At 71.5% G+C, this 111,695-nt stretch carries 104 protein-coding genes and 1 pseudogene (1 of these 105 running past the window's edge); 62 read left to right on the forward strand and 43 right to left on the reverse strand.

Annotation, left to right across the window (positions count from 1 at the left end):
- Positions 1-194: 194 nt before the first annotated feature.
- The 13 genes and pseudogenes from ACZ4TR_RS30625 to ACZ4TR_RS30685 form a co-directional block, all read left to right on the forward strand.
- Complete coding sequence (locus ACZ4TR_RS30625; RefSeq protein WP_465290740.1) at positions 195-1,577, forward strand: MFS transporter; 1,383 nt, start codon at positions 195-197, stop codon at positions 1,575-1,577.
- Positions 1,574-2,194 carry a cysteine hydrolase family protein gene (locus ACZ4TR_RS30630; protein WP_465290741.1) on the forward strand — a complete coding sequence of 207 codons (621 nt, stop codon included), beginning with the start codon at positions 1,574-1,576 and terminating at the stop codon, positions 2,192-2,194. Before ACZ4TR_RS30625 ends, ACZ4TR_RS30630 begins: the two co-directional genes overlap by 4 nt.
- A 38-nt stretch (positions 2,195-2,232) precedes the next feature.
- Positions 2,233-2,976 (forward strand): alpha/beta fold hydrolase, encoded by a 744-nt coding sequence (locus ACZ4TR_RS30635; RefSeq protein ID WP_465290743.1) that lies wholly within the window; start codon positions 2,233-2,235, stop codon positions 2,974-2,976.
- Positions 2,973-4,550 (forward strand): FAD-dependent monooxygenase, encoded by a 1,578-nt coding sequence (locus tag ACZ4TR_RS30640; protein WP_465290745.1) that lies wholly within the window; start codon positions 2,973-2,975, stop codon positions 4,548-4,550. The genes ACZ4TR_RS30635 and ACZ4TR_RS30640 overlap by 4 nt, the downstream gene beginning before the upstream one ends.
- Before the next feature lie 20 nt (positions 4,551-4,570).
- Positions 4,571-6,673 (forward strand): hydantoinase/oxoprolinase family protein, encoded by a 2,103-nt coding sequence (locus tag ACZ4TR_RS30645; protein WP_465290747.1) that lies wholly within the window; start codon positions 4,571-4,573, stop codon positions 6,671-6,673.
- Between the two features lie 7 nt (positions 6,674-6,680).
- Positions 6,681-8,987 (forward strand): hydantoinase B/oxoprolinase family protein, encoded by a 2,307-nt coding sequence (locus tag ACZ4TR_RS30650; RefSeq protein WP_465290749.1) that lies wholly within the window; start codon positions 6,681-6,683, stop codon positions 8,985-8,987.
- 159 nt (positions 8,988-9,146) lie between these two features.
- The gene (locus tag ACZ4TR_RS30655; RefSeq protein ID WP_465290751.1) at positions 9,147-9,710 is read left to right on the forward strand and encodes a hypothetical protein; all 564 of its coding nucleotides are present in this window, start codon (positions 9,147-9,149) and stop codon (positions 9,708-9,710) included.
- Position 9,711: 1 nt separating this feature from the next.
- A complete protein-coding gene (locus ACZ4TR_RS30660) occupies positions 9,712-11,127 on the forward strand; it encodes a dihydrolipoyl dehydrogenase family protein (protein WP_465290753.1) in 1,416 nt (471 codons plus the stop codon).
- Positions 11,128-11,206: 79 nt separating this feature from the next.
- Positions 11,207-11,992, forward strand: a complete 786-nt coding sequence (locus ACZ4TR_RS30665) for an alpha/beta fold hydrolase (RefSeq protein WP_465290754.1) — start codon at positions 11,207-11,209, stop codon at positions 11,990-11,992.
- A 4-nt stretch (positions 11,993-11,996) separates the two neighbouring features.
- A complete protein-coding gene (locus ACZ4TR_RS30670; protein ID WP_465290756.1) occupies positions 11,997-13,538 on the forward strand; it encodes an MDR family MFS transporter in 1,542 nt (513 codons plus the stop codon).
- Positions 13,535-14,002: a MarR family winged helix-turn-helix transcriptional regulator gene (locus tag ACZ4TR_RS30675; RefSeq protein ID WP_465290757.1), complete on the forward strand. Its 468-nt coding sequence runs from the start codon at positions 13,535-13,537 to the stop codon at positions 14,000-14,002. The genes ACZ4TR_RS30670 and ACZ4TR_RS30675 overlap by 4 nt, the downstream gene beginning before the upstream one ends.
- A gap of 522 nt (positions 14,003-14,524) precedes the next feature.
- Entirely contained in the window at positions 14,525-15,436 is a 912-nt protein-coding gene (locus ACZ4TR_RS30680; protein ID WP_465290759.1) for a terpene synthase family protein, read from the forward strand.
- Positions 15,433-15,717: pseudogene (locus ACZ4TR_RS30685) on the forward strand (cytochrome P450); the annotation flags it as partial. The gene ACZ4TR_RS30680 and the pseudogene ACZ4TR_RS30685, both read left to right, overlap by 4 nt.
- Before the next feature lie 142 nt (positions 15,718-15,859).
- Here ACZ4TR_RS30685 and ACZ4TR_RS30690 read toward each other — a convergent pair.
- Positions 15,860-16,735: a LysR family transcriptional regulator gene (locus ACZ4TR_RS30690; RefSeq protein ID WP_465290761.1), complete on the reverse strand. Its 876-nt coding sequence runs from the start codon at positions 16,733-16,735 to the stop codon at positions 15,860-15,862.
- 92 nt (positions 16,736-16,827) lie between these two features.
- Between ACZ4TR_RS30690 and ACZ4TR_RS30695 the strand changes: the two genes are divergently transcribed.
- Positions 16,828-17,673, forward strand: coding sequence for an LLM class flavin-dependent oxidoreductase (locus tag ACZ4TR_RS30695; protein ID WP_465290763.1), 846 nt, complete (start codon positions 16,828-16,830; stop codon positions 17,671-17,673).
- On the opposite strand, the gene ACZ4TR_RS30700 is transcribed toward ACZ4TR_RS30695, so the two are convergent.
- The gene (locus ACZ4TR_RS30700; RefSeq protein ID WP_465290765.1) at positions 17,636-20,728 is read right to left on the reverse strand and encodes an MGH1-like glycoside hydrolase domain-containing protein; all 3,093 of its coding nucleotides are present in this window, start codon (positions 20,726-20,728) and stop codon (positions 17,636-17,638) included. The genes ACZ4TR_RS30695 and ACZ4TR_RS30700 overlap by 38 nt on opposite strands.
- Before the next feature lie 88 nt (positions 20,729-20,816).
- A complete protein-coding gene (locus ACZ4TR_RS30705) occupies positions 20,817-21,395 on the reverse strand; it encodes a TetR/AcrR family transcriptional regulator (protein WP_465290767.1) in 579 nt (192 codons plus the stop codon).
- A 75-nt stretch (positions 21,396-21,470) separates the two neighbouring features.
- Between ACZ4TR_RS30705 and ACZ4TR_RS30710 the strand changes: the two genes are divergently transcribed.
- Complete coding sequence (locus ACZ4TR_RS30710; protein ID WP_465290769.1) at positions 21,471-22,490, forward strand: zinc-dependent alcohol dehydrogenase; 1,020 nt, start codon at positions 21,471-21,473, stop codon at positions 22,488-22,490.
- A gap of 10 nt (positions 22,491-22,500) precedes the next feature.
- Here the strand turns inward: ACZ4TR_RS30710 and ACZ4TR_RS30715 are convergent, their stop codons facing one another.
- The gene (locus ACZ4TR_RS30715) at positions 22,501-23,085 is read right to left on the reverse strand and encodes a TetR/AcrR family transcriptional regulator (protein WP_465290771.1); all 585 of its coding nucleotides are present in this window, start codon (positions 23,083-23,085) and stop codon (positions 22,501-22,503) included.
- A 100-nt stretch (positions 23,086-23,185) separates the two neighbouring features.
- On the opposite strand from ACZ4TR_RS30715, the gene ACZ4TR_RS30720 reads away from it, so the two are divergent.
- Positions 23,186-24,235 (forward strand): aldo/keto reductase, encoded by a 1,050-nt coding sequence (locus ACZ4TR_RS30720; protein WP_465290773.1) that lies wholly within the window; start codon positions 23,186-23,188, stop codon positions 24,233-24,235.
- A 37-nt stretch (positions 24,236-24,272) separates the two neighbouring features.
- Here the strand turns inward: ACZ4TR_RS30720 and ACZ4TR_RS30725 are convergent, their stop codons facing one another.
- Positions 24,273-24,839 (reverse strand): TetR family transcriptional regulator, encoded by a 567-nt coding sequence (locus ACZ4TR_RS30725; protein ID WP_465290775.1) that lies wholly within the window; start codon positions 24,837-24,839, stop codon positions 24,273-24,275.
- A gap of 107 nt (positions 24,840-24,946) precedes the next feature.
- Here ACZ4TR_RS30725 and ACZ4TR_RS30730 point away from each other — a divergent pair, with 107 nt between their 5' ends.
- The 3 genes from ACZ4TR_RS30730 (at position 24,947) to ACZ4TR_RS30740 (ending at position 26,053) form a co-directional block, all read left to right on the forward strand.
- Positions 24,947-25,303: a muconolactone Delta-isomerase family protein gene (locus ACZ4TR_RS30730; RefSeq protein WP_465290777.1), complete on the forward strand. Its 357-nt coding sequence runs from the start codon at positions 24,947-24,949 to the stop codon at positions 25,301-25,303.
- Between the two features lie 11 nt (positions 25,304-25,314).
- Positions 25,315-25,746, forward strand: coding sequence for a DUF6640 family protein (locus ACZ4TR_RS30735; RefSeq protein WP_465290779.1), 432 nt, complete (start codon positions 25,315-25,317; stop codon positions 25,744-25,746).
- Between the two features lie 136 nt (positions 25,747-25,882).
- Positions 25,883-26,053 (forward strand): hypothetical protein, encoded by a 171-nt coding sequence (locus tag ACZ4TR_RS30740; protein WP_465290781.1) that lies wholly within the window; start codon positions 25,883-25,885, stop codon positions 26,051-26,053.
- Between the two features lie 13 nt (positions 26,054-26,066).
- Here ACZ4TR_RS30740 and ACZ4TR_RS30745 read toward each other — a convergent pair whose 3' ends face one another.
- Together ACZ4TR_RS30745 and ACZ4TR_RS30750 are read right to left on the reverse strand one after the other, a co-directional pair.
- On the reverse strand, positions 26,067-27,062 hold the full coding sequence (locus tag ACZ4TR_RS30745) for a hypothetical protein (RefSeq protein ID WP_465290783.1): 996 nt from the start codon (positions 27,060-27,062) through the stop codon (positions 26,067-26,069).
- A 96-nt stretch (positions 27,063-27,158) separates the two neighbouring features.
- Positions 27,159-28,025 carry a helix-turn-helix transcriptional regulator gene (locus tag ACZ4TR_RS30750; protein WP_465290785.1) on the reverse strand — a complete coding sequence of 289 codons (867 nt, stop codon included), beginning with the start codon at positions 28,023-28,025 and terminating at the stop codon, positions 27,159-27,161.
- Between the two features lie 164 nt (positions 28,026-28,189).
- Between ACZ4TR_RS30750 and ACZ4TR_RS30755 the strand changes: the two genes are divergently transcribed.
- Entirely contained in the window at positions 28,190-28,930 is a 741-nt protein-coding gene (locus ACZ4TR_RS30755; protein WP_465290787.1) for a ribonuclease activity regulator RraA, read from the forward strand.
- Positions 28,931-28,997: 67 nt separating this feature from the next.
- Here the strand turns inward: ACZ4TR_RS30755 and ACZ4TR_RS30760 are convergent, their stop codons facing one another.
- The 5 genes from ACZ4TR_RS30760 to ACZ4TR_RS30780 all read right to left on the reverse strand — a co-directional run bounded on the left by ACZ4TR_RS30760 (position 28,998) and on the right by ACZ4TR_RS30780 (position 35,763).
- Positions 28,998-30,266: a mandelate racemase/muconate lactonizing enzyme family protein gene (locus ACZ4TR_RS30760; RefSeq protein WP_465290789.1), complete on the reverse strand. Its 1,269-nt coding sequence runs from the start codon at positions 30,264-30,266 to the stop codon at positions 28,998-29,000.
- Positions 30,263-32,278, reverse strand: coding sequence for an ABC transporter permease (locus ACZ4TR_RS30765; protein ID WP_465290791.1), 2,016 nt, complete (start codon positions 32,276-32,278; stop codon positions 30,263-30,265). The genes ACZ4TR_RS30760 and ACZ4TR_RS30765 overlap by 4 nt, the downstream gene beginning before the upstream one ends.
- Positions 32,275-33,711 carry a type 2 periplasmic-binding domain-containing protein gene (locus tag ACZ4TR_RS30770; protein ID WP_465290793.1) on the reverse strand — a complete coding sequence of 479 codons (1,437 nt, stop codon included), beginning with the start codon at positions 33,709-33,711 and terminating at the stop codon, positions 32,275-32,277. The genes ACZ4TR_RS30765 and ACZ4TR_RS30770 overlap by 4 nt, the downstream gene beginning before the upstream one ends.
- Before the next feature lie 102 nt (positions 33,712-33,813).
- Positions 33,814-34,962, reverse strand: coding sequence for a Gfo/Idh/MocA family protein (locus ACZ4TR_RS30775; protein WP_465290795.1), 1,149 nt, complete (start codon positions 34,960-34,962; stop codon positions 33,814-33,816).
- 54 nt (positions 34,963-35,016) lie between these two features.
- Positions 35,017-35,763, reverse strand: a complete 747-nt coding sequence (locus tag ACZ4TR_RS30780) for a FadR/GntR family transcriptional regulator (RefSeq protein ID WP_465290797.1) — start codon at positions 35,761-35,763, stop codon at positions 35,017-35,019.
- A gap of 73 nt (positions 35,764-35,836) precedes the next feature.
- Between ACZ4TR_RS30780 and ACZ4TR_RS30785 the strand changes: the two genes are divergently transcribed.
- Positions 35,837-36,994: a mandelate racemase/muconate lactonizing enzyme family protein gene (locus ACZ4TR_RS30785; protein WP_465290799.1), complete on the forward strand. Its 1,158-nt coding sequence runs from the start codon at positions 35,837-35,839 to the stop codon at positions 36,992-36,994.
- Positions 36,995-37,009: 15 nt separating this feature from the next.
- Here ACZ4TR_RS30785 and ACZ4TR_RS30790 read toward each other — a convergent pair whose 3' ends face one another.
- Together ACZ4TR_RS30790 and ACZ4TR_RS30795 are read right to left on the reverse strand one after the other, a co-directional pair.
- Positions 37,010-37,864 (reverse strand): alpha/beta hydrolase, encoded by an 855-nt coding sequence (locus tag ACZ4TR_RS30790; protein WP_465290800.1) that lies wholly within the window; start codon positions 37,862-37,864, stop codon positions 37,010-37,012.
- A complete protein-coding gene (locus ACZ4TR_RS30795) occupies positions 37,861-39,087 on the reverse strand; it encodes a metal-dependent hydrolase family protein (protein ID WP_465290802.1) in 1,227 nt (408 codons plus the stop codon). Before ACZ4TR_RS30795 ends, ACZ4TR_RS30790 begins: the two co-directional genes overlap by 4 nt.
- 48 nt (positions 39,088-39,135) lie before the next feature.
- On the opposite strand from ACZ4TR_RS30795, the gene ACZ4TR_RS30800 reads away from it, so the two are divergent.
- Positions 39,136-39,702 carry a TetR/AcrR family transcriptional regulator gene (locus ACZ4TR_RS30800; protein ID WP_465290804.1) on the forward strand — a complete coding sequence of 189 codons (567 nt, stop codon included), beginning with the start codon at positions 39,136-39,138 and terminating at the stop codon, positions 39,700-39,702.
- 1 nt (position 39,703) lies between these two features.
- Here the strand turns inward: ACZ4TR_RS30800 and ACZ4TR_RS30805 are convergent, their stop codons facing one another.
- The 3 genes from ACZ4TR_RS30805 to ACZ4TR_RS30815 are packed head-to-tail and all read right to left on the reverse strand — an operon-like array spanning position 39,704 to position 41,300.
- A complete protein-coding gene (locus ACZ4TR_RS30805; protein WP_465290806.1) occupies positions 39,704-40,183 on the reverse strand; it encodes a hypothetical protein in 480 nt (159 codons plus the stop codon).
- The gene (locus ACZ4TR_RS30810) at positions 40,180-40,932 is read right to left on the reverse strand and encodes an alpha/beta fold hydrolase (RefSeq protein ID WP_465290808.1); all 753 of its coding nucleotides are present in this window, start codon (positions 40,930-40,932) and stop codon (positions 40,180-40,182) included. The genes ACZ4TR_RS30805 and ACZ4TR_RS30810 overlap by 4 nt, the downstream gene beginning before the upstream one ends.
- Positions 40,932-41,300, reverse strand: a complete 369-nt coding sequence (locus ACZ4TR_RS30815) for a DUF1330 domain-containing protein (RefSeq protein ID WP_465290810.1) — start codon at positions 41,298-41,300, stop codon at positions 40,932-40,934. The genes ACZ4TR_RS30810 and ACZ4TR_RS30815 overlap by 1 nt, the downstream gene beginning before the upstream one ends.
- Positions 41,301-41,385: 85 nt before the next feature.
- Between ACZ4TR_RS30815 and ACZ4TR_RS30820 the strand changes: the two genes are divergently transcribed.
- Both ACZ4TR_RS30820 and ACZ4TR_RS30825 read left to right on the forward strand, forming a co-directional pair.
- Complete coding sequence (locus tag ACZ4TR_RS30820; protein ID WP_465290812.1) at positions 41,386-41,988, forward strand: TetR/AcrR family transcriptional regulator; 603 nt, start codon at positions 41,386-41,388, stop codon at positions 41,986-41,988.
- A 99-nt stretch (positions 41,989-42,087) separates the two neighbouring features.
- Positions 42,088-42,456 carry a VOC family protein gene (locus ACZ4TR_RS30825; protein ID WP_465290814.1) on the forward strand — a complete coding sequence of 123 codons (369 nt, stop codon included), beginning with the start codon at positions 42,088-42,090 and terminating at the stop codon, positions 42,454-42,456.
- Positions 42,457-42,647: 191 nt separating this feature from the next.
- Here ACZ4TR_RS30825 and ACZ4TR_RS30830 read toward each other — a convergent pair whose 3' ends face one another.
- Positions 42,648-43,283 (reverse strand): GntR family transcriptional regulator, encoded by a 636-nt coding sequence (locus ACZ4TR_RS30830; RefSeq protein WP_465290816.1) that lies wholly within the window; start codon positions 43,281-43,283, stop codon positions 42,648-42,650.
- 154 nt (positions 43,284-43,437) lie between these two features.
- Here ACZ4TR_RS30830 and ACZ4TR_RS30835 point away from each other — a divergent pair, with 154 nt between their 5' ends.
- Positions 43,438-44,457, forward strand: a complete 1,020-nt coding sequence (locus ACZ4TR_RS30835) for a YbhB/YbcL family Raf kinase inhibitor-like protein (protein WP_465290817.1) — start codon at positions 43,438-43,440, stop codon at positions 44,455-44,457.
- A 3-nt stretch (positions 44,458-44,460) separates the two neighbouring features.
- Here the strand turns inward: ACZ4TR_RS30835 and ACZ4TR_RS30840 are convergent, their stop codons facing one another.
- Positions 44,461-45,069, reverse strand: coding sequence for a TetR/AcrR family transcriptional regulator (locus tag ACZ4TR_RS30840; protein WP_465290819.1), 609 nt, complete (start codon positions 45,067-45,069; stop codon positions 44,461-44,463).
- A 102-nt stretch (positions 45,070-45,171) separates the two neighbouring features.
- On the opposite strand from ACZ4TR_RS30840, the gene ACZ4TR_RS30845 reads away from it, so the two are divergent.
- Both ACZ4TR_RS30845 and ACZ4TR_RS30850 read left to right on the forward strand, forming a co-directional pair.
- Positions 45,172-46,302, forward strand: a complete 1,131-nt coding sequence (locus ACZ4TR_RS30845) for an FAD-dependent oxidoreductase (protein ID WP_465290821.1) — start codon at positions 45,172-45,174, stop codon at positions 46,300-46,302.
- On the forward strand, positions 46,299-46,919 hold the full coding sequence (locus ACZ4TR_RS30850; RefSeq protein WP_465290823.1) for a DUF3159 domain-containing protein: 621 nt from the start codon (positions 46,299-46,301) through the stop codon (positions 46,917-46,919). Before ACZ4TR_RS30845 ends, ACZ4TR_RS30850 begins: the two co-directional genes overlap by 4 nt.
- 59 nt (positions 46,920-46,978) lie before the next feature.
- Here ACZ4TR_RS30850 and ACZ4TR_RS30855 read toward each other — a convergent pair whose 3' ends face one another.
- From ACZ4TR_RS30855 to ACZ4TR_RS30870, 4 genes are all read right to left on the reverse strand, one after another.
- Positions 46,979-48,412 carry a non-reducing end alpha-L-arabinofuranosidase family hydrolase gene (locus tag ACZ4TR_RS30855; protein WP_364526922.1) on the reverse strand — a complete coding sequence of 478 codons (1,434 nt, stop codon included), beginning with the start codon at positions 48,410-48,412 and terminating at the stop codon, positions 46,979-46,981.
- 220 nt (positions 48,413-48,632) lie between these two features.
- Entirely contained in the window at positions 48,633-49,400 is a 768-nt protein-coding gene (locus tag ACZ4TR_RS30860) for an ATP-binding cassette domain-containing protein (protein ID WP_465290825.1), read from the reverse strand.
- Positions 49,397-50,371, reverse strand: a complete 975-nt coding sequence (locus tag ACZ4TR_RS30865; RefSeq protein ID WP_364526918.1) for an ABC transporter permease — start codon at positions 50,369-50,371, stop codon at positions 49,397-49,399. Before ACZ4TR_RS30865 ends, ACZ4TR_RS30860 begins: the two co-directional genes overlap by 4 nt.
- Positions 50,372-50,379: 8 nt before the next feature.
- The gene (locus ACZ4TR_RS30870) at positions 50,380-51,477 is read right to left on the reverse strand and encodes a substrate-binding domain-containing protein (RefSeq protein ID WP_465290827.1); all 1,098 of its coding nucleotides are present in this window, start codon (positions 51,475-51,477) and stop codon (positions 50,380-50,382) included.
- A 167-nt stretch (positions 51,478-51,644) separates the two neighbouring features.
- Here ACZ4TR_RS30870 and ACZ4TR_RS30875 point away from each other — a divergent pair, with 167 nt between their 5' ends.
- Genes ACZ4TR_RS30875 through ACZ4TR_RS30890 form a run of 4 tightly spaced genes read left to right on the forward strand, consistent with a single transcriptional unit; the run spans position 51,645 to position 56,608 of the window.
- Positions 51,645-52,967 carry an enolase C-terminal domain-like protein gene (locus ACZ4TR_RS30875; RefSeq protein ID WP_465290829.1) on the forward strand — a complete coding sequence of 441 codons (1,323 nt, stop codon included), beginning with the start codon at positions 51,645-51,647 and terminating at the stop codon, positions 52,965-52,967.
- A 46-nt stretch (positions 52,968-53,013) separates the two neighbouring features.
- On the forward strand, positions 53,014-54,063 hold the full coding sequence (locus tag ACZ4TR_RS30880) for a sugar ABC transporter substrate-binding protein (protein WP_465290831.1): 1,050 nt from the start codon (positions 53,014-53,016) through the stop codon (positions 54,061-54,063).
- A gap of 27 nt (positions 54,064-54,090) precedes the next feature.
- Entirely contained in the window at positions 54,091-55,590 is a 1,500-nt protein-coding gene (locus tag ACZ4TR_RS30885; RefSeq protein ID WP_465290833.1) for a sugar ABC transporter ATP-binding protein, read from the forward strand.
- The gene (locus ACZ4TR_RS30890; protein WP_465290835.1) at positions 55,583-56,608 is read left to right on the forward strand and encodes an ABC transporter permease; all 1,026 of its coding nucleotides are present in this window, start codon (positions 55,583-55,585) and stop codon (positions 56,606-56,608) included. The genes ACZ4TR_RS30885 and ACZ4TR_RS30890 overlap by 8 nt, the downstream gene beginning before the upstream one ends.
- A gap of 4 nt (positions 56,609-56,612) precedes the next feature.
- Here ACZ4TR_RS30890 and ACZ4TR_RS30895 read toward each other — a convergent pair whose 3' ends face one another.
- From ACZ4TR_RS30895 to ACZ4TR_RS30910, 4 genes are all read right to left on the reverse strand, one after another.
- The gene (locus tag ACZ4TR_RS30895; protein ID WP_465290837.1) at positions 56,613-57,320 is read right to left on the reverse strand and encodes a FadR/GntR family transcriptional regulator; all 708 of its coding nucleotides are present in this window, start codon (positions 57,318-57,320) and stop codon (positions 56,613-56,615) included.
- A gap of 122 nt (positions 57,321-57,442) precedes the next feature.
- The gene (locus ACZ4TR_RS30900) at positions 57,443-58,006 is read right to left on the reverse strand and encodes a DJ-1/PfpI family protein (protein ID WP_465290839.1); all 564 of its coding nucleotides are present in this window, start codon (positions 58,004-58,006) and stop codon (positions 57,443-57,445) included.
- 12 nt (positions 58,007-58,018) lie between these two features.
- Positions 58,019-59,101: an RICIN domain-containing protein gene (locus tag ACZ4TR_RS30905; protein WP_465290841.1), complete on the reverse strand. Its 1,083-nt coding sequence runs from the start codon at positions 59,099-59,101 to the stop codon at positions 58,019-58,021.
- 16 nt (positions 59,102-59,117) lie between these two features.
- Complete coding sequence (locus ACZ4TR_RS30910; protein WP_465290842.1) at positions 59,118-61,487, reverse strand: ricin-type beta-trefoil lectin domain protein; 2,370 nt, start codon at positions 61,485-61,487, stop codon at positions 59,118-59,120.
- Positions 61,488-61,746: 259 nt separating this feature from the next.
- On the opposite strand from ACZ4TR_RS30910, the gene ACZ4TR_RS30915 reads away from it, so the two are divergent.
- The 7 genes from ACZ4TR_RS30915 to ACZ4TR_RS30945 all read left to right on the forward strand — a co-directional run bounded on the left by ACZ4TR_RS30915 (position 61,747) and on the right by ACZ4TR_RS30945 (position 72,228).
- Positions 61,747-62,490, forward strand: coding sequence for a FadR/GntR family transcriptional regulator (locus tag ACZ4TR_RS30915; RefSeq protein ID WP_465290844.1), 744 nt, complete (start codon positions 61,747-61,749; stop codon positions 62,488-62,490).
- Between the two features lie 333 nt (positions 62,491-62,823).
- Positions 62,824-64,005 carry a ThuA domain-containing protein gene (locus ACZ4TR_RS30920; RefSeq protein WP_465290846.1) on the forward strand — a complete coding sequence of 394 codons (1,182 nt, stop codon included), beginning with the start codon at positions 62,824-62,826 and terminating at the stop codon, positions 64,003-64,005.
- Positions 64,006-64,037: 32 nt separating this feature from the next.
- Entirely contained in the window at positions 64,038-66,899 is a 2,862-nt protein-coding gene (locus tag ACZ4TR_RS30925; RefSeq protein ID WP_465290848.1) for a PQQ-dependent sugar dehydrogenase, read from the forward strand.
- Positions 66,896-68,221: an extracellular catalytic domain type 1 short-chain-length polyhydroxyalkanoate depolymerase gene (locus ACZ4TR_RS30930; protein WP_465290850.1), complete on the forward strand. Its 1,326-nt coding sequence runs from the start codon at positions 66,896-66,898 to the stop codon at positions 68,219-68,221. The genes ACZ4TR_RS30925 and ACZ4TR_RS30930 overlap by 4 nt, the downstream gene beginning before the upstream one ends.
- A gap of 14 nt (positions 68,222-68,235) precedes the next feature.
- Positions 68,236-69,603, forward strand: a complete 1,368-nt coding sequence (locus tag ACZ4TR_RS30935; protein ID WP_465290851.1) for an RICIN domain-containing protein — start codon at positions 68,236-68,238, stop codon at positions 69,601-69,603.
- Between the two features lie 66 nt (positions 69,604-69,669).
- The gene (locus ACZ4TR_RS30940) at positions 69,670-70,689 is read left to right on the forward strand and encodes a LacI family DNA-binding transcriptional regulator (protein WP_465290853.1); all 1,020 of its coding nucleotides are present in this window, start codon (positions 69,670-69,672) and stop codon (positions 70,687-70,689) included.
- Between the two features lie 63 nt (positions 70,690-70,752).
- Positions 70,753-72,228 (forward strand): arabinofuranosidase catalytic domain-containing protein, encoded by a 1,476-nt coding sequence (locus tag ACZ4TR_RS30945; RefSeq protein ID WP_465290855.1) that lies wholly within the window; start codon positions 70,753-70,755, stop codon positions 72,226-72,228.
- Positions 72,229-72,412: 184 nt separating this feature from the next.
- Here the strand turns inward: ACZ4TR_RS30945 and ACZ4TR_RS30950 are convergent, their stop codons facing one another.
- Together ACZ4TR_RS30950 and ACZ4TR_RS30955 are read right to left on the reverse strand one after the other, a co-directional pair.
- Complete coding sequence (locus ACZ4TR_RS30950) at positions 72,413-74,050, reverse strand: glycoside hydrolase family 27 protein (protein ID WP_465290857.1); 1,638 nt, start codon at positions 74,048-74,050, stop codon at positions 72,413-72,415.
- An 89-nt stretch (positions 74,051-74,139) separates the two neighbouring features.
- Entirely contained in the window at positions 74,140-75,528 is a 1,389-nt protein-coding gene (locus tag ACZ4TR_RS30955) for a glycoside hydrolase family 43 protein (RefSeq protein WP_465290859.1), read from the reverse strand.
- Between the two features lie 269 nt (positions 75,529-75,797).
- Here ACZ4TR_RS30955 and ACZ4TR_RS30960 point away from each other — a divergent pair, with 269 nt between their 5' ends.
- A complete protein-coding gene (locus tag ACZ4TR_RS30960; protein ID WP_465290861.1) occupies positions 75,798-78,188 on the forward strand; it encodes a ricin-type beta-trefoil lectin domain protein in 2,391 nt (796 codons plus the stop codon).
- 40 nt (positions 78,189-78,228) lie between these two features.
- Complete coding sequence (locus ACZ4TR_RS30965; protein WP_465290863.1) at positions 78,229-79,650, forward strand: endo-1,4-beta-xylanase; 1,422 nt, start codon at positions 78,229-78,231, stop codon at positions 79,648-79,650.
- A 32-nt stretch (positions 79,651-79,682) separates the two neighbouring features.
- On the opposite strand, the gene ACZ4TR_RS30970 is transcribed toward ACZ4TR_RS30965, so the two are convergent.
- Entirely contained in the window at positions 79,683-80,555 is an 873-nt protein-coding gene (locus ACZ4TR_RS30970; protein WP_465290865.1) for an alpha/beta fold hydrolase, read from the reverse strand.
- Between the two features lie 95 nt (positions 80,556-80,650).
- On the opposite strand from ACZ4TR_RS30970, the gene ACZ4TR_RS30975 reads away from it, so the two are divergent.
- The 3 genes from ACZ4TR_RS30975 (at position 80,651) to ACZ4TR_RS30985 (ending at position 82,585) form a co-directional block, all read left to right on the forward strand.
- Complete coding sequence (locus tag ACZ4TR_RS30975) at positions 80,651-81,106, forward strand: MarR family winged helix-turn-helix transcriptional regulator (RefSeq protein ID WP_364522932.1); 456 nt, start codon at positions 80,651-80,653, stop codon at positions 81,104-81,106.
- 143 nt (positions 81,107-81,249) lie between these two features.
- Positions 81,250-81,792, forward strand: coding sequence for an RNA polymerase sigma factor (locus tag ACZ4TR_RS30980; RefSeq protein ID WP_364522934.1), 543 nt, complete (start codon positions 81,250-81,252; stop codon positions 81,790-81,792).
- Positions 81,793-81,826: 34 nt separating this feature from the next.
- On the forward strand, positions 81,827-82,585 hold the full coding sequence (locus ACZ4TR_RS30985) for a hypothetical protein (protein ID WP_465290867.1): 759 nt from the start codon (positions 81,827-81,829) through the stop codon (positions 82,583-82,585).
- A 579-nt stretch (positions 82,586-83,164) separates the two neighbouring features.
- On the opposite strand, the gene ACZ4TR_RS30990 is transcribed toward ACZ4TR_RS30985, so the two are convergent.
- Positions 83,165-84,382 carry an amidohydrolase family protein gene (locus tag ACZ4TR_RS30990; protein ID WP_465290869.1) on the reverse strand — a complete coding sequence of 406 codons (1,218 nt, stop codon included), beginning with the start codon at positions 84,380-84,382 and terminating at the stop codon, positions 83,165-83,167.
- Positions 84,383-84,471: 89 nt separating this feature from the next.
- On the opposite strand from ACZ4TR_RS30990, the gene ACZ4TR_RS30995 reads away from it, so the two are divergent.
- On the forward strand, positions 84,472-84,915 hold the full coding sequence (locus tag ACZ4TR_RS30995) for a MarR family winged helix-turn-helix transcriptional regulator (RefSeq protein ID WP_465290871.1): 444 nt from the start codon (positions 84,472-84,474) through the stop codon (positions 84,913-84,915).
- 28 nt (positions 84,916-84,943) lie between these two features.
- Here the strand turns inward: ACZ4TR_RS30995 and ACZ4TR_RS31000 are convergent, their stop codons facing one another.
- Entirely contained in the window at positions 84,944-86,116 is a 1,173-nt protein-coding gene (locus ACZ4TR_RS31000) for an epoxide hydrolase family protein (protein ID WP_465290873.1), read from the reverse strand.
- 89 nt (positions 86,117-86,205) lie between these two features.
- Here ACZ4TR_RS31000 and ACZ4TR_RS31005 point away from each other — a divergent pair, with 89 nt between their 5' ends.
- From ACZ4TR_RS31005 to ACZ4TR_RS31025, 5 genes are all read left to right on the forward strand, one after another.
- Complete coding sequence (locus ACZ4TR_RS31005) at positions 86,206-86,772, forward strand: CGNR zinc finger domain-containing protein (RefSeq protein ID WP_465290875.1); 567 nt, start codon at positions 86,206-86,208, stop codon at positions 86,770-86,772.
- Positions 86,773-86,800: 28 nt separating this feature from the next.
- A complete protein-coding gene (locus tag ACZ4TR_RS31010; protein WP_465290877.1) occupies positions 86,801-87,556 on the forward strand; it encodes a PIG-L deacetylase family protein in 756 nt (251 codons plus the stop codon).
- A gap of 310 nt (positions 87,557-87,866) precedes the next feature.
- Entirely contained in the window at positions 87,867-88,400 is a 534-nt protein-coding gene (locus tag ACZ4TR_RS31015) for a (2Fe-2S)-binding protein (protein WP_465290879.1), read from the forward strand.
- Positions 88,397-89,425 (forward strand): FAD binding domain-containing protein, encoded by a 1,029-nt coding sequence (locus tag ACZ4TR_RS31020; RefSeq protein ID WP_465290881.1) that lies wholly within the window; start codon positions 88,397-88,399, stop codon positions 89,423-89,425. The genes ACZ4TR_RS31015 and ACZ4TR_RS31020 overlap by 4 nt, the downstream gene beginning before the upstream one ends.
- Positions 89,422-91,515, forward strand: a complete 2,094-nt coding sequence (locus ACZ4TR_RS31025) for a xanthine dehydrogenase family protein molybdopterin-binding subunit (protein WP_465290883.1) — start codon at positions 89,422-89,424, stop codon at positions 91,513-91,515. Before ACZ4TR_RS31020 ends, ACZ4TR_RS31025 begins: the two co-directional genes overlap by 4 nt.
- Positions 91,516-91,547: 32 nt before the next feature.
- Here the strand turns inward: ACZ4TR_RS31025 and ACZ4TR_RS31030 are convergent, their stop codons facing one another.
- Positions 91,548-91,817 carry a DUF6480 family protein gene (locus tag ACZ4TR_RS31030; RefSeq protein ID WP_465290884.1) on the reverse strand — a complete coding sequence of 90 codons (270 nt, stop codon included), beginning with the start codon at positions 91,815-91,817 and terminating at the stop codon, positions 91,548-91,550.
- A complete protein-coding gene (locus tag ACZ4TR_RS31035; RefSeq protein ID WP_465290885.1) occupies positions 91,807-93,006 on the reverse strand; it encodes a zinc-dependent alcohol dehydrogenase in 1,200 nt (399 codons plus the stop codon). The genes ACZ4TR_RS31030 and ACZ4TR_RS31035 overlap by 11 nt, the downstream gene beginning before the upstream one ends.
- Positions 93,007-93,173: 167 nt before the next feature.
- Between ACZ4TR_RS31035 and ACZ4TR_RS31040 the strand changes: the two genes are divergently transcribed.
- Positions 93,174-93,866: a GAF and ANTAR domain-containing protein gene (locus ACZ4TR_RS31040; protein WP_465290887.1), complete on the forward strand. Its 693-nt coding sequence runs from the start codon at positions 93,174-93,176 to the stop codon at positions 93,864-93,866.
- 140 nt (positions 93,867-94,006) lie between these two features.
- Here ACZ4TR_RS31040 and ACZ4TR_RS31045 read toward each other — a convergent pair whose 3' ends face one another.
- From ACZ4TR_RS31045 to ACZ4TR_RS31055, 3 genes are all read right to left on the reverse strand, one after another.
- The gene (locus ACZ4TR_RS31045) at positions 94,007-94,765 is read right to left on the reverse strand and encodes a GAF and ANTAR domain-containing protein (RefSeq protein ID WP_465290888.1); all 759 of its coding nucleotides are present in this window, start codon (positions 94,763-94,765) and stop codon (positions 94,007-94,009) included.
- A gap of 76 nt (positions 94,766-94,841) precedes the next feature.
- Complete coding sequence (locus ACZ4TR_RS31050) at positions 94,842-95,180, reverse strand: hypothetical protein (protein WP_465290889.1); 339 nt, start codon at positions 95,178-95,180, stop codon at positions 94,842-94,844.
- Positions 95,181-95,236: 56 nt separating this feature from the next.
- Positions 95,237-95,578 carry a DUF3140 domain-containing protein gene (locus tag ACZ4TR_RS31055; protein ID WP_465290890.1) on the reverse strand — a complete coding sequence of 114 codons (342 nt, stop codon included), beginning with the start codon at positions 95,576-95,578 and terminating at the stop codon, positions 95,237-95,239.
- Positions 95,579-95,717: 139 nt separating this feature from the next.
- On the opposite strand from ACZ4TR_RS31055, the gene ACZ4TR_RS31060 reads away from it, so the two are divergent.
- From ACZ4TR_RS31060 to ACZ4TR_RS31080, 5 genes are all read left to right on the forward strand, one after another.
- Complete coding sequence (locus ACZ4TR_RS31060; RefSeq protein WP_364522993.1) at positions 95,718-96,134, forward strand: CBS domain-containing protein; 417 nt, start codon at positions 95,718-95,720, stop codon at positions 96,132-96,134.
- 9 nt (positions 96,135-96,143) lie between these two features.
- Positions 96,144-96,434, forward strand: a complete 291-nt coding sequence (locus ACZ4TR_RS31065) for a hypothetical protein (RefSeq protein ID WP_465290892.1) — start codon at positions 96,144-96,146, stop codon at positions 96,432-96,434.
- A 67-nt stretch (positions 96,435-96,501) separates the two neighbouring features.
- Entirely contained in the window at positions 96,502-97,311 is an 810-nt protein-coding gene (locus tag ACZ4TR_RS31070; protein ID WP_465290894.1) for a nucleotidyltransferase family protein, read from the forward strand.
- Positions 97,308-98,030, forward strand: coding sequence for a metallophosphoesterase family protein (locus ACZ4TR_RS31075; protein ID WP_465290896.1), 723 nt, complete (start codon positions 97,308-97,310; stop codon positions 98,028-98,030). Before ACZ4TR_RS31070 ends, ACZ4TR_RS31075 begins: the two co-directional genes overlap by 4 nt.
- A gap of 26 nt (positions 98,031-98,056) precedes the next feature.
- Positions 98,057-98,839 (forward strand): GAF and ANTAR domain-containing protein, encoded by a 783-nt coding sequence (locus ACZ4TR_RS31080; protein ID WP_465290898.1) that lies wholly within the window; start codon positions 98,057-98,059, stop codon positions 98,837-98,839.
- Positions 98,840-98,881: 42 nt separating this feature from the next.
- Here the strand turns inward: ACZ4TR_RS31080 and ACZ4TR_RS31085 are convergent, their stop codons facing one another.
- Both ACZ4TR_RS31085 and ACZ4TR_RS31090 read right to left on the reverse strand, forming a co-directional pair.
- Positions 98,882-99,892 carry a DUF3152 domain-containing protein gene (locus ACZ4TR_RS31085; RefSeq protein ID WP_465290900.1) on the reverse strand — a complete coding sequence of 337 codons (1,011 nt, stop codon included), beginning with the start codon at positions 99,890-99,892 and terminating at the stop codon, positions 98,882-98,884.
- Positions 99,882-100,883 carry a polysaccharide deacetylase family protein gene (locus tag ACZ4TR_RS31090; protein WP_465290902.1) on the reverse strand — a complete coding sequence of 334 codons (1,002 nt, stop codon included), beginning with the start codon at positions 100,881-100,883 and terminating at the stop codon, positions 99,882-99,884. Before ACZ4TR_RS31090 ends, ACZ4TR_RS31085 begins: the two co-directional genes overlap by 11 nt.
- Before the next feature lie 250 nt (positions 100,884-101,133).
- Between ACZ4TR_RS31090 and ACZ4TR_RS31095 the strand changes: the two genes are divergently transcribed.
- Positions 101,134-102,051 carry a hypothetical protein gene (locus ACZ4TR_RS31095; RefSeq protein ID WP_364523007.1) on the forward strand — a complete coding sequence of 306 codons (918 nt, stop codon included), beginning with the start codon at positions 101,134-101,136 and terminating at the stop codon, positions 102,049-102,051.
- A gap of 68 nt (positions 102,052-102,119) precedes the next feature.
- Here the strand turns inward: ACZ4TR_RS31095 and ACZ4TR_RS31100 are convergent, their stop codons facing one another.
- On the reverse strand, positions 102,120-102,593 hold the full coding sequence (locus ACZ4TR_RS31100; RefSeq protein WP_465290904.1) for a hypothetical protein: 474 nt from the start codon (positions 102,591-102,593) through the stop codon (positions 102,120-102,122).
- Between the two features lie 609 nt (positions 102,594-103,202).
- Positions 103,203-103,550 (reverse strand): WGxxGxxG family protein, encoded by a 348-nt coding sequence (locus ACZ4TR_RS31105; RefSeq protein WP_465290906.1) that lies wholly within the window; start codon positions 103,548-103,550, stop codon positions 103,203-103,205.
- 280 nt (positions 103,551-103,830) lie between these two features.
- On the opposite strand from ACZ4TR_RS31105, the gene ACZ4TR_RS31110 reads away from it, so the two are divergent.
- From ACZ4TR_RS31110 to ACZ4TR_RS31120, 3 genes are all read left to right on the forward strand, one after another.
- Complete coding sequence (locus ACZ4TR_RS31110) at positions 103,831-104,172, forward strand: hypothetical protein (RefSeq protein WP_465290908.1); 342 nt, start codon at positions 103,831-103,833, stop codon at positions 104,170-104,172.
- A 328-nt stretch (positions 104,173-104,500) separates the two neighbouring features.
- A complete protein-coding gene (locus ACZ4TR_RS31115; protein ID WP_364523015.1) occupies positions 104,501-104,866 on the forward strand; it encodes a hypothetical protein in 366 nt (121 codons plus the stop codon).
- A gap of 308 nt (positions 104,867-105,174) precedes the next feature.
- Positions 105,175-105,525 carry a hypothetical protein gene (locus ACZ4TR_RS31120; protein ID WP_465290910.1) on the forward strand — a complete coding sequence of 117 codons (351 nt, stop codon included), beginning with the start codon at positions 105,175-105,177 and terminating at the stop codon, positions 105,523-105,525.
- 48 nt (positions 105,526-105,573) lie between these two features.
- Here the strand turns inward: ACZ4TR_RS31120 and ACZ4TR_RS31125 are convergent, their stop codons facing one another.
- A complete protein-coding gene (locus ACZ4TR_RS31125) occupies positions 105,574-106,674 on the reverse strand; it encodes an AI-2E family transporter (RefSeq protein WP_465290912.1) in 1,101 nt (366 codons plus the stop codon).
- A gap of 125 nt (positions 106,675-106,799) precedes the next feature.
- Here ACZ4TR_RS31125 and ACZ4TR_RS31130 point away from each other — a divergent pair, with 125 nt between their 5' ends.
- The 3 genes from ACZ4TR_RS31130 to ACZ4TR_RS31140 all read left to right on the forward strand — a co-directional run bounded on the left by ACZ4TR_RS31130 (position 106,800) and on the right by ACZ4TR_RS31140 (position 110,084).
- Positions 106,800-107,741, forward strand: a complete 942-nt coding sequence (locus ACZ4TR_RS31130) for a glycoside hydrolase family 43 protein (protein WP_465290914.1) — start codon at positions 106,800-106,802, stop codon at positions 107,739-107,741.
- Between the two features lie 988 nt (positions 107,742-108,729).
- Positions 108,730-109,482, forward strand: a complete 753-nt coding sequence (locus tag ACZ4TR_RS31135; protein WP_465290916.1) for a hypothetical protein — start codon at positions 108,730-108,732, stop codon at positions 109,480-109,482.
- Positions 109,483-109,658: 176 nt separating this feature from the next.
- Positions 109,659-110,084 (forward strand): STAS domain-containing protein, encoded by a 426-nt coding sequence (locus ACZ4TR_RS31140; RefSeq protein ID WP_465290918.1) that lies wholly within the window; start codon positions 109,659-109,661, stop codon positions 110,082-110,084.
- A gap of 3 nt (positions 110,085-110,087) precedes the next feature.
- On the opposite strand, the gene ACZ4TR_RS31145 is transcribed toward ACZ4TR_RS31140, so the two are convergent.
- Positions 110,088-111,695 carry the 3' portion of a glycoside hydrolase family 15 protein gene (locus ACZ4TR_RS31145; RefSeq protein ID WP_465290920.1) on the reverse strand. Its footprint extends 123 nt past the window's final position, so only the last 1,608 of its 1,731 coding nucleotides appear in the window; its start codon lies beyond the right edge, outside the window; its stop codon occupies positions 110,088-110,090.

The following is a 111,695-nucleotide window of genomic DNA, read 5'->3' on the forward strand; positions in this document are numbered from 1 at the left end:
CAAGGCCAGTGCGATGCCGCCGGGGCGGGGGAATCTGCTGACTCGTAAGAACGGTAAGCAGCTGATCCAGGTGTCGTGGATCCAGCCCGACTGAGGTAACGCACCGGACACTGTGGATCCTTCCGGGTTCATCCGGTAGCCAACGTCTCCGCGAAGTTGTAGAGTGAGCGCTACATACAGAGATGCCGGGGGGCGTGACCGACCGCCGCAACGAAGCGAGGTTTCCCTTGAACGTCCTCGAACAGGTGAAGAACTCACCGATGAGCCGGGCCCAGGTGAGAGCGGTCGCGCTCTGCCTCGTGATCAACCTGATCGACGGGTTCGACCTCCTGGTCACCTCCTACGTCGGCCCGTCGATCACCCGGCAGTGGAGCTTGTCGCCCTCGTCGGTGGGGGTGCTGCTCAGCGGCGGGCTGGCCGGCATGGCCATCGGCGGGCTCTTCCTCGCCCCGCTCGCCGACCGCGTCGGACGCCGCCGGCTCACCCTCGGCTGTCTCGCCTTGGCCTCGCTCGGCATGCTCGCTGCCGCCGCGGCGCAGGACTTCGGCCAGCTGCTCGCCTGCCGGGTCGTGACGGGGGTGGCCGTGGGCGCGATGGCGGCCAGCCTGCCGGTGCTCACCTCCGAATACGCGAACCACCGGCGCCGGGGGCTGGTCGTCGCGCTCATCACCACCGGCTACGGCCTGGGCTCGGTCATCGCCGGAATCGCGTCAAGCCTGCTGCTGGGCTCGTTCGGCTGGCGGTCGGTGTTCGTGTTCGGCGCGATCGTCACGGCGCTGCTCTTCGCGGTGGCGCTGCGCTCCCTGCCGGAGTCGATGGACTTCCTCGTCGCCCGCCGGCCCCGCCAGGCGCTGGACAAGCTCAACCGGATCCTCGTCTCGATGGGCCGCACCCCGGTCGCGGAGCTGCCCGCGGTGCCGTCGGCGGCGACGGCGCGCAAGGTGGCTCTCGATGCGCTGTTCCGCGGGAGCAACGCGGTGCGGACCGTGCTGGTCTGGGTGGCGTTCGTCGCGGCGCAGCTGATGTTCTACTTCGCCAGTTCATGGACGCCCAGCTTGCTGCTGAAGGTCGGGATGTCCAGCCGGCAGGGGATCAGCGGCGGTGTCCTCCTCAGCCTCGGCGGGGTGACGGGCGCGGTCCTGCTGGGACTGCTGGTGTCCCGGATCGGCCCGCGGCGGCTGACCGCGGCCTACTTCGGCATCGGCGCCCTCGCCCTCATCCTGTTCTCCGTCTCCCTCGGCACCCTGGCGATCGCCTTGGTCGTGGCGGTGCTCGTCGGGCTGTTCCTCAACGGCACGGTCACCGGCATCAACGTCATCGTGCCGAGCCTCTACCCGGCCGAGGCCCGCGCGACCGCCCTCGGCTTGGCGGTCGCGGTGAGCAGGCTCGGTGCCGTGCTGGCGCCCCTGCTCGCCGGCTTCCTGCTGCAGGCGGGCTGGACCCCGGCCTCGATGTTCCGCTTCTTCGCGATCCCCGGCGTCCTCGGTGCCGTCGCGACCCTCCTGCTCGCCCGGTTCGGGCGGGCCTCCCGGACCACCACGGACCGGCCGGCCGAAAGCGCGGTGGCGGACGCATGACCGAGTTCGACCCGGACCGCACCGCCGTGCTGGTCATCGACATGCAGAACGACTTCGTCGAAGAAGGCGCGCCGCTGGAGTTCCCCGAGGGACGGCGGGTCATCCCCGCCATCCACCGGGTCCTGGCGGCCGCGCGCGACCGGGGCATGCCGGTCGTCCACGCCGCGCACGTCCACCGGCCCGGCGGCGCCGACCTGGGGATCCACCGCGAGCTGTACCCGCCGGTGGCGGCGGGAGAGGCCCTCGTGGACGGCGAGCGCGGCGGGGAGATCCACCCCGACCTCGCGCCGCGGCCGGGGGAACCGGTGATCAAGAAGCACCGGTACAACTCCTTCTACGCCACCGACCTGGAGATCATCCTGCGCGGGCTCGGCGTGGAGACGGTGGTCCTCACCGGCATGACGACCGAGTGCTGCGTCCTCGGCACGGCCCGCGGCGCCCTGGAACGCGGCTTCCGCTCCCTGGTGGTCTCCGACGCGTGCGCGTCCTGCGACTACCCGGACCTCGGGGCCGGTCCCATGTCCGCCGCCGAAATGCACCTGGCCGCACTGCGGGTGATGGCGCTGACGTCGTCGCGGCTGATCGCCACCGACGAGTTCCTGGCGCGGCTGCCGTGAGGCGCGAACGGACGTACGATCCACAAAGGAGGACGGACGTGCCTACCCTGGTGTTGCTCCACGGCGGCGGGCCCGGCGTGGACGCCGCGAGCAACTGGGCGAGCGTGCGCGCCGGGTTCGACGGCGAGTTCCGCTGCCTGGCCCCGGATCTCCTCGGGTTCGGCAGGCAGATCGTCGGGACGGGCGGGCTCAAGGGGCCGCGGGCGTGGGCGCTCGCCCGGGCCCGGCAGGTGCTGGACCTCCTCGACCACCACGGGCTGGACCGCGTGCACGTCGTCGGCAACTCGGCCGCCGGTGGCGCCGCGGCACTCGCGCTGCTGTCCGTGGCGCCCGGCCGGGTCGGCCGGGCGGTTGTCATGGGCGGGGCCGGGACCGGGCCGCTCCCGCCCGCGGTTCCCTTCTACGACAACCCGACCCGGCAGTCCATGCGGGCCACCCTCGGCCGGCTGGTCGCCGACGAAAGCGTCCACGAAGGACTGCTCGACGAGCTCACCGACGTGCGGCTGAGGCAAGCCCTCCGTCCCGGCGCGGAAGCGGCGTTCCGGTCGATGTTCGCCGACATCGTGGGCGGCCCGCCGCCGGTCGGCCTCGCGAAGATCACCACGCCGGTGCTCGCCCTGCACGGCGAGCGTGACCGGGTGTCGCCGGTCGAGGTCTCCGAGCGCCTGGCCGCGTCCCTGCCCGGCGCTCGTCTCGAGGTGGTGGCGGGGGCCGGGCACTGGATCCACGTCGACCGGCCCGACGAGTTCACCAAGCTGGTAGGGGAGTTCCTGAGCGCATGACCGGAATCCTGATCGTGGGCGCCGGTCCGGCCGGCCTGACCCTCGCCATCGACCTCGCGCGGCGCGGCGTGCCCTGCCACGTCGTGGAGGCGACCGGAACGCGGCCCGTCAACCCGCGGTGCAACACCACGTCCGCGCGGTCGATGGAGATCTTCCGCCGGCTCGGGCTGGCCGACGAGATCCGCCGGGCCGGGCTGCCCGAGGACTACCCGACGTCCATCCAGTACCGCACCACGTTGGACGGCGAGGAGATCTACCGGATCGACCTCCCGTCCGCGCACGACGTCTTGACGGGCGAAGGCAAGGACGGCCGGCCCACCCCGGAGCCGCAGCACCGGATCTCGCAGCTCTACCTCGAGCCCATCCTGGAAGAGCACGCGAGCAAGCTGCCCGGGCTGACCCTCGAGCGCGGCACCCGGCTGGTCGAGCTGCGGCAGCACGACGACCACGTCGAGGCCGTCGTGGAGACCGGCGGGCAGACGCGCACCTTGCGGTGCGCGTACGTGGTCGGCTGCGACGGCGCCCACAGCACCGTCCGGCGGCAGCTGGGCATCCGGTACGAAGGCGTCGACGCGATCCAGCGGTTCGTGTCGACCTTCGTCCGCTCGCCCGAGCTGGGCCGGCTGGCCGCGAAGGACCGGGCCTGGACGTACTGGACCTACGGCCGCCGGATCGCGTCGCTGATCGCCATCGACGGGGAGTCGTTGTGGCTCAACCACGTCGCCTTCGCCCCGGACCACGACACCGAGGGCGAGGACCCGGAACAGCTGCTGCGGGAGTCGGTGGGCAAGCCCGTCGAGCACGAGGTGCTCGGCGTGGTCCGCTGGACCGGCCGCCGGCTGGTCGCCCGGAAGTACCGCGCCGGCCGGGTGTTCCTGGCCGGGGACGCCGCCCACATCTGGATCCCGGTCGGCGGGTTCGGCATGAACGCGGGCATCCAGGACGCGGCGACGCTTGCCTGGATGCTCGCCGCGGTCCACCGCGGGTGGGCGCCGCCGGAGCTGCTGGACGCCTACGAGCTGGAACGCAAGCCGGTCGGCGAGCAGTTCGCCGCCGCCGTGGACGCCCAGGCCCGCACGTCCTTCGCGGACGTCTCCCCGGACATCCACCTGACCGGCCCCGAAGGCGAGCGGGCCCGCGCCGAACTGGCCGGGCGGCTGGCCGAAACCGAGCCGCGGCGGTATTCCCCCGACGGCTTCAGCTTCGGCTACCACTACGCGGGTTCGCCGCTGGTGGTCGGCGGCGAAGACCACGCCGAGATCACCATGGGGGACTACCAGGACCGCGCGCGGCCCGGGTACCGGCTCCCGCACGTCTGGCTCGACGACGGCCGGTCGGTGCTCGACGTCCTCGGCCCCGGCTTCACCCTGCTGCGCACGGACCCGGGCGTCGCCGTGACGCCGTGGACCCTGGCGGCCCGCGATCTCGGGATCCCGCTCACCGTCGTCGACCTGCCCGGCCGGTACCCCGCCGAGCTGCTGCTCGTGCGCCCGGACCAGCACATCGCCTGGATGGGCGGCGCCGACGCGCATCCAGGCGAGCTCCTCAGCACAGTGACCGCCCGCCGGCGTTAACGAACACCAGGAGAAACGCAATGCCTTACGCACTCGGCATCGACGTCGGCGGCACGTTCACCGACGCGGTCGCCTCCGACGGCGCCGGCCGGATCGTGTCGGCCAAGACGCCGACGACCCCGCCGAACCGCGAGGCCGGGGTCATGCGCGCGATCGAAGACCTCGCTGCCGAGCTGGACATCAGCGTCGGCGAACTGCTCTCGCAGACCGACTACATCGCCCACGGCACGACCGCGTCGATCAACGCCCTGGTCCAGGGCCAGGTCGCCGACGTCGGGCTGATCGCCACCAAGGGCCACCGGGACGCGATCTACATCATGAACGCCGAGGGCCGCACCCTCGGCCGCTCGGCCCACGAAATCCAGGACACGCTCCGGCAGCGCAAGCCCGCTCCGCTGATCCCCAAGTACCGGGCCCTCGAGGTCACCGAGCGGATCGACCACGCCGGAAAGGTCCTGGTGCCCCTGGATGAAGAGGAAGTCCGCCGCGTCGCACTGTCTCTTGTGGACCAGGGGGTCGAAGCGATCGCCGTCTGCCTGCTGTGGTCGTTCAAGAACGGGAGCCACGAACGGCGTGTCCGCGAGCTGATCCACGAGATCGCGCCGGACATGTACGTCACGCTCTCCTCGGAGGTCAGCCCGCGCATCCGCGAGTTCGCGCGGACCTCCACGACGATCATGAACGCCCAGGTGGGGCCGAAGCTACGTACCTATCTGCTCCCGCTGCAGAAGCACCTCGAGGAAGGCGGGCTCAAAGGCCCGCTGCTGGTCATGCAGAGCGAGGGCGGCACCATCACGGCCGACCGGGCTCCGGAGCACGCCATCACCACGGTCGGGTCCGTGCTGTCCGGTGGCGTGATCGGCGGGATGCGCCTGGCCGGGCAGCTCGGCCACCGCAACGTCATCACCACCGACGTCGGCGGCACCACGTTCCTCGCCGGGCTGATCGTCGACGGCGAGCCGGTGATGGCGCCGGGCTCCATCGTGAACCAGTTCCCGATCAACGCGGCGACGATCCGCGTGCACACCATCGGCTCGGGCGGTGGGGCGCTCGCGTCCGTGGACGAGGGCGGGAATCTGCGGCTCGGCCCGCAGAGCGCCGAGGCCGTCCCCGGTCCGGCCTGCTACGGCAACGGCGGCACGCGGCCCACCAACACCGACGCCAACCTGGTGCTGGGCATCCTCAGCGAGCGTGGCCTGCTCGGCGGCCGGAAGCCGCTGCGGATGGACCTGGCGCGGGAGGCGATCCGCGAGCACGTGGCCGAGCCGCTCGGCCTCACCGTCGAAGAAGCCGCCATCGCCATCCACGAGGTGCAGAACGCCCAGGCGGGCGACCTCCTGCGCCGGGCCGTCGTGCAGGCCGGCTACGACCCGCGTGACTTCGTCGCCTACGCCTTCGGCGGCGCCGGGCCCGCCCACTGCGCCGGCTACTGCCAGGACCTCGGTGTCAGCGAGGTCGTCGTGCCGCTCGGGCCCGTCGCGTCCGCCTTCTCCGCGTACGGCCTCGCGGCTTCGGACGTCGCGTTGAGCGCGGAGCTGTCCGATCCGTCGTCCTTCCCCGTCGACCACACGGTGCTCGAATCCCACTTCGGCCGGCTGGAGGCCGACCTGCAGCGCGCGCTGGACCGGCAGAAGGTGAAGTTCCACGACGTGTCCCTGCACCGCGAGATCGACCTGCGGTACTCGATGCAGGTCACCGAACTCGCCACGGCCGTCCCGGACGCGAAGTTCACCGAGCGCACCGGCGACGAGATCCTCGAGCGCTTCGAGGAGCAGTACGAGCGCATCAACGGCAGCGGCGCCGGCTACCGCGAGGCCGGGGTGCAGGCGATCACCTACCGCGTGCGGGCCAAGGCCGGGCTCGGGTTCCCGGTCGCCCTGCCGGAAATCCCGCTCGCTTCCGGTCCGGATCCACGGGAGGCGCTGCTCGGGGAACGCTCCGTCTGCCTCGGCTCGCAGACCGGGTTCGTGATGACTCCCGTCTACGACTACGCCCGGCTGCGGGCGGGCCACGAACTCGCCGGACCGGCGATCGTCGACGTCCCGGCCACCGTGGTCGTGGTCCCGGCCGGGGTCACCGGCCGCGTCGACCACCTCGGCAACCTCGTGCTGCGCTACCAGTGAGGACACCATGACATCGAAGATCCCCGGGGCGGACGAGTTCACCAGCCGCCCGATGCCGCGCGAGGAACTGCTGCGGCAAATCTCGCCCAGCCTGCCGCTGCACCAGATCAGCGACGACCGGGCCGAACACGTCGACGCGCTCACCTACGAAGTCGTCCGGCACCGGCTGTGGGCGATCACCCAGGAGATGGGGGAGACGCTGCGGCGCATGTCGGGCTCGCACGTCGTCACCGAGTCCAACGACTTCAACTTCTCCATCTGCGACGAGCTCGGCGAGCAGGTCCAGGTCGGCACCTACAACATCGGCCTGATCGGCTCGATGGACCTGGCCATCACCTGGACCCTGCGCCACCGCGGCGACAACCCCGGTATCGCCGAGGGCGACATGTTCCTGTGCAACGACCCGTGGATCGGCGGCGGCCTGCACCAGAACGACGCCGCGATCCTCGCGCCGATCTTCCACGACGGCAAGCTGTTCGGCTGGACCACGGCCATCGCCCATCAGGTCGACCTGGGCGGGCCGCGGCCGGGCTCCTTCAGCCCGTCCGCGCAGGACGTCTTCGGCGAGGCCGTCCCGACCCCGCCGATGAAGGTCGTCCGCGGTGGGGTCCTGCAGCGCGACATCGCCGACGCCTGGGTCCGCCGGTCGCGGCTCCCGCACCTGGTGGGTCTCGACCTGCGCGCCAAGATCGCCGCCAACAAGAACGCGGCCGAGCAGATCCTGCGGCTCATCGGCAAGTACGGCGCCGACACCGTCAAGTCGGTGATGCGCCGGATGATGGACGACGCCGAACACCGGCTGCGCGCCAAGCTCGAGACGCTGCCCGACGGGACGTGGAGCGCGGTCGGCTACCAGGAGCAGTCGCGCAGCGGTGACCGCGGGCTGCACGCCATCAAGGTCGCGATGACGAAGGAGGGCGACAAGCTCGTCTTCGACTTCCGCGGCACCGCCGCGCAGACCGGCATCATCAACTGCCCCTACCCCGGGCTGCGCGCCGGGATCGTGTTCACGATGCTTCCCTTGCTGGCCGGCGACATCCCGTGGGCCGCGGGCGGGCTGATGCGCTGCTTCGAGATCATCACCGACGAAGACACGATCACCAACGCGTCCTTCCCGGCCGCGGTCGGCAAGGGCCCGTTCGGCCCGGCCTGGGGAGCGGGCAACCTGGTCGCGGAGGTGCTGGCCAAGATGCTGGACGCCGAACCCGGCCACCGCACCGACGTGCAGTCCATCTGCAACGGCACCACCGACCTCTGCGTGGTGTCCGGTGTGGACACCCGCGGCGGCGGCAGCAAGGGCTTCGTCTCGCCCATCTTCGACGTCATGGCCGGCGGCTACGGCGCCCAGGTCCACCACGACGGCGTCGACACCGGCGGCCGGCTCATCATCCCCGCCGCGCGGGCACCGGACGTCGAGATGACCGAATACCTCTACCCGCTGGTCGCGCTGTGGCGCCGTGAGCAGATCGACTCCGGCGGTCCGGGCCGGCAGCGGGGCGGGATGAGCGGCTCGGTCTGCTACGTCCAGCACCCGGACCAGCGGGGGACGATGTCCCTGGTCGTGTCCGGCACCGGCAAGGTCGCGAACCAGAACGTCGGCCTGGCCGGCGGCTATCCGGGCAACTCCCAGCTCGACCTCGTCGTGCGCGGGGTCGACCGGCCTCAGCTCGCCCAGGCGGTCACCATCCCCGGTCACCTGGGCGAGCTGGGCGGGGAGATCGAGGTGCTGCCGTGCGAGGGGGAGTCGGACCTCGGCCCCGGCGACGCGCTGTACCTGCACTGGCAGGCCGGTGGCGGGTACGGTGACCCGCTGCTCCGCTCGCCCGAGAGCGTCCGTGAGGACGTGCAGCAGGTCCGGGTGACGGCGGACGCGGCCGAGGACGTCTACGGCGTCGTGCTCCGCGACGGCGAAGTGGACGGGGCCGCGACCGACGAGCGACGCGGGAAACTGCGGCGTCGCCGGGCTTCCGGCGCCGGACTGGCCGGGCTCGCGCGCATCGGCACGCCGGAGCTGGGCGAGGTGCGGCGGCTCGACGACAACCTCGCGGTGCTGGCCGGCGGAGTGGTGGCGTGTGTCCACTGTGGAACCGAGATCGGGCCCCTGGCCGGGGGCGCGTTCGTCGCTTCGCTGGCCCGCCGGGAGGCGCCGCCGACCGAAGCGGGCCCGCACATCTGGCACGACCCGCTGGAGTACGTCGACGCGGAGATCGTCTTCCGGCAGCTGTGCTGTCCCGGCTGCCTGACCGCGATCCATTCCCGGGTCGTTCCCGTCGACCACCCGCTTCCGGCCGACGAATACCGGAGCTGGGCCTGAGCCGACCCGGCGGATTCCCGCGGATCCGCCGGGTCTTCCGGCGCGTAAGACTTCGGATAGAACGTTCTGTCTTGACAACGCGCGACCGGGGCACCATGCTGAATTGAGATAGAACGTTCGGTCTTGTCGGGGAAGGTTTCCCCGCATGGTGAAGGGATCATGGTGACTACTGTCGACTCGCCCGCCGTAGGTGGGTTCGCCCCGGCGCTGCGCCGGTTGTACTTCGTGCGGTTCGCGTTCGCCATCGTGTGGGCGGTCCTCGTGTTCCTGACGACCAAGTCGGGGCTGGGGGCGGTCGGCGTCGTCCTGGTCGTCCTGTACCCGCTGTTCGACGTCGGATCGGCCATCGTGGACGCCCGGTCCGCGAAGGGCGCCGGCTCGGTCACCGGGCTGTACGTGAACATGGCGATCAGCACGCTCGCCACCATCGGCATCGGTGTCGCCGCCGCCTCCGGGATCCCGGCGGTGCTGCGGGTCTGGGGTGCCTGGGCGATCGTGGCCGGTCTCGCCCAGCTGATCGTCGGTGTCGCCCGCCGCAAGATGGGCGGCCAGTGGCCGATGATCCTCAGCGGCGGCATCTCCGTGCTGGCCGGCGGGTCGTTCATCGCCGGTGCGTCCGCGGCGAACGCGTCGCTGTCCAATGTGGCCGGCTACGCCGTTCTCGGCGGCATTTTCTTCCTCGTCTCGGCGATCCGGCTCGGCCGCGCCGCCAAGGGGAACTGACATGACCACGTACGACGTCGTCGTCATCGGTGCGGGCCCGGTCGGGGAGAACGCGGCCGACCGGGTGGTGCAGGGCGGGCTGACCGCCGCGATCGTCGAACGCGAGCTGGTCGGGGGCGAGTGCTCCTACTGGGCGTGCATGCCGACCAAGGCGCTGCTGCGCAGCGGCGCGGCGCTCCGCGCGGCCCGCCAGGTGCCCGGAGCGCGGGAAGCGGTGACGGGCGAGCTGGACGTGGCGGCCGTGCTCCGCCGTCGCGACTCCTTCGCCTCGGACTGGAACGACGAGGGCCAGGTGTACTGGCTGGAATCGGCGGGCATCCCGCTGTACCGCGGCCACGGCCGGATCACCGGCCCCCGGGTCGTCGAGGTGACGGGTGCCGACGGCACCACCACGACGCTGACCGCGCGGCACGCGGTGATCGTCGCGACCGGGAGCAGCGCGCTGGTCCCGGACATCGAGGGTCTCCGCGAGGCGGCCCCGTGGACCAGCCGGGAAACCGTCGCGGCGAAGGAGGTCCCGGGCCGGCTCGCCGTCATCGGCGGCGGCGTCGTGGCCTCGGAGATGGCGACCGCGTTCAGCGAGCTGGGGTCGTCGGTGACGATGCTGGCCCGCGACGGCGTGCTGCACCTCAACGAGCCGTTCGTCGGCGAACGCGTCGCGGAGTCGTTGCGGGAGAAGGGGGTTTCGGTCCGCGTCGGCGCCGAGGCCGGATCGGTCAAGCGCAACGACGACGGCACGGTGTCCCTCACGCTCACCGGCGGCGAGCAGATCGACGCCGACGAGCTCCTCGTCGCGATCGGCCGCACGCCGAACACCCAGGACATCGGCCTGGAGACCGTCGGCCTGAAGCCGGGTTCCTGGCTCACGGTCGACGACACGATGCGGGTCGCCGAGGTGGACGGCTGGCTTTACGCCGCCGGCGACGTCAACCGGCGCGTTCTGCTGACGCACCAGGGCAAGTACCAGGCCCGCGCGATGGGCGACGTCATCGTGGCGCGCGCCAAGGGCGAGCCGGTCGACGACGCCCCCTGGGGGCGGCACGCGGCGACCGCCGACGAGCGCGCGGTGCCGCAGGTCGTCTTCACCGACCCGGAGATCGCGTCGGTGGGGCTGACCGCGGCCAAGGCCGAGGCCGCCGGGCTGCGGATCCGCGTCGTCGACTACGACCTGGCCGCCACGGCGGGATCCGCCGTGCACGCCGAGGGCTACCGCGGCCACGCCCGGATGGTCGTCGACGAGGACCGCAAGGTGATCGTCGGCTTCACCCTCGTCGGCCCCGATGTCGCGGAGCTGCTGCACGCGGCGACGATCGCCGTGGCCGGCGAGGTCCCGCTGGACCGGCTCTGGCACGCGGTCCCGGCTTTTCCCACCGTCAGCGAAGTGTGGCTGCGGCTGCTCGAGGCCTACGGCCGCTGACCCGCCCGGTGTCCCGGCCCCGCCGCGAACCGGCGGGGCGGGACCCCGGCACACTTCTTCCCCCGAAAGGGGTATCCCCGTGCGTTTCCGCTTTTCCCGCTTCGCCGTCGCCGGCGTCACGGCCCTCGCCCTGCTCGCCACCAGCGCGCCGGTCACGGCTTCGGCCACCGGCGGCCCGTCCGGCGCCCCGAAGCCGACCATCGTCCTCGTCCACGGCGCGTGGGCGGACTCCTCGAGCTGGAACCCCGTCATCGAACGGCTGCGCCGGGACGGGTATCCCGTGCGCGCCATCGCCGATCCGTTGCAGGGCCTGACCAGTGACACCGCCTACGCCACCAGCTACCTGTCCACGATCGACGGTCCCCAGGTGCTGGTCGGCCACTCCTACGGGGGCGCGGTCATCACCAACGCCGCCACCGCCGTCACCGGCGTCAAGGCCCTCGTCTACATCGCCGGGTTCATCCCGGTGCGCGGCGAAACCATCGGTGACCTCGCCGCGAAGTCGGCGACGCCGCTGCCGTTGCTCACCACCCCGGTCCCGGCCGGCGCCGAGGTCGTCATCGACCCGGCACAGTTCCGCGCGGTCTTCGCCGGTGACCTCGACCGCACCACCGCCGCCGACCTGGCCGCCACCCAGCGGCCGGCCGACACCAGGGCGGTCACCGACCCCAGCGCCACCGAGGGCTTCCGCGCGATTCCGTCATGGGCGCTCATCCCGCGCCAGGACCACGCGATCAGCCCGGACCTGCAGCGCTTCATGACCGCCCGGGCGGGTGCCCGCACCACCGAGGTGGACGGCTCCCACGCGGTCCTGCTCAGCCGGCCCGACGTCGTCACCGAGCTCATCGAGCGGGCCGCACGGTGAACCGATGACCGCCGAAGCCATCCCACGGACCGGCACCGCCCCGATGACCCGCAAGCAGATCCTGCAAGCCCTGTCCGGCCTGTACATCGGCATCTTCGTGGCGATCCTGTCCTCGACGGTCGTGACGAACGCGCTGCCGACGATCGTGGCGGAGCTGCACGCCGGCCAGAGCGTCTACACCTGGGTGATCACCGCGACGCTGCTCGCCACGACGGTGTCCAGCCCGGTGTGGGGCAAGCTGGCCGATCTCGTCAGCAAGAAGCTGCTCATCCAGGCCGCCCTGATCATCTTCACCGGCGGCTCGGTGCTGTCCGGGCTGTCCGCCGGGCCGGGCCTGCTCATCGCGGCGCGCGTGGTGCAGGGCATCGGCGCGGGCGGCCTGCTCGCGCTGATCCAGGTGATCATCGCGACCATGATCCCGCCGCGGGAGCTGGGGCGCTACTCCGGTTACTTCGGCGCGGTGTTCGCCGTCGGGACCAGCGCCGGGCCGCTGATCGGCGGCCTCATCGTCGACACGGACTGGCTGGGCTGGCGCTGGTGCTTCTTCGTCGGCGTGCCGTTCGCGGTCGTCGCCCTGGTCGTGCTGCAGAAGACCCTCGACCTGCCGGTCGTCAAGGGCTCGGTGAAGATCGACTGGGCCGGGTCCGCGCTGCTGACGGCGGCCGCGTCGCTGCTGCTGATCTGGGTGACGCTCGCCGGTGACCGCTACGCCTGGCTTTCCTGGCCGACCGCGCTCCTGCTCGGCGGCACCGTGGCGCTGGCGCTGGCGTTCGTCGCCGTCGAACGGCGGGCCGCGGCCCCGGTGCTGCCGCTGTGGCTGTTCCGCACCCGGACGGTCGTGCTGGCCATCGTCGCCGGGCTCGCGATCGGCGTCGCCCTCTACGCCGCGTCGACGTACCTGAGCCAGTACTTCCAGCTGGCCGAAGGCAAGACGCCCACCCTGGCCGGCATCCTCGCCCTGCCGCTGATCCTCAGCCTGGCCCTCGCGTCGACCATCGCGGGCCGGGTCATCTCGGCCACCGGCCGGTGGAAGCCGTTCCTCGTCGCCGGTGCCGTGCTCATCGCCGCCGGGCTGGGCCTGCTCGGCTTCACCGAGCGGGACACCCCGTACTGGCAGCTGGCCCTCGCGATGGGCCTGCTCGGCCTGGGGCTCGGCATCATGCTGCAGAACCTCGTGCTGGCGGTCCAGAACCAGGTGAGCCCGCGTGAACTGGGCGCGGCGACCTCGTCGGTCTCGTTCTTCCGCACGCTCGGGGGCACGATCGGCGTTTCCGCGCTCGGGGCGGTCCTGGCCGCCAGGGTCGGGCACGTCGTCACGGACGGGCTGGCGAAACTGGGCGTCCCGGCCGGCGCCGGATCCTTGGCGCGGCCGGCCGAGCTGCCCGCGCCGGTCCGGGCCGTGGTCGAAGACGCCTACGGGCAGGCGACCGGCGCCCTCTTCCAGTACGCGGCACCGCTGGCGCTGGTCGCGCTGGTGTGCGTGCTGTTCATCCGGGAAGTGCCGCTGCGGACCACCAACGCGATCCCCGGCGACGGTCCGCGATGACGCTCGACGAGGAGACGATCGGGGACCTCGAACGCGAGTTCGCCGTCTTCGTCCGTCAAGACCGGGTCGCGTCGGGACGGCTCGGCCGGGATGTGCACCCCGGCCTCAAGGTCGCCGCGTACCGCCTGCTGGCGCACCTGGCCGAGCACGGGCCGTGCCGGCCGACCGGGCTCGCCTGCCACGTCGGCGTGACCGCGCCGACCGTCTCGCGGCAGCTCCACGAGCTGGAAGGGCTGGGGCTGATCGAACGCCTTCAGGCGGCCGACGACGGCCGGGCGTACGTGGTGCGCCTGACCGGTGCGGGCGACCGCCGCGTCGCCGAGGTCCGGGCCGCCCGCGGCGGGCGGCTGGGCGCGCTCCTCGCGTCGTGGCCGGAGCACGACGTCCGCGCGTTCGCCGAGCTGCTGGCGAGGTTCAACGGCAGCGCCGCCCGGCCGTCCCGCCGGTGCGGTGGGCGAGAGTGAGGGAATCCATTGTGGACACATACCCAGCGGGGAACGTCGACTGGCGGCAGCGCGAGATCCCGCTTCCGTTCCCGGCACGCCGGCACCCGCGCGGGGACGAAGCCCAGGCGGCCACGCGACAGTGGGCGCACCGCCTCGGCCTGATCCGGAGCGAGGGCACGCTGCGGAAGTTCGACGCGCTCGGCTACGGCCGCCTGATGTCCTACGCGGCGGCGGACGCGCGCGACGAAGACCTGCGGCTGCTGGTCGACTGGAACACCCTCTTCTTCGTGTTCGACGACGTCCAGGACGACGCGCTGCCGGCCGGCAAACGGGTCGAGTACGAACGGCTCCGGCGCCAGGTCCTCGAAACGATCGACCAGCGAGGGCGGCGGCCGTCCTGGCACCCGGCCGTCACGGCGGTCTCGGACCTGTGTGACCGCACTTTCCCGGCCGGAGTGCGGAGTGGGCCCGGCGTTTCGCGCTCGACCTCGAAATCCGGCTCACCGGCCACGCGCGGGAAACGCTTTCCGCGCGGCGGCGGTGGTGCCGGGTTTCGCCGAGTACGCCCGGCTGCGGCGGGACGCCTCGACCGTGCTGCCCAACTGCGACCTGATCGCGCTGGCCGCCGGGGCCGAGCTACCCGACGCGCTCCACTTCCGTTGCGCGTACCAGGAGATCGTGGCCGCGACCGCGGACATCATGTGCTGGACCAACGACGTCCACTCGCTGGCCGCCGGGCTGGCGGCGGGTGACCCGATCAACCTCGTCGTCGTCCTTGCCCGGGAACGCGGGCCGGGACTGGGACACCTGCCGAGGCTGGTCCGAGACCCGTTCGGCTTCTTCGTCTCCCTCGCCGACGCGGGCGAGGTCGTGACCGTCCTCATCGGACGGAAGCCGGTGCACCTCATCACCACACCCCGGCTGGTGCGTTCGGTGCTGCTCGCCGGGGGCGACGTGTTCCGCCGCGGCCGCGTCTTCGAGAAGGCGGCCAAGACGTTCGGCGGCAGGCACCGCATCGCGTCCTACGTGCCCGAGATGCGCGACGCGGTCGAGCGGGGCGTGGCGAAGTGGCGGCCGGGCACGCTGCTCGACATCCCCCGCGTCACCCACGAGATGGCGGTGGACGCGCTCGTCCACGCGCTGTTCAAGGCGGACCTGGCGGCCGGGGCCGCCGAGCGGATCATGGCCGCGTTCCCCGGCGTCGTCTCGGGGATCATGGCGCACACGCTCTATCCGGCCGACTGGATGGAGCGGTTGCCGCTCGGGGTGAACCGCCGGTACCAGAAGTCGTCCGGCGAGGTCCGCACGATCGTCGACGAGGTCATCGCGCGCAGCGCCGGTTCGGACGCCGGCCTGTTGGGTCTGCTCCTTAAAGCGCACGAGGACGGTTCCGCTTTCGACGGGGATCTGCTGCGGGAGACTTCGCCCGGCTACCTCTCCTGGACCGGGTGATCAAGGAGGCGCTGCGCCTGCACACACCGAACTGGCTGCTGACCCGCCGGGCGACCGAGCCGATCAGCCTCGGCGGCTACCGGATTCCGGCCGGGGCCGAGGTCGGGTTCAGCCTGACCGCCCTGCACCGCGACCCGAGGGTGTTCGGCTCCCCGCTGGAGTCCGACCCCGATCGGTGGCTCGACGAAGACCTCGCCGGGCACGCCACCGGCGCCTTCCTCCCGTTCGGGGTCGGCAGGCACCGGTGCCCCGGTGACACGTTCGCGTGGGCCGAACTGGGCGTCGCGCTCGCGACGATTCTGCGGGAATGGCGTCTCGTGCACCGGCCCGGGGCGAAGGTCCGGGAGCTGCCGATGGTGACCGTGCAGCCGTCGGGGTTGCGGATGGTCGCGGAGCGGGGGTGGCAGGCCGAGCTGGCCGGTATCACGTGCGGAGTGCGGGAGCGTCGGCGAAGGCCCGCACGAACGACGACACGCAGTCCTCCGGGGTCGACAGCGAGGCGACGATGTGGCCGTCGATGGTCAACGGCGGGTCGAGCGGGATGGCGCGCACCCGGCGGGCGGCGAACCCGGTCAGCTGTTCGGCCGGCAGGAGGGTCCACGCGTCCTGTCCGGCGCCGATCTCGATCAAGATCGTCAGGATCGAGCCGTCCGAGCGGGCCGCCGACCTGCCTTCGGCCTGGCGCAGTGCGGCGAGCACCGCGTCGTGCATCGCCGGGTCCTCGTCGTGGGCGGGCAGGCGCAGCGGGGTGCGGTCCAGCTCTCCGAGCGTCGCGCGGGTGTGGCCGGCCAGCGGGTGATCGCCGGACACCACGGCGAGGAGGGGCTCCGACCAGGCCCGCACCACCCGGACGCCGGTCGGGTCCACCGGGCCGCGCACCAGCGCGAGGTCGAGCTCGCCGGCGCGGACGGCCGCGAGCCGGGCGGGCACCGGCAGGTCCACCAGCGCCGCTTCGGCCGGTCGTTCCCCTTCGCGCAGGAGCTCCGCGGCGCGTTCCAGGCGCGCGGTCACTCCGGGAGCGACGCCGATCCGCGGCCGGGCGGCGGGCTCACCGGCGACCACGCGCACGCGCGCCGCCGCGGCGAGCGTGTCCCGGGCCGCCGCCAGCACCCGCTCACCGGCCGGCGTGAGCCGGACGTGCCGGGGCGACCGGTCGAGCAGCCGGGTCCCGAGGTCCCGCTCGAGCCGCGCGATCTGGTGGCTCACGGCCGGCTGCACGATGTCGAGCCGCTCCGCGGCCCGCCCGAAGTGCAGCTCCTCGGCGACCGTCACGAAGTACCGCAACGAGCGCAGTTCCACCGTTCCTCCCGGGCCGCACGATGACGAAAAGTGATCGCTGGACAGTCTAAGTGGGTCTGGTTCGAGGCCGTCCCGGCGACTGGAATCGGTTCATGCACATCGGAACCGCTTTGATCGATCCCTCGTCCCCCGCGGAGGTGGTGGCGGCCGCGGCCGACGCCGCCGAGCGCGGTTTCGCCGGCTTCTGGACCAACCAGAAACCCGGCGGCTGGGACCCGCTCACCCTGCTGGCCTCCCTGCGCCGGCGGCCACCCGAAATCGGGACGGCGATCGCCGTCACCTCTCCGCGCCACCCGGTCACCACGGCGGCCGAAGCCCTCACCCTGCAAGCCGCCGCGGGTGGTCTCGTCCTGGGGCTGGGCCCGAGCCACGCCTGGTACGTCCGGGACCAGCTCGGCCTCGGCTACACCTCCCCGCTGCGCCACACCCGCGAGTACCTGACGGTCGTGCGCGCGTTGCTGCACGGCGAACCGGTCCGGCACGACGGCGAGTTCTTCACCGTCGACATCCGCCTGGACATCACCGCCCCGGCACCCGGCCTGCTGCTGTCGGCGCTCGGGCCGCGCATGCTCGAGCTGGCCCGTGAACTCGCCGACGGGGTGGTCGTCACCTGGATCACGCCGCGGATGATCGCCGAGACCATCACCCCGCACACCGCCCGCGGCGCGCGCGTCGTCGCCCAGCTCATCACCCTGCTGAGCCCGGACCCCGACCGCGCCCGGGCCGGGCTGGCCGACCGGCTCACCGCGGTGGGGCAGATGCCCGCCTACCGTGCGTCGCTCGGCCGGGCCGGGTTGTCCGGCCCGGCCGACACGGTCGTCATCGGGGACGAGACGGCGGTCACCGACGCCCTCAAGCGCTATGAGGACGCCGGCGTGACCGACCTGATCGTCAGCCCGCTCAACGAGCGGAGCCGGACCCTGGACCTCCTGAGCTGACGTCGGCGGCCGTCAGGACCCGGTTCCACACGGTGACGTCGTCGATGCCGCCGGGCCAGAAGTCGCTGTGCCGGCCGCCGGAGACGGCACGGCCGAGGGCCAGCGGGCCGGGGGCGGCGTCGCCGGTGGGCTGGCTCCAGGTCCTCGTCTGGGCCACGCCGTCGACGTAGAGGACGTAGGTGCCGGCGTCGGCGTCGTGCACGCCGACCAGGTGGTACCAGCGTCCGGGCACGGGGGCGACGTTCGACAGCGCGCGACCCGCACTGGTCGAGAACGCCAGGCGGTCGTCGGCCGCGGAGTACTGGAGGTAGAAACCGCTGCTCGGGTCGCCGTCCTGGCTGACCGCGGTGGCCCACGAACCCGTGCGGTCCAGCCGGACCCGGGCGCTGACCGAATAGTTCCCGGTGGTGTCCACGACCGGGCCGCCGGTTTCCGCGTACTGGCCCGATCCGTCGAGCTGCAGCGCGGTGCCGGTGACGCCGGGGACCCAGCCGGGGGAGCCGGCCAGGGTGGCGTCGTGGGATCCCGCGCTGTCGTGGGCGGTGGTGCCGCTGCCCTCGTCGAAGCTCCAGGCGCCGACCGGATCGTGCTGGCCCGCCGGGTGGGCGACCTGGACGCTCTGCCGCCGGTGCGTCGTTTCTTCGCCGCCACCGGGGCCGCGGTACGACGCGGTCGCGGTCAGCGTCGCGGCGCTGCCCGGCTCGGCGCCCGCCGGGGCCGTCAGGGTGTAGGACCACGTCCGGGACTGGCCGGGCGGGATCGTGGCCGGCGGGCGTCCGGCGGCGGTGGCGGCCCAGCCGGCCGGGACCGCGAGGCTCACGCGCGGGGAGAGGAGCGGGCGCTGCGTCGTGTTGCGCACCGTGACGTCGAGCGGGGTGCTCCGGCTGATCGTGACGACGCCGTTGGCGTTGGCGGGCCCGACGTCGATGCGGGCGTCCGGGCTCGAGGGTGTCCAGGACTGCAACTCGGTGACGCCGACGAAGGCGCCCGGCGGGTTGGTGAACACCAGCCGGACCTTGCTGGTGGTCAGGGTGGGGAACGTGATCCGGTTGACGCCGTTGCCCACCGGCTTCGCCGGTGCGCGAACCTGGCCGGGGATCTCCTGCCAGGCCGAGCCCGTCCAGTACTGGAGGCTGTAGGCCGCGGCCGGCTTGACCCCGCCGCCGTCGTCGTAGCCGTGCCAGCGGATGTCGCCGACGGGCGTGGGGGCGCCGAAGTCGACTCCGTAGAAGTCGTTCGCGTTCGGCGAGGCGTAGTTCGTCCACCGGGTGTTCTCCGGCACCTCGTTGTACCAGACCTTGCCGTCGAGGGCGTTCCACGCGTTGTCGTAGGTCCAGGTGTAGGAGGTGATCGGCCGGGGGTAGCCGGTGCGCAGCGGGTTGGCCGCGTCGTCGACGAGGCCGTCGGAGCGGGGGAACAGGGCGCCGCCGACATCGATGCTGGTGTTCCGCACCGTCGCCGAGGACTGCACGAGCCGGCCGTCGACGTAGAGCCGCATCCCGGCGCCCTGGCCGTAGTGCTTGCCGTCGCGGTCCCACAGCACCGTGACGTCGTGTCCGTGGTACGGCACGTTTTCGGCGGCGAAGTGGTCCCATGTGGACGGTACGAGCGGCCGGACTTCGAGCGTGTTCCCGGTTTGCGGGCGCAGCCCGATCAACCCGGACAGGACCAGGTCGGTGTAGGTCGAGTGGTTGTAGTCCTCACTGTGGTTGCGCCCGTCGTAGATCCACGCGTCGCGGTCCGGGTCGTGCGCCTCGGCGACGTAGGGCTTGCCGTCCTTGGTCTGGGTCCGGGCGTAGGTGGCCAGCGCGGCCGCGTAGTCCTCTTTGGACACCGTGCTCTGGGCCGGGTAGTCGTCCAGCAGGTTCGCCATGCCGGTCAGGGTCTGTGCGGTGGCGAAGGGCCAGCTGGGCCCGTCCCAGCGGCAGCAGGATCCCGCGTCCTTCATGAAGTACGGGCTGCGGCGCTCCGCGGTGGTCGGGCCGTAGGCGCTCGCGAATCCGCTGGGGTCGCGCAGCTGGGCCCACGCCGTGCTGTCGGCCGGCTGGGCGGCGCCGAACATCCACGGGAGGTAGCCGATCTGCTCGCGGCTGCCGGACAGCCGGTGGCTCGGGTTGTCGTCGCGCGCCATGGCGTAGTAGAAGCCGCGGTTCGGGTCCCACAGCCATTTCTGCAACGCGGCCTTGAGCTGCGCGGCGCGCTGGGCGTATTCGGTGGCGAGCTGGTGGTCGCCGACGGAGTCCGCGATGCGGCTGATCGCGACGGCGTCGCCGTACTGGTAGGAGTTGAGCGTCGGGCGGTACCCGGCGCCGCCGTGGTACGGCTCGGCCGACTCGTAGGACGAGGCGGAGAACTCCATGGCGTCCCAGACCGGCACCGACCAGTACAGGCCGAGGTCGGCGTTGTACTGCTTGTCCCAGCCGCGGTACTGGCGCACCAGCGCCGGCAGCAGCTCGCGCAACGGCGCGAAGTCCCCGGTCACCTGGGCTTGGCCGTAGGCCGAGGTCGCCAGCCACACGCTGTACTCGTGCGCCCAGTCGGTGGTGTCGGCGTTGACGTCGTCGGTGGCCGGCTTGGGGCCGGCGCCGGGTCCGGTGAGCCAGAACTTGAGGTAGTCCCGGCCGTAGGACGGGTCGCGCAGCCAGCGCCCTTCCGTCAGCTGGTGCCCGGTGGCCGCGTTGATCGCCTGGTAGGGCGCGGCGTACCCGCAGCAGTCGAGGAACTCGGTCGAGATCCAGCCGTCCGTGGGATTGGTGTAGCGCAGGTGTTCCTTGAAGACGCGCCACCGGTAGTAGTAGACGTTCTCCATCGTGGCGTCGGGCAGGTCCACGAACGGGATGTTCGCTTCGTACCAGGCGGGATCGGCGTAGCCGGCGAGGGCGGAGCTGTGGTCCAGGAAGTGCGTCCCGGCTACCGGCGCGGCGGGAGCCGCGGTGGCCTCCGCCGCGTCCGCGACGCCGGCGAGAGCGAGTTGAGCGGCGAGGCCGGCCGCGGCCAGCCAGGCGATCGCGCCGCGTCCGCGTCGGTTACGTCTCCAGGACAGCCGCTCGCGCATCGAGCCTCCCACGAGGATTTACAACGTTGTAAAACACAGACTCGACCACTATCGCTCAGGAAAGCCCAAAATGGAACACCTTCGTGGCTCAGGGGCCGGCGAGCTGGGTCCGGATGACGCGCTCGACGATGTCTTCGAGGTTCGCCGGGATGTCCCGGCCGGCGCCGAGGTAACGGCGCACGGCGGCGTAGGGCAGGTCGAGGACGACGAGGAGGATTTCCGCGGTCTCGTGCCCGGTCGCCGTCTTGAGGCCGGTCACCAGGTGGCGGATGTGCTCGTCCCAGCGTGCTTGGTCGGCCTCTCGCGCGGTTCGGCTTTCCGCGGGCCACGCGTCGGGCTCGAAGGCTCCGAGGCCGGCCAGCAGCACCCGCGCGTCAGCCGGGTTGGCGCGGCACCACGACACGGTCCGCCGCCCGAGAGCGGCCGCCGCGGCCACCGGCTCGCCGGCGAAGAGCGGGTACAGCTCGGCGTGGAAACCCCCGACGGCCCGGTTCCAGACGGCGGCGAGCAGGGCCGCGCGGTGGGGGAACCGGTGGTAGACGGAGCCGCTGGACACGGCCGCCTCCCGGATCACGCCGGCGATGGTGATCGCGTCGGGGCTCCCGGCCGCGAGCAGCCGTACTGCGGCGTCGAGGATCGCCGACGTGTCGTGGACGAGGCGGGGCACGGGTTGACGATACCGAACCCCGCTCTCTAGAGTCGTCTCTCTAGAGAGAACCCTCTAGTCAACGGCGGGAGACCCATGCAGAGCCTCGTCCTCACCGGTCCCCGCGGCCTGGAATGGCAGGACCGGCCGGCGCCCCGCCTCTCCGCCCGCGGGGACGCGCTGGTGCGGCCCATCGCCTCGTCCGCCTGCGACCTCGACCGCCGGCTCGTGGTTTCCCCCGCGCCGTTCGAGACGCCCTTCGCGCTCGGCCACGAGGCGGTCGGCGAGATCGTCGACCTCGACGGCGACGACTCGTCGCTGCGGGTCGGCCAGCGGGTGGTCATCCCCTGGCACATCAGCTGTGGCACGTGCGAAAACTGCCGGCGTGGCCTCCCGGGTGCGTGCGCTTCGGTACCCGGGCTCGCGTCCTACGGCACCAGCGCCGGCGGCCTCTGGGGCGGGTTGTTCGACGACCTGGTGCGCGTCCCCTGGGCGCGGCACAACCTGACGCCGCTGCCGCCGGCCGTCGAGCCCTTCGTGGCCGCCTCGGCCGCCGACAACCTCACCGACGCCTTCCAGGCCGTCCGGCCGACGCTCGAAGCGCGGCCCGGCGCCGAGGTGCTCGTGGTCGGGGGAACGGCCAGCCTCGGGCTGCTGACCGTCTTGTGCGCCGTCGCGCTGGGGGCCGCGAACGTCACCTACCTCGACGTCGACGAAGGGCGTCGCGCCCAGGCCGCCGCCGCGGGCGCGACCGTCGTCGCCGTCGACGCGTACCCCGACCGGCTCGACGGCGGTTTCGACCTGGTCGTGGACGCCGCGGCGGCGGCCGCGGGATTCCGGTGCGCGCTGCTGTCCACCCGCCCCGGCGGCACGTGCGTCGTCCGGTCCGTCTACTTCGGAGAGCCGCGCCTGCCGTACTTCGCCTTGTACGCGACGGGTCTCAACCTCGTCATCGGACCACCGCACGCGAGCCCGCACGTACCGGACGTGCTGAAGCTCATCGCCGAGGGAACCCTGGACCCGGCACCGGTCCTGGCCGGCCCGTTCGGCTACGACGAGGCGGTCGGGGTCCTGCTGGACCCGCCGCCGGGCAAGCCGGTCTTCACGCGCTCGTGAGCCGGGCCGCTCACACCGGTCGGGGCGTCTGCTCGAGGCCGGAGAACACGGCGGCGACCAGGCGCCGCCCCTGTGCGGCGCCCTCGTCGTTGTTCGCCACCCGCCACAGGAAGCTCATCAGCATGATGATGTCCGCCGGGTCGTGCCCGGCGGCGATGGTGCCTTCGGCCACGCAGGCGTCGACGAGCTTCTTGACCGCCGCGGTGGTCGGTGCCCAGGAAGCGTCGATCACGTCCTGGGCGGCGGCGCTGTGCAGCGCGTCGCCGAGGCCGTGCTTGATGCGGATGTAGGCCGACAGCGTCTCGAACCACTCGACGAAGGCGGCTTTCGCGGACGAATGCCGCTCGAGGACCTCGTCGGCGGTGGTGGTGAGACGTTCGATGTCGTGCTGGTAGGCCGCGAGGATCAGGTCTTCGCGGGTGGGGAAGTGGCGGTAGAGCGTCCCGGCGCCGACGCCGGCACGCTTGGCGACCTCGCTCAGCGGCACCAGCGGGTTCTGCGCGAACAGCTCGTGGGCGGCCTCGATGATCGCGACACGGTTGCGCGCGGCGGCCTTGCGCTGCGTGCCGTACGTGCCCGGCGTCTGGTCGGTCATGCCTCGATGATGCCCCACGCTTTGACTCGCGGACGATCCTCCGCTAGTTTCGGACCAACATGCGGAGAATCGTCCGCATGTTGGATCCCAGGAGCCTCTCATGCGCTACCGCAAGCTCGGCACCACCGGCCTCGACGTCTCGCCCATCGCGATCGGCGCGATGACCTACGGCGAACCCGACCGCGGCCACCCCGTCTGGTCCCTCGGCGAGGCCGACGCGCGTCCGCTGATCAAGCACGCGCTGGACGCGGGCATCACCTTCTTCGACACCGCGAACATGTACTCGAACGGGTCGAGCGAAGAGATCCTCGGCCGGGCGCTGAAGGACTTCGCCGACCGCGACGACGTGGTGATCGCCACCAAGCTGCGGCACCCGATGCGTCCCGGCCCGAACGGGAAAGGCCTGTCCCGCAAGGCGATCATGACCGAGGTCGAGCACTCCCTGCGGCGCCTCGGCACCGACTACATCGATCTCTACCAGGTGCACCGCAACGACCACGCGACGCCGCTGGAGGAGACGCTCGAAGCGCTCAGCGACCTGGTGAAGGCGGGCAAGGTGCGCTACCTGGGCGCGTCGTCGATGTTCGCCTGGGAGTTCGCCAAGGCGCTGCACCTGCAGAAGCAGCACGGCTGGGCCCGGTTCGTGTCCATGCAGGACCATTACAACCTGCTTGCCCGCGAGGAAGAACGCGAGATGATCCCGCTGTGCCTGGACGAGGGCGTCGGCACGATCGTCTGGAGCCCTCTCGCGCGTGGCCGCCTCGCTCGCGCTTGGGGCGACGCGAAAACGACCGCCCGCTCGGAGACGGATGGCGGCTACGCCGACCTGCTCTACTCGCCCGCGGAAGAGGCGTCGAACCACGCCATCGTCGACGCGGTCGGGAAGGTCGCGGCCGGCCACGGCGTGAGCCGCGCGTCCATCGCCCTGGCCTGGCTGCACCGCCAGCCGGTCGTCACCGCTCCGCTCGTCGGTGCCGGTTCGACCAAGCAGATCGACGACGCGATCGCTTCGCTGGACGTCGAACTGAGCGACGAGGATGTTCGCGCTCTGACTGCCCCGTACACGCCGCGGTATGACTGGCAGGGCGTCTCGGACGAGGCGACCATGGACGCGATCCGGGCCCGGGTCCCGGGAATGGCGCTCAAGTAGGGCTCCGGCGCGGCTGCCCGCTGTTCGAACGCGGAGATCAGCCGGGTGCGGTCAGGGCTTGCAGCTGGGCGAACGACTGGTCGATGGCGTCGCGCAGGTCGAGGTCTTCGGTGGCGTCGACCCACTGCTGGAAGGCGACCCGGTACACCGCGGCGCCCGTTTCGGTGGCCAGGGCGGCTTCGGCGGCGCCGATACCTCGCCGTCGGAGGCCGTCGGCGAGGGTGGCCGACATCTGGGCGAGCTTGATCAGTTCCCGTTCCCGGAGGTCGGCGTTGGCCATGATCACCGCGTGCCGCTTCCGGGCGAGCTCGCGGTCGTGCCCGATGGTGTCGGCCACGGCGTCGAGTGCGGCCGTGACGATCTCGAGCGTCGACGTCGTGGCGGGCGCCGCTTCCAGTGCGGCCAAGGACTTTTCCTCCAGTTCGGCCGCGGCGTCGAAGAGGACCTCGCGCTTGTCGGCGAAGTAGCGGAAGAAGGTGCGGGCGGTGACGCCGGCCCGCTCGGCGATGTCGGCCACCATGGTCTGCTCGAAGCCGCGCTCGAGGTAGAGGGTCAATGCGGCCTCGCGCAACCGGTCACCGGCTCCTGGCTCCCATCGTCCCATGCTGCCGAGTTTAGTGCGGCCGTCCGCGCAGTGATGTCAGCTGATGACATCGGCGTGGTACGGTGATGTCATCAGCTGACATCACCGTCATCGAAAGGCCTGAGCACATGTCACCGACCCAAAACACCGCCGAGACGTCCACGTTCATGGTGTTCGCCACCCTGCGTGACGACACGGACTTCGCGGAATTCTCCGCGCGGCGAGAGGACGAGCAGAAGCAGCTGGAGGTGCTGCGTTCGGCCGGGCGGATCGGCGCCCACCACGTTTCCCCCAGCCGCCGGGCGACGTTCGTCGAGGTCATCGCCGCCGACGAGGAAGAAGTCGCGGAGACGCTGGCCACCCTGCCCTTCGCCCGGTTCTTCGAAGCCGACGTCTACCCGACCACGCCTCCCGACGCCGCGGAGACCGCCCACCGGCTCGCGATCGCGAGCCGGCAGCCCGCTGTTCCCGCAACGACGGCTTGACGGAGAAGGACATGGCGAATCTCAAGGTCGGGAAGTTCCCCGTCGGCAAGGTGCTCATCTCCTTGTCCGCGGCGGGAACCATGGTCGGCGCGTACATCGCCGACTGGAACGAAACCCACATCCACAACCCGACGTGGCCACCCCACGCCAAGTTCCACAACGCGCAGACCATGAGCATGGGTGCCGGCCTGGCCCTGGCGGCGTTGTACCACTTGTGGAAACCGGGCCGGTCACGCCAGTCGCTGGACAGCGCGGCGATCATCGCGAGCCTGTACGGGCTCACCCAGCTTTCCGCCGTGCTCTACCCGGGAACCGCCAGCGTCGACCCGCCCCGCGAAGACGACTGGCCGCAGCTCAAGTCCACTCTGTCCAGTCTCGGGCTGGTCCTGCTCGGCTATGTGACCGAGCGCCGCCGGATCACCCGGGAAATGACGATGCCGTGACTGCCGAGGACCGTCCGGATCGGACCGAGATCTTGGTTGCGCTTGGTGAACCGCCAGAGGCTCTCGTCCGTTTCGGACCAGTAGTCGCTGAACAGCTCGGACGACCCAGCCGGCTTCGCTGTCCCCGAGCAGTCCGGTGGTTTCGGCCTGTACTCGCGGCTGGGCGCGGCGGAAGTCGAGCGCGGCGACGGGCCGCAAGGAGATCACTGCGCTGGTTGACCGCGTGTTCCCGTTGGAAGAGGCCGCGCAGGCGCAACGCCACCTCGCCGAGGGCGGCCCGTTCGGCCGCGTCCTCCTGGCCCTGTAGCCGGCCCGCGTCGTCACGGCCTGGGGCCGGGGGAGCGTTCTAGCTGCGCGCGCAGGAGATTCGGATCGTCTCCGGCCAGGTTGGCGCCGTTGGTCACGTACACGCGGTCCCCCCGGACGGCGACGGCCGTGGTCCCTTGCATGCCGTTTCCGGCGTCCAGCAGGGTTTCCCGGGTGCCGTCCGCGCTCACCCGCACGAGTTCGCTCGCCTGGTTGACCGCGGCGAGGATTTCGGTGCCCCGGCCGGTGAAGTCGAAGTCGTCGATGCCCGCCAGCCCCGCGGCCCGGACCTCGGCGCGGCCGGCGCCGCCGTCCTTCGTCACCGGGATGCGGAGCAGGGTGCCGTGGTCGGAGTTGCTCGCCCACACCGCGCCGTCGTGGATCTTCATGCCGTTGGCGCCGAAGAAGCCGCCGGGCGCCAGCGCCGGGTCCGCCGACCACACGGAAGCGGGGCCGCCCCGCAGCGGGGCCTGCCAGATGCGCCCGCCGGTGGAGTCGGTCACCAGGAACCGGTTTCGCTCGCCGTCGATGACCAGGGCGTTCGGGAAGGTGCCGGCCGGCAACGGCACGACGAGCCGGGGCTCCCCGGACGAGCGGGCCTGCCAGATCCCGGTCAGCCCGCCGCGCCCCGAGCTGTAGAGGAAGTACACGGCCCCGCTGCCGGATCGGGCGACCCCGGTGACCACCGGCGTCCCGATGACCGGGGTGGTGCCGCCACCGCCCGGGGGCAACGGCATGGTGACGAGGGCGTGGACGGCTCCGTCCGGGGCGACCCGCACCACCTGACGGGCCGCGATCATGCCGATGACCGCACCGCCATCGGGTTCCGGGGCGATGCTTTCGGCGACCTGGCCCGCGGCCCGGTCGAAGTGGGCGACGACGCGCACGTCGCCCAGCCGGATGCCGGCCGCATGGACAGGGTCCGCCAGGGCCGCCGGGGCCGCGGCGAGCAGCGCGGTGAGACCGAGCGCGGCACACCGCCGCAGCCCGGTAAGTCGTCGGATCGACATGGTTTTCCTTTCGGTCGTGCGGAAGGGGAAGTTCCGGGCAGGACGGAACGCCCAGCGGCCCGCTTGGGGTCGTCGGGTCCGTGCCCGTGGTGCCGCTCAGCCCGGGAGGTGTCCGTCGCTTCCGGAGGGGGTGAACCGTTCCTGGCCGAGCACGGCCAGCAGCTCCAGCTGCGAGACCGCGGCGCTGCCGGGCGCGGGGGAGTACACGATCAGGCGCTGGTCCTGCCGGGCGGTGGCGAGGATGTCGAAGTCCAGCTCGATGAGCCCGACCGCGGGGTGCCGGATGCGCTTGCGGTCGCCGCGCCGGACCGAAACGTCGTGTCGGGCCCAGAGTTCGGCGAACTCCGCGCTCTCCGCGCGCAACGCACCGATCAGCTTGCCGGCCGCGGGATCGGCCGGGCGGGCCGCCAGGGTCGCCCGCAGGTCCTCCACCTGCGCCCGGCTCTCGTGCTCGTGGTCTTCGGCGGGATACCGGCCGCGCATCTCCGGATCGGTGAACCACCGGTAGGTGCAGCTGCGGGCGAGGCCGCGGAACTGCGTCTGCGCCCCCACCAGCGCGTCCGCCATCGCATTCTGGGCGAGCACGACGTTCAGGTCGGACGCGATCAGGGCGGGCAGGCCCGGCAACCCGTCCACGAGCCGGAGAAGGCCGCGGCTGACGTGCTCGTCACCGCCGGTGCGCGGCGGGGCGTGGTGCCCGGCGAGGCGGAAGAGGTGGTCGCGTTCGTCGATCGTCAGCCGCAGCGCGCGGGCCAGCGCGGTGAGCATCGGGACCGACGGTCGCGGGCCGCGTCCCTGCTCGAGCCGGGCGTAGTAGTCCGGTGACATGCCGGCGAGCTGGGCGACTTCGAAGCGTCGAAGTCCCGGCGTCCGGCGCCGCCCCGCGGCCGCGACACCGACGTTCTCCGGCTGCAGCAGCGCACGCCGGCGCCGGAGGAAGTCCGCGAGTTCGTTCCGTTCCACACTTCCAGGATGACCCCCGCGCGGTGGGACAACCAGGACTCGTCGATACCACCTTCGCGAGGCCGCGCCGGACATCGCGAAAGCGGCTTCGCCGGACTAGGCTCGGATCGAGAGCGAAACTCTTGGACAATCACGGTCAACGCGGACCCGAGGGAGCCATCGACGTGGTCGAGACGCACGACATCGTTCGCCCGCCCGCCGAACTCAGCGCGGCCCTCGCGGCCATCGGCAGCGCGACGGCCAGCGGCGAGCTCAGCCGCATGGGCATCCGCAGCGCGTTCATCCGGGGCCCGGTTTCGGTGACCCCCGGCGTGCGCGTCGCCGGTCCGGCGCTGACGCTGCAGTTCCTGCCGAAGCGGGAGGACCGCTATCCCGTCGACGAGTACGAAGAACCGGAGAAACAGCTGCACCGGCACGTCATGTACCACGCGCAACCCGGCGACATGATCGTCGTCGACGCGCGCGGCGACATGGAAAGCGGTGTGTTCGGCGAGATGATGCTGACCTACTTCAAGGGCCGCGGCGGCGCCGGCGTCGTGATCGACGGGTGCCTGCGCGACATCGGGGAGGCCAAGCAGCTCGGTCTGGGGCTTTGGATCCGGGGCGCCACCCCGAACTTCCACGCCCAGACCGGCATCGTCCCGGCCGCCGTCAACGTGCCGGTGGCGTGCGGTGGCACGCTCGTCGAGCCGGGCGACATCGTCGTCGCCGACGACGACGGGGCGGTCGTCGTGCCGGTCGAGCTCGCCCCGGCCCTGGTGGCCCACGCCCAGGAACACGCGGACTGGGAGGAGTTCTCCCGGATCCGGCTGTCCGAAGGCGGCGACATGCGGTTGTACTACCCGCTTTCGGACGAAGCGCGGCCCGAGTACGAGCGGTGGCGCGCCGAGCAGGGCGGGGCCTGACAGCGCTTTCCGCCCGGCCTGGTCGTGAGTGTTCAGTCGGGTTCTGACCCGACTGAACACTCACGGCTCAGCTCCACAGGCGGTCGTGGCTCGACTCCTTGTCCCAGTGGGTCGTTTCGGCGAAGAACACCGGATCGCGCGGGTCGAGGTGGCGGCGCAGCAGCTCCTCGTTCAGGTCGCCGAACCCCAGTCCCGGGGTGTCCGGCACGGTGATCCGGCCGTCCTGGATCAGCGGGCGGGGGAGCCCGGTGACGAGGTCGCTCCAGAAGTCCACCTCGGCCGCGTGGTGTTCGAGGGCGAGGAAGTTCTCCGTGGCGGCGGCCAGGTGCACGCACGCCATCGTCGCGATCGGCGACGCCGCCAGGTGCAGCGCCATCGCGATCCCGCGCTCCTGCGCGTAGTCGCCGAGCCGCTTGGTCTCCGCGATCCCGCCCGCCGTCGCCGGGTCGGGGTGCACGACGCGGATGGCGCCGGCGTCCAGCAGCGGCCGGAAGCCGTCGAGCAGGTAGATGTCCTCGCCCGTGCACGTCGGGACGGCGACGGCCGCGGTGAGCTGCCGCCACTGGTCGGTCAGCTGCCACGGGATCAGGTCCTCGATCCAGGCCAGGGTGAACGGTTCCAGCGCGCGGCCGATCCGGACGGCCGAGTCGAGGGCGATGTGGCCGAAGTGGTCGGCGGCGAGCGCGACGTCGTACCCGACGACCGACCGGACGATGTCCGCATAGGACACCAAATGCCCGACGCCTCGAGCGGTGACCTGGATGCCGGTGAACGGGTGCATCGTCGTCACGTCCTCGCGGGCACCCGGCGGCGCGATCAGCGCCCCCGGCACGTCCCACAGCAGGTCGATGCCCACGTCCATCTTCAGCATCGTGAACCCGCGCTGCTTGCGCTCCAGCAGCCGGGCGCCCATCGCGTGCGGATCCTGCAGCGACGGCGTGTCCGCGTAGCAGCGGACCTCGTCCCGGAACCGGCCCCCGATCAGCGCGTACGCGGGCACGCCGTACGCCTTGCCGGCCAGGTCCATCAGCGCCATCTCGACGCCGGAGACCCCGCCGCCCTGGCGGCCGTGGAACCCGAACTGCTTGATCTTGCGGAAGATCTTGTCGACGTTGCAAGGGTTTTCGCCGACGAGCCGGCTCTTGAGCACGAGCGCGTACGTGGCGCTGGCCTGGTCGCGCACCTCCCCGTAGCCGGCCAGCCCCTGGTTCGTGTCGATCCGGATGATCGACGAGCGGAACGGCACGCCGGCCAGGTTGGCCACCCGCACGTCGGTGATCCGCAGGTCGCTCGGCCGGGACGCCGTCGCGACGTGCTCCTCCGTGATCTCGCTCATCCCTTCACCGCTCCCGCGGTGAGGCCCTCGGTCAGGAACCGCTGCCCGAACCCGTACATGAGCACGACCGGGATGCTGATCAGCAGCGAGGCCGCGGCCAGCTGCCCCTGCGGCACGACGTCGCCGAAGATCATCGACTGCATGCCGACGGGCAGCGTCTTGTAGTCGTCCTTGGTGATGAACACGAAGGCGAACAGGAACTCGTTCCACGCGTTGGTGAGCGTGAACAGCGCGACCGCGAGCAGGCCCGGCTTGGCCAGCGGCAGCACGATCCGGCGGAACGCCCCGAACCGCGTGCAGCCGTCGACCAAAGCGGCCTCCTCGAGGTCGGCGGGGATGGACTTGAAGTAGCCGACGAGCAGCCACGTCGCGAACGGCAGGGTGAACGTGGGGTAGGCGAGCACGAGCGACCACAACGAGTCGTTGAGCCCGATCCCGCTCATCAGCTCGTACAGCGGGATGAACAGCAGCGCGCCCGGCATCACGTAGGTGAGCAGGATCGTCACCGTGAAGCTCTCCGAACCCCGGAACTTCAGCCGTGCCAGCGCGTAGCCGGCCGATGCCGCGCAGACCACGGCGATCACGGTGGACGCCACCGACACCAGGATCGTGTTGACGTACCAGGTGCCGAACGCGCCCGTGAACAGGTTGGTGAACTGCTCGGTGCTCCACGGCGTCGGCCAGAGGTCGTCGGTGCGCGCGACGATCTGGTCGTCGGACTTGAACGCCGTGACCGTCATCCAGTAGAGCGGGGCGAGCACGAAGCCCAGCAGCCCCACGAGCGCGACCCCCGAGCCGGTGCCGCCGACCAGGCGTGCGGCCAGCCGGTTGCCCCGCGTCGCGAGCACCGAGACGACCCGGCCGACGGCGGCCGCCAGCACCACGAACACGCCCAGGACGAGCGCGGCCTTCCACACGATCTGCGGCGACGCCCAGATCAGCACGAGCACCGAGCCCACGACGATCACCCACGGCAGCGCCCGGCGCTGACCGGGAGTGAGCCGCCGGCGCCCCAGGTCGCTCGCGCCCGGCTGGTCGCTGCGGCGCATCATCCGCACGAGGATCACCACGAGGACGGCGATGATCGGCAGCATCACGAGCGTGACCGCGGCGCCCGCGCCCAGCTGCAGCTGCTGGATGGCCTTCGAGTAGGCCACCAGCACGTACGGGGCGGTGGCGTCCCCGGGCCCGCCCTGGGTCATCAGCCAGATCAGGTCGAAGTTGTTGAACGTCCAGATCGACGACAGCAGCACCGTCACGATCATGACGGGACGCAGCCCCGGCAGCGTGATGTGCACGAAGCGCTGCCACGGCGAGGCGCCGTCCATCATGGCCGCCTCGTGGAGACCGCTGTCGATGGCCTTGAGCCCGGCGAGGAACGTCACCGTGAAGAACGGGATGCCCTTCCAGACGTTGACCAGGATGACCGCCGGCATCGCGAGCGCGGGATCGGACAGCCACTCCGCGGGCCACTTGTCGACGAGACCCATCGCGGCCAGGGCGGGCCCGATCCCGGAGTCGGTGAGCAGGACGTTGACGCTGCCGAAGATGGGGTCGAGCAGGGACCGCCAAGTGAAGGCCGTGACGACCGTCGGGATCACCCACGGCAGCAGGATCACCCCGGCGATGATCGCCTTGCCGCGGCGCATGTGGTGCAGCATCAACGCGGCGATGAGCCCGAAGACCACCTTGAAGATCTCGGCGTACGCGGTGAAGACGAACGAATTCAGCACGCCCTTGTGGAACAGGGCGTCGCCGAAGAGGGCGGTGTAGTTGTCCAGCCCGACGAAGACCGTCTCCGACCCGTGGCGCTCGGTGGCGCTGGTGAAGATCGAGCTGATGATCGGCACCAGGATCAGGCCGGCGACCAGTACCAGCGTCGGCCCGATGAACACCGCGGCGAGGCGCCAGTCGCGCCCGAGCCTCCGTTGTGTCGGGGTGAGCGAGGACGACGTGCCCGGCGCCGGACGGGCCGGCGCCGACTCTGTCCCCTTGGGACGCAGGATGGTCACTGCCGGTAGCCCTGCTGCTCGAAGATCTGGACGATCCGGCCGTGGGTCGCGGCGACGGCGTCGGCCGGCCGGGTGCCCTGGATGACCGACTGCATCATGTCGGTCAGCAGGTAGGCCGCGGTCGCGGCCTGCTCGCCGGGACTCGGGGCCTGGGGGAACGCGTACCCGGTCTTGGTGGTCACCGGGAGCGGCGCGCGGGTCTGCTCCCGCAACGCGGGGAAGGCCGGGTCACCGCTCGTGTAGTACGGGTCGGAGTCCCACACCTTGCTCCACGACGGGTTGACCAGGCACGGTGCCTCCTTCGCGACCCCGAGCAGCGCGGTCCCGCCGACCATGAACTTCGCCACCACCTTGGCGAGGTCGGGTTTCTTCGCGCCCTTGAACACGACGAACGAGTTGGACTCGCCGTACGCGAGGGGCCGGTCGAGCGCCGGTCCGGTCGCGCCGTTGAACACGTGCGTGTTGGCGTAGACCGGGTTCTTCTTGGTCTTCGAGTCGGCGTAGACGCTGAACTGGTTGAGCGTGAGGCCCAGGATCTGGGCCAGCCAGTTCTCGTTGTTGCTCGAGTCGGTCCAGCTGCCGATCCCGGGCGGCAGCATCGGCTTGTACTTCGGGTTCGTGTAGATGTCGCCGATGAACGTGACGGCGGCGACGGTCTCCGGCGAGTTGAACACGACCTTCGTGCCGGTGTTGTCCGCGATCGCCCCGCCGTAGGTGTTGATGACGTTCGCGATGAAGCCGTTGGCGTCGCCGGAGCGGTTCACCGTCAGCCCCCAGCCGAAGCGCCGCTTCGCCGGGTCGGAGACCGCCAACGCGTTGTCGCGCAGCTCTTCCCACGAGTAGTAGGGCTTGAGCGGGAGGCCCTTTTCCTGGTACCAGTCCTTGCGCAGGTACATCCCGGTCGCGATGAAGTGGTAGGGGATCGCGAACCAGCGCCCGTCGAACACGCAGTAGTCGTTCGCCTCCGTCGCGGGCTCCCCGTAAAGCGCTTTCATCTCCTGGACCACGTCGGTGACGTCGGTGAGGGCGCCGAGGTTGTGCAGCTGGCCGACGAACCGCCGGTCGCTCAAGAAGGCCAGATCGCGGTTGGTGCCCGCCTTCACCTCGGCGTCCATCTTCGCGACCATGTCACCGGCGTCGCCGGAGACGAGGTCGTTGCGGACGGTGGTGCCGGTGGCCGAGGCGAACACCTGCAGCGACTTGTCCAGCGCCTTGTTGGCGGCCTCCGAATACAGCTTCTGCGAGAGCATCCCCACCGACCCGCCGCGCAGTTTGGAAGCTTCATCGAGCAGCGCCTGGGGGACCTGGACGTCGACCTGCGGCGCGGGTGCGGGGCCGCTCGAGCACCCGGCGAGACCGAGCACGCCCAGTGCGCTCACCCCCGCGCTCATCCCGAGGAACGTACGCCTCGACAGGTCATTCTTCTCTTCCATGACAACTCCTCGTACCGACGGGGCGACGGTGCAACCGGCGGGACAGCGAGGCGAGCGCCCCGCTGTGGATCTTTCGAGCGTGGATCTTTCAAGCGTGGTTGTTCACGCGGCGAAGGACGCCGAACTGCTGATGCGCTGTCCTGGCAGCCCGTCGAACAGCCCGGCCGAGCCACGGGGCCGCCACAGGGGTACCGGGCCCGCGCCGGGCACGGGGTCGAGTGCCAGTGCGGCCGCCCGTTCCGCGGAGTCGAGCGCCCGGTGGACGACCATCGTGTTGGCCACGCTCTGCGCGACGCTGCCGACCGGCCGCACTCCGAACTGGACGGCGTCGGCGAAGTCGACGAGCTCCGCGCGGTAGCCGTTGTCGCTACCGCGGAAGACTGTGGTGTGGGTGGTGGCGTCGGAGCCGCTGCGCGTCACGTGGCGCTCCGACTCGGAACCGGCGAGCACGAGCACGCCCTCGGTGCCGTACAGCCGCATTTCGTTGGGTTCGGGCGGCACCGGGATCTCCGGGTAGGACGCGGTGTAGTTGCCGATGGCGCCTCCCGTGAACACGAGGTTGAGCGCGAGGTCCGACGGTGCGTCGATCGTGCTGTTGGCCGCCTGCACGGCACCGTGCACCCGCGCGATATCGCCGCAGAGCAACCGGATCTGGGCGATGTGGTGCACGCCGAAGTCGAGGTGCACACCGCCGCGGTACTGCGGCCGGTGCCGCCACGGCGTGCCGCTGAACCCGCCCTCGCGGGGCACCACCCGGCCGGCGTGTCGCCACGCCATCAGGTGCGGGCGCCCGATCGCGCCGCTGTCGAGCAAGGCGCGGGCGTAGCGCAGATCGTCGCGGTAGAAGAAGTTCTCTCCCACCACGAAAGTGCGGTCCGGATGCCCGGCCGCCAAGGCGAGGAAGGCCGCGGCCTGCTCCGCGTCGACGCCGGCCGGCTTCTCGCAGAGCACGTCCTTGCCTGCCGTGAGCGCGTCGCGCGCCACTTCGTACAGGTTCGGGATCGGCACCGAAATCAGCACCGCGTCCACGTCGTCGCGAGCCAGCAACGCGGCCCGGTCGGCGACGGCCCGGGCGGGATCGACCCCGCTGTAACCGGCGAACCGCCCGCGCTGCTCGGCGGAGATGTCGGTGAACGCGGTGACCGCGAACCGGTCGGCGAGCGTGCGCAACGCCGGCCAGTGCAGCTTCTCGACCGCTAGACCGGTGCCGATCAGGCCCAGCCGGATCGGCGGGATCGCTGAAGCTGCCATGCCTCGTCCGTCCTCGTCATCGGTTCCGGAACTCGGTCGTGCAGGGGTTGTCCGTCAACGCCGCCGGGCGGCCCGCTTGCTTCGCTGCTCCTTCTCCGCGAGGAGCGTGGAGTAGTTGTTGCTCAAGTGCTTGCGCATCGCCGCGCGGGCGCCCGAGGAGTCGCGCGCCACGAGCGCCTCGTAGATCTCCGTGTGCTGGGCGGTGGCGCGGCGCAGGCCGGCCGGTGCCTCGTTGGTGAGGCGCCGGCTGGCCGTGCCCAGCCAGCGCGCGGAGTACATGATCCGGTCGAGGATGCGGTTGTCGGCCGCCCGGCAGATCTCCATGTGGAATTCGTGGTCGACCTCGAGGTAGGCCTCGGGATCCGCCTCGAGCGCCGACATCCGCTCGATCTCGTTCCCGAGCCGGGCCAGCGTTTCGTCGGTGATGCTGACCGCGGCCATCGCGGCGAGTTCGGGCTCGAGCAGTACGCGCATCTGGTGCAGTTCCTGCAGCAGTTCGTCGACGATCTCCGTCGGCAGCCACTCGATCAGCAACGGGTTCAGGTAGTCCCATTCCGCGCGGGGACGCACGACGACGCGGCGGCCCTGCGCGACGTCGACGATGTCGAGCGAGGCGAGGATCTTGAGCGTCTCCCTCGCCACCACGCGGGACACCCCGAACTCCTGGGTGATGTCGAGCTCCGACGGGGCCCGGCCGTCCTCGATTTCGCCGCGCACGATCCGCCGGGTCAGGTGGGCCGCCACCTGTACCGGAAGGGTCCGGACCTTGACAGCGTCCGGAGACTCTTGTCTCCTTTGCATGTCAGCAGCTTATAGGACAAGTTAGACATTGCGACAGTCCCGTTCTTCGGCACTACTCAGCGGCAGGAGTGCAATGCGGATCGTGAACGTCACGACAGCCGTGGTGGCCTACCACGGCCAGGCCACGCTGGTGCGGATCGACACCGACGAGGGCATCAGCGGATTCGGCGAGGCCAATCCCGATGCCGGCGCGGGCGCGGTCGTCGGAATGATCAAGGACCTGACGCCCCTCCTGATCGGCGAGGACCCGCGCAACGTCGAGCGGTGCTGGGAAAAACTGCGCCGCAGCAAGGTTTTCGCGGGCCCTCAGGGCGGCGTGTTCGTGATCGCCTTGTCCGGCATCGAACTCGCGCTGTGGGACCTCGCGGGCAAGGCCGCGGGCCAGCCGGTGTACCGGTTGCTGGGCGGCAAGTTCCGCGACCGGATCCGCCTCTACGCCGACTGCGGCGACGGCGACGACCCGGCGGGCTCGGTCGCCGGGTGCGTCGACCGGGCGCAGCGGATGGTCGCCGAAGGCTTCACCGCCCTCAAGTTCGACATCGACGACCTGCACCACCCGGCCAAGTTCGACGCCTTCAACCACACGATCAACGCCGCCGAGCTGCACTCGATGGTCGAGCGCGTGGGCGCCGTCCGGGAAGCGATCGGCCCGGACGTCGATCTGGCCATCGACCTCCACGCCCGTTACGACGTGCCGAGCGCGTGCCGGATCTCGTGGGAGCTGGAGCCCTTCAACCTGATGTGGCTCGAAGAGCCGCTGCCGGCGGAGAACATCGACGCGCTGGTGCGGGTGCGCGCGCAGACCCGCACCCCGATCTGCGCGGGAGAAAACCTGTACCTGCGCTGGGGATTCCGCGAGCTGCTCGAACGCGGCGCCGTGGACGTCATCGAGCCCGACGTGCCGAAGTGCGGCGGCCTCGCCGAGGCCAAGAAGATCGCCAACCTCGCGGAGCTGCACTACATCCCGTTCGCCCCGCACCTGGTGTCGACGCCGCTGGGCACGATGGCGACGTCGCACCAGTGCGGAGCGATCCCCAACTTCTTCGTCCAGGAATGGCACGCTCTCGAGGAGCGCGCGGTGTGGGACAGCTACGTCCACGCCCCCGACGGAAGCGGCTCGATCGTCAAGGACGGCTACATCACGCTGCCCGACACTCCCGGCATCGGCGTGGAGCTCGACATGGACGGCGTCCGGGCGAACGCCGTCGCGGGTTACGGGATTTTCGAGTAGCCGCGGCGTTCGCGCTCACCGGGCCCGGCAGGTCCTGAGGTAGCTGAGGAACGAGGCCTGCAGGCCGGTCACGTGCGTTTCGCTCAGGACCGCGCTGGTGACGGTGTCGCCGCGTGAGATCAGGCGGTGCAGGACGGTGGCCGTGTTCTTCGCGAGGTTCTGGTAGATGGCCAGGTCGCCGAGCAGCTCTTGTTCGTTGAGGGTCACGTGGAGCTGGGCGGCCTGCTGCCGGTCACCCATCTCCTGGAGCTGGGCGAAGATCCGGCTGTCTTCACCGGTGACGCCGGGGCTGCCCGCTCCGACGCTCTCGAAGAGCGTGCTGCCGGTGAGCCAGGTGTAGAGGCTGAAAAGTCCGCCGTAGGAGTAACCGAAGAGGCCGTGGCCGCTCGTGGCGGTGCCGTAGTCGCGTTCGATCCGCGGGTGCAGTTCCGCGGTGAGGAACTCCAGGAACGCATCGGCGTGGGTGTCGCGCAGTTCGGCGAGGTAGGCGTCGGCTTCCTCGCGGGTCCTCGCGCCCGCTTGCACTCCCAGCTCCACGGCATCGATGAGCTCCTGGGCGACGGGCTCGCCGGGGGGCACGAGGTCCCGGTTGCGCAGCCGGTCCCAGTGCTGCGCCTCCTCGCCCGCGTAGCCGACGCTGACCTGGATGTAGGGCCGGATCCGCTGCATGGGGTCGAGCTGGGTGACGATGAGCGGAGCCGTCATGCCCACGGCCCAGTTGCCGTCGAGCACGTACACGGCGGGCGCTGGTGTCGTGGCGGGGTCGTAGCCGGGTGGGGTGGTGACCCAGACGCCGTAGTCGTGCCCGCCGCCCGAGCGCATTTCGAAGTAGTCGGTGTCGGCGAGGCAGCCCTGCCACATGGTGCTCATCGGAGGTCCTTCACAACTCGGCCGGCCTTGAGAACGAGGACGGCGTTGGCGGGGTCGGCGAAGAGTTTCGGATCTTCGAGCGGGTTGCCGTTCCAGAGCACGAGGTCGGCCTGCATGCCGGGAGCGATGAGCCCGACCTCGCCGGACAGGCCCAGGATCTCGGCGTTGGTCTTGGTGGCCGCCACGAGTGCTTCCATCGGCGTCTCGAGTTCTGCGCGCAGCTCGAGTTCTTCGCCTCGGCGGTCCTGAGCCGGGCCGATGAGATCGGAACCCAGCCCGATCCGCACTCCGGCCTCCTTGGCGACGGCGAGCGCCTCGGTCATCCGCTCACGAACGCCCTGCACCCGCTCGCGGGTCGTCTCGCCGAGGCCGGCTCCGGCGGTGTCGTGCAGCAGTTGCTCGACGACGGCGAACGTCGGCACCAGGGCGACGTCGCGAGTGGCCATCAGGGTGGCCGTGGACTCGTCGAGGCCGGTGCCGTGTTCGACACAGCGCGCCCCGGCCTCGATCGCGTTGCGGATGCCTTCGCTGTTGTGGGCGTGCACCGTCACGTAGGTGCCGCGTGCTGTGGCTTCCTGCACGGCGACGGCGATCTCTTCCACGGTGAACTGGGTGTCGGTCAGCCGATCGTGCGCGCCGACCACGCCGCCGGTCACGCAGAGCTTCAGGAAGGAGGCTCCGCGACGGAAGGCCTCGCGCACGTTGCTTCGCAGCTCGTCCGCGTTGCCCGCCATCATGGACAGGGCGCACAGGCCGGGTACGTGATGGCTGCTCCACAGCTCGGTCGGTTCCCACTCGGCGCCGTAGTAGCCGTGCCCGCCGGTCTGGCACTGGACCGGTCCGCACGACAGGACGCGGGGCCCCCTGACCTTGCCCTTGGCGATCGTGGTGACGACGCCGCCGTCGATCCCGCCGGTGTCCCGGACGGTGGTGAAGCCGGCGTCGAGCGTCGCGCCGGCCGTGGCGAAGATGTCCGCCGCGAGCTCCGCGGCGCTGATCCGGAACGAGAACTGCGGCTGGATCGGGCTCGACAGTCCCCAGTGGACGTGAGCGTCGATCAGGCCGGGCGTCATCGTCAGGCCGCCGGCGTCGAGGCGTTCGCCGGGTGCGCTGGAGGCACCCAGCTGGGCGATACGCCCGTCTTCGACGGTGACGGTGACGTCGACGGGGTCACGACCCGACCCGTCGGCGACCGCCGCGCCGGCTATCTGAAAAGGTCCCACAAGCCATGTCCTCCACCGTCGTTCTTTTCCAATGGATAAACTGTGGGAGTGATCCTGTCAAGCACGGAACGCACCGGCGACGCGCGCGAGCGTCTCCTGGCCCGGCTCCTCGACGCCTTCGACGAGGCCCTTCCCGCACCGGAGGTGTCCCTCCGGGAGGTCGCCGCCCGGGCCGGGACCAGCCACGCCCTCTTGCGCTACCACTTCGGGTCGCTTCCGGGCGTCCTGGCGGCCATGCTCAAGGCGCAGCGATCCCGGGACAACGAGGCGCTTTACGAGGTGGCCCGGCAAGGCACCTTCGACGACCTCGTCGTGGCGATCTGGCGGACGTACACGCGCCCGGAGCAGCTGTCGCGGGTCCGTGGCTTCTTCCACGTCGTGGGTCTGGCCGCGTACCGCCCGGAGAACTTCCGCGAGTTCATCGATTCGCTCGACGACCTGACCAAGATCCTGGCCTCGCTCGCGGAACGCGAAGGGCGCGGCGCCGAGGAGGCGCTGACCACGGCCTCCGTCACCATCGCCGCGATTCGCGGCCTGCTCCTGCAGGAGGTTTTGACTCCGGCGGCCCACTCGGAGGACGCGGTCGCCTTGATCCTGCGCATGAGCAAGGGCTGATTCACGGAATCGTCACCACGCACCGGCAGGCACCGGCCGCGTGGCTGACCCGGACCGGATCGGCCGGCGAGAACTCCCCGTGTTCCCCGTCCTCGAAAGCGATCCCGATGATGTCGGGCGAAGGCGGGTCGAGCACCGTTGCGCGCCGGACCCGGCGGCGGCCGTTCGCCGGGTCCGGCGCGCCGAACACCAGTACCCGGTCGCCCGGGGTGAAGTGGCTCCAGTAACTGCTTTCTGTAGTGCTCCAGGCGGCCGTGAACGCCTGCCGAACCACCGTGAAGTCCGCGCCCAGCGCCACCGCCAGCCGCAGCAGGACCGACTTCGGCGGGGGAGCGGCCGGAGGGCCGGTCTCCTCCGGCGTGACCCACGACCGCAGGTACCGCGCGGGAATTCCCGCACTCTCGGCGATCGCCTGGACCGTCCACCCGGGACGGAAGCACGCGAAGAGCTCGGCGACGCGCGACTCGGGGTCCGCACTCATGTGATCGTCGCCCAGAAGCCGGCCAGGACCGCGGCGCCGCGAGCCGGGTCTTCGGTCATCCACCAGTGGCCCAGGCCTTCGAGGACCGCCACCGGCGCACCCGCGCGGCCGGCGGCTCGCCGGCGTTGCTCTTCGGTGCCGACGACCTGGTCCGCCGTGGCCAGGATCGCCAGCCCCGGCCGCTGCGCCGCGCGCTCCAGGTCCAGCCCGAGCCCGCGGGAGCCCGGATCGGCGGCGGAGCGGTACAGCGCGAGGACCGCCCGCCCCATCGCCGCGTCCTGCCCGGCCGCGACGCGAGCCGCGACCGGCCGGCTCATTCCCCGCTGTACCAACACTTCTGCGCGCTCCTCGGCCGTACCGCCGAACCGCGCCGCGACGTCGGCTTCGCCGACCCCCGGTGCTTGCCACCGGCGCGCCAGGTCGTGCCACCGGTAGCCGGGGTCGTAGGTCCCGAGCACGTCGCTGACCCAGCTGCGGACGAGGTCCGGGCGGCTCAGCACCAGGTTCACGACGTGGCCGCCGCCGCAGTCGTGCCCCACCAGGTCGACCGGCTCGCCCAGCGCCGTGAGCTCCTCGGCGAGCCAGTCCCGGTAGTCCGCCTGGGTGGCGCCGAACCCGGCGGGCAGCGGCGCGCCGAAGCCGGGCGGGGACAGGCAGATCAGGTCGGACCGGGTGGCCGCGAGCTCGGCCAGCAGCGGCTCCCAGACCGCCGCCGTCTCCGGATTGCCGTGGACGAAGACCGCGGGCATCAGACGGCGACCGGTGTGGTCGGCTGCAGGACCGCTTCCAGCAGCGCTTCGCTGCGCAGGTGGGCGGCCGCTTGGTACTCGGGGTCGCGGATCATGGCGGCGAACGCCCGCCGGTCCGGGTAGCGGACCAGCACCACCATGTCCCAGGCCTGCCCGTCCTCGGCGACCAGTGCTCGCCCGCCGTCGCCCAGGTACTCCACGCTCAGGCCGTAGCGGGCGTTGATCGACCGGCCGAGGGCCTCCGCGTAGCGCTGGTAGCTCTCCCGGCCGCCGTCCGGGCGGAAGCGCAGCAGGTTGAGCATCACCACCGGGCCGCCCGGGTCGTCGGCCAGCAGGGCGTCGAGTGCGCGGTCGTCGATTTCGATCATCGGAACCTCCTGGATTCGGTACTCGCTCGTCAGCGTACACATACTTGTTGGTCGACACGCAAGTTACTTTGCTAGACTGCGGCGCATGGCCGCCACCCGTCGCACCCAGCAGGAACGTCGAGACCAAGCCGAAGCCGCGCTGCTGGCGGCCGCCGCCGAACTGGTCGTCGAGCAGGGGGTTCGTTCGCTGACGCTGGCGCGAGTCGGGCAACGTGCCGGCTACAGCCGCGGCATCGTCACCCATCATTTCGGCGGTAAGCAGGCGCTGGTGGAGCGGCTCGCGCGGGCGACGCAGGCCGGGTTCGTGCCGGGCCTCGACGATCTGCCACCCGGGCTCGACCGCCTCCTGCGGCTGGTCGACGGTTACCTCGGCGAACTGGCCCGCATCGGCGTGTTCAACCAGGCCTTCCTGCTGCTGTGGGCCGAGGCCGCCACGCAACCCGACTTGGCCGCGATCTTCCGCGAGCGCGACGACGCTTTCCGCGCCGAGCTGCGTGCCGACGTCGAGGCCGGTATCGCGGAGGGTGTGCTCGACCCCGGTCTGAGGCCGGACGACGTCGCGATCGCGATCGTCGGGCAGCTGCGCGGGATCGCCCTGCAGCGGCTGCTGGACCCGCGTGGTGTCGACGTCGAGGGGATGCGCGGGAGTGTCACCGGCTACTGGCGCCGGGCGCTCGCTCCGGCATAGCCGCTTGCGCCTCGACAGGGGGCCACCTTGACCGATGTCAGGAACCTGACATACAGTGACGGTTGTCAGGAACCTGACATGAACAGAAGGAGCAGCGCCATGCCCGCCACCGGCCCCGACTTCATCTCGCTCCAAGCGCGCGACCTCGCCGCTTCGCAGGCGTTCTACGAGCAGTACCTGGGCCTCGTCCGCTCGCCGGCCGGACCTCCGCACGCCGTGGTCTTCGAGACGAAGCCGATCACGTTCGCACTCCGCGACATCGTTCCCGGCACGGATCTGGCCTCCGTAGCCCAGCCGGGCATCGGCGCCGCGATCTGGCTCCACGCGACCGACGTCCAGGCCATCCACGACGCGCTCGCCGCCGACGGCCACACGATCGTCGCCGCGCCGATCGACGGCCCTTTTGGCCGGACCTTCACGTTCGCCGACCCCGACGGCTACCACGTCACGCTCCACGACCGCACCTGACAGCCGAACGCCGCCGGACGTCGCCGAGGAGGAGATCGGGGGAGGGCTGGTCCGGCGACAGGGTCAGGCTTCGTACAGTCCGGCCGCGGTCACGGTGAGGTGCCGTACCAGCGATTCGGCCGCGGTGTTCGCCGACGTGGTCGTGGCCGGGGAGGGGTGATCCGATCGTCGGCGCCGACTCGGCGACAGGGTCAGGTTTCGCGTAGTCCGGCCGCGGTCAGAGTCAAATGCCGCACCAGTGCCTCGGCCGCGGCGTCGGGATCACGTGCCAATGCCGTTTCCTCCAGCCGGCGGTGTTCGCCGATGTGGTCGCGCCCTGGATTGCGGTGTGCCGACCAGCGGCGGGCCAGCTCGCTCGCCGTCCACATCCGGTCGAACGTCTCCAGCAGGAGGGGGTTGCCGCACCCCTCCAGCAGTGTGCGGTGGAACACCCGGTGGGCTTCCGACCAGGCGGCGCTGTAGTAAGCGCCCTCCTCCTGCTTGAACGGCGGCGTGCGGGCCAGCCGGTGGTGGGCGGCCCGGACGCGGGCTTCCCAGTCGAGGTCGCCGCGCTCGATGGAGGTGCGCAGCAGGACCGGTTCGAGGGTTCGGCGGGCGTCCATGACCTCCTGCCACCGGCGGTCGGAGAAAGCCGGGACGGCGAAGCCGCGGTTGGGCAGCCGGTCGGCGAGGCCGTCGCCGACCAGGCGCACGAGCGCTTCGCGCACGACAGCCAGGCTCACGCCCTGCCGGCCGGCGAGGTCCTGGGGTTTGAGCGCCTCGCCGGGCTTGTGGTCGCCGCGCATGATCGCGTCCTTCAGGTGCGCGTAGACCTGCTCGGAAAGCATCTGTTTCCCCGATGAGGGGGAGGGGTGGGCGGTCCCTGGCATGGCTACAGCATAGACGATCGGACAGATAATCGATTATCCGTGTTATGGTCGATCGGTAAGCGACGGAGCGGCCGGAGCCGCCTCCGTGGATCGGCTTGGAAGGAAGCACGCGATGAGCGCCAACGACCCGTTCGCCCGCCTCCCGGAGGCGGCGGCCTTCGCGGTCACCAGCAGCACCGTCACCGACGGCGCCGCTTTGCCACCCGCACAGTTCTCCGGCATCTTCGGCGTCCCCGGCGGCAAGGACCTCTCCCCGCAGCTGTCCTGGAGCGGCGCCCCGGACGGCACCAAGAGCTACGCCGTCACCGTCTACGACCCCGACGCCCCCACCGGGTCCGGGTTCTGGCACTGGGCGGTCGCCGGCATCCCCGCCACCGTCACCGAACTGCCCGAGGGCGCCGGCGACGACACCGGCTCGGGCCTGCCCGAGGGCGCCTTCCAGCTGCCCAACGACGCCCGCGCGACCCGCTTCCTCGGCGCCGCCCCGCCGGCCGGGCACGGCCCGCACCGCTACTTCGTCGTGGTGCACGCCCTCGACGTCGAGTCGGTCGACGTCCCGCCCGACGCCACCCCGGCCTTCCTCGGCTTCACGATGTCCTCGCACACCCTCGGCCGCGCCGTCCTGATCGCCACGGCGGAAACGCCGGGGCCCGACGAAAACCGGGACCGCATCGAGGTTTCCCGGCTCATCCCCGCCTCCGCCGACGCCGTCTTCGCGGTCCTGACCGACCCGAAGGGTCACGTGGACATCGACGCGTCGGGAATGCTCATCGACGCCGAAGGACAACCGGTGAAGCAGCCCGGCGACCGGTTCCTCGTCCACATGGACCGGGAGGCCCTCGGCGACGTTCCCCTGGGCAAGTACGACGTCGAAGTGGTCATCACCACGCTCGTCCCGGACGAGGAGATCGCCTGGACCGTCGAAGGCCGCGTCCGGCCCCATGCCCGGCACCTCTACGGCTACCGGCTGGAACCGGCCGAGGGTGGCACCCTGGTCACGTCGTACTACGACTGGTCGGAAATCGGCGAGGAGTGGAAGCGGCGCCTCGTCTTCCCGGTGGTTCCCGAGTCCGCATTGAAGGCCACGCTCGGAATCCTCGAGCGCACCGTCCGCCGGCGAGCCGCCGCCTGACCCTCAGGCCGGGGTGATCGGCCCGGTCAGGCAGTGCTGCACGAGGGCGCCGAACGTGGTGACCACCTCGTCGACGGACGCGGACGCGATCGGTTCGATCTGCGCGATGTACCGGGCCACCGCGAGACCCAGGAGCTGGACGTCGACCATGCCCGCCCGCCGCCTCGCGTCCGGGGTGCCGAGCAGCGCCGCGAGCCGGCCGGTGATCTCGCGGTCGATGAACTCGCGCAGGAGCGCCGCGGACCGGGGGTCGGCGGGAGCCGACCGGGTCAAGGTCACCAGCGGCAGGTGGTCGGACTTGTCGAGGTTCTCCACGAGCGTCCGGACGATGCGCTCGCCGAGGGTGGCGAGGTCGCCGGCGAAGATCGCCTCGAGGGCCGGCGGGACGTCGCCGGACATGTCGGTCACGGCGCCGAACAGGCCCTGTTTGGTGCCGAAGAAGTAGAAGACCATCGCCGGGTCGACGCCCGCCGCGGTGGCGATCGCGCGCACGGTCGTGCTGCCGTAGCCGTGCTCGTGGAACAGCTCGCGGGCGACCCGCAGGATCCGCTGCTTGCTCTCCGCGCCGGACCGCCAGCGTCCGGGGCGGCTGCTGTTGTCGTGCTCTGTCATGACCCCCGAAGCTTAACACCCTTTCTTCATCGGCCGGTGGAGTTTTGCCCGAACTCGCCGTACGGTGTTCTTCATCAGGCGATGAAGAATGGGGATGGTGACATGCGGGTGGTGGTGGCCGGCGCCGGCTTGGGCGGGTTGACCCTCGCGCACGGGTTGCGCCGGGAGGGGATCGACGTCGCGGTGTACGAGCGGGACACCGCGACGGGACGTCCGCAGGGGGTCAGCCTGCACGTCGACGAGCGCGGCGCGTCGGCGCTGCGTGCGTGCCTGCCTCCGGCGCACGTCGCGATGGTGGAGGCCACGACGGGAGGTCCACGCGAACAGACGCTGACACTGTCCGATGTGGACGGAGAGCTCGCCGTCACGGGTGCGCTGCCCTCCGACGGCACGGCGGGGCGGGCCCGGCCCGGCCGGCAGGTCCACCGGCCGCTGCTGAAGGCGGTGCTGCTGACGGACCTGGCCGACGTGGTCCGGTTCGGCGCCGAGTTCACGCGGTTCGAGCGGCGCGCCGACGGCACGGTCCGGGTGTGGTTCGCCGACGGCCGCACGGACACCGCCGACGTGCTGGTCGGCGCGGACGGGATCGGGTCGGCCGTGCGCCGCCGGTACCTGCCCGATCTGCGGGTGGTGGACTCGGGACGCCGGATGATCATGGGCGCCACCCCGCTGCGTGCCGTGCTCGGCACGGGGCTGCCCGGCCTGATCGGCGACAGCCCCGCCGCCGCCCACGTGCGGGACACGATGATGGTGCTGGGTGTCCTGCGGTTCACCGAACCACCCTCGACCGCGCGGCAGCGGTGGTTGCCGGCCCTGCGCCGGAGCGCGGTCGACGGGATCGAGGACTACGTCATGTGGGCGTTGCCCGTCACGCGGGAGCAACTCGGCCGGGCCGAGCCGTGGCACCGGGCGGGGGAGCTGACCGCGGCCCTGCCCGCCGCCCTGCGATCGGTCGTCGCCGAGGCGTGGCCGGACCGCACCGTCGCGCTGCGCATCGGGCACATCCCGCCGATCCCGGCCTGGTCCGCCGGTCCGGTGACGGTGCTCGGCGACGCCGTCCACCTGGCCCCGGGGTTCGGGGGCAACCTGGCGATGCAGGACGCGCACCGGCTCTGCGAGGCACTGGCCGGGGCGTACCGCGGCCGGCTCGGCCTGCTCGACGCGATCGGCGCCTACGAGGACACGATGCGCCGCACCGGTTTTCCTGCTGCCGGCGCGAAGGCGGGCGTATGAGCCTCGGCCTGGTGACGCAGAAGTCGCTGTCGTTGTTCAGCGCGGCCGGTGGCTGGCGCACGGTCGCCGAAGGCGTCGCGTCGCGGGCGCTGTTCCTCGTCGCGTACCTGGTGACCGGGCAGGTGCTGACGTCCGCGCTGGTCGCGGTCGGCGGCGTGGTGGTGCTGGCCGTGGTGCGGCTGTGCACCGGCGGCAAGGTCTGGCAGCCGGCGGTCGGGGTGCTCGTGGTCGCGGCGTCCGCGGTGCTGGCCGGAACCACCGGCAACGCGGCCGACTTCTACCTGTCCGCCGTCGTGGTGCAGGCGGTGGGCGGCGCGCTGTTCCTGGTTTCGCTGCTGGTGCGCTGGCCGGTCATCGGCGTGGTGCTGGGCACCGTGCGCGGCGAAGGCGTCGCTTGGCGACGCGATCGCCGGCAGCGGCGCCGGTATGCCGTGTGCACGGCGGTGTTCCTGGCGAAGTTCGCCCTCGCCACGGCCGTGCTGGTGCCGCTGTACTCGGCCGGGACGGTGCTCCCGCTCGGCATCGCCGCCACGGTGCTGGGAGGTGCCCCCGCCGCCGGTGTTTGCGTCTACGTGTGCTGGCGGATCCTGCGCGAAGACCCGGGGACGGCCCCATAGCGCCGGGCGAAAGGAACCCCAGCCGGTGGCCGGCTGGGGTTCCTGGGCGGGAGGGGTGCTCAGCGCTGCAGCGTCAGCACTCCCGGCCGCCACGGCAGCTGGTCGTACGGTCCGCTCGCGCTGGGGTTCTTGCCCTGGTAGAGGAACTGCAGGTTGCACGGATCGATGGTCTTGGTCTGGTCGGGGTTGGTGCGGACCAGGTCACCGTGGCTGATGTCGTTGGTCCACGAGGCGCCGCTGTTGGCCTTGCCGGCGAAGGGGTTGCTTTCGCTGGCGGCCTGCGGGGTCCACGACCCGCTCAGGCTGCTGGAGGTGAACGAGCGGAAGTAGCGCCCGTTCGCGCCCATCGCCTCGACGATCATCAGGTACTGGTTCTGGCCCTGCACCTTGTAGACCTCGACGGCTTCGAAGAGGTTGGCCTGCGTGTCGCTCATGATCGTCGTGTAGTTCGAGCCGAAGCTGCCCGGGAAGTTCCCGATCGGCATGCTCGCCCGGTAGATCTTTCCGTTGTCCCCGGCGAAGAACAGGTACATGTTCGAGCCGTCGGCGATCAGCGTCTGGTCGATCGGGCCGGTGCCGGAGCCGGAGATGCTGCCGGTGAACAGCGGCTGCGGCGAGGACCAGCCGTTGGGGTTGGTGGGGTCGCTCGAGGTGCGGTAGATGAACGGCCAGGCACCCCACTGGTACGCCAGCACCCAGATGTTCTTCGGCGCGAAGTAGAACAGCGTCGGCGCCACCGTGCCCTGGTTCATCCCGTTCTGGCCGGCCGAAGCCATGTCGGACCAGTTCGTGAAGGGGGTGAAGGCCATCGAGCCGTACGACGATCCCGCGACGTTCGACGCGTAGACGAGGTGCTTGCCGTTGTAGACGACGTTGGTGAAGTCCTTGAGGGAGACCCACCCGTTCTTCGGCTGTGCCAGCACCCCCGTCGACGACCAGCGGTAGGACGAGGGAAGGGAGCAGCCGCTGCCGCCGCCGGTCGTGGTGGTGGTCGTCGGGGTGGTGCCCGACAGGCCCGTCCACTTCTGGTTGCTGCCGCCGTTGCACGTCCAGATCGCCACGGCGGTGCCGTTGGCCGTGCCGGCCCCGGTGACGTCCAGGCAGAGCCCGGACTGCACCCCGACGATGGTGCCGTCGGAGTTCACCCGCCACTGCTGGTTGGCTCCGCCGTGACACGTCCAGGTCTGCACCCGGGTACCGGCGGTGGTCGCGCTGCCGGGCACGTCCAGGCACTTGCCGCCGAACACCGTCAGCAGGCCCGCGTCGGTCAGCGTCCACTGCTGGCCCGCGCCGCCCGAGCAGTCGTAGATCTGCAGAGCGGCACCGTCGGCCTGGCTGGCGTTCGCCACGTCCAGGCACCGGCCCGATCCGACGCCGTGCAGGGCGCCGGTGACGTCGGCCAGGGCCGTGGGGGTCCCGAGGGTCACCCCCGCCACCACCGTCGTCGCGGCGGCGAGCACGCCGATCAGGGATCTGATGGTTCCTCTTTTCATGACAACCTTTTCCCAGCCTGCTTCAGGCCCGCTTCCGAGCCGACTGTTATCGCTAACATGGGTTGCGCCAGCCTGGACTTCCGGGCGGAGGGTTGTCAATCGACGCGCCCGGGCACCAGAGTGCGGGGACACCGCGCCGGGTGGTCTTGGCACCTCACGGCCACGGTCCCGGATTCACGACGAGAGCCGGGCCGTGAAAGTTACACGAACGCGGACGCGCCTAGTGGCCACCCTCGAGCCGGTATTCCGCGTGCACCAGCTCGAGGAGCTCGGTCACCGAGGTGTCCGAGGATCTCCGGTCGAAGGTGATCTCGCCGTGCTGCAACAGGTTGACCCGGTCGCAGACGTCCATCACCTGCCCGTAGTTGTGCGCGATGAGGACGATCGCGATGTCGCCGCGCTGCTTCAGCTCCCGCAGCAGGCGCAGGATCACCGTGCTTTCCTTGGCGCCCATCGCGGCGAGCGGCTCGTCGAGCAGCAGCAGCTTCGCCTTCGAGTACACCGACCGGGCCACCGCGATCGCCTGCCGCTGGCCGCCGGAGAGCATGCCCACTTCGGCGGTCACGGACGGGATGCTGATGCCGATCGAGTCCAGCGCCTCGCGGGCGCGGCGCTTCATCTCGCGGCGCCGCAGGAACGGCAGCGGGCGGTGGGTCAGCTCGCGGTTCAGGTGCAGGTTCAGGTACACCGGCAGGTCGTTGATCATCGCCAGGTCCTGGAACACCGTCTCGATGCCCAGCGACCTCGCGTGCACCACGGACTTCAGCGTCGTCGGCTCGCCCTCGAACACGATGCTTCCGCCGTCCGGCTGGTGGTAGCCGGTGAGGATCTTGATCAGCGTCGACTTGCCGGCGCCGTTGTCCCCGATGAGCCCGAGGATCTCGCCTCGCCGCACGTGCAGGGTGATGTCGGCGAGCGCCGTCACGGGGCCGAACTTCTTGCTGATGCCCTCGACCCGGATGATCTCGCCGGCCGGCTCTTCGCTCATGTCCGCTCCCGGGATCCGACGCGCTTGCGCACCACGATCAGCGTCACGTTCAGCACCATGGCGCCGAGGATGGCGGCGCCGAGCACGACGTTGAACGCGTTCGCGCTGACGCCGGTCAGGTTGAACCCGTCGAACACGATGCCCAGCAGCAGTGCGCCGAGGAACGCGCCGACCACCGTGCCGGAGCCGCCGAGCAGCGCCGTGCCGCCGATCACGGCCGCCGCCACCGCGAAGAACATCGTGGTGAACCCGCCGTTGGTCGGGTCGTACGAGCCGACCCGCGTGCCCTGCAGGATGCCGGCGAGCCCGGCCAGGGTGCTGGTGATCGCGAAGTTGACCACCTTCACCCGGTTGACCGGGATGCCGGACTCCGCGGCACCGACCGGGTTCCCGCCGGTGGCCTGGGTGTGGATGCCGAACCGGGTCGCCGAAAGCACCACCTGCATGACGACGACCACGCCGAGGGCCCACAGGAACTCGGTCCAGCGCGCCCCGCCGAACACCTCGAGCACCCCGCTGTCCTTCGGCGTGCCGACCGGACGGGCGTTCGAAATGATCAGCACCAGGCCCTGCAACAGGAAAGCCATGCCCAGCGTGGTGATGAACGACGGGATCCCCAGCACGGTCCGGATCAGCCCGTTCGCCACGCCGACCAGCGTGCTCACCGCGACCGCGCCGAGCAGCGCGAGCCACAGCGGCCACCCGTTGACGAAGAACTGCATCATCGTGAACGGGGCGAGGGTGAACACGAAGCCGGCGGAGAGGTCGATCTCACCGCAGATCAGCAGCATCACCTGCCCCGCGGCGATGATCGACCACGGTGCCACGTACTGGGCGATCGTCTGGTAGTTGTCCAGGGAGTTGAACGCTCCGCTCGTCACCGTGAAGTAGATCCCCGCGGCGATCGTGACCAGCAGGATGCTCAGTTCCTTGACCTGCATCACGCCGAGCAGCGCCGGTTTCGACGGCATCGCCCCGCCTACCGGCTCAGCACGGACGGCGGGGGCAGGGGGATCGAGCCCGGCATCGCGAGCACGTCCTTGTTGTCGCCGCCTTCGAACCGGCTGCGGGCCGTCGCGTACGGGCCGACGTTCTCCTTGGTGACGAACGTGAGGCCGGTGTCGGTGACCGGCGGCGCGACCAGCGTCCCGGACAGCCGGAACAGGTACAGGTAAAGCACCGACAGGAAACCCTGCAGGTAAGGGGACTGGTCGATGGTGAAGTCGAGCGCGCCGTCCTTGACCCCGGTGACCGTGTCGTCGAGCAGGTCGAACCCGCCGCTGCCGAGCTTGCCCGACAGCTTGCGGTCGGCGATCAGCTTCGCGCACGCGGCGGTGCTGCCGGCGTCGACCGCGTAAATCCCTTTGGCCGCGGTGTTCCCGGTGTACGCGGCGGTCATCGCGTTGAGCTCCCCGGCCTGCTCGGCCCCGGTGTTCACCGACTGGACGCGCACGCCGGGTGCGGCCTGCTTGAGCGCGTCGGTGATGCCGTCCAGCCGCGGCTGGACGTTGTTGCCCCCGGGCTGGGAGATGCCGACCAGGATGTCGCCGGAGGTGACCCTCTGCGCGATGCGCTGCCCCATCCGGAACCCGGACAGGTACAGGTCCTGGCCGACGTAGGCGAGCGGGTAGTTGCCGGCGGCGCTCGCGTTGTACGCGATCACCGGGATACCCGCGCCCAGCGCGCGTTTGGTGAGGTCGACGAACGCGTTGTCGTCGGTCAGCGCGACCGCGATCCCGTCGGCCTTGCCGGTGATCGCGGTTTCCATGGCACTTGCCATCTGCGCGACGTTGCCGTTCTCCGAGCCGGTCCACTGGGGCTCGGGCACGCCGAGCAACGCGGCGGCGTCGGCGAGCCCGCTTCGGGTCGGGACGAAGAAGGAGTTCGTGGTGACGTGGTTGACGAACACGAACCGCCACTGCGGGGTGCTCGGGAACGGCCCGGACTTGCCGCCGTTCTGCGCCTCCTGGACGCCGGTGCACGCCGCGAGCAGGGCGCTCGCGGCCACCGTCCCGCCACCCATGCCCAGGTACTTCAGTGCGGTTCTTCGGGAAGTGGAGCCGGTCTCAGCCGTCATGGTGTCCCCGCGTTCGTCTCAGTGGACCGGAGCGGAACTGCCGTAGACCGTAGCAGACGTATGATGTCTCGACCAGCTCTTCCCGGGAGATCGCCGGACTTCTGGACAATCCGAGGGTCGAGGCGTACCTATACGTATGTTGTCTGTCCCTTGTGTTCGCGTGAGAGGTGGCGACCTTGCCCGAGGTGATCAGCGCGATCGAAGCCGTGGACGTGCGTTTCCCGACTTCGCTGAGCCTGGACGGGTCCGACGCGATGAACCCGGAACCCGACTATTCCGCCGCGTACGTCACCATCCGCACGAGCGCGGGGGACGAGGGGTACGGCCTCGCGTTCACCGTCGGGCGCGGCAACGACGTGCAGGTCGCCGCCGTCCGGGCGCTGGTGCCCCTGGTCGCGGGCATGCCGGTGGACGACGCCCTCGCCGATCTCGGCGGCTTTTCGCGCCGGCTGACCGGCGACAGCCAGCTCCGGTGGCTGGGCCCCGACAAGGGCGCGATCCACATGGCCGCGGCGGCGATCGTCAACGCCGTGTGGGACCTGCGGGCGCGCCGCGAAGGCAAGCCGGTCTGGCGGCTGCTCGCCGAACTGCCGCCGGCGGAACTGGTCGACCTGATCGACTTCCGGTACCTCCAGGAAGCGCTTACCCGGGACGAAGCGCTGGACATCCTCCGGCGAGCCGAACCGGGCCGCGCGGCTCGCCAGGCCGAGCTGCTCGCGTCGGGCTATCCCGCCTACACCACCACTCCCGGCTGGCTCGGCTATTCGCCGGAGAAGCTGGCGGCGCTCGCGGCGGAGGCGGTCGCCGACGGGTTCACCCAGATCAAGCTCAAGGTCGGGGCCGATCTCGGCGAGGACGTCCGGCGCCTGCGGCTGGCGCGCGAGGTCGTCGGCCCGGACGTGCGGATCGCCATCGACGCCAACCAGGCGTGGGGGGTCGGCCAGGCCATCGCCTGGCTGCGGCCGCTGGCGGAGTTCGACCCGTACTGGATCGAGGAGCCGACCTCGCCCGACGACGTGCTCGGCCACGCCGCGATCCGCCGGGCGGTGGCGCCGATCAAGGTGGCCACCGGGGAGCACACGCACAACACGGTGATGTTCAAGCAGCTCCTGCAGGCGGAGGCGATCGACATCCTCCAGCTCGACGCGAGCCGGGTCGCCGGGGTCACCGAGAACATCGCGATCCTGTTGCTGGCCGCGAAGTTCGGCGTGCCGGTGTGCCCGCACGCCGGCGGGGTCGGGCTCTGCGAAATGGTGCAGCACCTGGCCATGTTCGACTTCGTCGCGGTGAGCGGCACCCGTCACGACCGGGTCATCGAGTACGTGGACCACCTGCACGAGCACTTCGTCGACCCGGTGCGGGTCGAGCGGGGGAGGTACCTGGCGCCGGACCGGCCCGGCCTCGGCGCCCGCCTGCACACCGAGTCCGTGGCGCGCTACCGGTACCCCGACGGTCCGGCCTGGCACGAAGAAACGGTGGTGGTCGCGTGACCATCCGCCCGCGAATCCTTTCGCAGCCTGTCAACGAGGAGAGGTCATGAAGATCCGCTACCTGTGCGCGGCCGCCGTCGTCGCAGCCGGTGTGCTCGCCGGCTGCAGTGGCGGCGGGGGCACCGCCGCCTCCGGGGGAACCGTCGTGGGCGTCGACTACCCGCGCTCCGACACCGACTTCTGGAACGCCTACATCAAGTACGTGCCCCAGCTGGCCGGCCAGCTCGGCCTGGAGCTCAAGACCACGAACTCGCAGAACGACGTCGCCACCCTGACCGCCAACGTGCAGACGATGATCAGCCAGGGCGTCAAGGGGGTCGTGATGGCGCCGCAGGACACCGCGGCGATCATCCCTACCCTGCAGCAGCTGGCCGGGAAGAAGATCCCGGTCGTGTCCGTCGACACCCGGCCCGACCAGGGCACCGTCTACATGGTGGTGCGGGCGGACAACCGCGCCTACGGCGAAAAGGCGTGCCGGTTCCTCGGCACGAAGCTCGGCGGCCAGGGGAAGGTCGTGATGCTGCAGGGCGACCTCGCGTCGATCAACGGGCGGGACCGCACCGAAGCCTTCAACGACTGCATGAAGCAGAACTTCCCCGGGATCACGGTCTTCGGCGAAGCCACGAACTGGGACGCCAACACCGCGGCCCAGAAGCTGCAGACCCGGCTGACCGCGAACCCGGACATCAAGGGTGTCTACATGCAGTCCAGCTTCGCCCTGTCGGGGACGCTGCAGCTGCTGAAGCAACGGAACCTGCTCGTGCCGGCGGCCGACCCCGAGCACGTGTTCATCGTGTCCAACGACGGCATCCCCGAGGAGCTCGGCAAGATCCGGGCGGGGGAGATGGACGCGACCGTTTCCCAGCCCGCCGACCTGTTCGCCAAGTACGCGCTGCAGTACGTCAAGGACGCGATCGCGGGCAAGACGCCGGCACCGGGCAAGACCGACCACGACAGCACGATCGTCGCGGTCCGCGACGGCCTGATGGAGGACCAGCTGGCGGCGCCCCTGGTCACCGCGGACGGGGCGAGCTTCGGGCCGGTCGCGAGCGTCAAGGTCGACGACAAGTCCCTGTGGGGCAACGCCAAGAGCTGAGCGGATCGCTGCGGAGAGGAGGTGGACATGAGTACCGTGCCGGTCGTCGAAGCGCGGCAGGTGGTCAAGCGTTACGGCGCCACCGTCGCGCTGGACCACGCCGACCTCACCGTCCTGCCGGGACAGACGCACGCGCTCGTCGGCCGCAACGGCGCCGGGAAGTCGACGCTCGTGTCCGTCCTCACCGGACTGACCGAGCCGGATTCCGGTTCCGTGCTGGTGAACGGGGAACCGGCGCCAGGACAGTCCGATCGGGACAAGTGGCGGTCGCTGGTGGCCTGCGTGTACCAGCGCTCGACGATCATCCCCGACCTTTCGGTGGCGGAGAACCTGTTCCTGAACCGGCAGGAGACCCGCGGCGGGTTCGTCCGCTGGTCCGCGGTGCGCCGCGAAGCCACCCGGCTGCTCGAACGCTGGTCGGTGGACGTCGACGTCCGCCGGCCCGCGGGCGAGCTCGGCGTCGAGCAGCGGCAGTTCGTCGAGATCGCCCGAGCACTGTCCTTCGGCGCCCGGTTCGTCATCCTCGACGAGCCGACCGCGCAGCTGGACGGCGGCGCCATCACCCGGCTGTTCGGCCACGTCGCCGACCTGCAACGGCAGGGCGTGACGTTCCTCTTCATCAGCCACCACCTGCAGGAGGTCTACGAAATCTGCGACACGGTCACGGTCTACCGCGACGCCCGGCACGTCCTGACCGCACCGGTCGCCGAGCTGCCGAAGGCCGACCTCGTCGCGGCCATGACCGGCGAGAACGCCGTCGTCGCCGAAGAACGCGCTTCGTCGACCCGGCTCGAAGTGCCTCCAGCGCTGCAAGTGCGTGAGCTGAGCCTCGCCCCGAGCTACGAGGGCGTCTCCTTCGACGTCGCGCCGGGGGAGATCGTGGGCCTGGCCGGGGCCGGCGGCAGCGGCAAGACCGAGGTCGCCGAAACGCTGACCGGGCTCCGGCGGGCGAGTTCGGGAACCATCCTCGTCGGGGATCGCCGTCCTCGCCCCGGCGACGTCCCGGCGGCACTCGCCGCCGGAATCGGCTTCGTCCCGGAAGACCGCCACCACCAGGGACTCGTGCCGGAGATGTCGATCGCGGACAACACCACCCTGTCCGTCATGGACCGGCTCGGCCCGGGCATCTTCGTCCGGGCGGCGCTGCGCGACCGGCTGGCCGGGACGATGATCACCCGGCTGGCGGTGAAGACACCCGGCCCGGAGCTGCCGGTGTCGGCGCTCTCCGGCGGCAACCAGCAGAAGGTCGTCATGGCCCGCGCGCTCGCCGGGGATCCCCGGGTGCTCGTGCTGATCACCCCGACCGCGGGGGTGGACGTGCGGTCGAAGGAGTTCCTCCTCGGCAAGGTGGCCGAAGCCGCCGCCGCGGGCACCGCGGTACTGATCGCCTCCGACGAGCTGGACGACCTGCGCCTCTGCGACCGCGTGCTCGTCATGGTCCACGGACGGCTCACCGCCGAACTACCCGCCGGCCGGCCGGACCGCGAAGTCGTGGCCGCCATGGAAGGAGTCGACCTCGATGCCTGAAAGCCCCACCGTGCTGCGCCCCGAGGAGCAGACCGAGCCCGGTGCCGCGCGCCCGCCGCGGCGCGTCGCCGTCGCCCGCCTGCGCGATTTCGCCCTGGTACCCGGGATCCTCGCGATCGCCGTGGTCGGCCAGCTGGTGAACCCCGTGTTCCTGCAATACGACAACGTGCTCAACATCCTGCAGACCATGTCGGAGATCGCCCTGCTGGTGCTCGCCCAGACCCTGGTGCTGGTCGTCGGCAAGATGGATCTCTCGTTGGAGTCCACATTCGGCCTAGCCCCGGGCGTCGCGGCCTGGCTGACGATCGGTGGCGGCCATTCCCTCGGCCTGCTCCCGTCGTGGGCCGCGGTGCCCGTGGTGCTTGTGGTCGGCGTGCTGGTCGGGGCGCTCAACGCCCTGCTGATCGTCCGGTTCGGGCTGAGCGGGTTCGTGGTCACCCTCGGCATGCTGATCGTGCTGCGGGGCCTGCTGACCGGGATCTCCGGCGGCCAGACGTTCTTCGGCATGCCCGAATCGATGCTCTACCTCGGCACGACGCTGTGGGCCGGGATCCCGGCCTCCATCTGGATCTGCGTGCTCCTGTTCGCCGGGGGGATCGTCCTGCTCGGCCACACGCGGTTCGGCCGCAGCCTCTACGCGATCGGCGGCAACGAAGACGCGGCGAAGGCCGCGGGCATCCGGACCGATCGCATCGTGTGGATCGTGCTGATCGGGGCGAGCGTGCTGGCCGCGCTCGGCGGGCTGCTGCTCTCGGGCCGGCTCGCGTCGGTGGCGGCGGCGCAGGGCAACGGCTACATCTTCACCGTCTTCGCCGCGGCGGTGATCGGCGGCGTCAGCCTGAACGGCGGCCGCGGCACGCTGTTCGGCGCGTTCACCGGCATCCTGCTGCTGTACATGATCCAGAACGTGCTCACGCTGGCCGGGGTGCCCGCGCAGTGGATCGGGGCGCTCAACGGCACGATCATCCTGGTCGCGCTGGTGATGTCCCGCATCACCAGCGGCAAGCGGCAGACCTGAGGCGCTACCCGTCTTCGAGGTTCGGGAAGTCGGCCAGGTGGGCGCGCAGCCAGCGTTCGGAGGTGTCCACGTGCAGCAGCGCGGCCGCGGTGGCCACGGCGGGATCGCGGCCGGCCAGCGCGTCGTAGATCGCCCGGTGCTGGGACAGGGTTTCGTGCGTGACGCCCCGGTCGACGGTGCCGCGCCAGATCCTCGCCCGCAGCGTCCGCGAGGAGATGCCGTCCAGCAGCGCCGTCAGGGTTTCGTTCCCCGACGCGGTGACGACCGCGCGGTGGAAGGCGGCGTCGAGCACGGTGAGGCGTTCGACGTCCTCGACCGCCTCCTGCATCGCGTCGAGCAGGTCGGCGACGGTGGCGAGCTGGGCGTCGGTGATCCGGGTCGCGGCGAGCCCGGTGGCGGCGGGCTCCAGGAGCCGGCGCACCTCGGTCAGCTCCAGCACGGTGCCGCCCCGCATGAGCGCCACGGCGTTGCCCAGGCCTTCCAGCAGGAGGCTGGGGGCGAGGCTCGTGACGTAGGTGCCGTCACCGCGGCGGACCTCGAGGACCCGGGCGAGCGCCAGCGCTTTCACGGCTTCCCGGGTGGGGCTGCGGGAAATGCCCAGTTCGGTGGCCAGCTCGTGCTCGGGAGGCAGCTTGGCACCGGCGGGGAACCGCCCGGACCGGACGAACTCCCGGATCCGGTCGATCGCTTCGTCGGTCAGGGACCTCGCCATGGTGCTCCTCGGGCATCGATTGCCGAGGACCCTATCAGTCATATGATGAATCCGGAGAAATGCCTCCGCTGTTCGCTGAATTCGACGGCTACAGGCTTGTTCGCTGTCGAGACATGTGATGTTCAGTGGTCCGGGTTCGTCTTCTCCAGCACCCGCAGGAAGGCGCGGGACCACTCGGGCAGGTCGGGCCAGCCGCGGCAGGACACCATCGCGCCGTCGACGACGTCGGGTGCGTCGGCGAACGTGGCGCCCGCCTGCTCCATGTCCGTCTTCAGCGGCGGGAACGCGGCCGTGGTGCGGCCGCGCAGGAGACCCAGCGCCGCCGGCACCTGCGCGCCGTGACAGATCGTGCCGACCGGCAGCTCGCGCTCGAAGAAGTGCGGGACGATCCGGGCCACTTCCGGGTCGGTCCGCAGGTACTCCGGCGCCCGTCCGCCGGGGATCACCAGCGCGTCGAAACCGGCCGGGTCCACGTCGGCGAACGCCAGGTCGACCGGGAGCAGGTGCCCCGGTTTCTCGGTGTAGGCGTCCCACCCGGGTTCGAAGTCGTGCACCACCAGGTGCACCGGACGCGTCGAGGGGGCGGCCACCACCGCCTCGTGGCCGCCTTCGCGCAGGCGGAAGATCGGGTACATCGAGTCGAGCTCCTCGGCGGCGTCGCCGGTCAGGATCAGCACCCGGGCCATGTCGTTCCCCTTCTAGCGCAGCGTCCACTGCTGGTTCGCCTGTCCGCCGCAGGCCCACAGGATCAGCTGGGTGCCGTTGGCGGTGCCCTGCCCGGACGCGTCGAGGCACAGACCCGACTGGACGCCGGTGATCGTCCCGTTCGCGTTGACGGCCCACTGCTGGTTGGCCTGGCCGTGGCAGTCCCAGACGATCACCGGGGTGCCGTTCGCCGTGCCGTGGCCGGAGGCGTCGAGGCACTTGCTCCCGCCGACGGTCAGCGTCTGGCCCGCCCGCGTCCACGCCTGGCCGGCCTGCCCGCCGCAGTCCTGCAGCCGGACCTGGGTGCCGTTGGCCGCGCTCGCGGCGTCGGCGCAGCGGCCCGACTGCGTGCCGACGATCTGCCGCGCCGTGGACGTCCCCGGCGTGCCGATGCTCCCGGGCACGGACTGCAGGGCGCCGAACCAGGTGGCGGCCATCTTGTCGTACCCGCCGGCCGTCGGGTGGACGCCGTCGATCAGGTCGGCGGTGGTCAGCGCGGCGTGCATGTCCACCAGGTGCACGTGCTTCCCGGCGTTCCGGTTGCTCTGCACGATCCCGGGGATGGCGGAGTTGAACGTCCGGGCGGCGGACTCCTGCCCGGAGTTGGCGATCGGGATGATCGTCGCGACGAAGACCTCGGCGTCCGGCGCCGTCGCGGTGATGTGGTCGATCAGCGCGGACAGCCGGGCGGGCGCGCGGCCGACGTCGTAGTTCTGCAGGACGTCGTTGGTGCCGAGGTGCAGCAGGACGGTGTGCGAGCCGGTGTTCCGCAGCCACGCCACGACGTTCGCGTCGACCTGGTCGATGCGCCAGCCCGGGTGGCCCTCGTGGTCGTGGTCGCCGAGGGAAGCGGGACCGTTGTACTGCGAGCCGGTGAAGTCGACCTGGTAGCCGCCCGCGCTCAGGCGTTGCCACAGCCCGATCCGGTACCCGCCGGGGACTTGCGTGCCTTCGGTGATGGAGTCGCCCAGTGGCATGACCCGCACGCCGCCGTTCGAGTCGGCGGCGGCCGGGGTGCCCGGGAGGAACGCGCTCAGGAACAGGGTCGCCGCGGCCGCGATGAGCCGGATTCTCATGGTTCTCCTCGATCGATCAGCCGAAGGTCCACTTCTGGTTGGCTTGCCCGGTGCACGTCCACAGCCGGACGGCGGTGCCGTTCGCCGTACCGCTGCCGGTCACCTCGAGGCACAGTCCGGATTGGACGCCGGTGACGGTGCCGGCCGAGCTGACCTGCCAGCGCTGGTTGGCGCCGCCGTTGCAGGTCCAGATGACGACTTTGGTGCCCGGCGTCGTGCCCTGCCCGGACGCGTCCAGGCACCGGGTGCTGTCACCGCTGTAGACGGTCAGCTCTCCCGCGGTGGTGCGCGTCCAGGACTGGTTGCCGCCGCCGGTGCAGTCCCAGATCTGCACCTGGGCGCCGGGGGTGGTGCTGACGCCGTTGACGTCGAGGCACTTGCCCGCGCCGGCCGCGCGCACCGGGCTCGCCGCCGACCCGGTGCCACCCGGGCCCGCGGCGGCGATGACCTGCTGCGCGCCCGAGGGCCAGCTGGTGCCGCTCACCTGGACGTTGCCGCTCAGGACGTTGTTGTGCGGCGACCCGGTGGCCACGTTGGTAGCACCGCCGTTGTACCAGTTCCCGCTGAAGGTGCTGTCGTTGGTGTTGTTGCTGCCGCTCGCGTTGGTGAAGGCCCAGACCCCGGAGTCCTGGATCACGTTGGCCGACAGGGAAACGTAGCGGGAGCCTTCGTCCAGGTAAAGGCCGACCGTGTGGTTGTTGTCGTACACGTGGTTGTGGTCTATCGAGCTGCCGGGGTTGGCGGAGAGGTTGTAGAGGCTGCCGCCGTCGTGCATGAGCTTCTTCGTGCCGTGCACCCGGTTGTAGCTGACGACGGTGTCCCGCAACGTCGTCGGCGTCGTGTAGACCGGCTGGTAGCTGTACAGGCCGCGGTTGCGGTAGTCCTGGCTGCCGCCCGGGTCGTTCGCGCCCCAGCCCCAGCCGACGTCGATGCCGTCGTAGGTGAGGTTGGCGACGTCGTTGTGCGTGATCACGGCGTGCGTCACGTACGTCGACAGGATGCCGGCCATCTCCCGGTAGTCCAGCGCGACCCGGCTCACCGTGTTGTTCGACAGCGTGATGTCGCGGTTGGCCATCGCCGCGTTCGACGGGTGGTGGGCGTCCGGCCGCACCCCGCCGACGACGATGCCCGCGCCCGAGTCCTCGGTGAAGGTGTTGCGGTCCACGGTGATCGACGACGCCCCGAGGCCGACCCCGGACGCGTGCGCGTTCGCGTCGTTGCCGATGCCCAGCGCCACCTGCCCGAGGTGGGTGAAGGTGTTGCCGCTGAACGTGATCCCGGTGGCGGCCGAGACCTGGACGGCGGCCGGCGCCTGGGCCCAGTTGTTGCGGGCGCCTTCGAACAGCGGGCAGCCCGACTGGCAGGAGCTCAGGAAGTCGCCCGGCATGGTCGCCGCGGCCGGGAGGAACGTGCCGCTCTGCTGGTTGGCGTAGCCCACCGACGTGCCCGGCGTGAGCCAGGTCGTGTGCTCGAAGTGCAGGCCGCTGAAGGTGAGGCCGCGCACCGGGTTGTCGTAGCTGCCGCTGATCCGCAGCAGCGACGTCAGCCGCGGCAGCTCGACGTCGTGGCTGCCGGGCACCCAGCCGCTCGGGGCCTTGTAGTAGAGCTTCCCGGCTTGCGGGTCGAGGTACCACTGGCCGGTGTTCTTGAGGAACGAGTACGAGTTCTCGAGGAACAGCTGGCCGCCGCCGAAGGGCTTGGCGAGCGTGTCGTAGCCCCAGTTGTTGTTGTTCCACGCGGGTTGCTGCATGACGATCGACGTGCCGCTGACGTGGTCGACGGGGGAGAACCGGTCGGTGAAGGAGTTCTGGCTCTCCACCTCGATCCGGTTCTGCTGCGGCAGGGTCGCCAGGTAGTTCAGCGCGGAGTTGACGATGGTCAGGCCGGACGTCGTGATCTGCACGTCATTGCGCGAAATCGGGATCGACGCGCGCGGCGCCAGCGCCCCGTCCACGAACAGCTGCCGCGAGTCGGCGCCCTGCGGCACGGACGCCACCCAGATGTTCTGGCCCGCGTCCTGCACCGCCCAGCCGGTGACCTGCGTGCCGCCGGAGAGGATCGGCGTCTGGCCGGCCGCGGCCTGCCAGGTGACGGTGTGGCCGTTCTGCCCGGAGTCGGCGCTGGTGAACGTCAGCGGGGCGGAGAGCCAGTAGGTGCCGCCGGCGAGCTGCACGACCACGTCGTTGGCGGCCGATTGGGCGCGGGCCACCTGCTGCGCCTTCGCCGGAGTGGCGACGGGCTGCTCGGGGGTGCCCGGGTTGGCGTCGTCGCCGGTGGGTGCCACGGCGACGGTGACGGTCGCGGCGTGGGCGGGCGGCGCGGCGAGCGCGGTCACCACGAGTGCGGTGACGAGCGCGGCGGCGACGGATCCGGTGCGCGGCGGCATGGCGGCTCCCTCTCCGGGGACGGGTCATCGGGCACCCGGTGTCCACAGTGGACCGGGTGGGCCCGGGAAGGATGTGTACGACTCATACGAGGTCAAGGTCGGGCCGGCGTCAAGGGACGAACGGACGCATCGACCCCGTTCGACGATTTCACCTGCGGCAACGCATGTAAGTTTCATTCCGGGTGCCGCCGGTGTTGACCGTGCCCGCGGGGTGCGGGATACAGTCACTGGCCGGCACCCACTGAGTCATACTCATCGGGTGACTCGCAACGAGGAAACCGCACCGCCTGCCCCGTACCGGCCCGGCTACGAAGTGGTGGCCGAGCAGATCCTGCACCTGATCGCCGAGCTGGAGTTGCGGCCCGGCGACCGGATGCCGACCGAGGTCGAGCTGGCGGCGCGGATGGGAACCAGCCGGACCGTGGTGCGGGAGGCCGTCAAGATCCTCTCGGCGATCGGCCGGGTACGAGCGCACAAGGGACGTGGGCTGTATGTCTCCGACGACGAGGGCATGCTCGGCGCTTCCCGCTGGGGAGGCTTCTTCCTGCCCGCCGACCTCGACCACGTCTACATGCTCTTCGAGTTCCGCCGGGTGCAGGAGACCGCGGCCAGCCGGCTGGCGGCCGCGAACGCCACCCCGGTCGAGCTGCGCGCGATCGAGACCGCCGCCGAGACCTGCCGCCACGGTCACCTGACCGGCCAGAGCGCGCTGTTCGACCGCGGCGACGACGACTTCCACCTCCGCATCGCCGCCGCGTCCCACAACCAGTTCCTCGTCGCGGCCGTGCGCGAAGCCCGCCGCCTGCAACGCCAGACGAACATCATCGGGATGTCCGGCGCGGTCGGCGGCCACGCCGCGGGCGCGATCGAAGAGCACGACGCGATCTACCGGGCGATCCGGGACGGCGAACCGGAGGAGGCGGCCCGGGCAGCCGCCGTCCACCTCGACAACACCCTGGAGGACTACCGGCGGGAGATCCAGCGGCGGCTCTTCGAGCAGTGAGCGCAGGAGTGCGTACCGGGGCCCGGCTTCGGGTGCGCAGTCCTGTGCTCATTCCATTGTGGACGCCGTGATCGTGAGACGGCCGCGATGTGTTGCGGGTGAGTACTAATCCGGCCAAAGTAGGCCGACCCCACGCGGCACGCAACCGTCGCTACGAAGCCATTCGGCCGTGACTGTGGTCGGATCAGGACCGATCGGCACAGTAAGTTTCACCGCGCATTGACCTTCGCCGCCGACCGCTTCTATCTTGGCTCTTGCCGTTCGGTTCGGTAACTGAGCGATTTCGGAGCGCGCACCCCGCGTGCCCCCTTCCACTCCTGAAGAGGAGTACCCGTGACGACGCTGTCCCGCACTCTCCGCGCGGTTGTCCTGGTCGCCGCCGTGGTCCTGGGGTTCGCGGCACCCGTGTCCGCAGCTCCCGCCGCGCCCGCGGCGGCCTTCAAGGTCCTGGTGTTCTCCAAGACCACCGGCTTCCGCCACGACTCCATCCCCGCCGGGATCGCCGCGATCCGGCAACTGGGGCAGCAGAACGACTTCGCGGTCGACGCCACCGAAGACGACGCGGTGTTCACCGATGCCGGCCTGGCCCCGTACGCCGCCGTGGTCTTCCTCTCCACGACCGGCGACCCGGTCGGCACGCAGGCCGGGAAGGACGCCTTCCGGCGGTACATCGAGCACGGCGGCGGGTTCGCCGGCGTCCACGCCGCGTCCGACAGCGGGTACGACTGGGCCTGGTACGGCCAGCTCGTCGGCGCCTACTTCAAGCAGCACCCCGCGCGGCAGAACGCCCTGGTCAAGGTCGAAGACCAGGTCCACCCGTCCACGCAGGGGCTGCCGGCGCAGTACTCCCACTACGACGAGTGGTACGACTTCCGGACCAATCCACGGTCTTCCGTCCACGTGCTGACCACTGTGGACGAATCCAGCTACTCCGGCGCCACGATGGGCGCGGACCACCCGACCACGTGGTGCCACGACTTCGACGGCGGCCGTTCCTGGTACACCGGCATGGGCCACACCAGCGAAAGTTTCAGCGAACCGAACTTCCTGCACCTGCTGCTGGGCGGGATCCGCACCGCGGCCGGGGCGGTGTCCGCCGACTGCTCGGTCACCACGACACCGCCGCCCTCGGGCAAGCAGGTGGTGGGCACGCAGTCGGGCCGGTGCGTGGAGGTGCCGAACGCCTCGACGGCGAACGGGACGCAGGTGCAGCTGCGCGACTGCGTGGCGGGCCAGGCGAACCAGACGTGGACCTACACCGCGGGCAAGCAGCTGACGGTGTACGGCAACAAGTGCCTGGACGCCTCCGGTCGCGGCACGGCCAACGGAACCCAGGTGATCATCTGGGACTGCACCGGGCAACCCAACCAGCAGTGGAATGTTAGCGCGAACACGATTACCGGCGTCCAGTCGAACCTCTGCGTGGACGCCTCCGGCCGCGGCACGGCCAACGGCACGAAGATCATCCTGTGGTCCTGCGGTGGGCAGGCCAACCAGCAGTGGAGCCTCCGCTGAACCGCCACCCGTCTGCCTCGAGGAGACCCGTCATGTCCGGATTTTCCGCGCTGCGCCGCGGCGCGCTGGCGGTGGCCGGGGTCCTGGCCGCCGCCCTGATCCCGGTGCTCACGGCCCCCGTGAGTCCGGCCGCTGCGGCGCTGCCGCCGGACTCGAAGTTCCAGAAGGTCACGCTGCACACCGAGACGTCCAACCCGATGGCGCTCGACGTGGCCCCGGACGGCCGGGTCTTCTACATCGACCGGCTCGGGGACGTGAAGGTCGTCAGACCCAACGGCACGACGGTCCTCGCGACGCATCTGAACGTCTTCACGGCCAACGAGTCCGGCGGGCTCAACATCGCGGTCGACCCGGGTTTCGCTGACAACCAGTGGGTCTACGTCTACTACTCGCCGAACAACGCGGGCAACGTCGACCGGCTGAGCCGGTTCACCGTGAACGGCGACACGATCGACCAGTCGACCGAGAAGGTCGTCCTGGACGTGCCGGTGCAGCGCGCCGAATGCTGCCACCACGGCGCGGGCCTGGTCATCGACAAGAAGAACGGGAACCTGTGGTTGTCGCTGGGGGACAACACCAACCCGTTCGCCTCCGACGGCTACAGCCCGCTCGACCAGCGCTCGGGACGCGCGTACTGGGACGCCGAGCGCACCGCGGGCAACACCAACAGCCTGTCCGGCAAGGTCCTGCGGATCCACCCGGAAACCAACGGCACGTACACGATCCCGTCGGGCAACCTCTTCGCGCCCGGCACGGCGAACACGCGCCCCGAGATCTACACGATGGGGGAGCGCAACCCGTTCCGGATGGGGCTCGACCCCAAGACCGGCTACCCCCTGGTCGCCAACTACGGCCCGGACGCGCCGAACGCCAGCTCGACCCGCGGCCCGCAGAACACCGTGGAATGGGACGTCGTCAGCAAGCCCGGCAACGCCGGCTGGCCGTTCTGCGTCGGCCCGAACCTGGCCTACAACCAGTACAACTTCGCCACCGGTGCCTCCGGCGCGAAGTTCGACTGCGCCGGCGGGCCCACCAACAGCTCACCCAACAACACCGGCCTGACCAAGCTGCCGCCGGCCATCCCGGCCCAGGTGTACTACCACTACCAGGCCGACTCGGCGCACTTCCCGCAGCTGTCCGGCGGGGCACCGATGGCCGGGCCGGTCTACCGGTTCGACCCGAACCTCGCCTCCACCCGCAAGTGGCCGGTGGACTTCGACGGCCGCGCGGTCTTCGCCGAGTGGAACACCAGCTCGATGTACACCTTCCAGCTCGACAGCGGCGGCACGAACGTCACCTCGATCGACCCGCTGCTGCCGTCGCTCAAGTTCAACCGGCCGATGGACTTCAAGTTCGGCCCGGACGGCGCGCTCTACGTCGTCGAGTGGGGCACCGGGTACGGCGGCGGCAACAGCGACGCGTCGATCGTCCGGGTCGACTACCTCGGCGGTGGCTCGGCCGCCCCGGTCGCGAAGGCCGCCGCGGACCGCACCAGCGGGCCCGCACCGCTCACAGTGGCCTTCTCCAGTGCGGGTTCGACCGACCCGGGCGGGTCCACGTTGCGGTACAACTGGAACTTCGGGGACGGCGCCACGTCCACCGCCGCGAACCCGAGTCACACCTACGCCGCCGGCAACTACACCGCCGTGCTCACCGTGACGAACGCGGCCGGCGCCACCGGCACCGCGAGCGTCGCCGTCACCGCGGGCAACACGGCCCCGACGGTCACCATCACCAGCCCACCGACCGGCGGCCTGTTCGAGTGGGGCGACAAGGTGAACTTCGCCGTCACGGTCAGCGATCCCGAGGACGGGACGGTCGACTGCTCGCAGGTGACCGTCCAGGCCTACCTCGGCCACGACGAGCACGGGCACCCGCTCGACCAGTACCACGGCTGCACCGCCGAGGTGCAGACCACGCTTTCGACGGGGCACAGCGAAAACGACAACATCTTCTACGTCGTCGAAGCGTCCTACACCGACAAGGGCGGTGCCGGGGGAGCCGGCCCGATCACCGGCCGGTCCCAGGTGATCCTGCAGCCGAAGATGAAGCAGGCCGAGTTCTTCACCGCCACCGGCCGCACCGCCGACGGGAAGGGCACCGACACCGCGGGCGTCACCGTGGAAACCGCCACCGACCCGATGGGCGGCGGCGACAGCGCGGCGTTCGTCCAGGACGGCGACTGGTGGTCCTTCGACCCGATCGCCCTCGACAACATCACCGGCCTGCACGTCCGGGCGTCCTCGGGCGGCTCCGGCGGCACCCTGGAAGTGCGCCGCAACGCGCCGGACGGCGCCCTGGTCACCTCGGTGCCGATCACCGGCACCGGCGGCTGGCAGACCTGGCAGGACTTCGCGGTCAACCTGACGAGCCCGCCCACAGGCACCGGGAAGCTCTACTTCGTGGCGCGGAATCCTTCCGGCCAAAGCGGCGCCGCCTACCTGTTCAACGTCAACTGGGTGCACTTCACCGGCGCCGGCGTCGGCCAGCCCGGCACGACGCCGACGGGCAAGCAGATCGTGGGGACCCCGTCCGGCCGGTGCGTGGAGGTCCCGAACTCCTCGACGGCCAACGGGACCCAGGTGCAGCTGCGGGACTGCACCAGCCAGGCCACGAACCAGCAGTGGACCTACACCAGCGGAAAGCAGCTGATGGTGTACGGGAACAAGTGCCTGGACGCGTCCGGGCAGGGCACGGCCAACGGTACCCAGGTGATCATCTGGGACTGCCACAACCAGGTGAACCAGCAGTGGAACGTCAACAGCAACGGCACGATCACCGGCGTCCAGTCGGGGCTGTGCGTCGACGCGAACGCCCAGGGCACGGCCAACGGCACGAAGGTCATCCTCTGGTCCTGCGGCGGCCAGGCCAACCAGCAGTGGAGCCTGCGGTGAAACGGCTGCTCGCGTTCCTCCTCCTGCTGCCGCTGGCCGTCACCGGGCTGTTCGTGACGGCCGGCCCGGCCGGGGCCGCCGCGCTGACCCGCGTCACCGGCTTCGGCGCCAACCCGACCAACCTCGGCATGTACCTGTACGTGCCGGACACCGTGGCGCCCAAGCCGGCCCTGCTCGTGCTGGTGCACTACTGCGGCGGCTCGGCGAGCGCGATCTTCAACGGCAACGGGCACGACTACGCGACGGCGGCCGACCGCTACGGCTACCTCGTCGTCGTCCCCGAGGCGACTCGGGACGGGCACTGCTTCGACGTCTCCACCAAAGCGGGCCTGACCCGCGACGGCGGCAGCGACACCACCGGCATCATGGCGATGGTGGCCTGGACCCGCCAGCACTACGACGTCGATCCGGGCCGGATCGTGGTCAGCGGATTTTCTTCGGGCGCGATGATGACGAACGTCCTGGCCGCGCAGTACCCGGACGTGTTTTCCGCCGGATCGGCGTTTTCGGGTGTGCCCGCGGGGTGCTTCGCCACCACCGACGGTTCGCTGTGGAACAGCCAGTGCGCGGGCGGGAACGGCGTCAAGTCCGCGCAGCAGTGGGCCGATCAGGCCCACGCCATGTACCCCGGCTACGCCGGCGCCTACCCCCGGATGCAGCTGTGGCACGGGAACCAGGACACCACGTTGGCGTATCCGAACTACGGCGAGGAGATCAAGCAGTGGACGGCCCTGCGCGGGCTGAGCCAGACGCCGTCGGCCACCGACCACCCGCAGTCGTCGTGGACCCGGAACCGCTACGGCGGCACAGGGACCCAGGCTGCCGTCGAGGGCATCACGATCGCGGGGACCGGCCACACCCTGCCGCAGGCCGGGATGATCGCGTACGCGATCTCGTTCCTGGGCCTCGACGGCGGTGGCGGGACGAGCACCGGCGCTCCGGTGCGGTCGGTGGCCGCGGGCCGGTGTCTCGACGTGCCGGGCCAGTCGACCACCCAGGGCACCCGGCTGCAGGTCTGGGACTGCCACGGCGGCACGAACCAGACGTGGACGGCGACCGCCGCCGGGGAGCTGACCGTCTACTCCGGTGGCACGCAGCGCTGCCTGGACGCCGAGGGCGGCGGGACCGCCCCGGGCACGGCCGCGATCATCTGGGCCTGCCACGGCGGGGCCAACCAGAAGTGGCGGGCGGCCTCCGACGGCACCGTCACCTCGACCCAGTCGGGACTCTGCCTGGAGCTCGCGGGGTCGACCGCCAACGGCACCGCCGTGCGGCTCGGAACGTGCACCCACGCCACCACCCAGCAATGGACCCGGAACTGACCGGAGGGAACCGCATGATGGGAAAGTTCAGACGGCTGTTCACATCCGTCGCGATCGGCGCGCTGCTGGCCGCGGGCGGGACCGCCGAAGCCGCGGTGCCCGGTGAGGCTTCGACATCGGCGCCCGCGGCCGGGACCGCGGGCTGCGGGCAGGCCCCCGGCCTGGCGAGCGGCAGCCACACGATCTCCAGCGGCGGCCAGAACCGCAGCTACATCCTGCGGGTCCCGGCCAACTACGACAACAGCCACCCGTACCGGCTGTTCGTCGGGCTGCACTGGCGCGGCGGCACGGCCAACGACGTCGACTCGGGCGGGACCGACGGCTACAACTGGTCCTACTACGGGCTCCGGCGGCTGGCGGACAGCGCGGGCAACAACACGATCTTCGTGGCGCCCCAGGGCAACGGCAACGGCTGGGCCAACCCCGGCGGCCAGGACGTCACGTTCGTCGACGACCTGCTGCGGCAGCTCGAGTCGGCCCTGTGCGTCGACACCTCGCAGGTCTTCGCGGGCGGCTTCAGTTACGGCGGTGCGATGAGCTACGCGCTCGCCTGCGCGCGGCCGACGGTCTTCCGCGCGGTCGCCGTCTACTCCGGCGCGAACCTCAGCGGGTGCAGCGGCGGTACCCAGCCGGTCGCCTACATCGGGATGCACGGCATCGGCGACAACGTCCTGCCCATCGCGTCCGGGCGGTCGCTGCGCGACCAGTTCGTCCGGAACAACGGCTGCACCGCGCAGAACCCGCCGGAGCCCTCGAGCGGCAGCCACACCCACATCGTCACCGCCTACTCCGGCTGCCGGACCGGCTACCCGGTGGTCTGGGCCGCGTTCGACGGCGGCCACGACCCCGGCCCGCGCGACGGGTGCACCTGCAGCGGCTGGCAGACCTGGACGTCCGGCGAGGTGTGGAAGTTCATCACCCAGTTCGACTCGTCCACCCCGCCGGCCGGCTCGCCGGTGCAGGTCGGCGTGAACTACACCCTGGTCGCCGAGCACAGCGGCAAGCTCCTGGACGTCAGCGGCGTCTCCACCGCGGCCGGCGCCCTGCTGCAGCAGTGGCCCGCCACCGGCGGGCAGAACCAGCAGTTCGACTTCCTCGACTCCGGCGACGGCTACTACCGCGTCCGGGCCCGCCACAGCGGCCTGGTGCTCCAGGTGGCCGGTTCCGCCACCGGCGCGGACATCAGCCAGCAACCGGACTCCGGCGCCACTTCCCAGCAGTGGCGGGTGACCGACCTGGGCGGTGGCGTCGTCGGCCTGGTCAACCGGCTGAGCGGCCTGTCCATGGACGTGTGGGGAGCCTCGACCGCCGACGGCGCCCGGATTTCCCAGTGGACCGCCACCGGTGGCGCCAACCAAAGATTCCGGGTCCAACGCGCCTGAACGCCCGTTACCCGGCGGTATTCTCAGTGAGCCCTGCAGAGACAAAGACGTCTTGGGAGAGCGAACGTGTCGTCCGTCGAGTTGCCCCAGCTCCGTCCGACCCTGGCCGACGTCGCGCGGGCGGCCGGGGTGTCCACCGCCACCGCGTCCCGCGTGCTCAACGGCTTTCCGCGGGTCCGGCCGAAAACGCGCAAGCAGGTGGAGTCGGCGATGTCGGCTCTGGGTTACGCCCGGCAGAGAGCCGCGCGGGCGACGGCCGGGCGCACCGGCTCGGTGGCGCTGGTCGTGTGCGAAGAGGTGCTCCGGCTGTTCGCCGATCCCTACTTCGCGCGGATCTCCGCCGGAGCGGGGAAGGAGCTGACCGAGGCGGGTCTGCAGCTCGTCCTGCTCACCGTGCCCGCGACGGAGAACTACCAGGCCCCGGTGGTGCGGTACCTCGACGGCGGGCACGTCGACGGCGCTCTCGTCGTCGGCATGCACGGCCGCCGTCCGCTCGACCTCGACTGGCTCGGCATCCCGGTGGTGTTCGGCGGCCGCCCGGTCCGCGAAGGGGGCCGCTCGTCCTATGTCGACGTGGACAACCGGGGTGGCGCGCAACGGGCCACCCAGCGCCTCATCGACGCGGGCCGGCGCACGGTGGCGACGATCGCCGGGCCGCAGGACATGACCGCCGGCGTGGACCGGCTGCTCGGCTACCGGCAGGCGGTCGCCGGCGCCGGGCGCGGCGACCGCGGGCTGGTGGTGTTCGGCGACTTCGGCCAGGCCTCCGGGGAACATGCCACCGCTCGCCTGCTGGACCGCCGCCCGCACGTCGACGCCATCTTCGCCGCCTCCGACATGATGGCGGTCGGCGCGATGCGGGCCCTGCACCGCGCGGGGCGACGGGTGCCCGGGGACGTCGCCGTCATCGGGTTCGACGACCTGCCGATCGGCCGCCGGACGGATCCGCCGCTCACCACGGTGCGCCAGCCGATCGAAGAGATGGGCGCCCGGATGACGGGTGAGCTGCTCGCGATGCTCGGCGGCTCGTCCGCGCCGCGCTGTGCCGTGCTGGACACCAAGCTGGTGTTGCGCGCGACGGCGTGAACCTCTTGATGTTAGCGCTAACAATGCGCTCGCGGGAGATCCGCGGCGCTCGAAGGAGGATTCGTGACCACTCGAGTTGGCAACGATCGGCACAGTAAGCCGGTGCGCGCCGTCCTGGTGCTGGCCGCGATGCTGGCGGCCGCGCTGGCCGGCGCGGCACCGGCGTCCGCGGCGCCGACATCCCTTACGAGCGCGGCTTCGGGGCGGTGCCTGAACGTGACGGGCGGCGCCGACACTCCGGGAACGGCGCTGGAGATCCGGGACTGTTCCGGCCAGGCGAGCCAGGCCTTCGAGTTCACCTCCGCCGGCGAGCTGCGTGCGCTGAGCGGGACGCGGTGCGTGGACGCCACCGGCAACCAGACGGCGCCCGGCACGGCGGTGATCATCTGGTCCTGCACCGGCGGGGCGAACCAGCAGTGGCGGCAGAACTCCGACGGGTCGATCACCGGGGTGCAGTCGGGGCTGTGCCTGGACGTGAACGGCGCCGGCACGGCCAACGGCACCGCGGTCATCCTCTGGACGTGCCACGGCCAGAGCAACCAGCGGTGGAGCACCGGGGCTCAGCCGCCCACCGGCGCGGGCCCTTGCGACATCTACGCGTCCGGCGGCACGCCGTGCATCGCCGCGCACAGCACGGTCCGCGCGCTCTACGGTGCCTACAGCGGAAACCTGTACCAGGTCCGGCGCGCGTCCGACAACACGACCCGGAACGTCGGCGCCGTGGCGGCGGGCGGCGCCGCCGACGCCGGGATCCAGGATGCGTTCTGTTCCGGGACTTCCTGCGTCATCACGGTGGTCTACGACCAGTCCGGGCGGGGGAACGACCTGTGGTACCAGGGATCGAGCGTGGTCCCGGGGTCCAGCCAGAGCAGTCCCGCCAAGGCGACCACGGAGTCGCTCACGGTCGGCAGCCGGAAGGCGTATTCGCTGTACATCAACCCGGGCAACAGCTACTGGCGCGACGGTCACCTCACCGGCGTGCCGACCGGCAGCGCACCCGAGGGCATGTACATGGTGACCAGCGGAACGCACGTCAACAGCGGCTGCTGCTTCGACTACGGCAACAGCGAGACGACCCGCAAGGCCGACGCGGCCGGCGCCATGGACGCGCTCAACTTCGGCAAGCAGTGCTGGTTCGGCGGGTGCTCCGGCACCGGTCCGTGGGTGCAGGCGGACCTGGAGTGGGGGCTCTACCCCGGCGGCAGCCAGACGTGGAACCCGAACCAGCGGGCGTTCGGCAGCAAGTTCGTCACGGCGGTGCTGAAGAACAACGGGACGTCCCGCTTCGCGATCAAGGGCGGCGACGCCCAGTCCGGCAGCTTGACAACCCTGTGGGACGGCGCGCTCCCGAGCGGCTACAGCCCGATGAAGAAGCAGGGGGCGATCGTGCTGGGGAGCGGCGGCGACTGCTGCAAGCCCGGTGGCGGTGCGAACCTGAGCGCGGGGACGTTCTATGAAGGGGCGATGGTCGCGGGATATCCGTCTGATGCGACGGAGAACGCGGTGCAGGCCAATATCGTGGCCGCCGGGTACCGCTGAGGCTGTATTGCCGGGGAGAACCGAACGCCCGAGCCGCCGTGGACGGCTCGGGCGTTCGGCTGTCCGCGGGGACGCCCAGGCGGCGCGCCTCCGGGATGCAGTGAATGACTCATTCCTGGCGCCGGACGCCAGGAATGAGTCATTCACTGCACGGAAAGCACCCCGCGCAGAGCGGCGAGTGGGCTCAGGCGCGGGACCACCGCTGGTTGGCCTGTCCGTTGCAGCTCCACAGGATCGCGTGGGTCCCGTTGGCCGCACCCGCCCCCTCGGCGTCCAGACACAGTCCCGATTGGACGTTCCGGATCGAGCCGTCCGCACCGAACGTCCACTTCTGGTTGGCCTGCCCGCTGCACGGCCAGCTGATCACCCGCGTGCCGTTGGTGGTGCCCTGGTGGTCGGCGTCGAGGCACTTGTCGCCGAACACGCGGACCTCGCCGGTCTCCCACGTCGTCCACAGCTGGTTCGCCGCGGTCTGGCAGTCCCAGATCAGCGTGCCCGCTCCGGCGGCCGTCGAAGCGTTGTCGACGTCGAGGCAGCGGCCGGAACCCGCGCCGCGCAGCCGTGAGGTCGTCGCAGCGAGAGGGGTGCCGCCGGACACGCGGTACGCCGCGGCACCGTGCGCCGGCACGCTCGCGGAGATCGCGCCGCCGGTCGTCGAAGTCGCGCCGGTCCACACGTCGGCCAGGGTGAACGACGTGCCGGAGAGCCCGATCTGCGCGGCGGTCGTGCTCACCGTGGTCGTCGCGCTCCCGCGGTTGAGCAGCCCGACCGCGACCGACCCGTCCGCGAGGGGCTTGGCGAAGACCTCGACGTTGCCGTCGTCACGCACCCGGCGGCCGCCGGCGCCGAGCCGGTCCTGGTCGATCGCCACCAGCCGCGGGTTCCGCAGCACCGCGCTGATGTCGGCCGACATCGTGCGGATGTCGTTGCCCGCCATCAGCGGCGCGGCCATCAGCGCCCACAGCGCGAAGTGGGCGCGCGACTCGGTCAGCGACAGCCCGGGCCGGCCGACCACGAGCATGTCCGGGTCGTTCCAGTGGCCCGGGCCGGCCTGCGCGGCCAGCGGGGCGGTGACGTCGAGGACGTTGCCGACCCCCATCGGGTAGCTGTTGGTGTTGCCGTTCTGCCAGATGTCCAGCAGGTCCTCGGTGGTGCGCCAGAGGTCCGCGACCTGGCCCCAGTCGTACTTGTCCCCGGTGATGGCGTGGTAGCTGTTGGGGTTGATGCTGTAGACGATCGGACGCCCGGTGGCGCGCACCGCGTCGCGCATGATCGTGAACCGGGCGACCTGCTCGTCGCGCGTGCCGGCGGGGGAGCACCAGTCGTACTTGAGGTAGTCCACCCCCCAGGACGCGAAGGTGTTCGCGTCCTGGACCTCGTGCCCCGCGCTGCCGGTGGAGCCGGGGTAGGTGCCGGTGCGCTGCGCGCAGGTGCGGTCGGTCGGCACCTGGTAGATGCCGAACTTCAGGCCGCGGCCGTGGATGTAGTCGCCCAGCGCCTTCATCCCGCTCGGGAACTTCGACGAGCTGGCCCGCAGCGCGCCCGAGGAGTCGCGTTGCGGGTCGAACCAGCAGTCGTCGACGACGATGTACTGGTAGCCCGCGTCCTTCATTCCGGACGACACCATCGCGTCGGCCGCCTGGCGGATCGCGGTCTCGGTGACGCCGCAGCCGAAGCTGTTCCAGCTGTTCCAGCCCAGCGGCGGGGTGAGCGCGGGACTGCCGGGCGCGGCCACGGCGGCCGGGGTCACGGTGGCCACGGCCAAAGCGGTGGCCGCGGCGATGAGCAGGTGCAGGATGCGGTGACGTGGTCGAACGGGCATCGTCGCCCCTTTCCGGGAGTTCGAGCGGAGTGGCGGCCGGCCGGTGCCGAAGCGCTCGTTCACCCGGGCCGGCCGCCGTGGTCGTGCCGTCAGGAGGTGAACTGCCACCAGTTGACGTTGAACAGGTAGCCGCTGCCCCCGGTGAACCGCAGGTACAGGTCGTGCGTCCCGGTCGCCCCGGTCACCGGGCAGGACACGCTCGTCCACGTCTGCCAGCCGCCCGTTCCCGGCACGGTGCACGTCCCGGCCAGGGTGCCGCCGGTGCTGTCCAGCCGGAGCTCGATCCGGCCGCCGGCGGCCGCGGAGGCCACTCGCGCGGTGAAAGACCGGGCACCGGCGCCGAACGCGGCGCCCTTGACCTTGATCCAGTCACCGTTTTCGAGGTAGCCGACGTTCATCCCGCCCTCGGTGGACGCCTCGGTCTCGACGCCGGACTCCCAGGCGATCGTCTCGGCTTCCTGCCGCGTGTACGGGTTCAGCGTGCCCACCTGCGGCGCTCCCGTGGTGCTCATGGTGAGCGTCGGGATGCTGCCGTCGGCGTTGTAGGAGAACTTCTCCACGGCGACCGAGCGCGTGTAGCCACCGCCGCCCGGCAAAGCGCCGTTGTGGTAGAAGAAGTAGGAGTTCCCGTTGAAGTCGATGACGCCCGGGTGGTTGGTGAAGCTGCTGCCCTGGGTGGGCATGACCGTTCCGCGGTAGGTCCACGGTCCGGTCGGGCCGGGAGCGGTCGAGTAAGCGATGAACTCCGAGCAGCACTTCGCCGCGAAGACGTTGTAGTACAAGCCGTTGCGCTTGTAGACCCACGGTCCTTCCTCGAACAGGGTCGGCCGGTTCGCGTCCCCCGTGCGCGTGCCGAATCCGGCGGTGGTCAGCGGGATCTGGGCCGGTCCGCTCGAGTAGGAGATCATGTCGGCGTTGAGCTTGACGTACCACAGGTGCGGGTTGCCCCAGTACAGGTACGCCTGCCCGTCGTCGTCGACGAACACCGTCGGGTCGATCTCGCCGTTGCCGACGAGCGGGTGCCCGAGCGCGTCGCGGAACGGCCCGGTGGGGCTGTCCGCCACGGCCACGCCGATGGCCATCGCGCCGGTCGCCCGGACCGTCATGGGGACGTACCAGTAGAACTTTCCGTTGCGGTAGACGGTCTGTCCCGCCCAGGCGTTGGCGCTCGCCCAGGTGAAGCCGGCCAGGTTCAGGGGGGAGCCGTGGTCGGTCCAGTTGACCATGTCCGCCGACGACCACACCCGCCATTCCTTCATGGTGAAGTACGTCGAGGCGTCTTCGTCGTGGCCGGTGTAGAGGTAGACGCGGCCGTTGTACACCAGCGGTGCCGGGTCGGCGGTGTAGCTGGTCTGGATGATCGGGTTGTCCGCCCGCGCCACCGCGGGGAAGAGCCCCAGCAGGCACAGCAGTCCGGCGATCAGGGTGAGTCCGCGCCGGGGCTTGAAGAGCGCCGAAGGTGAGGACGCGACTTTCACGGGTGCTCCTTGGGTTGTGGTCACCGTTGCTCGCGCTCCAGAGCCAGGCGAAGAGCAGTGTGGCACGGCGATGTTCACGCTCACAAGCATGGGTCGCGGCGCCTGAAAGTTTCACCTGGCCCGTACAGTCCACGCTGGGGTTTCGCTGCGTGTCCCGATTGGTTTCGCCGCTGGGGTTGACCCTCGGCTTCGCCTGAGCCTAAACAGTGTTAACGCTAACGCGCTCCGAAGCCGACCGCCCGCACCCTTCGTCGGAAGCGAGAACTGCCATGCTGCCAACCCTGTTCCGGAGGGTGCGAGCCTCGATGGTCGCGGTCGTCGTCCTGGCCGGGACAGTGGTGGCCGGCGCCGCGCCGGCCGAGGCCGCCACCTCGATCACGGTCAACGGCGGTTCGGCCGGCCGCACGTTCGACGGCGTCGGCGCGGTCAGCGGCGGGGGTGGCAACAGCCGCCTGCTGATCGACTACCCCGAGCCCCAGCGCGGCCGGATCCTCGACTACCTCTTCAAACCGGGGTACGGCGCCGCGCTGCAGATCCTCAAGGTGGAGATGGGCGGGGACACCAACTCCACCAGCGGCGCGGAACCCAGCCACGCCCACTTCCGCGGCGACCTCGACTGCAACCGCGGGTACGAGTGGTGGATCATGGAGCAGGCCAAGGCACGCAACCCCGGCATCAAGCTCGTGGGCCTGCCTTGGGGAGCACCGGGCTGGATCGGCAACGGCACCTTCTTCTCCGACGACCTCACCGGTTACTACCTCTCGTGGCTCGGGTGCGCCAAGCAGCACGGGCTGACGATCGACTACCTCACGAGCGTCCAGAACGAGAAGCAGTGGAGCGCCGACTGGACCGTCACCCTCCGCAACGCGCTCAACGCCAACGGGTACAGCGCCGTCAAGGTCATCTCCGGTGACTCGTGGCCGGGGGACTGGGGGCCCGCGAGCGCCGTCTCGACGAACACGGCCTACCGCAACGCCACCGACGTGCTCAGCGCCCACTACACGTGCGGCTACCTCAGCGCGCAGACGTCCTGCAGCGTTCCGGCCAGCGTCACCAACACCGGCAAGACGCTGTGGTCGAGCGAGAACGGCTCCCAGGACTACAACGACGGCGCCAAGCCGCTGGCCCGGGGCATCAACCGCGTCTACCTCGACGGCAAGATGACCGCGTACCTCAACTGGGACCTCATCGCCGCCACCACGCCCAACATCCCGTGGCCGACGGTGGGGCTGATCCTGGCCAACCAGCCGTGGTCGGGGTACTACTCGGTCGGCAAGGACGCCTGGGCACTGGCGCACACCACGCAGTTCACCGCGCCCGGCTGGAAGTACCTCGACGCCTCGAGCGGCTACCTCGGCGGGAACCGCGCCAACGGCAGCTACGTGTCGCTGAAATCCCCGAGCACCAACGACTACAGCACGATCATCGAAACCATGGACGCCACTTCGGCGCAGACGCTGAACCTGAACGTCACCGGCGGGCTGTCCACCGGCCAGGTGCACGTGTGGGCGACCAACCTGAACTCGAACAACGCGGCGGACCACTTCGTGCACACCACCGACATCACGCCGTCCGGCGGAGCGTTCACGCTGACCGCCCAGCCGGGCTACCTGTACACGATCACGACCACCACCGGGCAGGGCAAGGGCACCGCGACCAGCCCGGCACAGGGTTCGCTGAACCTGCCCTACAGCGACGACTTCGACGGGTACGCGAAGGGCAAGGAAGCCAAGTACCTGATGGACATGGAGGGCGCGTTCGAGACGTCGGCCTGCGGCGCCGGCCGCGCGGGCACCTGCGTGCGGCAGGCTTCGCCGCAGAAGACGATCCCCTGGAAGAAGTTCGTCGATCCCTACGCGCTGCTGGGCAACGTGGCCTGGAGCAACTACACGGTCAACGCGGACGTGCTGCTGGAGAAGGCCGGGTACGTCGAGCTGCTCGGCCGGGTCGGCTCGCAGGACACGGGCAACCAGGGCGCGGTGAACGCCTACTACCTGCGCGTCAGCGACACCGGCGCCTGGTCGATCCGGCGCAACAACACCAGCCAGCAGGTCACGACGCTGCGCAGCGGCACGACGACCGGGCTCGGCACGAACAGCTGGCACAAGCTGTCGCTGGGCTTCTCCGGCAGCACCATCACCGCTTCCGTGGACGGCGCCGTGCTCGGCACGGTCACCGACAGCACCTTCCCGGCCGGCCAGGCCGGGATCGGCACGAGCACGGGGGAGACCGCCCAGTTCGACAACCTCGCCGTGACCGGTTCGGGCGGCGGATCGACGTCGGTGCTGCGCAACACCGCTTCGAGCCGGTGCCTCGACGTCCCGAGCGCGTCACAGGCCAACGGCACCCAGGTGACGTTGTGGGACTGCAACGGCGGCGGGAACCAGCAGTGGACGCTCACCTCCGGCAAGCAGCTCCAGGTGTACGGCGCCAAGTGCCTCGACGCCGAGGGCGCGAGCACCGCGGCCGGCACCCGGGTGATCATCTGGGACTGCACGAACGGCACCAACCAGCAGTGGAACGCGAACGCCGACGGGACGATCACGGGTGTCCAATCAGGACTGTGCGTCGGCCCGAACGGCGGCGGCACCGGCAACAGCACGCCGGTGACCCTGCAGGCCTGCACGGGCAGCGGTGCCCAGAAGTGGACACGGAGCTAGCCCCGGCGATGACCCCTTTCGACGACGGAACGAGGTTGTGATGACCATCAGCCCATCCCGGTGGCGGACCACGCTGGCCGCCACGGCGGCCGCGGGGCTCGCGGCGAGCGCCCTGGTGCTGGTCCCCGGCACCGCCGCGGCGGCGAGCACGCTGGGGGCCGCGGCGGCGCAGAGCGGCCGGTACCTCGGCGCCGCCATCTCCACGAGCCACCTCGGGGAGTCGGCTTACGTGAACACTTGGACGTCGGAGTACAACGGCGTCACCCCGGAAAACGAGATGAAGTGGGCCACGGTCGAGCCGAACCGCAACCAGTTCAACTTCGGCCCCGCGGAGCAGATCGTCAGTCAGGCCCGGAGCAAGGGGATGAAGATCCGGGGGCACACGCTGGTGTGGCACGGGCAGCTCGCCGGCTGGGTGAGCGGGCTGGACGCGAACAACCTCCGGTCGGCGATGCAGAACCACATCAGCCAGGTGGCCGGCCACTGGAAGGGGCAGCTCTACGCGTGGGACGTCGTCAACGAGGCGTTCGAGGAGAACGGCAGCCGCCGGCAGTCGGTGTTCCAGCAGAAGCTCGGGGACGGCTACATCGAGGAAGCGTTCCGCGCCGCCCGCACGGCCGACCCGAACGCGAAGCTCTGCTACAACGACTACAACACCGACGGCGTCAACGCGAAGAGCACCGGGATCTACAACATGGTCCGCGACTTCAAGAGCCGCGGTGTGCCGATCGACTGCGTGGGCTTCCAGAGCCACCTCGGGTCGACTTCGAACCTCGGCAGCTACCAGGCGAACCTGCAGCGCTTCGCCGACCTCGGTGTCGACGTGCAGATCACCGAGCTGGACGTCGGCGGCTCGGGTTCCGGTCAGGCGAACGTGTACCGGCAGGTGACGCAGGCGTGCATGGCGGTCTCCCGCTGCACCGGCATCACGGTCTGGGGCGTCACGGACAAGTACTCGTGGCGTTCGGGTGACACGCCGCTGCTGTTCGACGGCAACTACGGCAAGAAGCAGGCCTACACCGCCGTGCTCGACGTGCTCGACAACGGCGGTGGAGGCGGCGGCAACGGCGCGGTGCGCGCGGTGGCCGCCAACCGGTGCCTGGACGTGCCCAGCTCGTCGACCACCGCCGGCACCGCGCTGGCGATCTGGGACTGCCACGGCGGCACGAACCAGCAGTGGACCCGCACGAGCGCCGGAGCGCTGACCGTCTACTCCGGCGGCTCGCAGCGGTGCCTGGACACCGCGAGCGGCGGGACGGCCGCCGGCACCGCGGCGGTGATCGCGAACTGCACCGGCGGCAACGGCCAGAAGTGGGCGTCGAACGCGAACGGCACGATCACGAACGGCCAGTCGGGCCTGTGCCTGGACGTCACCGGCGCGGCGACCGCCAACGGGACCGCCGTGATCGTCTGGACCTGCAACGGCGGGGCGAACCAGCAGTGGACCTGGCCGGCCGCTTAGGAGGGCGGCGGTTCGGCGAGGGGGCGCGGGCGTCAGGTGCGGTCGATGTCCGCGTAGAAGGAGTGAAGAGCCGCGGCGAGCCGGTCGGGGGCTTCCATCGCCACGTAGTGGCCGATCTCATCGAGGCGCACCGTGGTCACGTCGGTGGCGACCTGGCGCAACGTCATGGGCGTCAGGTCGGAGAAGCTCGCCACCGCGAGCACGGGCATGGCGAGCTTCCCGGCCGCGAGCCGCCGAAGTTCTTCGCCCTCCGAGAGCAGGGACCGGTACAGACCGGCGGCGCCGGCGAACGCGCCGGGCCGGGCGTAGGAACGGACCAGTTCGTCGATGTCGGCGCCGGTGAACGCCTCGGGGTTCGCGGCGAGGGACGGGATCGCGTAGTCGGCGACGAACGCGCGCTCGCGTCCGGCGAGGAGCATCTCCGGGATGCCCGGGGCGGCGAGGACACCGATGTGCCAGGCGCCGCCGTGGGTGACGTCGGCGAGCGCCTCGGCGCCGAAGCCCGGGAGCGCGGTCTCGATCCCGGTGTAGCTGCGGACGAGTTCCGGGTGGGTCGCGGCGACGCGGAACGTCGTGGGGCCGCTGATGTCCTGGCCGGTGAGGTGGACGGGGCCGACGTCCAGGGCGGTGATCAGGCCGGCCAGGTCGTTCGCCGCGGTCGCGCTGTCGTGGTCCGGGCCCGCGACGGCGGAGTCGCCGAATCCGCGCAGGTCGACGGCGAACACCCGGTGGTTCTCGCTCAGCAGGGGGATCAGCTGGTGGAAGACCCACCAGGTCTCCGGGAAGCCGTGCACCAGCAGCACGGGCGATCCGGCGGTGCCGGCGGCCACGTAGTGCAGTTCGGTGCCGTTGACGCTGACGCGGTGGTGGTCGACGGCGGGGATGGTGGCGGCGAGCTGGTGCACGAAGGGCCTCCGGCTGGATAGACAAGTAACTTGTCGAACCCTAGGGGATGGACAAGTGGCTTGTCTATACCGGGGGTCGTCGTATGATCGGCCGCATGGCGCAGTCCAGCGGCGCCGAGCTCGCGCTCCTGCTGCTCGGCGGGTTCCACTCGATGGTCGACGAGGTCAACGTGGAGCTCGCGAAGCGCGGCCACGACGGTGTCCGCCCGGTGCACGAGTTCGCGTTGCGGGCCGTGGACGCGGGTGCGGACACCGCCTCCGAGCTCGGTCGCCGGCTCTCGGTCACCAAGCAGGCCGCCGCGCAGACCATCGCCGTGCTGGAGGGGTTCGGCTACGTCGACCGCGAGCCCGACCCGAGCGACGCGCGCCGCAAGCGCTTGCGGGTCACCCCGCGCGGCCACGAGCTGATGACCGTCGGTGGCGCCCTGTTCGACGACGTGCGCAGCCGCTGGGCGGCCCGCATCGGAGACGACCAGCTCAAAACGCTCGAAGGGCACCTGGCCCGGCTGACCGGGCGCCGGTCGTTCACGGCGGAGGACCTGCAGGACTGATCCGGCGTGCGTCACACCGGGCGGGCCCGGGCTTTCGCGAACCGGGGCGATGCACCATGATGGCGCCGAGAACGCGGTGGGGCTGACCGCAAAGGATGCGCGTGGTAGTGGAGTCGGTCCCTTGTCGTGGTGGGCAGCCGCTGGTGGACGGTGATCCGGCGGCTGTGCTCGGCAGAGCGCAGCGGGGCGACGAGGAAGCTTTCCGCGCGCTGTACCGGGCGGTACATCCCGGCCTGTGCCGGTACCTGCGGATCCTGGTCGGGCAGGACGCCGAAGACGTCGCGTCGGAGGCGTGGCTGCACATCACCCGGGACCTGGCGTCGTTCCGGGGCGATCTCGACGGGTTCCGCGCCTGGACCGCGACGATCGGACGGCACCGGGCGCTGGACCACCTGCGGCACCAGCGCCGCCGCCCCGTCGCCGACGCGCCGGCCGAGTGGTTCCCGGACCGGCCCGCACCCGACGACACCGCCGGCGCGGCGATCGAAGCGGAGGCGACCGACGCGGCGCTGGCGCTGATCGCGACCCTGCCGCGTGACCAGGCCGAGGCGGTGGTGCTGCGGGCCGTCGTCGGCCTGGACGCCAAGGCCGCCGCGGCCGTGCTCGGGAAGCGCCCGGGTGCCGTGCGCACCGCCGCCTACCGGGGACTTCGCACGCTCGCCGACCGCCTCGGCGGGCAGGTGTGACACTTTCGGGCCGCTCGGCGCTGAAGAGGGTGTGATGGGCAAGCAGCAAGGGCGCCGGATCGATCGGCACGCCGCGGAGCAGGTGCTCCGGGGTACGCGGGTCGACGCCCCGGACGCGTTGACCGGCTTGCTCGCCGCCGCGGCCGCCCCACCGCGCGACGGCGAGCTCGGCGGGGAACGAGCGGCCGTGACGGCGTTCCGCGAGGCGGCCCGGCACGCCCACGCCCGTCGACCCCGGAGTCCCTCGATGATCAAGAGCAGGTGGGCGAAGCTGCTCACGGCGAAGGTCGCGGCCGCCGTGGGGGCGGTGTTCGTCCTCGGCGGGGTCGCGACGGCCGCCGTCACCGGAGCGCTGCCGCTCCCGGCCGGCGGCTCGGCGCCGGCCCCCTCCGCGTCCCGCCCCGCGCCCTCGGCCGCCGTGCCGCCGGCCACGCCGGCGACGACGTGGACGCGCGACGAGAGCGGGCCTGCTCACCCGCCGGCGCCTTCGCCTTCGCCCTCGCTGGTGGGCCTGTGCCACGCCTACCGTGCCGGCGACAAGGCCGAGCACGGCAAGGCGCTGGAGAGCCCCGCGTTCACGGCGCTCGTCACGGCCGCCGGGGACAAGTCCAAGGTCGACGGCTACTGCGAGGTCCTGGTAGAAGCCTCGCCGCCGTCCCACGCGACCGGCTCGCCCGCGGCGCCTCCCTCGGCGGGCCGTCCGGACAACGGCAAGGACCACCCGACCGGCCCGCCGGATACGCACCCGACGGGCCCGCCGGCAACCCGTCCGACGGGGCGGCCCACCCGCTGAGCCGTCCCACCACAGACCGGCGGCGATCCCACCACCCCCATTCCGGGATCGCCGCTTCCGGACGGGCGGCGGCCACACCCCCAATTGCGGCCGCCGCCCGTTCAGCCACCGGCCACGGGCTGAGCGCGACGGGCATCAGTGCGGAGATCGCCGACGCCCGGCAAGCGGGGATCACCGAGATACCGGCTTGCTTACCCAGAGCCGATCACTGGGTCCCGCCATGGAGCGCTTCCGGTTCCCCTTGATTGTCGACTTGTCGCTGACCGCCCGCCCCTGTGACGGCGCGGTCTGTCACCGCCTGGCAGGTTTCCCTGTCGCCGCAACGGTGTTAAGCGGACGCCGGGCGAAGCGCTACGTCCGGAAATGGCTCGCGGCGATGGCGGGCGCCGGCCCGCTCCCGGGCGGCGCGCCGGCCCGCCGCTGCACCTGGACCGCGGCGGCCGAAGCTCCCTTGCGGTTCTCTCGCGCCGTGTGGTTCCCGGGCAGGCAGGCCGGTCCTCGGTCGCGGCGTCACGACCGCCTTTGGCCGCACAGCTCCTGCGGGCGACGCCGGCCCGGTGGGTCCTGCGTGCGCCCGCATCACGATTCCTCGAGACGGGTGCCCCTTCGCCAGACCGCGCGGGTGTCGAGGGTGGCGCCGATGTTCGCCGTCGGATCGCCGTCGACGAGCAGGAGGTCGGCGCGGAGTCCTTCGGCGATGCGGCCCCGGTCGCCGAGGCCGAAGCGGCGGGCCGTGGTCGCCGTCGCGGCGCGCAGCGCCTGCGCGGGCGTCAGGCCGGCCGCGACGAGGTACTGCAGTTCCTGGTGCAGGCTGGCGCCGTGCGCCAGGCCGCCGAAGAAGGTCTCCGCCATGGAGGCGTCGGTGCCCGCCAGCACGTCCACGCCCGCGGCGGCCAGCGCGCGGACGGTCTCCAGGACGTCTTCGAGCTTGCCCTGCGGGTACCGGTTGTAGCTGGAGCGCAGGGTTTCTTCCCAGTTGGCGTCGAGGCGGCGGGCGACGCGGGGGTCGTCGGCGAGGGCGCTGCCGGTGATGCCCGTCATCGACGCGTCGAGGCAGACGCACGGCACGACGAACGTCCCCGCCCCGGCGATGAGATCGATGATCTCCTCGGTGTGCGGGCGGTCCATGAACACGTGGACGAGGCCGTCGACGCCGGCCTCGACGGCCATCCGGGTGGCGTCGAGGGTCAGGGCGTGCGCGACCGTGAGGGCGCCGTACTTCTTGGCCTCGGCGACCCCCGCGTTCAGCGTGGCCTGGTCGAGCATCGGCAGCCCGGGATGCCCCTCGACGCTGCCGTCGTCGACCATGAACTTGATGTAGTCCGAGCCGCGGGCCAGGAGCTGCGGGACGTACGCGGCGGCTTGCTCCGGCGTGGTGGAGAAGGGCATCAGCGGCATCACCGGCGGCAGGTCGCCGGCCGGCCGGAACCCTTCCGGCATGAGCTCGCTGGGGTGACCGCCGGGCGGCGTGATGGCGAAGCCGGAGGACCGGACGTCGGCGACCGTGTCGTCCTCGGTGATGTGCGCCCGGTTCTCGCGGGTGTTCATGCCCTGCATCTCCAGTTCGGTGGTGACGCCGAACCGCAGGGCCAGCGCCAGCGTGCCGGGACCGGAGTGGACGTGCGCGTCGATCAGCCCGGGCAGCAGGGTCGCGCCCCGGCCGTCGACGACCTCGGCGCCGGCGGGCACTTCGCCGCCGACCTGGCGGATCGTGCGGCCGTCGACGACGACGGTCCGCACTCCCAGCGGCTTCTCCCCGTCGAACACCCGGGCGCCGGTGATGGCGGTGGTGGCCATGGCGGCCTCACTCTCACTCGTAGTTACATACCCAATGCTATGCATATTAGCACTGGTATGCAAATGCGCCGGGTACTACGATCCACCAGGTGAGCGGTGACGACCTTCTGCTGGACCAGATCGGGCCGGCGCTGTCCCGGCTGCGCCGGCGCACCCCGGCCACGGGCCGCGACCTGTCCCGCAACCTGGTGCTGAACGTGGTAGCCGACGCCCCGGGCGAAATGACCGTCGGCGGGCTCGCCGCCGAGATGGGCGTCGCGCAGCCGGTGGCCAGCCGGACGGTCGCGGCCTGCATCGCCGACGGCCTGCTGCGGCGGGCGGCGTCCCAGGCGGACGGCCGCCGGACGGTGCTCGAGCTGACCGAACGCGGCGAGGCCGAGCGAACCCGGTTCGCCGCCGAGCAGCGCGCGGCGTTCGAAGACATCACGGCCGGCTGGGCGCCGGAGGACCGTGCGCAGTTCGCGCGGTTGCTCGTGCGCTACACGACCGATGCCGGTGCGTGGTCCCGCCGGCGGGCGCCGAAAGACCGCTGAAGACCGCCGCGGACGAGATCGGCCGCGGTCATCGGTGGGCGGCCAGCACGGCCGCGAGGCCCTCTCGCAGATCCCGGACGAAGTACCCGGGAACCTCCAGCGACGGGAAGTGCCCGCCGGCTTCGGGCGCCCGCCAGCGGACGATGCGCCGGTACCGCTGCTGTGCCCAGGGGCGTGGGCACTTCTCGATGTCGCGGGGGTACACGGTGAGCGCGGCCGGGACGTCGACCCGGAGTCCGGGGTCGAGGGAGTTGTGGCTCTCGCAGTAGATGCGGGCCGCCGACGCGCCGGTTCGCGTCAGCCAGTACAGGGTGACGTCGTCGAGGACGCGGTCGCGGGAAATCGTCTCGAACGGGCTGTCTTCGGTGTCGGACCACTCGGCGAACTTGTCCAGGATCCAGGCGAGCAGCCCGACCGGCGAGTCGACGAGCGAGTACCCGATGGTCTGCGGCCGGGTCGCCTGCTGCTTCGCGTACGCCGCGCGGTGGCGCCAGAAATGGCGGGTTTCCTCGGTCCACCGGCGCTCGGCCGCGGTCAGCCCGTCCGTCGTCAGCCCGGGCGGTCCCTCCGCGAACGTCGTGTGGACGCCGAGGACGTGCGCCGGGAACCGGCCGCCGAGGACCGTCGTGATGTTGCCTCCCCAGTCGCCGCCGTGGGCGGCGAACTCGCGGTAGCCGAGCCTTCCCATCAGCTCCACCCAGGCGGCCGCGATCTTTTCGGTTCCCCAGCCGGTGGTCGCCGGCTTGTCGCTGTAGCCGAAGCCGGGCAGCGAGGGAACCACGACGTGGAACGCCGGCGCGTCCGCGTCGTCCGGATCCGCCAGCTCGTCCACCACGTCGACGAACTCGGCGATGCTGCCCGGCCAGCCGTGGGTCAGGATCAGCGGCGTGGCGTCCGCGCGCGCGGATCGGCGGTGCAGGAAGTGGATGCCCAGGCCGTCGATGGCCGTGCGGAACTGGCCGATCCGGTCGAGGCGCTCTTCGAACGACCGCCAGTCGTACCCGGTTCGCCAGTAGTGCACGAGCTCGGCGAGGTCGGCGAGCGGAACGCCCTGTCCCCATCGGCGGCGGCCGGACACGGCGCGATCGACCGTCTCGGCCTCCGGCAGCCGTGCCGCGGCCAGCCGCGCGCGCAGGTCGTCGAGGTCGGCGTCGGTTGCGTGGGCTTCGAATGCTTGAACGTCGCTGGTCGGACGGGGCATGGGACCTCCTCGTTGTCGCGGAGCTGGGAACCGGCTTAGACGGTTCTAACATTTCTTCCGGCCGGACAGCAACCTGCTAAGGTGGTTCCATGCGTGTCGAGTTCCCCGAATTCCGCCTAGGTACCGTGCTGGCGACCAGCTTCACGGGGACTTTGTCGGAGCGTCACGGCGACGCGGTGGAACGCATTCCCACGCCGGGCCGGCTGGCCGACTGGCTGGCGGTGAACGGCCTCGCCGTGGACGCCTGCACCCCCGCCCAGCTCGAACTCGCCCGGGAACTGCGGGAATCGATCCACGCCGCCGCGACGGCGGCCGCGAGCCAGGAGGCTCTCCCCGCGTCCGCTGTCCGGGTCATCAACGCCCGCAGCGCCCAGGGTGGGGCCGCAGCCGTCCTGACGCCCGAGGGCGAGCGGCGGTGGCAGCTCGGCTCGGCTTCCCCCGTGGAGGACGCCTTCGGCGTGATCGCCGCCGACGCGATCAGCATCATCGCGGGCGAACGAGACGGGAAACTGGCCTTGTGCGCCTCACCGACGTGCCGGGCCGCCTTCTTCGACACCAGCCAAAGCCGCACCCGCAAGTGGTGCGACATGAACACGTGCGGCAACCGTCAGAAGAAGGCTCGCTTCAACGCCAACCACCGCAAGAACCCCGCCTGAGCGGCACGGCGGCGTCCGGCCGTGGAGGATGGCCGGCATGACGTTGCCTGCCCTTCCCGACGAGTCCTTCCAGCGGGTGCTCTGCGTCGTCGCGCACCCCGACGACATGGAGTACGGCCCGTCCGCGGCCGTCGCCCGCTGGACCGCGCGCGGCATCGAGGTCGGTTACCTCCTGCTGACCCGCGGCGAGGCCGGCATGCCGAACCCGCCCGAGGAGACGGCGCGCCTGCGCGTCGCCGAGCAGCGGGCCGCCTGCGCCGCCGTCGGCGTCGAGCACCTGACCGTCCTCGAACACCCCGACGGCGTCCTCGTCTACGGCCTCGACCTGCGCCGGGACATCTGCCGGGAGATCCGCCGGTTCAAGCCCGACGTCGTCCTCGGCACCGCGTACGACATCGAGACGCCCTACGGCTTCGACCAGGCCGACCACCGGGCGGCCGGGCTCGCGACACTCGACGCGGTCCGCGACGCGGGCAACCGGTGGGTCTTCCCGGAGCAGGTCGGCGACGAGCACCTCGAACCGCATTCCGTGCGCTGGTTCATCATCCCGGGGCCGGCCGGCTCCGGCGCGACGCACGGCGTCGAGGTCACGGGCGAGCCGCTGCGCCGCGGCGTCGCCTCCCTCGAGGCGCACGCCGCGTACCTGGCCGCGCTGCCGGACCACCCCGCGCCCGCGGACTTCATCCCGCAGTTCGCCGCGATGAGCGGGGAAGCCATGGGGGTCGAGCACGCTGTGCTGTTCCGTGCGTACGACCTGCAGGCACCGCCGGACTTTTCCTCCTGAGCCGTCAGTTCGACGGAGCGTGCGGTCCCCTCGAGCTGGACGGTGTTTTCCGCCGGGGTCGCCGGGTAACCGGGGTGCTCCCGGACGAGGAGCGGCGAAGCCTCGGGGGTCGGGCACGCCGTGCTTTTCGTGCGTACGACCTGCAGGCGCCTCCGGACTTTCGTCCTGAGCTGCGGCCCACTGGCCGAGCTGATCCTGCCGCGCGGGGCGGACCTCGGCGGGGCCGCCCGCCCGGCCGGCCCAGCGGCGTGCGGCGTGTTTTCCGCCGGGGTCGCCGGGTAACCGGGGTGCTCCCGGACGAGGAGCGGCCATGGCGACCAGCGAGACCGCGGGCGGTTCCCGCACGATCGAGCTGCGGGTCGACGGCACGGCGTACCGGCCGGCCGTCGATCCGCGACGCACCCTGCTCGACCTGCTGCGCGAACAGCTCGGCGTGACCAGCCCGAAGAAGGGCTGCGACCACGGCCAGTGCGGCGCCTGCACGGTCCTGCTCGACGGCCGCCGCGTGCTCGCCTGCCTGGTGCTGGCCCTGACCTGCGACGGCGCCGAGGTCACCACCGCGGCCGGGCTCGCCGAGGGTGACCACCTGCACCCGCTGCAGCAGGCGTTCCTGGAGCACGACGGCTTCCAGTGCGGCTACTGCACCCCCGGCCAGATCTGCTCCGCGGCCGGCCTGCTGGCCGAGTTCGACGCCGGGGCACCCAGCCACGTCACCGCGTCCGTCTCGGACACTCCACAGTGGACCGACGAGGAGATCGCCGAACGGATGAGCGGCAACCTCTGCCGTTGCGGAGCCTACGTCGGCATCGTCGCCGCGATCCGGCAGGCGGGAGAGGCGCGATGAAGCCCTTCACCCTCGACCGGCCGGAGACCGCGGCCGACGCGGTCCGGGCGGTCGCGGCCGATCCCGCCGCGGTGTACCTGGCCGGCGGGACCAACCTGGTCGACCACCTCAAGCTGGGCGTCGCGGCGCCGGACCGGCTCGTCGACGTCAAGACGCTCACCTCCGCGGAGATCCGCGACCACGACGGCGGGCTGGCGATCGGCGCGGGCGTCCGCAACAGCGACCTCGCGGCCGACTCCCGGGTCCGGGAGCGGTTTCCGGTGCTGGCCGAGGCCTTGCTGTCGGGTGCGTCGGCGCAGCTGCGGAACATGGCGACCACGGGCGGGAACCCGTTGCAGCGCACGCGATGCGTGTACTTCCAGGACGTCACGACGCCGTGCAACAAGCGGTCGCCGGGCTCCGGCTGCTCGGCTCGGGGCGGCTACACCCGCCACCACGCGATCCTCGGCGCGTCCGAGCACTGCGTCGCCACCCACCCGTCGGACATGGCGGTGGCCCTGCTGGCGCTGGACGCCCGCGTGCACGTGCTCGGGCCCGAGGGGGAACGCGTCGTGCCGTTCGCCGACCTGCACCGCCTGCCGGGAGACCGGCCGGACCGCGACACCGTGCTCGGCCACGGCGACCTGATCACGCAGATCACGGTGCCCGCCGCGCCCTGGGCGCGCCGCTCGCGCTACCGCAAGGTGCGTGACCGCGCGTCCTATGCCTTCGCCCTCGTCTCGGTCGCCGCCGGGGTGTCTCTTGTGGACGGTGTGCTCGACGAGGTGCGGGTGGCGCTGGGCGGGGTCGCGCACAAGCCGTGGCGCGCCCACCGCGCCGAAGACGTGCTGCGCGGTGCGCGGCCGTCCGCGGAGGTGTTCCGGGCGGCGGCCGACGCGGAACTCGCCGACGCCCGCGCGCTCGACGGTGTCGACGGGGGAAACGCTTTCAAGATCCCGCTCGTCCGGCGCACGCTCGCCGCGGTGCTGCGTGACCTGACCGACGAGCCGACCGCCGATCCGACCGCCGAGGAGCCGGGCCGATGACCGAACCCCTGGAGCCGGCCGCGATCGGCCGGTCGCACACCCGCCGCGACGGACCCGCGAAGGTCACCGGCACGGCGCCGTACGCCTTCGAGGTGCCGGTCGACGAGCCGCTGCACTGCCACCCCGTCCAGGCCACCATCGCGCGGGGCCGCTGCAGCCGGGTCGGCACCGTCGCGGCGGAATCCCTCGACGGCGTCGTGCGCGTGCTGACGCCGTTCACCGCCGAGCGGCTCGCCGACACCGAAGACGCCGAACTCGCCGTGCTGCAGGACCGCGAGATCCCGTTCCGCGGCCGGGTGATCGGGCTCGTGGTCGCGGAGACGTCCGAAACCGCACGGCACGCCGCGGAGCTCGTCGAGGTCGACTACGAAGAAGAGCCCGCCGACCTGACGCTGTCCGCCGACCGCGACGACTTGTACAAGCCGGACAAGGTCAACCCGTCGTTCCCCACCGACACCGCGGAAGGCGACGTGGACGCCGCCTTCCGCGGCTCCGACGTCACGGTCGAGCAGACCTACACCACGGCGATGTACCACAACAACCCGCTCGAACCGCACACGACGACGGCGCTGTGGGAGAACGGGACGCTGACCCTGTGGGACTCCACGCAGGGGGTGCACCCGGTGCGGCAGACCGTCGCGAAGGTGTTCGGCCTGCCGGAGGACCGCGTCCGCGTGATCGGCCCGTACGTCGGCGGCGGGTTCGGCTCGAAGGGCACCGCGCACGCGAACGTCGTCCTCGCGGCGCTGGCCGCCCGGGCGGTGCCGGGCCGTCCGGTGCGGCTCGCCCTGACCCGGCAGCAGATGTTCGGCCTGGCCGGCTACCGGACGCCCACGATCCAGCGGATGCGGCTCGGCGCCGGCCGGGACGGACGGCTGCGGGCCCTCGGGCTGGACGTCGTCGAGCAGACGTCGCGGATCAAGGAGTTCGCCGAGCAGACGGCGCTGCCCGCGCGGATGATGTACGCCGCCCCGAACCGCGCCACGACGCACCGGCTCGCCGCGCTCGACGTGCCCGTGCCGTCGTGGATGCGGGCGCCGGGGGAGTGCCCGGGCATGTTCGGTCCCGAAGTCGCGATGGACGAGCTCGCCGTCGCCCTCGGTATCGACCCGATCGACCTGCGTGTGCGCAACGAACCCGAGCGCGACCCCGACACCGGGAACCCGTTTTCCAGCCGCAACCTCGTCTCCTGCCTGCGCACCGGCGCGGAGAACTTCGGCTGGGCGGAGCGGGATCCGCGACCGGGCGTCCGGCGCGACGGAGATTGGCTGGTCGGCACCGGTGTCGCCGCTTCGGTGTACCCGGCCAGGCGATCGCCGGGCTCGACGGCGGTCGTGCGGTTCGAGGACGGCCGGTACCTCGCCGAAATCGGGGCCGCCGACATCGGCACGGGCACGTGGACGGTGCTGCCGCAGATCGCGGCCGACGCCCTCGGGGTGCCCGTCGAGCGGGTCGAGGCCCGGATCGGCGACACCGCCCACCCCACCGCCACGGTCGCCGGCGGCTCGACCGGGACGGCGTCCTGGGGCTCGGCCGTGGTCGCGGCCGCACGGGCGTTCCGCGACAAGTACGGCACGGACCCGGAAGACGGCGCCGAAGCCGAGGCCGGCACGCCGGAGAACCCGGACGAGGAGCGGTACGCGATGTACGCCTTCGGCGCGCAGTTCGCCGAGGTGCGCGTCAACGCCGACACGGGGGAGATCCGGGTGCCGCGCCTGCACGGCACGTTCGCGGCGGGGCGGATCGTCAACCCGCTCACCGCGCGGTCGCAGCTCCTCGGCGGCATGACCATGGGCCTGTCCATGGCACTGCACGAGAACAGCGTGCTCGACCCGCGCTTCGGGCACGTCGTCAACCACGACCTGGCGGAGTACCACATCGCGGCCAACGCGGACGTCGGCGACCTGCGGGCGGACTGGCTCGACGAGCACGACCCGCACCTCAACCCCATGGGCAGCAAGGGAATCGGCGAGATCGGGATCGTCGGCACGGCGGCGGCGGTGGCCAACGCGGTGTTCCACGCGACGGGGGTGCGGGTGCGGGACCTGCCGATCACCCTGGACAAGGTGCTGGCGGCCTTGCCGGACTGACGATCACCGCCCGGTCCGGCAGGGCCGGGCGGTCACATCCGCAGCCACCCGATCGCCAAGGACACGACGAACGCCGCGGCCATCAAGGTCAGCACGCCGATCACCACGAGCCAGGCGACCGGCATGGCCTTCGACGGCATCGGCTGCGGGTGCGACAACCCCGACGTCTGCGCGGAGTCCGGCGGCGTGCTGCCGGGCGGGACGCCGCCGCCGGGCTCCAGGTCGGGCGTGACGGCAGGTTCCGGGTCCGGGGGCGTGGCCGTCCCGGGTTCGTCCTCGCGGCGGTTCCGGTCAGGCGACATCGAGCACCGTCTTCAGCCAGCCGGACTCGCGCCGGTCGAACGTCCGGTACGCGTCGATCGCCTTCGCCGGCTCTTCGTGCTGGGTGATGAAGGCCGTCGGGTCGACCGCGCCGGACGCGACGAGCTGCAGCAGCCGAGGCACGTACCGGCGGTGGTTGCAGTTGCCCGAGTGGATCGTGAGGTTCTTGTTCATCGCCGTGCCGAGCGGGAACCGGTCGAACCCCGGCGGGTAGACCCCGATGACGCCGATCGTGCCGGCTTTCGCGACGACGTCGACGGCCCAGCGCGCCGCCAGGCTCGGGGCGTTGCCCGGCACCCACTGGTCGCCGTCCGGCGCCGCGTCGGGCGCGGCGAGTTCACGCTCGGCTTCGAGGTCCTCGCCCTGGCCGGCCGCCGGTCCGCGCGCCGGGCGCTGCGCGTCCACGCCGACGGCGTCGATCACGCGGTCCACTCCGATGCCCCCGGTCAGCTCCCGGACCACGGCCACCGGGTCCTCGGCGTTGAAGTCGACGGTCTCGGCGTTCTGCCCGCGGGCGAGGTCGAGGCGGGAGGCGATGCCGTCGACGGCGAAGACGCGGCCCGCGCCCTGGTGTTTCGCGGACGCGATGGCCAGCTGGCCGACGGCGCCGGCGCCGAGCACCAGGACGCTGTCGCCCCGGCCGACCTCGGCCAGCCGGGCGCCGAACCAGGCCGTGGGGAAGATGTCCGACACGAGGATCGCCTGGTCGTCGCTGACGGCGTCCGGGATCCGGACGAGCGTGGTCATCGCGAAGGGGACCCGCGCGTACTCGGCCTGCAGGCCGTCGACCGGGCCGGTGGTCTCGGGCCCGCCGAAGAAACTGGTGCCGGCGGCGGGGCCGTTCGGGTTGGCCGTGTCGCACTGGGCGTAGTAGCCCGCGCGGCAGTACGAGCAGGTGCCGCAGCCGATCGTCGAGCACACGACGACCCGGTCGCCCGGGGTGAACCCCCGCACGGCGGGCCCGACCTCTTCGACGACGCCGACGGCCTCGTGACCCAGCACGGTCCCGGGCACCATCCCCGGCATCGTCCCGCGGACGAGGTGCAGGTCCGTCCCGCAGATCGCGCTGCGGGTGATCCGGATGACGGCGTCACTCGGCTCGAGGATCTTCGGGTCGGGCACCTCCTCGGCACGGATGTCCCCGACGCCGTGCCACACCACTGCCTTCACGGGTTCGCCTCCTCGGCTCGGTTGTCCCGCCCCGGTTGCCCCGTCGGCCGCCCCCGAAACGTCCGGGACTCCCGGCAGCGCGGCACCTCGCCGGCACGTGCGCGATGATGGGGCCCGGCGGAGGTGACGCTCCGCCGGGTGGACGCCGGACGCGGAGGTGGCGAGCGGTGGACGGTCCACGCCGTGAGCGGCTCTCGCGGCTGGTGAGTGAGCGGGCACACGAGGGGGCCGGCTGGGCCGGGGTGGTGTGCGCCGTCGTGGTGGCCGAGGTCGGGGTCGACGGTGCGGCGATCACCGTGCGGGCGGGACCGCGGACGCAGGACCTCGCCGCGGCGAGCGGCAAGTGGGCGGCGGGGCTCGAGGAACTGCAGTACACCGTCGGCGAGGGGCCCGGCGTCGAGGCGTTCGAAGCCGGCAGCCCGGTCCTCGTGGGTGATCTGAGCGAGCAGCGGGACCGGTGGCCGGGGTTGTCCGACAGCGTGGTGCCCGCCGGGGCCGCGGCGCTCTTCGCCTTTCCGCTGCGGGCCGGTGCGATCCGGCTGGGCACGCTGGCTCTCTACCGGCGGCGGGCCGGTGATCTGACAGGAGCGGAACTCGCCGACGCGCTGGTGCTGGCGGAGCTGGCCACGGCCGCGCTGCTGGTCGACCGCGCCGGAGCGACGGCCGCGGGAACGGAGTCGGCCGGTTTCTACGACGACGTCAACGTCGCCACCGGCATGCTGGCCACCGAGCTGCGGGTGAGCCTCGAAGACGCGCTGCTGCGGCTGCGGGCGCACGCGTTCAGCCACCGCGTCCCGGTGACCGAGGTCGCCCGGGCCGTCGTGACACGCCGGCTGCGCTTCGACACGTCGCCCGAGTGACGGGCGGCTGGACCGAGGAGAGTGACCACGCGGTCGGCAGGGCCGGAGCTCGCGTGGGCGGTACCGATCGGCTGCTGGATCCGGGCCCGGCGTCGCCGGGGCCTGAGCGGGGTCCGCAGCGGAGAAACCAGGCTCGCGCGCTACCGCGGCTCGACGACGCCGGGATCGGCCACGATGACGGCGGCGAGGTCGCGGACCTTGCGGTTGGTCCGCTGGGACACCGCGACGAGCCAGGCGAACGCCTCGTCGACGGTGAGGTGGCGGCGAGCCATGACGATCCCCTTGGCCGTCGATATCACGTCCCGCGACTTCATCGCGGTGATCAGGCTCCGGGCTTCCCCCCCCCCCCCCGGGGCGCCGGCCCAGCGCGCCGCGGTCAGGATCACCCCGGACATCGCGGTGGTGAACACGGCGAGCAACGCGGCGTGGACCGGGTCGAAGCGGCCCGGGCTCCGGCTCCACACGTTCAGCGCACCCGACAGGTGGTGGTGGCAGGCCGGGTCCCGGCCGGCGTCGTCGGCGCGGACGAAGAGGGGGCAGGACAACATCGTCCGGACCCCGGCTCCGGCCGCCGCGTCGGCGAACACCGGCCACCGCGTGCGCGCGTCCTCGAAGTCGGCGCGCACGACGGTCTCGGTGCGGGCCGCCTGGAGACAGGGCCCGTCGCCGGCGGAGTACTGCGCCGTGTCGAGGGGGAGCACGCTCTGCTCGGTCGCCGCGACGGTGGCCGGCACCCCGTTCTCGACCAGCGTGACGCTCGCGGCGTCGGCGCCGGGCACGAGCGTCACCGCCCGGGCCGCCATCCGCGCCAGCGTTTCGTCGCGCGGCTGGTCGGCTCGCAGCGACTCCGTCAGCTCCAGCAAGGCCGCCGACACGTCGTGAACGTGGTCGATCGTCACGTCTGGTTCAGCGCCCTTCGCCGGCGAACGTCCGTATCACCAACCTGGCACGTTCGCCGGTGCGGCGCCAGAGGGCCTACGCACGCCACTCGTCGTGCCAGTCCGGGTGGGCCTCGTAGACCGAGGCGATCAGCCGCACCGACGCGTCGTCGTGCCCGTCCCGGATTTCGCGCCTGAGGAACTCCGCCTTCTCCGGGAACGGCACCGGCACGCGCTCCTCCATCGCTTCGACCGGTCCGGCGGCCAGCAGCAGCCCGTCGCCTTCGCGGGCGCGCATGATCCGAAGCCGTCCACGCCGTTCCGCTTCGTCGAGCAGCGGCAGCTTTCCTTCGCGCACGCGGTTTTCGTCTTCGGTGAGCCGGGCCAGGACGAACTCGTCCAGCGCGGCCACGGTGGTGTCGTCGAGGTTCTCCATCGTCGGCGGTTACCCGCTCGCCGGGCCGGGCACACGTCGTGGCGGCGGCGGCGCCGCTACGCGGGCGGCTTCAGCGGGTCGTGGCCCAGCGACATGAGGCGCCGCCGCCAGTGGTCCTCGCCCCCCGTGGGTTCGAGGTCGTCGCGGCGCTGGGCGAGGACGCGGTCGACGACCGTGCGCATCACCTCGGCGTCGTGGGTGTCCACATCGGACCTCCGTTTCCGGAGGATGCTCAGGACGTCGTGCCCGGTCGGTGTGCCCGCCTGGTCGGGCAGTGCTTCCGCCTCGGGGCCCGAGTCACGGGTGCGGAGCCAGTCCGCGAGTTCGCGGGAAGTCATGTTGACCACCCGGTGGAACTCATCCCACAGTTCGTCGTCCACCGCTGCCTGCGCGGCCATGCCGATCACCTCCGGAACGTTCGTCCGGCGCGGGTACCCGGCCGGGCGCCGGGAAAACGAGGGGCCGCGCGGCCGGGAGGTGTAGGCCCGCGCACACCGGGTAGCCGGACGAAAAGACCCTCCGGAAAGGAGAAGAACCATGACGACCGCCCGGGACATCATGACGTCGGGTGCCACCTGCGCCCGCGAGTCCGACACGGTGCACGACGCGGCGCAGATCCTGGCCAGGGAAGGTGTCGGTGCCCTGCCGATCTGCGGTGAGGACAACCGGCTCAAGGGCATGCTGACCGACCGCGACATCGTGGTGAAGGTGCTCGCCGAGGGCAAGGACCCCCGTGCGGTGCACGTCGGCGAGCTGGCCCAGGGCGAAGCCGTGACGATCGGCGCGGACGACGACGCCCAGGAGATCCTGCGGACGATGACCGAGCACCAGGTCCGCCGGCTGCCGGTGATCGACGGCCACGAGCTCGTCGGGGTGGTGGCGCAGGCCGACGTCGCGAGGGCGTTGCCGAACCCGCAGGCCGGCGAACTCGTCGAAGCGCTCTCGTTCGGCTAGGCGAGCACGATGCTGAAGATGGACCCCGACGCGGCCGGCACCATCGTCACGATGGTCCGGCAGGCCGGCGCCGCCCCGGAAGGCGGGTTGCGGATCCACGCGCTCGCCGGCGCGACCCCGCAGCAGCCCGGTGTGACGGCGTCGGTGTCGGCGACCCCGGCCGACACCGACACGATCTTCGTGGACGACGACACCGGCGCCCGGGTGTTCGCCGACCAGGCGACGGCCGACGTCGTGGACGGCCGGACGCTGGTTCTGGCGCCGGGCGGCGGAGAACAGCCCGCGTTCGGCGTGGAGTGAAGTAGTGACGTGGAGGGCCTCCGGGCGGAGGCCCTCCGTCGCCCGAGCACAGACGGGAAGGTGGGCCGTGGAGACCGATGCGCTGCTCCAGAGCCTCACCCGGGTCGTGACCGCGCTCGACGGTCACGGCATCCGGTTCGCGGTCGCCGGCGGGCTGGCGGTCTACGCGCGGGGCGGGCCGCCCTCGGACCACGACGTCGACCTGTTCCTCAAGGCCGAGGACGCCCGGCGCGCGTCCGAACTGCTCGTCGACGCCGGCCTGCGAGCCGTCGAGCCGCCGGAGGACTGGCTCACCAAGGTCTACGACGGTGACCGCCTCGTGGACCTGATCTTCCGGCCCAACCACCGGCCGGTGACCGACGCGCTGCTCGACCGCGCCGCACTGATGCGGATCGGCCCGACCGCCGCGCCGGTCGTCTCCGGCACCGACCTGCTCGTGGACAAGCTGCTCGTGCTCGACCCGCACCGGTGCGACTTCGGTCCGCTCCTGCGGATCGCGCGTGATCTCCGGGAGCAGGTCGACTGGGCCGAGGTCGCGGTCACCACCGCCGGCTCGCCGTACGCGGCCGCGTTCCTTTCGTTGCTCACCCGGCTTTCCGTGATCGACCCGATCGGGGGAATCATGACCGAAACCCGCCAGTACCTGATCGCCCGGCTGACCCGGGCGCTCGCCGAAGACCCCCGGACCGCCGAGCTCGGCGTCCACGTGACGGTGCGCGGCGAGCACGTCCACCTCACCGGCGAGGTCACCTGCCCCGCGCGCAAGGCCGACGTCGACGCCGTCGTGTGCGAGCTGGTGGGCCGGGAGCTGGTGCACAACGACCTGCGGGTGGCCGACGTGCGGGAACCGGGTGTGGCCGAGGAGCTGGGCCGATGAGGATCGCCGCGGTCGGGGACGTGCACCTCGGAGAAGACTCCCGGGGGTCGCTGCGCCCCGTGCTCGACAACGTCGGCGAACACGCCGACATCCTGCTGCTGGCCGGTGACCTCACCCGGCACGGCACGCCCGAAGAGGCGGCGGTCGTCGCCGGCGAGTTCGGCGGCCTCGACGTCCCGGTCGTCACGGTGCTGGGCAACCACGACCACCACAGCGACGCCGCGGACCGGGTCGCCGGCCTGCTGACGGACGCCGGGATCACGGTCCTGGAAGGGACTTCGGCGCGGTTCACCTTCGGCGGGCGGAGTCTCGGCGTGGCCGGGGTCAAGGGCTTCGGCGGTGGTTTCGCGGGCAAGTGCGCGAGCCGGTTCGGGGAGCGGGAGATGAAGGACTTCGTCGAGCACACCATGGCGTCGGCCGCGTCGCTGCGGCACGCGCTGCTGGAGCTGGACACCGATGTCGTCGTCGCGCTGACCCACTACTCGCCGGTCGACGGCACGCTCCACGGGGAGCCGCCGGAGATCCACCCCTTCCTGGGGTCCTACCTGCTGTGCGAGCCGATCGACGAGGTCGGCGCCGACCTGGCCCTGCACGGCCACGCGCACTTCGGCTGCGAGCAGGGGATCACGCCGGGCGGCGTGCGGGTGCGCAACGTCGCGCAGCCGGTGATCCGGAAGGCCTACGCGGTCTACGCCTTCGAACCGGTGGCGGTGCGCTGAGCCGATCGGCGGAGGGAGGTGGCGCGATGACCGACCCGGACGATGACCGGAACCGGGCCGCGCTCGACGGCGAGCCGGGCCCGCTCGCCGGGCAGTTCGCGGAGCTGACCGCGCGGCTGCTGGACGCGGCCACCGTCGGCGAGGTCCTCGAGCAGGTCGTGAGGGCCGCCCGGCATACGGTGCCCGGGGCCGACCTGGTGTCGGTGACCCTCCGATCACCGCAAGGGAAGTACTTCACCCCGGTCGAGACGGATCCCGTGGCCACCGAGCTGGACCGGGTGCAGTACGAAACCGGGGAAGGCCCTTGCCTGGAGGCGTCCCGCGAGGACGGCCCGGGCCACGTCCACAGCGACGACCTCGCGGCGGAGCCGGCGTGGCCGCGCTTCGGTCCGCGCGCGGCGGAACACGGGTTCAAGGCGGTCCTGTCGACCGCGCTGTACCCCTTCGCCGCGCCCGAACACCAAAGCGGCGCGCTGAACATCTACGCCCGCGGGACGGCGGTGCTCGACGACCGGGCGCGGGACGCGGCGCTGTTGCTGGCCACGCACGCTTCCCTGGCCCTGGCCGGAGTCACGGCCCGCACGCGGGCCGAGCTGGAGGCGGAGAACCTGCGCCGCGCGATCGACAGCCGTGACGTCATCGGGCAGGCGAAGGGCATTTTGATGCAGCGCCGGGGGATCGGGGCTGACGAGGCGTTCGGTTTGCTGCGGTGGACTTCCCAGCAGCTCAACGTGAAACTGGCCGAGCTGGCGCGCACGCTCGCCACTCGCCACAGGGAGCTCGATCTGCCTCGCGTCGGCCGAGACTGACCGGGCCGCGGCTTACCGCTGATCGCGCCCGGCGGGGCCCCGTCACGGTGCCGGGGTGACCCACGAATTCGGCCGGCACACCGCGCCGTCCGGGTGGACGCGTACGGCCGCGCCCGGGTCGGACTGGTTGAGCTGGGCCAGGTAGGTGTTGGACAGGCCGAACGTCTGCTGCATCATCACCGGGGCCGGCGCGCCGGGGGCGGGGCAGCCGACGTGCGTGTGGCCGAGGGCGTGGCCCACCTCGTGGTTGATCGCGTAGCGGTGGTAGCCCGCCAGGTCGCCGTCGAAGGAGTGGGCGCCGCGCAGCCAGCGGGCCAGGTTCACCACGACCCGGTGCCGCTTGCGCAGGTAGCACGAGGAGTCGTACGGGATGGCGAAGCCGCAGAGGTCCGGGCGCCGGCTCGTGCCGGGGCTGGTGAGGCCGATCCGGACGTCGGGCTCGGCGTCCGTCCCGTCGACGCGCCGGAACGACACGTCGCCGAGCCCGGTCCAGCCGCGTGGATCCGCGAGGATCGCGTCGACGTCCGCGGCGAACGACGGGACGTCGACGCCGTCCTCGACCTCCACGGTGTAGGTCAGCTGCCGCGCGGCGGTGCCCGCGACGGTGCCGGTCGCGCCGGGCACGACGTGCCACGTGCCGGCTCCCGACGGCGTGACCGGGACGCCGCCGGGCAGCTCGGCGGGTTCCGCCGGCGCCGGGACGACGGCCGGGCGCGGGCGGCTGACCTGTTTCGGGAACGGGGTCCCCGCGACCACCCGGGGCGTGACCGCGAACGGCATCAGCAGCATGGCCACCGCAAGCAGGATGGCGAACGCGAGCAGCCCCGGCTGCCACCACGCGGCGGACGCGACCCGAGGCGAAGCCGCGGCGACCGGGTCGGCCGCGACGACCGGCTCGGCCGGGGCGACGGGCTCGGCCGTGGTGGGCGGGACGGCCTGCGGCGGGACGGCCTGCTGCGGGACGACCTGAGGCGGGACGGGTCGGGGGCGAGGCTGTGGCAGCCAGTCGGCCCGGTGGCCGTCGCTCCGGACCGGGAGCTGGTCAGTACGCAAGGCCCACACTCGCACAAGCCGGCGCGGGGGCGCTCTCGGACCGGGGGTAGGCGACCGTCGCCGGGTCGCCGTCCGACGTGTACCGGCGTCCCGTCGGGGACGCGAGGACGTCGAGCCAGTGCGTGGAACCGTAGTTCGCGTCCGTCCCGGTCGACTGGGATCGGATCCGCGGGATCGCCACGGGGTCGAAATCCTGCGAGCACGGCGAAGGCGCGGGCCCTGCTCCGACCAGCAGGACGCCGCCGTAGGAGTAGCCCGCTCCCCGCAGCGCGAGCTCACGGTGGCGAGGCTGTGCCCCGTACGGCAGAGCCAGGGTGGCCGGCTGGTAGCCGGGCACCGCTTGCCGGATCAGGCCGTCGCCTTCGACGATCGCGGCAGTCGCCGCGCTTTCGGTCGCACTGCGCAGGTTCGTGTGCCGCCGGGTGTGGTTCCCGATCTCGAAGTGGTGCTCGGCGAGCCAGCGCAACGCGCGTTCGTCGCCGCCGAACGGGCTCTCGTTGACGTACACGCTGGCGACGGGCCGGAAGGCGGGGTGCGCGGCCGCGACGTCGAGCAGGATCCGCACGGCGGTGCCCGGTGCGGGCTGCCCCTCGGGAGTGAGGGTGAAGACGCTGGGGTCGCCGTCGTCGAAGGTCAGGACCACGGGGTGCGCGCCGGCCGGCAGGTCCAGCCGCCGGGCCACCAGGTCGGCGGTCGTGACGGGGACGTAGTTCTCGGCGGCCAGCCGTTCCAGCTCCGCGGTGAAGTCCGCCGGGGTGCGCTCGTAGACCGATTTCGGCCGGTCGGTGATGCGGTGGTACATCAGCACCGGCACCCGGCCGAGCTCGTCCGCGCCGAGACCGCGCGCGGTCTCGGCGGTGACGTGGACGGGGGCCGCGGCCGGCGCCGGCCGCGGTGCCGCCGCCGGCGCGGCCGGAGGCGGTGGGGTCCCGCAGGCGGAGGCGGCGAGAACGGCGGTGCACCCGGCCACCAGCCGGAAAAGGGAACGCATGCCGGAAGTGTGCGACCGCGCCCGCCGCGGCGCGTGCGGGCCCACCGGGTCGGGTGACGGCGCTTTCCGCTGGCACAGCGCGAAAATCCCCGTTTCCCCTGGTCGGAGCCCCGGGTCCGGGGCAGGCTCCGGCACGATGCGGTGATCGTCGCCGCCGGGGTTTGCCAAAAGATCACCGCGGGTATTCCCTTTGCTGGCCCCGGATCCGCGCTCGGCAGCCGGCGCGGAGGGCAGCCCGAAGGAGTCCCGCATGCGCAATCTCAGTCGTCGTCTCCTGCTCACCACCGCACTGGCGGGTCTGGCCGGAAGTGCCTGTGGTGCCCAGCGAAGGGAGCGGGCCCTCGCGGTGCCGGTGACGGCTTCCCCGGTCGCCGTGGCACCGGCGCCACCCCCGCCGAACCCGCTGGAAAAGAGCCTGCTCGTCGGGTTCTGCGGCGCCCCGGGCGCGAAGGCCCTCGGCCGGATGACCGGCGATCTCACGGCCGCGAGCGACGAGCTGCGACGCCGCATCGCGACCTTCCCGCCGGGGCGGCCGGTCACCCCGGTCGTCGAGCTGATCGCCACGACCGTGCACCGCACGCCGGGCGCGGACGGCATGTACCGGAGCCGCTGCGAGGACGAGACGGTGCGGGACTACCTCGACGCCGCCCGGGCGATGAACGGCCTGCTGCTGCTGAACATCCAGCCCGGTCGCGCCGACTTCCTCCCCGAAGTGCGGGCGTACGAGCGCTGGCTGACCGAGCCGGACGTCGGCGTCGCGCTCGACCCGGAATGGGCCGTGGAGCCGGGGGTGGTGCCGGGCAAGAAGTTCGGCCGCACCGACGGGTCCGAGCTCGACGAGGTCGCCCGGTACCTCGCCGGCCTCGCCGTGGCGCACCGGCTGCCCGCGAAGGTCATGGTGTACCACCAGGTCGCGTCGTCGGTGGTGCGGGACGAGGCCCTGCTGCTGCCGCACACCGGGGTGTCGCCGGTGAAGGTGGTCGACGGCATCGGCTCGGCCGCGGCGAAGAAGGCGACCTGGAAGACGCTCATGACGACCAAGCCCGGCCACGTGCGGCCCGGGTTCAAGCTGTTCTTCGACGAGGACACCCGCCGTGGCGCCGCCCTGATGACCCCGGCCGAAGTGCTGGCCTTGCCGCCGACGCCGGCGTACGTGGTTTACGAATAGTCGTGGCCCAGCGAAAAGGCCGGTGCGGAGACTCTCCGCACCGGCCTTTTCGCCGTTCCCGGCCGGGCTCAGCCGGCGGGGACGATGTGCGGTCCGCCGAGGAGGTCGTTCACGAGCGAGGACAGGCTGAGCAGCAGCCGCTGGACCAGGGCGTTGAGCAGGTCCGTCACCGACGGCAGCCCTTGGCGGGCCTCGACCCGGGTGGCCAGCTCGTCGACGCCCTTCCGGGCTTCGGTGTTCTCCTGCCGGGCGGTGGCCGCGGTGTCGCGGGCATCGGCCTGGATGGTGTACCGCTTGCCCTGCGCCAGGTCGGTGAGCAGGGGGTCGAGCCGGGCGAGCGTGGCCTGCGTGCCGGGGACGTCCCCGTGATCCGCGCGGGCGGCCAGTCCGTCGCGCAGCGCCTGCACCTCGGCGGCCGCGCTGGTGGTGCTGGACGATCCGCTGCCGCCGGGGCCGCCGGCCAGTGCGACGCCCGAACCGGCCACGCTCACGAACGCCGCGGTGACGATCATCGCGAACGTACGGATCAATCGTTTCTTCATGTCGTACTCCTCGGGAATGACGATGCGGACGCGATTATCGTGATCGCCTGACGAGAATGACGCCAGTAGACGCCGGAACCGGCGGGCCGCCGGTGAATCCGGACGGTGCGCGGCCCTCGCGGCGCCGCCGGACAAACATCGACTTCGCGTGAAACGCGAACCCGGCAACGCGCGGCGCTGATCACGGAGTGTATGTGCGACCCTCTTTCGGGGGACCGCAACGGGAAATTCGGCTGAATCCAGTCCGATTTTCTCACGCGGGGTGCGGTACCACCTGGTCTTCGTGGCCCGGTGCTGGTTCACTCGTTCGCGAAGTTTCATCTTGGAAATACGGGGTACCCATGCAAATTTATCTGTCGCAGGAAATCCACTCTTAAGAAGGTTACGTCGGAAAACCCCTTCTTGCGCGGCGAATGTGACGCTAATCTGGGCGCCGGTCGAAACCGGTTCACCGCCGGCGGATGGCCTCCTCGGTGCCGGGACCTGACACGACGGCGCCCGCCGGATGGCACCAAAAGAAGAACGTCCCGGCGCTGACAGCGCCGGGACGTTCTTCGTGAAGAGGAGCGGGGAATACGTGCTGGCCGTTTCGCCCGGCGGAAGCCGTGCTCAGGCGCCCGGCGGGTTCCGCCGCGGCTCGGCCGGCGGGTACGCGTTCGCGGGCGGCGTCCCCGCACCCGCGGCCGGGTACCCCGCCATGGCCCCGGCCTTCGGCCCGCGCCGGACCAGCCCGGCGAGCCCGAGCAGGCCGACGAGCCCGAGCAGGCCCCACAAGCCGTTGTCCCCGTCGTCGTCCCGCGTGGTGTCCCGGTTCGTGCCGTCGTCCGGGTCGTCGGCCTGGTGTGCGATCGTGACGGGTGCCGGGGCGGGAGCGGAAGCGGCGGGCGTCGCGCCGGCCAGGGCGATGGCGGCGGACGCGACGCACCCGCAGATCAGTGTCCGTGCTGTGCGGTTCATCGGGAACCGTCCTTCCTGCGTGGGGTGGATGGTCGATCACCAGCGTTTTCCCGAAGATCGCGGGGTTCACACCAGTCGTCACGGAAACGGGCGAATCCGCCGCGCCCCCGACCCGGTTCCCGGCGCTGCAGCGGCCTTTGTAAGATGTTCTCAGGTTCAAGCAAGAGCCGTGGAAGGGCGTGCCGCGCGTGCACGACCGCCCCCGGCCGTTCTTCCTTTTCGCGCCGTTGCGCGCCCAATCATGGAAACAGTGTCCCACTGTCGTGGGCCCGGGGGAGGAATGAACCGTCATCTCGAGGTCGCGCCGGTCGGCGCGGCATTCACGGCACGTCTCATCTGCATGACCGGCGATCGCCTGATCCACCCCGCCGATCGCCGCAACGACCTCGCTCGGATCGTCGTGCGCTGGGCCCGGTACTGGGTCCCGGAAACCTGGTCGGCCCGCCAGTACTTCACCGCGCTGGGGATCGGCGACGACGAGAACCCTTGCTACGCCGACGAAGACGTCTCCGGCTGGCGGCTCTTGGAGCCTCGGCCGGACTCGCTGGCGTGGCGCGTCCGGTCCGGGGAAATCGACGTGACGACCGCGCTGACCGCGGAAGCCGAGGCCTGGCCCGCCTGACGCCGGCACGAGAAGCAGCCCTGCGCCGTCTCGGTGGGCGCAGGGCTCTTCGGCGTGCGCGTTTCCGTTGGGCCGCAAGCTCCACATTGTCGTGCGGTTCCGCAATTATTTGTGGCACGAGGAGAACCGGACTAACTCGATCGGACCACACCCGGCGCGGTCAGCGGGTCGCGACACCCACACGATGGGGGCACGAAGTGGAAATGTGCGCCGGAACACCAGTACTTTTTCCTCACTGAGGCGGGAACACACCTTCACTGCCGCCCTGTTCGACGCAATCGTCAACGATCGTCACCATGTCAGCACCGTCATTCGAGGAGTCAAACCCATGCTGAAGAAGATCGGCTTCGTCACGGCCGCCATGGCCGCCGGCGCGTTCGTGGCCGGTGGCGTCGCCGCCGCCGACACTCCCGACGGCCACCACTGGAACCACCACCACGGCGGCTACGACCACAGCGGCCAGGTCGGCCTGCTGAACCTGAACAACACCGACCTGCTGCACAACGTCAACGTCACCCCGGGTATCTGCGGCAACGACGTGAACGTCCTCGGCGTGCAGGTGCCGATCCGCGACTCGCTCAACGGCATCGGTGTGCCGATCCTGTCGCCGGGCGCGTCCGAGGCCAGCGGCGAGTCCCCGTACAACTGCGCTTCCGGCGCGGTGGTCGACGGCGGGACGAGCCAGGACAACTGAGCTTCCACGCCGACGCCGCCCGCTGTGTGTGCGGAAGCCGGCCGAGGCGTGGGATCCGGCGATTCGCGTCGACGTCGTACCGCGTGCCCGGAACCCGGAGCGAGCCGCACACTCCGGTTCCGGGTTCCGGGCACGTCGCGACGCCGAGCGACGCCGGCACGGGTGGGACCGGCCGCGCGACTGGAGAGTGCACCGGTCCCACCCGGCGTGACCGCACCATAACCGAGATCTTCGGGCCCGGCGATCGGAAGCCGGGCCCGATCGCCCCGCCGACGTCCGGCGGGGTCTTTTCCTAGGAGTCATTTCTCGTGATCAAGCAGCTCGGCTTCGTCGCCACCGCCCTTGCCGCCGGCATGGCGATCATCGGCGGCTCGGCCTCCGCGACCAGCCTCACCGTCGCGGGACACCCGGTCGACCACAACGACCAGGTCGGTCTCGGTAACGTGCAGAACCTCGACGCGGTGCACAACCTCAACGTGGTCGGCGGTGTCTGCGACAACAACGTCAACGTGCTGGGCGTCCAGGTCCCGGTGCGCGACGTCGCCGAGGGGGTCGGTGTCCCGGTCCTGTCGCCGGGTGAGCACGACGCCGAAGGCGAGACGCCGTACAACTGCGCCGCGGGCGACATCCAGGACGGCGGGACCGTCCAGGACAACTGACCGGTTCCGGTCCGGGCCGCCGCGCGGATTGCCCCCCGCGCGGCGGCTTCACGTCTTGTCGAGCCGGTGCACGGCCACCTCGCGCCCCACGAGGAGCGCGGCCGCCGCGACCGGGACCGCCACCAGCGCGCCGACGACCCCGAGCAGCTCGAACCCGACCAGCACCGCGACGACGGTGACGAGCGCCGGGATCCGGACTGCGCGGCCGACGATCTTCGGCAGCAGCAGGTAGTCCTCGAGCAGCCGGTACCCGACGAAGAACCCGGCGGTGGCCAGGCAGACCGGCACGGACACGGTGAGCGCGACGAGACTGCTCCCCACCCCGGCCGCGATCGACCCCGCCACGGGCACCAGGTCGAGCACGGCGACGAGCAGGGCCAGCACCAGCGGATAGGGCACCCCGAAACTCCAGAACCAGACGAGCGACGTCACGCCGGCGACCAGCGACACCACGACGTTGCCGAACAGGTAGGCGCCCACCTTCTTGAAGACGGCGTCACCGATCAGGATCACCCGCGGCCGCCGTGATCGCGGCGCCAGCCGGTACAGCGCCGTGCGCACCCGCGGGAAGTCGGCCACGAGGTACGCGGTGAGCACCACGACGATCACGGTGTCCCCCAGCAACCCGGCGATCCCGGTGGCCACGTCGGCGAGCTCGATCGATCGCACCGCGGCCTCGAGGTCGAGCTTGTCGTTGAGCGAGCCCAGGAAAGTACCGCGGTCGTGCAGCTGCGCGAGGTAGCGCGGGGCCTGGTCCGCCAGCCGCCCGGCCTGGTCGGCCAGGGGAACGGCGACCGCCGCGACGGTGCCGCCGAGGACGGCCAGCACGCCCGTGACGACCACCGTCGCCGCGAGCGCCCGCGGCATCCGGCGCGCGAGCCGGCCGGTGATGGGTTCCAGTCCCACGGCGATGAACAGGGCGACGCCGATCAAGAGCAGCACGTGAGCCGTCGCCAGCACGACTTCGACCACCCCGACCGTGACGGCCACGCCCGCGGCGGCGGCCATCCCGACGAAGAACGGCGAGCGCCGGTCGAGCGGCCGTCCCGGCGAGCCCAGCGGGCGGTCGTGGTCTTCGGCCGCCGCGGCCTCGGCCTCCCCGACGGCGTGGCCGGCGCGGTGAGCCCCTCGTCCCCTCGTCGTGTGCATGAGGCGGGGCTACCCGTTGGGGTGCACCGAAATCCACTCGATCCGGCGAGCGGGGAAGGCATGCTTCCCGGTGACTAGGGGTGTTCGGCGTTGCCGAACCCGGCGCCGGCGTCGAAGTATTGAGCATGAGCCCCAGGAGTCTCTCGCTCGTTCCGGTGATCACCGTCCTGCTCGCCTTCGGGCTCTGCCCGGTCGCGTCGGCCGCCGGCGCGCCACGGTTGCTGCTCAACCAGGACTTCCCCGACCCCGACATCGTGAAGACGGACACGGGCTACTCCGCCTTTTCCACGAGCACCGGATCGGTGAAGATTCCCGTCGCCGGTGCCCCGGCGGCGGAAGGCCCGTGGCGCGTCACGGGGGACGCGCTGGCGGCGGTGCCGTCGTGGGCCAAGCCCGACGGCGGGTTCTGGGCCCCGGAGGTCACCCGGCTGGCCGACGGCACGTTCGTGCTGTACTTCTCCGCGGTGGTCGCCGCGGGCGGAGAGATGTGCGTCGGCGCCGCCACGGCGGCGAAACCCGAAGGCCCGTACACGCCGGCCGGGGAGCAGCCGGTCGTCTGCGTGCCGGGCGACAGCGGCGACATCGACCCGCAGGCCTTCGTCGACGCCGACGGAACCCGTTACCTGCTCTACAAGAGCGACGGCACACCCACCGGTGCCCCGGCGGCGATCTGGTCGCAGAAGGTGGGCCCCGACGGCCGTACCCCGGTGGGCGCCCGCGTGGAACTGCTGCGGGCCGACCTCAACGCGGAGAAGGCCGTCGTCGAGGCGCCGTCGATGGTCAAGACGTCGACGCGCTACCTCCTCTTCTATTCCGCCGACACGTTCCAGAGTTCCGGCTACCACACGAGTTATGCCTCGGCTCCCACGGCGAACGGCGCCTTCGTCAAGGCGGACGCCCAGTTCCTCTCCACCGAACTGCTCGGCGGGAAGGTCGACGCGCCGGGCGGTGCGGACGTCGTCGACGGCCACATCTTCTTCCACGGCTGGCTCGGCGGTGGCCGCACGGCGCGGGGGCTGTACGAGCTGCCCATCAGCTTCCCCGGCGACGTCCCGCAGCTCGGCTGAACGAGCGAAGAGTCCGTCGTGCCCGGCGGGGAGGTCCCCGGAGTGAGCGCGCTGCGGTTCTTCGCGGGCGCCGCTGTCACCCACCCGGGTAGCGCTTCGGTTGACCGTCCGGATGCGGGCTATCCCCGGTGGGTGAAGTCCCTGCGGTGACGAGGAAGCGAGGACCGCCATGACGGCGTGGTGGGGTTTGGCGGGGTTGGCCGGCCTGCTCGGTCTTTTCGGGCTGGTCCGGATCCGGGGCCGGCGGACGCGGGCGCCGGCGGGGGACCCGCTCGCCCGGTACCCCGCCGCGCGGGAGCCGGCCGTTCCGAACGCCGATGCCGCGCACACGCCGCTGATGACGCCCGCGATCACGCCCCGGATGCTCGCGACCCCCGCGCCAAGGCCGGCGCCGCCTCCGCGCGTGGTCCCGAAGAAACCCGCGGAGCCCGATCCGGCCGCGTCCGGAACCCTCGCCGGTGAGATCCCGGCGGACCGGGTCGAGCGGGTGGCACCCGTGGCACCCGCCGTCGCGACACCGGAACCCGCTGCCGCTGCACCGGAACCTGCTGCCGCTGCACCGGAACCCGCTGCCGCGGCGCCAGAACCTGCTGCCGCGGAAACGAAACCCGCCGCCGCTGCATCAGATCCCCCTGTCACGGCACCGGAACCCGTCGTCGCGGAAGCGGAACCGCGGCCTGCGCGGGAGATGCGGGAAGGACCGTCCACATCGGCCGGTGCGTCCGTGGAACCACGCCGGGGGAAGCACCGGGGCACCCGGCCCGTGGTCCGGTCGCTGGCCCGGAAAGCGAAATCGTTTCTCCGCCATCGAACGGGTTAGCAGTTCCCAAGAAATCGTGGGTTCGGGTGTCCCGAATGGGTGCCATGGCACAAGAAAGGTACCGAAAGCGCGGTATGTTCTTCCCCGAGCAGAAATTCTGCCTTCGATGTCGATCTCGTGACTCGATTCCAGTTCGGCATCGTCCGCTTGGAAAGGATCACCAGAGCTATGACTGAATTCCGTCGATTGGCCGTCGCCGCCGCGATGACGGTGCCGCTTTCGGTGCTGACGGCCGGGGTTTCCTCCGCCGGCATCGGCGACGGCCCCGATGAGTTCGGTGTCACCGAAACCTCCGGGGCCTACGCCGGTATCGGCGGAGCCGGAACGTACGAGAGCTTTTCCGGCTCGGCCGACGATGGCGATTGGTGGTGGTCGGAGGAAAGCGCCACCACCGCCGGTCCGCTGGGTGCCGCGGTCATGCATTCCGGGGAAGCCGGTTCCGACGACGAGGACGAGGCCTGGTCGGACGACGACCGCGCCGGCCGTCCGGCGGTGGCGCACGGCAAGCGCCACGTGGCTGTGAACGAGTCCGTCAGCCCGCCGCTGCGGCGGCACGTGCACAGCTTGCCCGCGCACACCTACAGCCGGCCGAGCCACGACACCGGCGACGTCGGCTACGTCGAGACCACGAAGACGGCCGACCTGGCGGGCGCGAGCTCGTCGCACGTCGCGAGCCACGCCGGCCACGACTACGCGGTCTACCACTCGAGCGACCTTTCGGCCGGCCCCGAGGGCGCCGTTTCCGAGGGCGTGAAGGCCGTCGCGGTGCCCGAGTTCGCCGGCTACGAGAAGTGGTACACCGCGGCCGGCGAGGCCGGCGCGGTCGTGCACGAGGTGAGCTCGGTGGCCGACGCGACCGACGACGACTGGGACGCGACCGACGACGGCTGGCACTCGCACCACACCCACTACCGGCACTGAATGACTGTGGGCCGGGGCGCTGCGGCGGCCCGGCCCACGACCGGCTCCAGCTGTGCGGGCCCCTGGCGACGTGCCGGGCCCGCACAGCTGGTCCATGTTTTCCCGGCGGGCTCGTTCGGTACCGTCGAGCGGCGAGGCGGGGACGTGTCGGCCTGACGGACAGGAGACGGTGGGACGTGACGGAATCGAAGGTGACCTGGGGCGGCCAAACCGTTTTCGTTTCGAACCGGACGGGAGCGGTCACGCTCTCGAACGAGGGGCGAGCGGCGGTGCTGGAGATCGCCGGGGTGTTCGACATCGCCCTGGCTCCCCAGGTGCGCGCGATGGCCGGCCGCGCCGTCGGGGCCGCACCGGACGTGCTGGTGGTCGACCTGACGCTCGTGGAGTTCCTGTCGTCGGCGGGCATGGGCGAGCTGGTCCGGATCCACCGGGCCCTGGGGCGCGACAAGGTTCGCGTCGTGGTGGCCGACGAGATCGTCCGGCGGCCATTGGAACTGACCCGCCTGACCGGAGTGCTCGCCTTGTACCCGACGCTGCCGGCGGCGCTCGACGGCGTCGCGGCTCCCGGCCGTGAGCCCGTGCCGGCCGCGCGACCGCGGTAGCCGTCAAGCGAGCCGGTGCGCGGTCTCCAGCAGCATGGCGTGGACGAAGGCCTGGGGCAGGTTTCCGCGCAGCTGCCGCTGGCGGACGTCGTACTCCTCGGCCAGCAGGCCGGGCGGACCGCAGGCGGCGCGCGTGCGTTCGAACCAGCGGAAGGCTTCGGCCTGGTCGCCTTGGTGGCGGTGCGCGAGGGACAGGATGAAGCCGCACAGGAGGAAGGCGCCTTCGGCGTCGCCGAGGGGCCGGTCTTCCGGCGCGAAGCGGTAGATGTAGCCGTCCTGGCAGAGGTCGGTGCGGACGGCGTCGAGGGTGGCGGTCGTGCGGGGGTCGGTGGCCGGGAGCGCGCCGCGGACCGGGGGCAGGAGCAGCGCGGCGTCGGTGCCGGTGCGGCCGGGACTGCGTTGCCAGGCGCCGCGGTGGTCGATGCAGCGCCGGGTCGTTTCGGCGAGCAGCCGGTCCGCGAGGCCGGACAGCTCGGCGGCGCGGCGCGCGGTGTGGTGCCGGGCGATCGCGCGCAGCCCGGCGACGCAGGTCAGGCGGGAGTGGGTCCACCAGTCGTCCTCCAGCTCCCACACCCCCGCTTCGGGCTGGTCCCAGCGCCGGGTGATCAGGTCGGCGCAGACGTCGATCGCCCGTGTGGTGTCCGGTGTGAGGCGGTCGTGGCGGGCGGCGGCGGCGTACAGCTGCAGGAGTTCGCCGACGGTGTCGAGCTGGAACTGGTCGGTGACGTGGTTGCCGGTCACCGGGTGCCCGCCGGGGTAGCCGGGCAGGTCCAGGGCGGTTTCGCCGGGCGGCGGAGTGCCGTCGGTGTGGTAGGCGGGCAGGAGCTCGTCGCCGTGGTCGAGCACGCGGGCGGTGGTGAAGGCGACGGCGTCGTCGAGCAGCGGGTGCGGCTCGGCGACCGACGCGGCGAGACCGGCGTAGCACTGGTCGCGCAGCCACACGTAGCGGTAGTCGTAGTTGCGGCCGGCTTCGGCGCGCTCGGGCAGGCCGAGGGTGGCGGCCGCGACCATGCCGCCACCGGCGGTCGTGAGGCCGCGGAGCACGGCACTGGCATGGCGGGCGTCGCGCGGGGCGACCGTGCCGTCGAGCGGCGGAACCGCCTGGTGCCAGGTGTGTTCGGTGGCGGCCCACAGCTCGTCGGCGTCGGCGGGACGCGGCAGCGGCCGGCCGCTGATCTCCAGGACGAAGTCGTGGCGTGCGCCGCCGGGCACGGTCAGGTCGAGGAGCAGCCGGCCTTCGTCGTCGGGCCGGGCGTCCGCGGCACCGGTCCAGCGGATCCGCAGCTCGCCGGTCCACGCGGTCCAGACGCCGTCCTCGAGGGACAGGTCGCGCATCGGGTCACGGCCGAACGCGCCGCGGAGATCGAGCTGGACGCGCAGGGCGACGGCACGCTCGACGGCTTCGATGCGCCGCAGCAGCACGACTCGCGCGGGATCGGCCGGGTAGGCGAGCGCGTCGCGGCACTCCACCTCGATGCTCGTGCCGACCCACCGGTTGCGCCAGATCAACGTGCCGGGCTCGTAGTGGCCACCCCAGACGCACGGGCCGGCGGGGCTGATCGAGTAGCTGCCCCGCCCGCCGATCAGCGAGGAGAGGACGGCGCCGTCGGC

It is taken from the genome of Amycolatopsis sp. NPDC028719 (genome assembly GCF_055565395.1).

Bases quoted from the DNA above. Each gene is read 5' to 3' on its own strand.
- ACZ4TR_RS30630 (WP_465290741.1), top strand. From the start codon at position 1,574: ATGACCGAGTTCGACCCGGACCGCACCGCCGTGCTGGTCATCGACATG.
- ACZ4TR_RS30640 (WP_465290745.1), top strand. From the start codon at position 2,973: ATGACCGGAATCCTGATCGTGGGCGCCGGTCCGGCCGGCCTGACCCTC.
- ACZ4TR_RS30645 (WP_465290747.1), top strand. From the start codon at position 4,571: ATGCCTTACGCACTCGGCATCGACGTCGGCGGCACGTTCACCGACGCG.
- ACZ4TR_RS30650 (WP_465290749.1), top strand. From the start codon at position 6,681: ATGACATCGAAGATCCCCGGGGCGGACGAGTTCACCAGCCGCCCGATG.
- ACZ4TR_RS30655 (WP_465290751.1), top strand. From the start codon at position 9,147: ATGGTGACTACTGTCGACTCGCCCGCCGTAGGTGGGTTCGCCCCGGCG.
- ACZ4TR_RS30660 (WP_465290753.1), top strand. From the start codon at position 9,712: ATGACCACGTACGACGTCGTCGTCATCGGTGCGGGCCCGGTCGGGGAG.
- ACZ4TR_RS30670 (WP_465290756.1), top strand. From the start codon at position 11,997: ATGACCGCCGAAGCCATCCCACGGACCGGCACCGCCCCGATGACCCGC.
- ACZ4TR_RS30675 (WP_465290757.1), top strand. From the start codon at position 13,535: ATGACGCTCGACGAGGAGACGATCGGGGACCTCGAACGCGAGTTCGCC.
- ACZ4TR_RS30695 (WP_465290763.1), top strand. From the start codon at position 16,828: ATGCACATCGGAACCGCTTTGATCGATCCCTCGTCCCCCGCGGAGGTG.
- ACZ4TR_RS30700 (WP_465290765.1), bottom strand. From the start codon at position 20,728: ATGCGCGAGCGGCTGTCCTGGAGACGTAACCGACGCGGACGCGGCGCG.
- ACZ4TR_RS30710 (WP_465290769.1), top strand. From the start codon at position 21,471: ATGCAGAGCCTCGTCCTCACCGGTCCCCGCGGCCTGGAATGGCAGGAC.
- ACZ4TR_RS30715 (WP_465290771.1), bottom strand. From the start codon at position 23,085: ATGACCGACCAGACGCCGGGCACGTACGGCACGCAGCGCAAGGCCGCC.
- ACZ4TR_RS30720 (WP_465290773.1), top strand. From the start codon at position 23,186: ATGCGCTACCGCAAGCTCGGCACCACCGGCCTCGACGTCTCGCCCATC.
- ACZ4TR_RS30725 (WP_465290775.1), bottom strand. From the start codon at position 24,839: ATGGGACGATGGGAGCCAGGAGCCGGTGACCGGTTGCGCGAGGCCGCA.
- ACZ4TR_RS30730 (WP_465290777.1), top strand. From the start codon at position 24,947: ATGTCACCGACCCAAAACACCGCCGAGACGTCCACGTTCATGGTGTTC.
- ACZ4TR_RS30735 (WP_465290779.1), top strand. From the start codon at position 25,315: ATGGCGAATCTCAAGGTCGGGAAGTTCCCCGTCGGCAAGGTGCTCATC.
- ACZ4TR_RS30745 (WP_465290783.1), bottom strand. From the start codon at position 27,062: ATGTCGATCCGACGACTTACCGGGCTGCGGCGGTGTGCCGCGCTCGGT.
- ACZ4TR_RS30760 (WP_465290789.1), bottom strand. From the start codon at position 30,266: ATGAGCGAGATCACGGAGGAGCACGTCGCGACGGCGTCCCGGCCGAGC.
- ACZ4TR_RS30770 (WP_465290793.1), bottom strand. From the start codon at position 33,711: ATGGAAGAGAAGAATGACCTGTCGAGGCGTACGTTCCTCGGGATGAGC.
- ACZ4TR_RS30775 (WP_465290795.1), bottom strand. From the start codon at position 34,962: ATGGCAGCTTCAGCGATCCCGCCGATCCGGCTGGGCCTGATCGGCACC.
- ACZ4TR_RS30780 (WP_465290797.1), bottom strand. From the start codon at position 35,763: ATGCAAAGGAGACAAGAGTCTCCGGACGCTGTCAAGGTCCGGACCCTT.
- ACZ4TR_RS30785 (WP_465290799.1), top strand. From the start codon at position 35,837: ATGCGGATCGTGAACGTCACGACAGCCGTGGTGGCCTACCACGGCCAG.
- ACZ4TR_RS30790 (WP_465290800.1), bottom strand. From the start codon at position 37,864: ATGAGCACCATGTGGCAGGGCTGCCTCGCCGACACCGACTACTTCGAA.
- ACZ4TR_RS30805 (WP_465290806.1), bottom strand. From the start codon at position 40,183: ATGAGTGCGGACCCCGAGTCGCGCGTCGCCGAGCTCTTCGCGTGCTTC.
- ACZ4TR_RS30810 (WP_465290808.1), bottom strand. From the start codon at position 40,932: ATGCCCGCGGTCTTCGTCCACGGCAATCCGGAGACGGCGGCGGTCTGG.
- ACZ4TR_RS30815 (WP_465290810.1), bottom strand. From the start codon at position 41,300: ATGATCGAAATCGACGACCGCGCACTCGACGCCCTGCTGGCCGACGAC.
- ACZ4TR_RS30820 (WP_465290812.1), top strand. From the start codon at position 41,386: ATGGCCGCCACCCGTCGCACCCAGCAGGAACGTCGAGACCAAGCCGAA.
- ACZ4TR_RS30825 (WP_465290814.1), top strand. From the start codon at position 42,088: ATGCCCGCCACCGGCCCCGACTTCATCTCGCTCCAAGCGCGCGACCTC.
- ACZ4TR_RS30830 (WP_465290816.1), bottom strand. From the start codon at position 43,283: ATGCTTTCCGAGCAGGTCTACGCGCACCTGAAGGACGCGATCATGCGC.
- ACZ4TR_RS30835 (WP_465290817.1), top strand. From the start codon at position 43,438: ATGAGCGCCAACGACCCGTTCGCCCGCCTCCCGGAGGCGGCGGCCTTC.
- ACZ4TR_RS30840 (WP_465290819.1), bottom strand. From the start codon at position 45,069: ATGACAGAGCACGACAACAGCAGCCGCCCCGGACGCTGGCGGTCCGGC.
- ACZ4TR_RS30845 (WP_465290821.1), top strand. From the start codon at position 45,172: ATGCGGGTGGTGGTGGCCGGCGCCGGCTTGGGCGGGTTGACCCTCGCG.
- ACZ4TR_RS30850 (WP_465290823.1), top strand. From the start codon at position 46,299: ATGAGCCTCGGCCTGGTGACGCAGAAGTCGCTGTCGTTGTTCAGCGCG.
- ACZ4TR_RS30855 (WP_364526922.1), bottom strand. From the start codon at position 48,412: ATGAAAAGAGGAACCATCAGATCCCTGATCGGCGTGCTCGCCGCCGCG.
- ACZ4TR_RS30860 (WP_465290825.1), bottom strand. From the start codon at position 49,400: ATGAGCGAAGAGCCGGCCGGCGAGATCATCCGGGTCGAGGGCATCAGC.
- ACZ4TR_RS30865 (WP_364526918.1), bottom strand. From the start codon at position 50,371: ATGCCGTCGAAACCGGCGCTGCTCGGCGTGATGCAGGTCAAGGAACTG.
- ACZ4TR_RS30870 (WP_465290827.1), bottom strand. From the start codon at position 51,477: ATGACGGCTGAGACCGGCTCCACTTCCCGAAGAACCGCACTGAAGTAC.
- ACZ4TR_RS30880 (WP_465290831.1), top strand. From the start codon at position 53,014: ATGAAGATCCGCTACCTGTGCGCGGCCGCCGTCGTCGCAGCCGGTGTG.
- ACZ4TR_RS30885 (WP_465290833.1), top strand. From the start codon at position 54,091: ATGAGTACCGTGCCGGTCGTCGAAGCGCGGCAGGTGGTCAAGCGTTAC.
- ACZ4TR_RS30890 (WP_465290835.1), top strand. From the start codon at position 55,583: ATGCCTGAAAGCCCCACCGTGCTGCGCCCCGAGGAGCAGACCGAGCCC.
- ACZ4TR_RS30895 (WP_465290837.1), bottom strand. From the start codon at position 57,320: ATGGCGAGGTCCCTGACCGACGAAGCGATCGACCGGATCCGGGAGTTC.
- ACZ4TR_RS30900 (WP_465290839.1), bottom strand. From the start codon at position 58,006: ATGGCCCGGGTGCTGATCCTGACCGGCGACGCCGCCGAGGAGCTCGAC.
- ACZ4TR_RS30905 (WP_465290841.1), bottom strand. From the start codon at position 59,101: ATGAGAATCCGGCTCATCGCGGCCGCGGCGACCCTGTTCCTGAGCGCG.
- ACZ4TR_RS30910 (WP_465290842.1), bottom strand. From the start codon at position 61,487: ATGCCGCCGCGCACCGGATCCGTCGCCGCCGCGCTCGTCACCGCACTC.
- ACZ4TR_RS30925 (WP_465290848.1), top strand. From the start codon at position 64,038: ATGTCCGGATTTTCCGCGCTGCGCCGCGGCGCGCTGGCGGTGGCCGGG.
- ACZ4TR_RS30935 (WP_465290851.1), top strand. From the start codon at position 68,236: ATGATGGGAAAGTTCAGACGGCTGTTCACATCCGTCGCGATCGGCGCG.
- ACZ4TR_RS30950 (WP_465290857.1), bottom strand. From the start codon at position 74,050: ATGCCCGTTCGACCACGTCACCGCATCCTGCACCTGCTCATCGCCGCG.
- ACZ4TR_RS30960 (WP_465290861.1), top strand. From the start codon at position 75,798: ATGCTGCCAACCCTGTTCCGGAGGGTGCGAGCCTCGATGGTCGCGGTC.
- ACZ4TR_RS30965 (WP_465290863.1), top strand. From the start codon at position 78,229: ATGACCATCAGCCCATCCCGGTGGCGGACCACGCTGGCCGCCACGGCG.
- ACZ4TR_RS30975 (WP_364522932.1), top strand. From the start codon at position 80,651: ATGGCGCAGTCCAGCGGCGCCGAGCTCGCGCTCCTGCTGCTCGGCGGG.
- ACZ4TR_RS30985 (WP_465290867.1), top strand. From the start codon at position 81,827: ATGGGCAAGCAGCAAGGGCGCCGGATCGATCGGCACGCCGCGGAGCAG.
- ACZ4TR_RS30990 (WP_465290869.1), bottom strand. From the start codon at position 84,382: ATGGCCACCACCGCCATCACCGGCGCCCGGGTGTTCGACGGGGAGAAG.
- ACZ4TR_RS31000 (WP_465290873.1), bottom strand. From the start codon at position 86,116: ATGCCCCGTCCGACCAGCGACGTTCAAGCATTCGAAGCCCACGCAACC.
- ACZ4TR_RS31005 (WP_465290875.1), top strand. From the start codon at position 86,206: ATGCGTGTCGAGTTCCCCGAATTCCGCCTAGGTACCGTGCTGGCGACC.
- ACZ4TR_RS31010 (WP_465290877.1), top strand. From the start codon at position 86,801: ATGGCCGGCATGACGTTGCCTGCCCTTCCCGACGAGTCCTTCCAGCGG.
- ACZ4TR_RS31015 (WP_465290879.1), top strand. From the start codon at position 87,867: ATGGCGACCAGCGAGACCGCGGGCGGTTCCCGCACGATCGAGCTGCGG.
- ACZ4TR_RS31020 (WP_465290881.1), top strand. From the start codon at position 88,397: ATGAAGCCCTTCACCCTCGACCGGCCGGAGACCGCGGCCGACGCGGTC.
- ACZ4TR_RS31025 (WP_465290883.1), top strand. From the start codon at position 89,422: ATGACCGAACCCCTGGAGCCGGCCGCGATCGGCCGGTCGCACACCCGC.
- ACZ4TR_RS31030 (WP_465290884.1), bottom strand. From the start codon at position 91,817: ATGTCGCCTGACCGGAACCGCCGCGAGGACGAACCCGGGACGGCCACG.
- ACZ4TR_RS31050 (WP_465290889.1), bottom strand. From the start codon at position 95,180: ATGGAGAACCTCGACGACACCACCGTGGCCGCGCTGGACGAGTTCGTC.
- ACZ4TR_RS31055 (WP_465290890.1), bottom strand. From the start codon at position 95,578: ATGGCCGCGCAGGCAGCGGTGGACGACGAACTGTGGGATGAGTTCCAC.
- ACZ4TR_RS31060 (WP_364522993.1), top strand. From the start codon at position 95,718: ATGACGACCGCCCGGGACATCATGACGTCGGGTGCCACCTGCGCCCGC.
- ACZ4TR_RS31065 (WP_465290892.1), top strand. From the start codon at position 96,144: ATGCTGAAGATGGACCCCGACGCGGCCGGCACCATCGTCACGATGGTC.
- ACZ4TR_RS31075 (WP_465290896.1), top strand. From the start codon at position 97,308: ATGAGGATCGCCGCGGTCGGGGACGTGCACCTCGGAGAAGACTCCCGG.
- ACZ4TR_RS31080 (WP_465290898.1), top strand. From the start codon at position 98,057: ATGACCGACCCGGACGATGACCGGAACCGGGCCGCGCTCGACGGCGAG.
- ACZ4TR_RS31090 (WP_465290902.1), bottom strand. From the start codon at position 100,883: ATGCGTTCCCTTTTCCGGCTGGTGGCCGGGTGCACCGCCGTTCTCGCC.
- ACZ4TR_RS31095 (WP_364523007.1), top strand. From the start codon at position 101,134: ATGCGCAATCTCAGTCGTCGTCTCCTGCTCACCACCGCACTGGCGGGT.
- ACZ4TR_RS31100 (WP_465290904.1), bottom strand. From the start codon at position 102,593: ATGAAGAAACGATTGATCCGTACGTTCGCGATGATCGTCACCGCGGCG.
- ACZ4TR_RS31105 (WP_465290906.1), bottom strand. From the start codon at position 103,550: ATGAACCGCACAGCACGGACACTGATCTGCGGGTGCGTCGCGTCCGCC.
- ACZ4TR_RS31110 (WP_465290908.1), top strand. From the start codon at position 103,831: ATGAACCGTCATCTCGAGGTCGCGCCGGTCGGCGCGGCATTCACGGCA.
- ACZ4TR_RS31115 (WP_364523015.1), top strand. From the start codon at position 104,501: ATGCTGAAGAAGATCGGCTTCGTCACGGCCGCCATGGCCGCCGGCGCG.
- ACZ4TR_RS31125 (WP_465290912.1), bottom strand. From the start codon at position 106,674: ATGCACACGACGAGGGGACGAGGGGCTCACCGCGCCGGCCACGCCGTC.
- ACZ4TR_RS31130 (WP_465290914.1), top strand. From the start codon at position 106,800: ATGAGCCCCAGGAGTCTCTCGCTCGTTCCGGTGATCACCGTCCTGCTC.
- ACZ4TR_RS31135 (WP_465290916.1), top strand. From the start codon at position 108,730: ATGACTGAATTCCGTCGATTGGCCGTCGCCGCCGCGATGACGGTGCCG.